This is a genomic window from Vibrio sp. MM46, assembly GCF_027587135.1.
Classification (GTDB): domain Bacteria; phylum Pseudomonadota; class Gammaproteobacteria; order Enterobacterales; family Vibrionaceae; genus Vibrio; species Vibrio harveyi.
The window spans coordinates 114836-230178 of record NZ_JAPPTO010000004.1; the positions used below are offsets into that span (position 1 = coordinate 114836).

General features: G+C 45.3%; 105 protein-coding genes (2 of these 105 running past the window's edge). 51 read left to right on the forward strand and 54 right to left on the reverse strand.

From position 1 onward, the window contains the following. Together OH459_RS06085 and OH459_RS06090 are read left to right on the forward strand one after the other, a co-directional pair. Nucleotides 1-1021: the 3' portion of a prolyl oligopeptidase family serine peptidase gene (locus OH459_RS06085; RefSeq protein WP_053053694.1), read on the forward strand. It extends 1136 nt beyond the left edge of the window; 1021 of the gene's 2157 nt are visible here — the last part of the coding sequence; its start codon lies beyond the left edge, outside the window; the stop codon is at nucleotides 1019-1021. A 326-nt stretch (nucleotides 1022-1347) separates the two neighbouring features. Continuing rightward, nucleotides 1348-2466 (forward strand): OmpP1/FadL family transporter, encoded by a 1119-nt coding sequence (locus tag OH459_RS06090; protein ID WP_269986040.1) that lies wholly within the window; start codon nucleotides 1348-1350, stop codon nucleotides 2464-2466. A gap of 50 nt (nucleotides 2467-2516) precedes the next feature. Here the strand turns inward: OH459_RS06090 and speG are convergent, their stop codons facing one another. Continuing rightward, complete coding sequence (gene speG / locus OH459_RS06095; RefSeq protein ID WP_005452602.1) at nucleotides 2517-3047, reverse strand: spermidine N1-acetyltransferase; 531 nt, start codon at nucleotides 3045-3047, stop codon at nucleotides 2517-2519. A gap of 271 nt (nucleotides 3048-3318) precedes the next feature. On the opposite strand from speG, the gene OH459_RS06100 reads away from it, so the two are divergent. The 4 genes from OH459_RS06100 (at nucleotide 3319) to OH459_RS06115 (ending at nucleotide 6619) form a co-directional block, all read left to right on the forward strand. Further along, nucleotides 3319-3471, forward strand: a complete 153-nt coding sequence (locus tag OH459_RS06100) for a hypothetical protein (RefSeq protein WP_005452601.1) — start codon at nucleotides 3319-3321, stop codon at nucleotides 3469-3471. A gap of 610 nt (nucleotides 3472-4081) precedes the next feature. Next, the gene (locus OH459_RS06105) at nucleotides 4082-5488 is read left to right on the forward strand and encodes a cytochrome-c peroxidase (RefSeq protein ID WP_050934758.1); all 1407 of its coding nucleotides are present in this window, start codon (nucleotides 4082-4084) and stop codon (nucleotides 5486-5488) included. Nucleotides 5489-5676: 188 nt separating this feature from the next. Then, a complete protein-coding gene (locus OH459_RS06110) occupies nucleotides 5677-6192 on the forward strand; it encodes a GNAT family N-acetyltransferase (RefSeq protein WP_269986041.1) in 516 nt (171 codons plus the stop codon). A 28-nt stretch (nucleotides 6193-6220) separates the two neighbouring features. Beyond that, nucleotides 6221-6619 carry an NUDIX hydrolase gene (locus OH459_RS06115; RefSeq protein WP_050922846.1) on the forward strand — a complete coding sequence of 133 codons (399 nt, stop codon included), beginning with the start codon at nucleotides 6221-6223 and terminating at the stop codon, nucleotides 6617-6619. A gap of 78 nt (nucleotides 6620-6697) precedes the next feature. Here the strand turns inward: OH459_RS06115 and OH459_RS06120 are convergent, their stop codons facing one another. From OH459_RS06120 to OH459_RS06145, 6 genes are read right to left on the reverse strand one after another with little or no spacing between them, the layout of a single operon-like run. Next, complete coding sequence (locus OH459_RS06120) at nucleotides 6698-7873, reverse strand: tetratricopeptide repeat protein (RefSeq protein WP_269986042.1); 1176 nt, start codon at nucleotides 7871-7873, stop codon at nucleotides 6698-6700. Nucleotides 7874-7876: 3 nt separating this feature from the next. Next, the gene (locus OH459_RS06125; protein WP_050934755.1) at nucleotides 7877-8536 is read right to left on the reverse strand and encodes an energy transducer TonB; all 660 of its coding nucleotides are present in this window, start codon (nucleotides 8534-8536) and stop codon (nucleotides 7877-7879) included. Then, nucleotides 8508-8915, reverse strand: coding sequence for an ExbD/TolR family protein (locus tag OH459_RS06130; RefSeq protein WP_029788407.1), 408 nt, complete (start codon nucleotides 8913-8915; stop codon nucleotides 8508-8510). Before OH459_RS06130 ends, OH459_RS06125 begins: the two co-directional genes overlap by 29 nt. Next, a complete protein-coding gene (locus OH459_RS06135) occupies nucleotides 8905-9417 on the reverse strand; it encodes a MotA/TolQ/ExbB proton channel family protein (protein ID WP_009697090.1) in 513 nt (170 codons plus the stop codon). Before OH459_RS06135 ends, OH459_RS06130 begins: the two co-directional genes overlap by 11 nt. Then, entirely contained in the window at nucleotides 9411-10754 is a 1344-nt protein-coding gene (locus OH459_RS06140) for a MotA/TolQ/ExbB proton channel family protein (protein ID WP_050934754.1), read from the reverse strand. The genes OH459_RS06135 and OH459_RS06140 overlap by 7 nt, the downstream gene beginning before the upstream one ends. 2 nt (nucleotides 10755-10756) lie before the next feature. Beyond that, nucleotides 10757-11500: a DUF3450 family protein gene (locus tag OH459_RS06145; RefSeq protein ID WP_050934759.1), complete on the reverse strand. Its 744-nt coding sequence runs from the start codon at nucleotides 11498-11500 to the stop codon at nucleotides 10757-10759. A 519-nt stretch (nucleotides 11501-12019) separates the two neighbouring features. On the opposite strand from OH459_RS06145, the gene OH459_RS06150 reads away from it, so the two are divergent. From OH459_RS06150 to OH459_RS06165, 4 genes are all read left to right on the forward strand, one after another. Then, on the forward strand, nucleotides 12020-14365 hold the full coding sequence (locus OH459_RS06150) for a TonB-dependent receptor plug domain-containing protein (RefSeq protein ID WP_050934745.1): 2346 nt from the start codon (nucleotides 12020-12022) through the stop codon (nucleotides 14363-14365). A 72-nt stretch (nucleotides 14366-14437) separates the two neighbouring features. Then, entirely contained in the window at nucleotides 14438-16141 is a 1704-nt protein-coding gene (locus OH459_RS06155) for an ABC transporter ATP-binding protein/permease (RefSeq protein ID WP_017818576.1), read from the forward strand. Beyond that, a complete protein-coding gene (locus OH459_RS06160) occupies nucleotides 16138-18954 on the forward strand; it encodes a M16 family metallopeptidase (RefSeq protein ID WP_269986043.1) in 2817 nt (938 codons plus the stop codon). Before OH459_RS06155 ends, OH459_RS06160 begins: the two co-directional genes overlap by 4 nt. A gap of 77 nt (nucleotides 18955-19031) precedes the next feature. Continuing rightward, the gene (locus OH459_RS06165; RefSeq protein WP_029788413.1) at nucleotides 19032-19508 is read left to right on the forward strand and encodes a hypothetical protein; all 477 of its coding nucleotides are present in this window, start codon (nucleotides 19032-19034) and stop codon (nucleotides 19506-19508) included. Nucleotides 19509-19564: 56 nt separating this feature from the next. Here the strand turns inward: OH459_RS06165 and OH459_RS06170 are convergent, their stop codons facing one another. Then, nucleotides 19565-20218 (reverse strand): DsbA family oxidoreductase, encoded by a 654-nt coding sequence (locus OH459_RS06170; RefSeq protein ID WP_050934743.1) that lies wholly within the window; start codon nucleotides 20216-20218, stop codon nucleotides 19565-19567. A 194-nt stretch (nucleotides 20219-20412) separates the two neighbouring features. On the opposite strand from OH459_RS06170, the gene OH459_RS06175 reads away from it, so the two are divergent. Beyond that, nucleotides 20413-21576, forward strand: coding sequence for a MerR family transcriptional regulator (locus tag OH459_RS06175; protein WP_050923136.1), 1164 nt, complete (start codon nucleotides 20413-20415; stop codon nucleotides 21574-21576). Between the two features lie 7 nt (nucleotides 21577-21583). Then, nucleotides 21584-22156, forward strand: coding sequence for a GNAT family N-acetyltransferase (locus OH459_RS06180; RefSeq protein ID WP_269986044.1), 573 nt, complete (start codon nucleotides 21584-21586; stop codon nucleotides 22154-22156). 136 nt (nucleotides 22157-22292) lie between these two features. On the opposite strand, the gene OH459_RS06185 is transcribed toward OH459_RS06180, so the two are convergent. The 5 genes from OH459_RS06185 to blaCARB all read right to left on the reverse strand — a co-directional run bounded on the left by OH459_RS06185 (nucleotide 22293) and on the right by blaCARB (nucleotide 26638). Beyond that, nucleotides 22293-22721 (reverse strand): CesT family type III secretion system chaperone, encoded by a 429-nt coding sequence (locus OH459_RS06185; RefSeq protein WP_017189509.1) that lies wholly within the window; start codon nucleotides 22719-22721, stop codon nucleotides 22293-22295. After that, complete coding sequence (locus OH459_RS06190) at nucleotides 22721-23704, reverse strand: YopT-type cysteine protease domain-containing protein (RefSeq protein WP_017189508.1); 984 nt, start codon at nucleotides 23702-23704, stop codon at nucleotides 22721-22723. Before OH459_RS06190 ends, OH459_RS06185 begins: the two co-directional genes overlap by 1 nt. Before the next feature lie 387 nt (nucleotides 23705-24091). Further along, entirely contained in the window at nucleotides 24092-25141 is a 1050-nt protein-coding gene (locus OH459_RS06195; RefSeq protein WP_017189507.1) for an alcohol dehydrogenase family protein, read from the reverse strand. Between the two features lie 2 nt (nucleotides 25142-25143). After that, complete coding sequence (locus OH459_RS06200; protein WP_009700062.1) at nucleotides 25144-25659, reverse strand: TetR/AcrR family transcriptional regulator; 516 nt, start codon at nucleotides 25657-25659, stop codon at nucleotides 25144-25146. Between the two features lie 127 nt (nucleotides 25660-25786). Continuing rightward, nucleotides 25787-26638: a CARB/PSE/RTG family carbenicillin-hydrolyzing class A beta-lactamase gene (blaCARB, locus tag OH459_RS06205; RefSeq protein ID WP_005452579.1), complete on the reverse strand. Its 852-nt coding sequence runs from the start codon at nucleotides 26636-26638 to the stop codon at nucleotides 25787-25789. 212 nt (nucleotides 26639-26850) lie between these two features. Between blaCARB and OH459_RS06210 the strand changes: the two genes are divergently transcribed. Further along, complete coding sequence (locus tag OH459_RS06210) at nucleotides 26851-28182, forward strand: ferredoxin reductase family protein (RefSeq protein WP_269986047.1); 1332 nt, start codon at nucleotides 26851-26853, stop codon at nucleotides 28180-28182. Nucleotides 28183-28244: 62 nt separating this feature from the next. Here the strand turns inward: OH459_RS06210 and copI are convergent, their stop codons facing one another. From copI to OH459_RS06235, 5 genes are all read right to left on the reverse strand, one after another. Beyond that, entirely contained in the window at nucleotides 28245-28781 is a 537-nt protein-coding gene (copI, locus tag OH459_RS06215; RefSeq protein WP_269986048.1) for a copper-resistant cuproprotein CopI, read from the reverse strand. Between the two features lie 77 nt (nucleotides 28782-28858). Next, on the reverse strand, nucleotides 28859-32068 hold the full coding sequence (locus OH459_RS06220) for an efflux RND transporter permease subunit (protein ID WP_269986049.1): 3210 nt from the start codon (nucleotides 32066-32068) through the stop codon (nucleotides 28859-28861). After that, nucleotides 32065-33789 carry an efflux RND transporter periplasmic adaptor subunit gene (locus OH459_RS06225; protein ID WP_009697104.1) on the reverse strand — a complete coding sequence of 575 codons (1725 nt, stop codon included), beginning with the start codon at nucleotides 33787-33789 and terminating at the stop codon, nucleotides 32065-32067. The genes OH459_RS06220 and OH459_RS06225 overlap by 4 nt, the downstream gene beginning before the upstream one ends. 101 nt (nucleotides 33790-33890) lie before the next feature. After that, entirely contained in the window at nucleotides 33891-35303 is a 1413-nt protein-coding gene (locus OH459_RS06230) for a TolC family protein (protein ID WP_005452568.1), read from the reverse strand. 137 nt (nucleotides 35304-35440) lie between these two features. Beyond that, complete coding sequence (locus OH459_RS06235; RefSeq protein ID WP_199479160.1) at nucleotides 35441-35854, reverse strand: hypothetical protein; 414 nt, start codon at nucleotides 35852-35854, stop codon at nucleotides 35441-35443. 314 nt (nucleotides 35855-36168) lie between these two features. Between OH459_RS06235 and fdhF the strand changes: the two genes are divergently transcribed. The 3 genes from fdhF to OH459_RS06250 all read left to right on the forward strand — a co-directional run bounded on the left by fdhF (nucleotide 36169) and on the right by OH459_RS06250 (nucleotide 42048). Continuing rightward, a complete protein-coding gene (fdhF, locus tag OH459_RS06240; protein WP_269986051.1) occupies nucleotides 36169-40407 on the forward strand; it encodes a formate dehydrogenase subunit alpha in 4239 nt (1412 codons plus the stop codon). Nucleotides 40408-40499: 92 nt separating this feature from the next. Next, nucleotides 40500-41426: an endonuclease/exonuclease/phosphatase family protein gene (locus OH459_RS06245; RefSeq protein ID WP_269986052.1), complete on the forward strand. Its 927-nt coding sequence runs from the start codon at nucleotides 40500-40502 to the stop codon at nucleotides 41424-41426. A gap of 250 nt (nucleotides 41427-41676) precedes the next feature. Beyond that, the gene (locus tag OH459_RS06250) at nucleotides 41677-42048 is read left to right on the forward strand and encodes a hypothetical protein (protein WP_005452561.1); all 372 of its coding nucleotides are present in this window, start codon (nucleotides 41677-41679) and stop codon (nucleotides 42046-42048) included. A gap of 155 nt (nucleotides 42049-42203) precedes the next feature. On the opposite strand, the gene OH459_RS06255 is transcribed toward OH459_RS06250, so the two are convergent. Then, the gene (locus OH459_RS06255) at nucleotides 42204-43067 is read right to left on the reverse strand and encodes a MurR/RpiR family transcriptional regulator (RefSeq protein WP_005425077.1); all 864 of its coding nucleotides are present in this window, start codon (nucleotides 43065-43067) and stop codon (nucleotides 42204-42206) included. An 89-nt stretch (nucleotides 43068-43156) separates the two neighbouring features. Continuing rightward, a complete protein-coding gene (locus OH459_RS06260) occupies nucleotides 43157-44428 on the reverse strand; it encodes an amino acid deaminase (RefSeq protein ID WP_269986053.1) in 1272 nt (423 codons plus the stop codon). Nucleotides 44429-44607: 179 nt separating this feature from the next. On the opposite strand from OH459_RS06260, the gene OH459_RS06265 reads away from it, so the two are divergent. The 8 genes from OH459_RS06265 (at nucleotide 44608) to OH459_RS06300 (ending at nucleotide 53997) form a co-directional block, all read left to right on the forward strand. Further along, on the forward strand, nucleotides 44608-46053 hold the full coding sequence (locus tag OH459_RS06265) for an N-acyl-D-amino-acid deacylase family protein (protein ID WP_269986054.1): 1446 nt from the start codon (nucleotides 44608-44610) through the stop codon (nucleotides 46051-46053). Between the two features lie 51 nt (nucleotides 46054-46104). Further along, on the forward strand, nucleotides 46105-46497 hold the full coding sequence (locus OH459_RS06270; protein WP_005425100.1) for a RidA family protein: 393 nt from the start codon (nucleotides 46105-46107) through the stop codon (nucleotides 46495-46497). A 234-nt stretch (nucleotides 46498-46731) separates the two neighbouring features. Next, nucleotides 46732-48255, forward strand: coding sequence for a sodium:solute symporter family protein (locus OH459_RS06275; RefSeq protein ID WP_050922899.1), 1524 nt, complete (start codon nucleotides 46732-46734; stop codon nucleotides 48253-48255). A gap of 103 nt (nucleotides 48256-48358) precedes the next feature. Further along, nucleotides 48359-49303 carry a sugar kinase gene (locus OH459_RS06280; protein WP_269986055.1) on the forward strand — a complete coding sequence of 315 codons (945 nt, stop codon included), beginning with the start codon at nucleotides 48359-48361 and terminating at the stop codon, nucleotides 49301-49303. Nucleotides 49304-49319: 16 nt separating this feature from the next. Next, on the forward strand, nucleotides 49320-49949 hold the full coding sequence (locus tag OH459_RS06285) for a bifunctional 4-hydroxy-2-oxoglutarate aldolase/2-dehydro-3-deoxy-phosphogluconate aldolase (RefSeq protein WP_269986056.1): 630 nt from the start codon (nucleotides 49320-49322) through the stop codon (nucleotides 49947-49949). Between the two features lie 90 nt (nucleotides 49950-50039). Continuing rightward, on the forward strand, nucleotides 50040-52493 hold the full coding sequence (locus tag OH459_RS06290; RefSeq protein WP_269986057.1) for a beta-N-acetylhexosaminidase: 2454 nt from the start codon (nucleotides 50040-50042) through the stop codon (nucleotides 52491-52493). Nucleotides 52494-52573: 80 nt separating this feature from the next. Continuing rightward, nucleotides 52574-53620 carry a lactonase family protein gene (locus OH459_RS06295; RefSeq protein ID WP_269986058.1) on the forward strand — a complete coding sequence of 349 codons (1047 nt, stop codon included), beginning with the start codon at nucleotides 52574-52576 and terminating at the stop codon, nucleotides 53618-53620. Between the two features lie 14 nt (nucleotides 53621-53634). After that, complete coding sequence (locus tag OH459_RS06300; RefSeq protein ID WP_005452545.1) at nucleotides 53635-53997, forward strand: RidA family protein; 363 nt, start codon at nucleotides 53635-53637, stop codon at nucleotides 53995-53997. 371 nt (nucleotides 53998-54368) lie between these two features. On the opposite strand, the gene OH459_RS06305 is transcribed toward OH459_RS06300, so the two are convergent. The 10 genes from OH459_RS06305 to OH459_RS06350 all read right to left on the reverse strand — a co-directional run bounded on the left by OH459_RS06305 (nucleotide 54369) and on the right by OH459_RS06350 (nucleotide 64605). Then, complete coding sequence (locus OH459_RS06305; RefSeq protein ID WP_269986124.1) at nucleotides 54369-55466, reverse strand: ABC transporter permease; 1098 nt, start codon at nucleotides 55464-55466, stop codon at nucleotides 54369-54371. Beyond that, entirely contained in the window at nucleotides 55466-56392 is a 927-nt protein-coding gene (locus tag OH459_RS06310; RefSeq protein WP_005452542.1) for an ABC transporter ATP-binding protein, read from the reverse strand. The genes OH459_RS06305 and OH459_RS06310 overlap by 1 nt, the downstream gene beginning before the upstream one ends. Before the next feature lie 3 nt (nucleotides 56393-56395). Beyond that, nucleotides 56396-57346, reverse strand: coding sequence for an HlyD family secretion protein (locus OH459_RS06315; RefSeq protein ID WP_009697273.1), 951 nt, complete (start codon nucleotides 57344-57346; stop codon nucleotides 56396-56398). A 635-nt stretch (nucleotides 57347-57981) separates the two neighbouring features. After that, nucleotides 57982-59613 carry a methyl-accepting chemotaxis protein gene (locus OH459_RS06320; protein WP_005452538.1) on the reverse strand — a complete coding sequence of 544 codons (1632 nt, stop codon included), beginning with the start codon at nucleotides 59611-59613 and terminating at the stop codon, nucleotides 57982-57984. A 406-nt stretch (nucleotides 59614-60019) separates the two neighbouring features. Next, complete coding sequence (locus OH459_RS06325) at nucleotides 60020-60802, reverse strand: heme ABC transporter ATP-binding protein (RefSeq protein ID WP_074051326.1); 783 nt, start codon at nucleotides 60800-60802, stop codon at nucleotides 60020-60022. Further along, nucleotides 60802-61839, reverse strand: coding sequence for a FecCD family ABC transporter permease (locus OH459_RS06330; protein ID WP_074051327.1), 1038 nt, complete (start codon nucleotides 61837-61839; stop codon nucleotides 60802-60804). The genes OH459_RS06325 and OH459_RS06330 overlap by 1 nt, the downstream gene beginning before the upstream one ends. A gap of 9 nt (nucleotides 61840-61848) precedes the next feature. After that, the gene (locus OH459_RS06335) at nucleotides 61849-62718 is read right to left on the reverse strand and encodes a heme/hemin ABC transporter substrate-binding protein (protein ID WP_005452534.1); all 870 of its coding nucleotides are present in this window, start codon (nucleotides 62716-62718) and stop codon (nucleotides 61849-61851) included. A 26-nt stretch (nucleotides 62719-62744) separates the two neighbouring features. Then, nucleotides 62745-63158: an ExbD/TolR family protein gene (locus tag OH459_RS06340; protein WP_005452533.1), complete on the reverse strand. Its 414-nt coding sequence runs from the start codon at nucleotides 63156-63158 to the stop codon at nucleotides 62745-62747. Continuing rightward, the gene (locus tag OH459_RS06345; RefSeq protein ID WP_005452532.1) at nucleotides 63155-63853 is read right to left on the reverse strand and encodes a MotA/TolQ/ExbB proton channel family protein; all 699 of its coding nucleotides are present in this window, start codon (nucleotides 63851-63853) and stop codon (nucleotides 63155-63157) included. Before OH459_RS06345 ends, OH459_RS06340 begins: the two co-directional genes overlap by 4 nt. Further along, nucleotides 63853-64605 (reverse strand): energy transducer TonB, encoded by a 753-nt coding sequence (locus OH459_RS06350; RefSeq protein WP_049537875.1) that lies wholly within the window; start codon nucleotides 64603-64605, stop codon nucleotides 63853-63855. Before OH459_RS06350 ends, OH459_RS06345 begins: the two co-directional genes overlap by 1 nt. Before the next feature lie 166 nt (nucleotides 64606-64771). Between OH459_RS06350 and hutW the strand changes: the two genes are divergently transcribed. The 4 genes from hutW to OH459_RS06370 all read left to right on the forward strand — a co-directional run bounded on the left by hutW (nucleotide 64772) and on the right by OH459_RS06370 (nucleotide 67969). After that, entirely contained in the window at nucleotides 64772-66142 is a 1371-nt protein-coding gene (gene hutW / locus OH459_RS06355; protein WP_009701463.1) for a heme anaerobic degradation radical SAM methyltransferase ChuW/HutW, read from the forward strand. Between the two features lie 17 nt (nucleotides 66143-66159). Beyond that, nucleotides 66160-66663, forward strand: a complete 504-nt coding sequence (gene hutX, locus OH459_RS06360; protein ID WP_005452528.1) for a heme utilization cystosolic carrier protein HutX — start codon at nucleotides 66160-66162, stop codon at nucleotides 66661-66663. A 134-nt stretch (nucleotides 66664-66797) separates the two neighbouring features. After that, nucleotides 66798-67328, forward strand: coding sequence for a heme utilization protein HutZ (hutZ, locus tag OH459_RS06365; RefSeq protein WP_005452526.1), 531 nt, complete (start codon nucleotides 66798-66800; stop codon nucleotides 67326-67328). A gap of 104 nt (nucleotides 67329-67432) precedes the next feature. After that, nucleotides 67433-67969: an ATP:cob(I)alamin adenosyltransferase gene (locus tag OH459_RS06370; RefSeq protein WP_269986062.1), complete on the forward strand. Its 537-nt coding sequence runs from the start codon at nucleotides 67433-67435 to the stop codon at nucleotides 67967-67969. An 18-nt stretch (nucleotides 67970-67987) separates the two neighbouring features. Here OH459_RS06370 and OH459_RS06375 read toward each other — a convergent pair whose 3' ends face one another. Beyond that, a complete protein-coding gene (locus OH459_RS06375) occupies nucleotides 67988-68902 on the reverse strand; it encodes a chemotaxis protein (protein WP_005452523.1) in 915 nt (304 codons plus the stop codon). Between the two features lie 253 nt (nucleotides 68903-69155). Between OH459_RS06375 and ppiC the strand changes: the two genes are divergently transcribed. Both ppiC and OH459_RS06385 read left to right on the forward strand, forming a co-directional pair. Then, on the forward strand, nucleotides 69156-69449 hold the full coding sequence (gene ppiC / locus OH459_RS06380; RefSeq protein WP_079722410.1) for a peptidylprolyl isomerase PpiC: 294 nt from the start codon (nucleotides 69156-69158) through the stop codon (nucleotides 69447-69449). Nucleotides 69450-69656: 207 nt separating this feature from the next. Then, nucleotides 69657-70259 carry a GNAT family N-acetyltransferase gene (locus OH459_RS06385; RefSeq protein WP_050940127.1) on the forward strand — a complete coding sequence of 201 codons (603 nt, stop codon included), beginning with the start codon at nucleotides 69657-69659 and terminating at the stop codon, nucleotides 70257-70259. Nucleotides 70260-70381: 122 nt separating this feature from the next. Here OH459_RS06385 and OH459_RS06390 read toward each other — a convergent pair whose 3' ends face one another. Continuing rightward, entirely contained in the window at nucleotides 70382-71428 is a 1047-nt protein-coding gene (locus tag OH459_RS06390) for a hypothetical protein (RefSeq protein WP_188014607.1), read from the reverse strand. A gap of 591 nt (nucleotides 71429-72019) precedes the next feature. On the opposite strand from OH459_RS06390, the gene OH459_RS06395 reads away from it, so the two are divergent. Then, complete coding sequence (locus OH459_RS06395) at nucleotides 72020-73369, forward strand: alpha-amylase family protein (protein ID WP_269986072.1); 1350 nt, start codon at nucleotides 72020-72022, stop codon at nucleotides 73367-73369. Between the two features lie 70 nt (nucleotides 73370-73439). Here OH459_RS06395 and OH459_RS06400 read toward each other — a convergent pair whose 3' ends face one another. Continuing rightward, nucleotides 73440-74429: a zinc-binding dehydrogenase gene (locus OH459_RS06400; protein WP_069687727.1), complete on the reverse strand. Its 990-nt coding sequence runs from the start codon at nucleotides 74427-74429 to the stop codon at nucleotides 73440-73442. A 326-nt stretch (nucleotides 74430-74755) separates the two neighbouring features. On the opposite strand from OH459_RS06400, the gene OH459_RS06405 reads away from it, so the two are divergent. Beyond that, nucleotides 74756-75535 carry an SDR family NAD(P)-dependent oxidoreductase gene (locus tag OH459_RS06405; protein ID WP_269986074.1) on the forward strand — a complete coding sequence of 260 codons (780 nt, stop codon included), beginning with the start codon at nucleotides 74756-74758 and terminating at the stop codon, nucleotides 75533-75535. 292 nt (nucleotides 75536-75827) lie between these two features. Here the strand turns inward: OH459_RS06405 and OH459_RS06410 are convergent, their stop codons facing one another. Continuing rightward, nucleotides 75828-76943, reverse strand: a complete 1116-nt coding sequence (locus tag OH459_RS06410) for a linear amide C-N hydrolase (protein WP_045486661.1) — start codon at nucleotides 76941-76943, stop codon at nucleotides 75828-75830. Between the two features lie 85 nt (nucleotides 76944-77028). On the opposite strand from OH459_RS06410, the gene OH459_RS06415 reads away from it, so the two are divergent. Then, nucleotides 77029-77922: a LysR family transcriptional regulator gene (locus tag OH459_RS06415; protein ID WP_005452507.1), complete on the forward strand. Its 894-nt coding sequence runs from the start codon at nucleotides 77029-77031 to the stop codon at nucleotides 77920-77922. Between the two features lie 7 nt (nucleotides 77923-77929). Here OH459_RS06415 and sigZ read toward each other — a convergent pair whose 3' ends face one another. Next, nucleotides 77930-78490 (reverse strand): RNA polymerase sigma factor SigZ, encoded by a 561-nt coding sequence (gene sigZ / locus OH459_RS06420; RefSeq protein WP_269986078.1) that lies wholly within the window; start codon nucleotides 78488-78490, stop codon nucleotides 77930-77932. Beyond that, nucleotides 78477-78770 carry an ArsR/SmtB family transcription factor gene (locus OH459_RS06425; RefSeq protein ID WP_005433559.1) on the reverse strand — a complete coding sequence of 98 codons (294 nt, stop codon included), beginning with the start codon at nucleotides 78768-78770 and terminating at the stop codon, nucleotides 78477-78479. The genes sigZ and OH459_RS06425 overlap by 14 nt, the downstream gene beginning before the upstream one ends. A 251-nt stretch (nucleotides 78771-79021) precedes the next feature. Here OH459_RS06425 and OH459_RS06430 point away from each other — a divergent pair, with 251 nt between their 5' ends. Beyond that, a complete protein-coding gene (locus tag OH459_RS06430) occupies nucleotides 79022-80116 on the forward strand; it encodes a permease (protein WP_005452504.1) in 1095 nt (364 codons plus the stop codon). 184 nt (nucleotides 80117-80300) lie between these two features. On the opposite strand, the gene OH459_RS06435 is transcribed toward OH459_RS06430, so the two are convergent. Both OH459_RS06435 and OH459_RS06440 read right to left on the reverse strand, forming a co-directional pair. Further along, nucleotides 80301-80537, reverse strand: coding sequence for a hypothetical protein (locus tag OH459_RS06435; protein ID WP_005452502.1), 237 nt, complete (start codon nucleotides 80535-80537; stop codon nucleotides 80301-80303). 149 nt (nucleotides 80538-80686) lie between these two features. Next, complete coding sequence (locus OH459_RS06440) at nucleotides 80687-81058, reverse strand: YybH family protein (RefSeq protein WP_009696409.1); 372 nt, start codon at nucleotides 81056-81058, stop codon at nucleotides 80687-80689. Between the two features lie 117 nt (nucleotides 81059-81175). Here OH459_RS06440 and OH459_RS06445 point away from each other — a divergent pair, with 117 nt between their 5' ends. Together OH459_RS06445 and OH459_RS06450 are read left to right on the forward strand one after the other, a co-directional pair. Then, nucleotides 81176-82042, forward strand: a complete 867-nt coding sequence (locus OH459_RS06445) for a LysR family transcriptional regulator (RefSeq protein WP_005452497.1) — start codon at nucleotides 81176-81178, stop codon at nucleotides 82040-82042. Nucleotides 82043-82194: 152 nt separating this feature from the next. Continuing rightward, entirely contained in the window at nucleotides 82195-82488 is a 294-nt protein-coding gene (locus OH459_RS06450; RefSeq protein WP_269986091.1) for a hypothetical protein, read from the forward strand. 51 nt (nucleotides 82489-82539) lie between these two features. On the opposite strand, the gene OH459_RS06455 is transcribed toward OH459_RS06450, so the two are convergent. From OH459_RS06455 to OH459_RS06465, 3 genes are all read right to left on the reverse strand, one after another. After that, complete coding sequence (locus OH459_RS06455; RefSeq protein ID WP_005452494.1) at nucleotides 82540-84498, reverse strand: monovalent cation:proton antiporter-2 (CPA2) family protein; 1959 nt, start codon at nucleotides 84496-84498, stop codon at nucleotides 82540-82542. After that, complete coding sequence (locus OH459_RS06460) at nucleotides 84495-85112, reverse strand: NAD(P)H-dependent oxidoreductase (protein WP_005452493.1); 618 nt, start codon at nucleotides 85110-85112, stop codon at nucleotides 84495-84497. Before OH459_RS06460 ends, OH459_RS06455 begins: the two co-directional genes overlap by 4 nt. A 197-nt stretch (nucleotides 85113-85309) precedes the next feature. Beyond that, on the reverse strand, nucleotides 85310-86101 hold the full coding sequence (locus OH459_RS06465; RefSeq protein ID WP_029788593.1) for a PhzF family phenazine biosynthesis protein: 792 nt from the start codon (nucleotides 86099-86101) through the stop codon (nucleotides 85310-85312). A 192-nt stretch (nucleotides 86102-86293) separates the two neighbouring features. On the opposite strand from OH459_RS06465, the gene OH459_RS06470 reads away from it, so the two are divergent. After that, a complete protein-coding gene (locus OH459_RS06470) occupies nucleotides 86294-86827 on the forward strand; it encodes a YbhB/YbcL family Raf kinase inhibitor-like protein (protein WP_005452491.1) in 534 nt (177 codons plus the stop codon). Nucleotides 86828-86858: 31 nt separating this feature from the next. Then, on the forward strand, nucleotides 86859-87641 hold the full coding sequence (locus OH459_RS06475) for a helix-turn-helix transcriptional regulator (protein ID WP_017190784.1): 783 nt from the start codon (nucleotides 86859-86861) through the stop codon (nucleotides 87639-87641). 20 nt (nucleotides 87642-87661) lie between these two features. Here the strand turns inward: OH459_RS06475 and OH459_RS06480 are convergent, their stop codons facing one another. From OH459_RS06480 to OH459_RS06490, 3 genes are all read right to left on the reverse strand, one after another. Next, nucleotides 87662-87874: a hypothetical protein gene (locus tag OH459_RS06480; RefSeq protein ID WP_005452486.1), complete on the reverse strand. Its 213-nt coding sequence runs from the start codon at nucleotides 87872-87874 to the stop codon at nucleotides 87662-87664. 151 nt (nucleotides 87875-88025) lie between these two features. Next, entirely contained in the window at nucleotides 88026-89081 is a 1056-nt protein-coding gene (gene arsB, locus OH459_RS06485; protein ID WP_005425129.1) for an ACR3 family arsenite efflux transporter, read from the reverse strand. A gap of 85 nt (nucleotides 89082-89166) precedes the next feature. Continuing rightward, nucleotides 89167-89508 carry an ArsR/SmtB family transcription factor gene (locus OH459_RS06490; RefSeq protein WP_005452482.1) on the reverse strand — a complete coding sequence of 114 codons (342 nt, stop codon included), beginning with the start codon at nucleotides 89506-89508 and terminating at the stop codon, nucleotides 89167-89169. Nucleotides 89509-89777: 269 nt separating this feature from the next. On the opposite strand from OH459_RS06490, the gene OH459_RS06495 reads away from it, so the two are divergent. Then, the gene (locus OH459_RS06495) at nucleotides 89778-90362 is read left to right on the forward strand and encodes an NAD(P)H-dependent oxidoreductase (protein WP_269986096.1); all 585 of its coding nucleotides are present in this window, start codon (nucleotides 89778-89780) and stop codon (nucleotides 90360-90362) included. A 154-nt stretch (nucleotides 90363-90516) separates the two neighbouring features. Further along, complete coding sequence (locus OH459_RS06500) at nucleotides 90517-90885, forward strand: winged helix-turn-helix transcriptional regulator (protein WP_017190783.1); 369 nt, start codon at nucleotides 90517-90519, stop codon at nucleotides 90883-90885. A gap of 105 nt (nucleotides 90886-90990) precedes the next feature. Here the strand turns inward: OH459_RS06500 and OH459_RS06505 are convergent, their stop codons facing one another. Both OH459_RS06505 and OH459_RS06510 read right to left on the reverse strand, forming a co-directional pair. Continuing rightward, on the reverse strand, nucleotides 90991-91530 hold the full coding sequence (locus OH459_RS06505; protein WP_009696401.1) for a redoxin domain-containing protein: 540 nt from the start codon (nucleotides 91528-91530) through the stop codon (nucleotides 90991-90993). Nucleotides 91531-91767: 237 nt separating this feature from the next. Next, on the reverse strand, nucleotides 91768-91908 hold the full coding sequence (locus tag OH459_RS06510; RefSeq protein WP_009696400.1) for a hypothetical protein: 141 nt from the start codon (nucleotides 91906-91908) through the stop codon (nucleotides 91768-91770). 227 nt (nucleotides 91909-92135) lie between these two features. Here OH459_RS06510 and OH459_RS06515 point away from each other — a divergent pair, with 227 nt between their 5' ends. Beyond that, a complete protein-coding gene (locus tag OH459_RS06515; protein ID WP_038899181.1) occupies nucleotides 92136-93908 on the forward strand; it encodes an SgrR family transcriptional regulator in 1773 nt (590 codons plus the stop codon). Nucleotides 93909-94154: 246 nt separating this feature from the next. On the opposite strand, the gene manA is transcribed toward OH459_RS06515, so the two are convergent. The 3 genes from manA to mngA all read right to left on the reverse strand — a co-directional run bounded on the left by manA (nucleotide 94155) and on the right by mngA (nucleotide 100194). Then, a complete protein-coding gene (gene manA / locus OH459_RS06520; RefSeq protein WP_269986097.1) occupies nucleotides 94155-95348 on the reverse strand; it encodes a mannose-6-phosphate isomerase, class I in 1194 nt (397 codons plus the stop codon). Nucleotides 95349-95463: 115 nt separating this feature from the next. Then, entirely contained in the window at nucleotides 95464-98103 is a 2640-nt protein-coding gene (gene mngB, locus OH459_RS06525) for a mannosylglycerate hydrolase (protein WP_269986099.1), read from the reverse strand. Nucleotides 98104-98259: 156 nt separating this feature from the next. Further along, complete coding sequence (gene mngA, locus OH459_RS06530) at nucleotides 98260-100194, reverse strand: PTS 2-O-a-mannosyl-D-glycerate transporter subunit IIABC (RefSeq protein WP_050922461.1); 1935 nt, start codon at nucleotides 100192-100194, stop codon at nucleotides 98260-98262. A 313-nt stretch (nucleotides 100195-100507) separates the two neighbouring features. On the opposite strand from mngA, the gene OH459_RS06535 reads away from it, so the two are divergent. The 7 genes from OH459_RS06535 (at nucleotide 100508) to OH459_RS06565 (ending at nucleotide 106989) form a co-directional block, all read left to right on the forward strand. After that, the gene (locus tag OH459_RS06535; protein ID WP_045486686.1) at nucleotides 100508-101227 is read left to right on the forward strand and encodes a GntR family transcriptional regulator; all 720 of its coding nucleotides are present in this window, start codon (nucleotides 100508-100510) and stop codon (nucleotides 101225-101227) included. A 478-nt stretch (nucleotides 101228-101705) separates the two neighbouring features. After that, a complete protein-coding gene (locus OH459_RS06540) occupies nucleotides 101706-102149 on the forward strand; it encodes a PTS sugar transporter subunit IIA (RefSeq protein ID WP_005425097.1) in 444 nt (147 codons plus the stop codon). Nucleotides 102150-102162: 13 nt separating this feature from the next. Further along, a complete protein-coding gene (locus tag OH459_RS06545; RefSeq protein ID WP_005452449.1) occupies nucleotides 102163-103575 on the forward strand; it encodes a PTS mannitol transporter subunit IICB in 1413 nt (470 codons plus the stop codon). 47 nt (nucleotides 103576-103622) lie between these two features. Beyond that, nucleotides 103623-104894: a zinc-binding dehydrogenase gene (locus OH459_RS06550; RefSeq protein WP_005452448.1), complete on the forward strand. Its 1272-nt coding sequence runs from the start codon at nucleotides 103623-103625 to the stop codon at nucleotides 104892-104894. A 59-nt stretch (nucleotides 104895-104953) separates the two neighbouring features. Further along, nucleotides 104954-105472, forward strand: coding sequence for an MltR family transcriptional regulator (locus tag OH459_RS06555; protein ID WP_154202815.1), 519 nt, complete (start codon nucleotides 104954-104956; stop codon nucleotides 105470-105472). Nucleotides 105473-105481: 9 nt separating this feature from the next. Then, entirely contained in the window at nucleotides 105482-106216 is a 735-nt protein-coding gene (locus tag OH459_RS06560) for a nucleoside/nucleotide kinase family protein (protein WP_005452446.1), read from the forward strand. A gap of 26 nt (nucleotides 106217-106242) precedes the next feature. Beyond that, nucleotides 106243-106989, forward strand: a complete 747-nt coding sequence (locus OH459_RS06565) for a phosphatase (protein ID WP_005452445.1) — start codon at nucleotides 106243-106245, stop codon at nucleotides 106987-106989. 86 nt (nucleotides 106990-107075) lie between these two features. Here the strand turns inward: OH459_RS06565 and OH459_RS06570 are convergent, their stop codons facing one another. Both OH459_RS06570 and OH459_RS06575 read right to left on the reverse strand, forming a co-directional pair. Beyond that, nucleotides 107076-107807: a hypothetical protein gene (locus OH459_RS06570; RefSeq protein WP_053053571.1), complete on the reverse strand. Its 732-nt coding sequence runs from the start codon at nucleotides 107805-107807 to the stop codon at nucleotides 107076-107078. An 88-nt stretch (nucleotides 107808-107895) separates the two neighbouring features. Next, nucleotides 107896-108231: a helix-turn-helix domain-containing protein gene (locus OH459_RS06575; protein ID WP_269986101.1), complete on the reverse strand. Its 336-nt coding sequence runs from the start codon at nucleotides 108229-108231 to the stop codon at nucleotides 107896-107898. 140 nt (nucleotides 108232-108371) lie between these two features. Between OH459_RS06575 and OH459_RS06580 the strand changes: the two genes are divergently transcribed. The 3 genes from OH459_RS06580 to OH459_RS06590 all read left to right on the forward strand — a co-directional run bounded on the left by OH459_RS06580 (nucleotide 108372) and on the right by OH459_RS06590 (nucleotide 111131). After that, entirely contained in the window at nucleotides 108372-108683 is a 312-nt protein-coding gene (locus OH459_RS06580; RefSeq protein ID WP_005452442.1) for a hypothetical protein, read from the forward strand. A gap of 750 nt (nucleotides 108684-109433) precedes the next feature. After that, nucleotides 109434-110591 (forward strand): amino acid permease, encoded by a 1158-nt coding sequence (locus OH459_RS06585; protein WP_005452440.1) that lies wholly within the window; start codon nucleotides 109434-109436, stop codon nucleotides 110589-110591. 243 nt (nucleotides 110592-110834) lie between these two features. Further along, the gene (locus OH459_RS06590) at nucleotides 110835-111131 is read left to right on the forward strand and encodes a hypothetical protein (protein ID WP_017818629.1); all 297 of its coding nucleotides are present in this window, start codon (nucleotides 110835-110837) and stop codon (nucleotides 111129-111131) included. 59 nt (nucleotides 111132-111190) lie between these two features. Here OH459_RS06590 and OH459_RS06595 read toward each other — a convergent pair whose 3' ends face one another. The 3 genes from OH459_RS06595 to OH459_RS06605 form a co-directional block, all read right to left on the reverse strand. Continuing rightward, nucleotides 111191-113062, reverse strand: coding sequence for a methyl-accepting chemotaxis protein (locus OH459_RS06595; protein WP_017818630.1), 1872 nt, complete (start codon nucleotides 113060-113062; stop codon nucleotides 111191-111193). Between the two features lie 468 nt (nucleotides 113063-113530). Then, nucleotides 113531-114895, reverse strand: a complete 1365-nt coding sequence (locus tag OH459_RS06600) for a YjiH family protein (RefSeq protein ID WP_005452434.1) — start codon at nucleotides 114893-114895, stop codon at nucleotides 113531-113533. 407 nt (nucleotides 114896-115302) lie between these two features. Further along, nucleotides 115303-115343 carry the end of a YoaK family protein gene (locus OH459_RS06605; RefSeq protein ID WP_026000373.1) on the reverse strand. Its footprint extends 631 nt past the window's final position, so 41 of the gene's 672 nt are visible here — the last part of the coding sequence; its start codon lies off the right edge, out of view — the gene reads right to left on this strand; its stop codon occupies nucleotides 115303-115305.

Below are 115343 nucleotides of genomic sequence, written 5' to 3' on the forward strand. Positions count from 1 at the left end.
TATGGTCAAACAATATGACATGGACGGCAAGTTCATTCGTGAAATCAAGCTACCAGACATCGGCAGTGCTTACGGCTTTTGGGGTAAGAAAGAAGACGCTGAAGTCTACTACTCTTTCACCAATTACAAGACACCAAGCACGACCTATCGCTTAGACATCAAAGACGGTGACAGCGAGGTTTACCACAAATCGAACGCGCCATTCGACTCTGCTCAATTTGAATCTCGTCAGGTGTTCTACAAATCGAAAGACGGTACTAAGATTCCAATGATCATCACTTACAAGAAAGGCACGCCGATGGACGGCAGCGCACCAACAATCTTGTATGGTTACGGTGGTTTTAACATCAGTCTAAAGCCTTACTTTAGTCCAAGCCGAGCAGCATGGTTAGAAATGGGTGGTATCTACGCTGTCGCGAACATTCGTGGCGGTGGCGAGTACGGCAAAGAGTGGCACAATGCCGGCACCAAGTTAGAGAAGCAGAACTCATTTGATGACTTTATTGCCGGAGCGGAGTTCCTTATCGATAAAGACTACACCTCGTCAGAAAAGCTCGCGATTAACGGTGGCTCGAACGGCGGCTTGCTTGTTGGTGCGGTGATGACGCAGCGCCCAGAGCTGTTCAAAGTGGCACTGCCAGCAGTGGGTGTATTGGATATGCTTCGCTACCACACCTTTACAGCAGGAGCTGGCTGGGCTTATGACTACGGTACAGCAGAACAAAGTAAAGAGATGTTCAATTACCTCAAAGGGTACTCGCCAGTACACAACGTCAAAGCCGGCGTTAAGTACCCTGCAACCATGGTAACAACGGGTGATCACGATGACCGAGTGGTGCCTGCGCACTCTTACAAATTTGCGGCTGAGCTACAGTCGAAACAAGCGGGTACAAACCCAACTTTGATTCGAATCGAAACCAATGCAGGTCACGGTGCAGGCACACCGACTAGTAAGGTTATCGAGAAAACCGCCGATGTTTACAGCTTTACGTTGTTCAATATGGGTGTTGAAAAGCTGTAAGTGAAAGGGCGAAATAAACAAAGGGCTTAAGCTCATTCACATTGGGATTAAAACGCAGTCTTCGGGCTGCGTTTTTTTGTTTCTCTCAGCCAAATAAAAATAAGGTTATAACGCATATAACCATAGGTGATAGAACTTCCTATTATGCTTCCACTTAGTTTTATACAACGTTGAATAGTCCGTCCTTACTTATCCAAAGTTTGTTTACTTACCTGTTCTTTGAAGGGGATTGGATGACGTATGTACACCCAAGTAACCTCATCCTTCGGGAGCGCACTACCTTGAAGTCACTTGGGTATCGTTAGCTTAAGTGGAATAAATATAATATGAAAAATCTTACCAAATTCGTTGTTGTGGGGTCCCTCCTTTCATGTGCAGCAGCTCAGGCTGGAGGCTTGTACTTGTACGAGACTTCTACCACAGATATTGGTTTAGCCTCTGCTGGTATGGCAGCGCGAGCGCATGATGCCTCAGTAATGGCGGCTAACCCCGCAGGTTTATCCAATGTAGCGGGTCAATCTTTCTCTGGTCATCTGATTAGCTTGTATGGTGATGCAACGCTAGATACCATCGATGGTGGAGATGCCGGTAATATCATAGGTTACGTGCCTCTTGGCTCAGCCTTCTATAGCCAACAGGTAAACGACAAGTGGACTTTAGGCATTGGTATGTATGGGAATTATGGTCTGGGATTGGAATATGACCAGCTTTTTAACCGTATCGATATTCCTAATGCCATCACTCAAGCCGTAACGGTTCAGCCTTCTTCTTCTTACCGTATCAACGAACAGTGGTCTGTGGGTGCTGCGCTTGGCATTCACTACGGGATTCTTGATATGGATGTAAAAGTGGACGGAACTTCGCTAGCCGGTGGTATTGAAGATACCGATGTCCAAGTGAATGGTCGTGTTGGCGCGCTTTATGAGCTGAACTCGGGCACACGTTTAGGTTTATCTTATTCTAGTGAAGCAGAATTCGACTTCGCAGATAAAGACCTGACAACCAGCGCAGTGTTACCTCAACAGGTAGTATTTAGTGCTTATCATGAGCTAAACGACAAACTTGCCCTTATGGGTAACTTGAATTGGCAAGATTGGAGCGCGTACGACACCTTGATGGGAGTGGAAACACAAGATACTTATCAAGTCGCGATTGGATCCCAATACAAGATCAACAGTAAGGTGACATGGAATGCGGGTTTTGCGTTTGATACGAGTATGTACGCAGATCAGTCAAACGGTGACCTTACGATTCCTGCTGGTAAATCTTATCGTTTAGGTACTGGTTTTGATTACAAGATTGATGAAGCAAGCTCGGTATCTGTAGCATTTGAAGCAATGCTAATTGATTCATCTGAAATCAAATTGGCGGGCATTCCCGTTGCGAACTTTGATGACCCAGCGTTGTATTTCCTAAGTGTCGGTTACAACTGGAAAAACCAATAAATCAGTTTAAAACAACGGTAAGCAGGTGTTCGCTTACCGTTGTTTTATTGTTATTGATTATTCTCGAGCTTTTCGCGGTATTGTTCTTGTAGAATGTACATGCGTTTTACGTCACGGTAGCTGCCGTTGATAAAGAACTCTTGCACCAAATGCCCCTCTTCAATAAAGCCGCACTTTTGATATAGGTGAACGGCTTTTTCGTTGTCTAAAGCAACCAAAAGATAGATTTTGTGCAGGTTAAGAATCGAGAACGAATAATCCAAAGCTCGATTGATTACCTCTTCCGCGTAGCCACGTCCTTGATGGTCTGGTGCGATGATGATTTGAAATTCTGCACTACGGTGAATGTAATTAATCTCTATTAACTCTACCAGACCAATTAATACACCATGTTCATCTTCTACGACAAAGCGGCGCTCAGCATCATCGTGAATGTGCTTGCGGTAAAGTTCCTCTAATTCATCATGGGATTCGTACGGCTCTTCAAACCAATACGTCATAATATTGCGGTTGTTGTTGAGGTCGTGAATAAAGCGCAGGTCTGAACGTTCTAAAGCACGAATAGTGAGACCATTTTTCATCGTTTATCTCCAGAGAGCAAAAGCATAATCAAAGGTAATTATGATTCCTCCATCTTAGCTCATTAGGGGGAAATCTCCCCTTTACTTCTCTGAGTTTAAGACGGTAAAAGCGATCTTCGTCATACCCTTACAATCCCTTTAAATATAAGGACTTTGGTAATAATAAAAGTTAATCATAACGACAAAAAACCTGATTAGTTTAAGGGTGCGATTTCAGATTAAATACCGCCAACGACTTAAGGTCATAATCTACATACACAAGGTATTAAATATGTTTTCAATCGGTGACGTAGTAGTAGCTACTAAAGGTATCGAGCTAGGCGAAATGGTTGTTACAGGTCTAAGCAGCGGCGGTTTTTATGCGCACGTTAAAGCTGGCGAAAAAACGCTAACTTACCCAGCTAAAGATCTTAAGAAAGCATAATTTAATTTGCTGACTTGCGAAAAAGGTAGCTCACGAGCTGCCTTTTTTTGTGCCTACAATTCCTTCCTAAATTCCTACTTTATTTCCCTCTGATTTATTTTTATTCAATTTTGATTCATTGTGGTTATACCCAAGTAACCTCGAGATGCTAGGTTCAGCGAGAATGACTTGGTTTGTAGACGCGGCGGCGATTTAAAGATCTAGTCATTCTAAATCAAGAATCGGCAACAAAGTATACAAGCCAAGGCAGCTCGCCCTTTGGGAGCGTGTCATTGACCCGATTGCTGCGTCAAACAACTTGGAAAGAGCTAGCTATTACACTGCGTTGTTTTCCTTACTCTCGAGTCAATGACAGCGCTCTGAATCCTGCATCTTGAAGTCACTTGGGTATATATACCATTTTTGACTCATATCAATAAAAGCTTTGGTTTTAAGTTGTTGTTTTTATGTTGTATTTTTTACTTATCTCCACAAGTGTCTGTTTTTATAAACTTTAGATGTTAAATTAGTTGCTCATCTAAATATTCGATTAATATCAATTCCTTTTTCCCATTTTTAAATATTTGGGCATTTCAATAACTTTCGCCTTAACTGATTTAGGGGAACAGTTATGAATAAAAAGAAAATAGCACTAGGGATCGTGGGAGTTGGTTTGGTGGCTTACTTCGGTACCGTTTACATGGTGAACCAAGACGATAAAAAGGTAGCTCAACAGAATCTGACGCAATTTAGCTCGTTAGATCAATCTACGTTGGATTACCAAGCAATGAAAGTACTGGCAGACAAAGGCTGCGGTTACTGCCATACACCAAATAGCGAAATGCCTTTCTACTCAGAAATACCAGTCGCGAAACAGATAATGGAAGCGGACGTCAAAGTCGCGATGCGCCACTTTGATATGACCAATTTGTTTGATGATGTGAAGCAAAGTGACCCAGTGTCTGAGGTTGCGCTTGCTCGACTTGAGAAAGTGCTTTACGACGATTCCATGCCGCCAGCCATTTACCTAACCATGCACTGGTCAGCAAGCATGTCAAAAGATGAAAAGCACACGCTGTTAAAGTGGATTCGCGAAAAACGATCAGAGCGTCATGCGCAATCGCCTGTATCTGAAGAGCGTAAAGGCAAAGTCCTACAGCCAATTTACACCACGTTTGAAACTGATGCAGATAAAGCTGAGTTGGGTAAGGTGCTTTATCATGACACGCGATTGTCAGGAGACAATAGTGTCTCATGTGCATCATGCCATAGCCTTGATACAGGCGGCGTGGACCGATTAGTAACCTCTGTTGGCATTCATGGTCAAGTCGGTGGTATTAACGCGCCAACTGTTTTCAATGCCGTGTACAACAAACTGCAATTCTGGGATGGTCGTGCTGCAGATCTGCAAGATCAGGCTGGTGGTCCTCCATTTAACCCAATTGAAATGGGCTCTGTGGATTGGGATGAAATTGTCGACAAGTTAAGCCAAGACCCAGAAATGGTCGCGATGTTCAAAAAGGTTTATTCAGGTGACATCAATGGCAACAACATTACGGACGCGATTGCCGAGTTTGAGAAAACGCTTACCACACCAAACAGCCGTTTCGACCAGTATTTGATGGGTAATACGGATGCACTGGACTCACATGAGAAATATGGTTTGATGTTGTTCAAGAAATACGACTGCCAAACCTGTCACGCAGGTGAAGCTATGGGTGGTGAAACGTTTGAAACCATGGGTATGAAAGCCGATTACTTCGCAGACCGTGGCACAGAAATGACCGATGCAGATCTTGGTCGCTACAACTTCACTGGCAATAAAGAAGATAAGCATAAGTTCAAAGTGCCAACGTTACGCAACATTGAACTGACGCCGCCATACTTCCATGATGGTCATGCGGATACGTTAAACAAAGCCATCTACGACATGGGTAAGTATCAAGTCGGTGTGGAGATGTCAGAACAAGAAGTTGATGCTATCAAAGCCTTCCTCAAAACCTTGACGGGTGACTATGAAGGCCGCCCATTGAGTTAAGCTTAAGTAATATGCCAAAGCGAATCTTTGATAAAAGATAGCTCCCACACTTAAGACCACCTTGAACTGAGGTGGTCTTTTTTATGCTCCGAACTCAACCAAATCAGCACTTTAGTGATTGGTTTGTCGACCCTTCTAGATGATAATGACGCCTTAATTTCATCCATATAAAAAGAACGAAAAATATTATGAAAGTGATAGTTAAGAACGCACAAAAACAACACGCTCAAGGCATTACCGAAGTGTTGAACCCAATTATCGAAGAGGGCTTATATACGATTCTCGATACCACCTTTACGACAGAAGAGGAAGAAAGCTTTATTGAGAGCTTTCCTGAAATGGGCGTATTTAATGTGGCATTGAACCTAATCGATGAGAGTGAAGAAGAGGGCACTGTGCTGGGTTTCCAAAACGTAGAGCCTTTCGCCGGTTATACCAAGGCGTTTGCGCACGTTGGTATTATCGGTACCTTCGTTGATGCAAAGTATCGTCGCCAAGGTGTGGCTTCGGTTCTGTTTACCGCTACCTTTGCTGATGCGAAATCGAAAGGTTATGAAAAGCTGTTTGCGTATGTGAGAGAAGACAACCCTAACGCACTTGCCACGTATCTAAAACATGGTTTTGAAGTAGTTGGTACGGCAAAGAAGCACGGCAAGATTAACGGTCAGTATATCAATGAAGTTCTGATTGAGAAGTTTCTCTAACGCTTAGAAGGAAAGCAAGATGCACAATATGCATAAGTCAGCAGGTATCATCATTAAAAACGGCGCACTTCTGGTGTTACGTTCAAAAGGCAAAGACACCTTCTACGCGCCAGGTGGCAAACTTGATAGTGGCGAAACTTCAGAGCAAGCATTATGTCGCGAGCTACATGAAGAAGTGGGGATTAAGGTAACGGAAGAGAACTTGGTATTGTTTGGGCGATTTGAAGCACCAGCGCACGATAAAGACGGCATTACTTTGGTCATGGATGTGTTCTTCGTTAGCGATTACTCGGGCGAGGTGGTTGCCAGTAACGAAATCGAAGAGTGCCAATGGGTAGATTCTTCAAACGTGGATGACATCGCGATAAGCACGATTTTTCGCAATAACGTATTCCCTCAGTTGGTGGAACAAGGACTGGTGAAATAGCGCATCCTTGAGTCACTGATAGAAAGCAACACGCCCGTAATGTGAGAGCATTACGGGCGTTGTCTTTCGAGCTTTGTTCTAATCGTTATTCAGATAATCGATTTGAATCAGCCATTGTTTGGCAGAGCTGTCAAACTTGCCTCCAAGTAAAGATTCCAATAATGATTTTGCTTGTCGATACTGATGCAATTCAAAATGAGCAATTGCTTTAAGCAGTTGCCACCTCTGGTTCTCTGGTTGCTGCTTAATTTGTTGCTTTAATAGCGGGACGGCTTGCTCCCAGCGTTGTTCTGAATAAGCCAGCTGTGCTTTGATGGCTAATGAACTTGCTTGAGATAACGAGTCTAGCAGTTTAATTGCCTGATCACGCTGACGGGATTTTAGCAGCGCGTGAAGTTTCAACTTGTTGACCTTCTCTTGGTATTCTGAAGAAGGCGTATATTCACTCAAAGTGTGATAAGCAAGAGCTGGAGTTTTAGCTTCAAGTTGCAGCTGCGCAAGAAGAATTCGTTGCGGCTCAGTGAGTTTATGTAAATCTTTAACGACGAGAAGTGAGGCAACTGCCTTCGCATTCTGCCCATAGTGAATGTGTGATTGAGCCAAACGCGACCAGAATTTATCTTGGTTTGGATAGAGCTCGGTTACTTTCAACAGCAAGGCATACTCTTTTTCAAATGCTTCTAATCGTTGATAGCTTGCTAAAAGTAATTGATACCGTTGCTGCGTAGCGTCGAGCTTTACTGCAGCTTTCATAATGGTTGCAGTTTCTTGCCACTTCTCAAGCTGATAAGCACTATGTCCTGCGATGGTGCTAACCTCAGCAATTAGTGCGTCCGTCAGTTTGACTTGTCCTTTTTCCAACTCTGATTGGTAGAGTTTTTGCCATACTGCGAATTGGTTCAATACATCGAGGTAACGTTGGTTTTGATAATTGAGCTGCACGGCGAGACGAAGGAGTTGTTCACGATTAGCGGAATTCCTTGTTAGTGTCAGCAATTCGTTTGTTCTGTCGAGGGCACACGACAACATTTCTAGCTTTAAGCAAGCTTGTAAATAAAGGCTTTTTGTCAGTTCTTGAGTTTCCGCATTACTACCTTGGTGGTTATCATGAAATCGTGCAAAGGCATTTATCTCGAAGTCGTCACGCTCCAAAAAACGGCTTAATTTCTGGTATTGCTCAAATGTCTCAATGTCCACTTGTGCATGCGTTGTAAAGCTGAGAAAGGCTAAGCAGAGCAGGGCTGTAAATCTCACTATTTAGTCCTCTAAGCTGTAGTTCAATGTAACTTGTTGCCACTGTTCTCCAGATTGTGGAGGAACAAACTTCCAGCGCATTACGGAGCGCAATGATGAGCGAAGAAAAACGCCTTTCGGAGACTCTTCAACCACTTTGTACTGTATTGCTTCACCTTGTTGGCTTATTAACAAAGAGAAAGTGATGTGCCCTTCAATACCGTTTCGTTTGGCTTTCGTCGGGTATTTTGGGGGAATCTGATAAGTGGGTTTTGCCATCACAACCTGAGATTGAAATTGACTGCCTTGATGAACACCCGCTCCCGAAAAAGAAAAATCAAAAGTTAAATGGACATCTATTTCATCACTGGGTTTAAAAGTAACCTCCGGCAACGTGACCATGCTGTCCATATCTGGGATGGTAAAGTCAACCAACGCAGGACGAGCAGGAGCTGAAGTAGGCGCGCTTGCAACCACGACAGGCTTAGTAACCTCAAGCTCCTTGGGCTTTTTGTGCGATATGATTGTTTGGACATAGATCTGGTTTGAACTACGTTCTGGTTTTGCCCTAGGCGTTGATATCAAAAGGTGCAGGAGAGCAACCAATAGCAAATTGATGAATACAGCAGCTGCCAATATACCTAGCAGTTTTGATTTACTGCTCTTTGGTAGCGATAGCAACATTGTTTAGCCCTGATAAGCGTAAAGTGTCAATGACGGAAATGAGCGTTCCCGTATCTAAGCTGCGGTCAGCATTTACGATCGCATTGGTTGGCTTCTTATCGACCAAGTAAGCTTTTACTTGGAATTGAAGCTGGCTGAGGTTGACGTTTTGTCCGTTAAACCAAATATTATGATCGCGATCGACACTCACCGAAATGGTTTCTGCTTTTGGTTTCAATGATGAGCTGGATGCACTGGGTCTATCGACTTCCATCGTCGACTCTTTTTGAAAGTTCGCCGATAAAATAAAAAAGATCAGCAGAATAAAAACCACGTCGATCAAAGGAGTAAGGTCAACTTGAGGTGACTCTTCTCTATCTGTGAAGGATTTAATTTTCATAGGATTTCCATTGATTGGCGAAGTGGACTAAAAGTTTTTCCTGCTGTCTCTTGAGGTTGTAAGCTAGGTACATACCAGACAGTGCTGCGAGCAATCCTGCTAGTGTGGTGAGCATCGCTTGGCTGATGCCTTCTGACACTGCGTTTAGAACATCATCGCTGTTCAATTGCTCAAAACAGGTCATCATGCCATCCACTGTGCCGAGTAACCCAAGCATTGGCAGAATTCGGACAAAAAGACGTATCTCATTAAGTCCAACACTGAGGTGTTGTCTAATCTCGCTTAACCATCCATTTTCAAGGTAGAGGCGCTCGTTGTCCTGAATACCGGAGTATTGCTTGATCTTTTGCGAGAACTGAGTGTTTAAGTCCGTGCTCTTTAAGGTATGAAAACGCAAGTAACAATGTAGGATGAGACCCCACATAACAAGTGAAACTAAGCCGATAGACCACATAATTGGGTGATCCATCGGTAAGCGTGCAGCGAGCACTTGCTCTAGCATGTTCCTTGGTTCCCATAACGAATATCTACAACCAAACTGGTTACTTGATGCTCTATGATTTCTGCAAGTTGCTGAGCTTGAGTTTTAACTAAGCAATGCAAGATGAGCAGAGGAACGGCAACCAGAAGTCCCAGCTTGGTCGTGAGTAGTGCCTCAGCAATACCGCCAGAAAGCAGTTCTCCATCTGTGACGCCTTGAGAGGTGATCACTGAAAAGGTCTCAATCATGCCGCCAACGGTTCCGAGCAGTCCCATTAACGGAGCAATGGCTGCTAGTACGGCTAAGGTACCTATACCTCTGTGCAGCCAAGGCATTTCTCGACTCACGTTTGCATCTACTACATCTTCCATTTGCTGATGAGCATTGCAGTTTTTCAGTTGCATGAGTACACGACCTAACATGTTGTTTTCTGAAAGTTCATCCAACTGACTCGCTTGTTTTTTTACCGCCTGCTTTTCTTTCGTCAAAGTAATCAAGCGAGCAATTCCGATAGAAAAGCCAATTACGGCTAGAACAACAATAAGCGCACCAACCATGCCTGCAGCCAAGTAGCTCTCGTACCATTTCGGTTGATTCGCTAAAACATCAAAACCAAATCCAAAGCTTGGATCGACTGCCCATTGTCCTTGTGTGATATCAAGCTGCGGTTGTGGTGAGACTTGTCGCCATTGTTGACGAGCTCCATCAAATTTCAACCAACCATAATCTTGCGAAAACTGACTAAATGCCCCCACTAGTTGAACTGGTGCTTTTTCAATGTTTCCGTTGGGAAGCAGTATCTCTCCCTTTACAACGTTTACTCGGCTGGAGGCTGAGATTTGTTGAACCATCGCAAGCCAGAGGTTATTGATAGAAGCAATGCTGAAATTATTTTTCTGAACAGGTAAGAGTGTTTGGCTATCAAACCATGTAGCGAGAGGTTTATTGTTAGAGATAAAGTTGTTTTGTTGCGCGGATGTCAGCTCTATAACCTCTTCAATATCCGCCTGTGCAAGCTGCACTTGTTTTTGTTTGTCACTCAGCTTTTCTTGAAGTGCGATAATGGCTTCTTCAAGCTTCGCATTGCTTGAATTCAACTCTTGCAGCTTGAGTTGTAGGGATTCAACCTGCCCATTAACCTCTTGAAGCTGATGACTTTTTTGTGATTTCAATTGCTTGTAACGTTGAATGTCTTCTTTGCTGCTTTGTTCTACACGCTTAAAAATTTCTTGAAGAGTGTCATTTCCGCTACGTTCTTCGATGGTATTGGCACCTACTGCTGGAGCAATATTAAAAATAACCAGTAAAGTGGCACTCAACAGGTGTGAATAGTTTGATTTCCAGAGGAAGTTTTTCATGTTTACTGCGCCTTTGGAAGGGTAAGAACAGGGTAGGTCATGCCGCTGTTGAACGCGGTAAGTGCTCGCTCAACCTGCTTGGTTTCATCCACTGATAATGTCATCCATTGTTGGCTTTCTGATTGCCATACGCCAGCAGTTGCAGCATCAAGTGATAGGTAGTAATAACCTAGACGACCAACTCTCAGGTATTGAACTTCTTGATTAGGCGTTAATCGGCCAAACCAAGCTTTTACTTGAGACCCGTATTGGAGCTCGGTTTGATAAGCGATAAGGATGCGTTCGAGTTTTTCCGCATCGGTCAATTGAGGGTTATCTAGCTCTGATGTCAGTTGCTGTACCCGTTCAAGTCTTGAATCTCTATCAAAAGGGATATCCGCTAAAACCAGTTCCTTGAGCGTCGTCGTCATTTGCTCTAATAACGGATACAAGTTCACTTTAGTTTGGCGGATGTTCTCCATCTTGCCATCTAAGTTTTGAATCGCATTTTCCAGTTGTTGAAGCTGTTTGGTGAGCTGCTGCTGGTAGCGAGACTGTAACCGGATTTCGTGGTCGAGGTTTCTTACCACTTCACGTTGCAATTGTGTTTGGTCATCAATGATCTCGACCTTTTTTTGCTCCGAAGATGATAATTCGATATTACCAACTTGCTCTTGAAGGTGCTGGATAGTGTTTGATTCTGCAAAAACTGTGTTTTGCAGACAAAGTGAGAGTATTGCTAAGGGTGTAAAACGAGGTTGAATCATCAGTTTGAGCACTGTTTTTGGTTGGTCTTATTCTAACGAATAATCTTAAAGTCTTGGGAATGATAATTGTTTTTAATTGGAAGTGAAGCGTTATTTTTTACTCTACTCTTGGTTTTTTGAGTTAAGTTGATGAATTTTAATTAATTAAAAAATAAATGAACTCAGATGGAAAATGAGTTGTCAGAAATTACCGTTATAACTACGCGTTTTTCATTTTATCGATTGCGTTAACAAAAATGATTTTTTTATAAAAAACTCATGTTAACGAAATGTTTGCGTATTCGTTTGTTTTTGACATTTTATTCCAAATGAGAGTTGGTTTCATTTGGCTCTTTTCGCATAAGGGATTTGAGAGAGTTAGACTTGTTTTTATAGGCTGAGTGAATGTTATCTATTTATTAATAGAACAAGGTATCTAACACATTATTCTGCGCTTATCACAGCTGTTAGTGGGATTTACTTGCTGAATGACTTGTTGATAGCATTAATGATAACGATTATCACTTACAAGCTTTTACAATGCACCCTTTCAACAAAACTTTGCTTGCAGCGACCATTGCGTCGCTATGTTCCGTATCTAACGTTTATGCAGAAACGGAAACGCCGTCCGAAACTCCATCTGATCTAACTGTAAATGTGACAGACACAAGAGATGATGAGCTTTCAACTAAACAAACACTTGATGCTGATGACATTAAAGACACTCCTTCATCTAACGGCAACTTAACTGACTACCTAAAAGACAACCCAAATGTTCGTTTTGCTGGGGGTGATTTAGATGGTTTACAAGGTGGTGAGATTAAGCCTACGTCAATATCGATCAATGGCGCTGAGCCTGAGCAAACGGCTTATCTGCTAGATGGTATTAATGTAAACAACGATATCGACCCTAGTCACTCATTGTTCGATGGCTCAATGGCGGTAAACCCAAGTAAAAGTTCTGAGCAAGCGTATTTCTTTGATGCAAACCTTTTGTCGGGAATTACGGCATACACTAGTGATGTTCCAGTAAGTCTAGGTGGTTTTACCGGAGGTGCTGTTGTTGCTGAAACTCGCCAATACAGCGGTGAGAATCGAGTAAAACTTCGTTATAGAGGTACACAGTCTGATTGGGCTTCTATTCATATTGATGATCATGTAAAAGCGGCTACTGAGAGTCTTGAGCCACTTGGCGCTGACGCGACATATCAGCCTAAATACAAAAAGAATTTCTTTAGCGTGATGGCTGAGCAAGCGCTAACTGATGACGTTGGTATGGTGCTTGGTTTTAGCCGCCGAGATTCTGATATCCAGCAAACAAGACTTTTGAACCCAACAGGTAAGCGTGACAAACAAGATCACACTCGTCGCTCTGATAACTTTTTGGCGAACTTCAACTGGACGCCAGATGTGGATCATAGTTTAGAGTTTGGCTTGCGTTTGTCTGACTACAGTGAAGGTAAATACTATGCTACCAACACCGAAGGGGATGTAACGGATACTCACTTAGCATACGGTTCAACGATCAAATGGACACAGAAGCTTGGTGCAGGTTCTTTCTCAGCAACTGCAGCTTACGACAAATTCAGAGACGAGAGAGATTCATCATCAAACGATGCTAACGTTTATATCGAATTTGATCCTTCGTTTGAATACTACGAAGGCGGTTACGGTGATAGTCAAATGACTCAGCAGAATATTAATCTGAAGCTTACCTATGACTTTGATTTAATTGAAACTGGTCCGCTAACACACTTAATCTCATTGGGTGCTGATTACCGTAAAACAGACTTCAAGTTTAATCGTGATCATGATGTAAACATCAACACGCTTATGACTTGGGGTGGTGTGGAGTTCAATAGATCTGCTGAAACGCTAAATGCTGGTTCGGTTGATACTGACTACCAAGATTACGCGCTGTATGTTGAGGACCAAATCCAAATTGGTAATTTGACGCTTCGCCCGGGCATCCGAGTTGATCGCGACGACTTTTTAGAGAATACCAACGTGGCACCGCGCTTTGTTTCTTCGTTGCAAGTAACGAGAGATACCAATGTTAGCTTCGGTCTAAACCGTTACTACGGTCGTTCTTTCGCTATGATGAAGCTGACTGGTGAGATTCAAGAGCTTAACAAAGATACATCACGCGATTACTCGTCTCTGAACAACCTAGAGACCCCTCATGCAGATGAAGTGACGTTTGGTGTAACTCAAAATATCGATAACTTCGTGCTCTCAGCTAACTATGTTAGCCGTAATTACAAAGATCGAATTCGAGCGAAAGAACTCGGTGGAAGCGGCTCTAAAGTTGTTTCTTACGTGAATACTGAAAGCTACAACGTAGATGTATACACGATTCAAGCAAGAAACATTAAGCCTTGGGTATTAGGTCCGACTTACTGGACAACAACCTTGGCTGCAGATTTGACTAAGACTGATGAGTCTACTCTTGGCAATGGTTACAACGATAATGACCTTATTTATCTCGACGGTAAATTGATGACTCGTAAAGAAGCGGAACGTCAAGTTAACAGCAGTGGAGAAGAGTGGATCATTCGCCTAGGTCTTGATATGGCTGTACCTGAATATGACGTTGTTTGGGCGAACAAAGTGTACATTAAAGCACCAGTTAAAGACACCGAGTACTCAACGGATTCAGCTGAAGGTATCGAGATGTACTACAGCTATGATCACGGTACTCACACTCAATGGGATACTCGCCTACGTTACCAACCAAGCTTGTACGGCACTCACTCTGGTTACATTCAAATTGATGTACTTAACGTATTAGATGATGTTCGCCAGAAGGGATTATCTTCGACGTCTAGCAACGCAACCTTCTCTCCAGGTCGTGAGTTCTGGCTAGAGCTAGGTTACGAATTCTAATCTATTTTCTTTTGTTTGATTAAGGGTAACCAGTAGTTTTGGCTGCTGGTTGCCTTGTCGTTTTGGTGCAACATGTCTAACCATTCTCCCCTGTCTTTAAAAGACAAACCTTTCCTTGCGCAAGTATGGTCACTTGCACACCCTTATTGGCGTAGTGATGAAAAGCGCATTGCTTGGCTGCTTTTGGGCTTAGTCGTCGGTTTAAATTATCTGATCGTTGAGGTAGCGGTTCTTTACAGTAACTGGAACCGTGACTTCTTCAATCTTATGCAAAACGAAGAATGGAATAACTTTTGGAATATGCTGGGGCAATTTGTGTTGATCATGGCGGTTTACACGGTTGTTGATTTGGCCGAGGAGTATTTACGCAGAACATTGCGGATCCGTTGGCGTCGGTGGTTAACCCATGCATTTTTACAAAAATGGTTGGGTGGAAAGCGTTTGTACCGACATCAACTGACCTATCCAGACAGTGATAACCCAGATCAGCGTATCTCTCAGGATGTGAAGGATTTTTGCGATAATACTTTAAAGATGGGACTTGGTTTACTTCGAACTGTGACAAGTCTGTTCTCGTTTGTGGTCATCTTGTGGAACCTGTCTGGCAGCTTTACGTTTGAGTTTGCTGGGAGCGAATGGGTGCTTCCGGGCTACATGGTTTGGGTTGCTATCATTTACTCTATCGTCGGTACTTGGTTAACACACAAGATCGCAAAACGTTTGGTGCCACTTAACTTTGAACAAGAAAAAAGTGAAGCAGACTTTCGTTTTCATTTGATGCGAGTGCGTGAACATGCTGAATCCATTGCATTACAGCGTGGTGAACTTGCTGAAAACCATCGCACACAAAATCTGTTTAGCAAGGTTTGGGACAACTGGCAGCAACTTACAGGTATGAAGCTAAAATACGGCGCGTTCACGAGTGGCTATAACGAAGTTGCGCGTATTTTTCCATATTTGGTCGCTTCGCCGCGCTTGATGAGCGGCGCACTTCAATTGGGCGATATGATGCAAACTGCGACTGGCTTCTACCGAGTACAAGAAGCCTTCAGCTGGTTTGTTGACTCTTATGAAGAGGTCGCAGATTGGCGTGCAGTCACTGATCGTCTTATTACTTTCCACACTCAGTTAGAGATGTTACCGACTACTAACGCTCTACCATTATCAAAACAACCGGAGTGGCGCGATCTCAACTTGTTCTCTCCGAACCAGCAGACTTTGTTGTCTGAACAAAGCGGATCTATTCATCAAAGCATCACTATTAAAGGTGTTTCTGGCGGTGGTAAAAGTACCTTTATTCGCTCGCTTGCGGGTTTATGGCCATATCAAAGTGGCGACATCAGCATGCCTGACGACAGCGAGTGTATGTTTATTCCTCAGAAACCGTATTTGCCGAACGCAACATTACGCGAAATCTTATTGTATCCAAGCGGCGGTTTAGTCTCTGACGATGTGCTCATCGATGCATTAAATCAAGCCGGTATTGCGAAGTTTGCTGAACAAATGGATCGGCAAAGTAACTGGCAACAAAGCGTTTCTGGCGGCGAGCTTCAGAAAATCATGTTAGCGAGAAGCCTAGTTCAAAAACCGCAGTGGTTGTTCTTAGATGAGGCAATGTCAGCACTTGATCCTGAAAGTTATCGTTCTATTCGCGCGGTTATGGCAGAGCAGTTACCAGAGACACATGTTGTAGAAGTCTCTCATCGTGAAGGTGGGGCAGAAGAACAAAATCAGATCACCTTATGTACTCAAACTCAATCGTTCAAATATTCATGAAGATTAATAAATTACTGATCCTGACAAGCGGCGTCTTTTTAAGTGCTTGTCAGGTACTTGCGCCAAATAAAACGGTGGAGTCGTCCCTCGATCTTACACAAGCACTGACTTTTGATCGTCGTGCGGACGTTGGGCAACTAGAAAATGGGCTGAGCTATTACATAGCAGAAAACACCAATCCTGAATCGCGGGTCTACGTTCGTCTGGTTGTGAATGCTGGCTCAATGAACGAGGAAGATGACCAGCGTGGTGTTGCTCATATTGTTGAACATATGGCGTTTAATGGCACCAAGCATTATCCCGAGAACGAAGTAATCAAGGTTTTGGAAGAAGCGGGCATGAAGTTTGGCGTGGACATCAACGCTTTTACGGACTTTGAGAACACCGTCTACACATTGAACCTTCCAAACAACAATCCAGAAACTCTCGAGTTGGTGATGGATGTTGTGTCAGATTGGGCAAGTAATGTCACCATGCTGAAAGGCGACTTAGACGCAGAGCGTGGCATTGTATTGGAGGAATGGCGCGCTCGATTGGGACCAATGTTACGTTTAGGGGATAAGAAGAGTGCGATTGAGATGGCCGGTTCCCGATACGTAACTCGTGACCCAATTGGTGATCCTTATACCATCCAACATGTCTCGAAATATCGTGTTGCTGATTTCTATAACAAGTGGTATCGCCCGGACAATATGTCGATTGTCATCGTGGGTGACGTCAACACTGAGCAAATGAAACAACTCATTTCGCGTAAGCTAGGTCATGACCGCACGCCAGATACGCCGCTGGAAAAAGTAGATTATAGTATTCCGCTCATCGATGGTTGGCGCAGCGACACGGTTTCTGAAGAGGGATATTCATCACCTTCCGTTGAAGTCAGTTTCTTTTCTGAGTTCAAGCCTGATCTCAGCTACGCACGCTACCAAGATGATCTTGCACATCAAATCGCGACTCGTTTGCTCAATGTACGTTTGCAACGTTGGGAACAAGATGAAGACAATGTAGTTAATGCGGCAAACTTCTATTCATCAAATGTTGGAAGAGAAACGACGCAAGCAGTGTTCTCTCTACAGTTGGTTGACGGTGATTATGAGCAAGCAACTCAGGGCTTATTTAAGTTTGTTTCTCAGCTAGCTCAACACGGCTTTTCTGAGCAAGAGATCAACGGCGAAATCAGCCGCTTGAAAGGTGTGATTGAAAGAGGGAAAGACAAAAAAGACTATAGCATCGATCTTGCTGGCGACTTAATGGTGTCAGCGGCAAGTGGACAAACCTTGATCGACAAGGAACAAGCTTATCAGCTTAACAAGTACTTCTTAGAGCGCATTACGCTGCAACAAGTGAATGATGCTTTCAAGCAGATCATCGCACCTAAGTCACGATTGATTCTGTTAACCCAACCTTCTGATAAGCGTAAGCCAAAACTAGATGAGAAATGGGTAGAAGGAGTATGGCAAACCACGATGCAAGAGCAGCAACCACCGTGGTTTATTGATGAAAGCCAAGCCGTATTGCCTGTGGTCGATCCGAAAGTGGGGAGCGTAAAGCAAGAACGAAAGTGGGCGGAGCACCGAATCACTGAGTATCGCTTAAGTAACGGGAGCAAATTGGTTTACCGTTATAGTGATAGCAATCCGGGTCAGGTGCACTTTAAAGCGCTTACTGCTGGTGGGACGCGCTCAATTCCTCAACAAGATTATCATGCGTTAAAAACGGCGGTTAGCTTAGTGGATGATACCGGAGTGGGCGTTGTACCTCAGGCGGATATTCAAACTATTTTCCGCGGCAATCCAGTGGTGATGTCTACACTCGTCGATGAGTACCAACAAGGATTCTCTGGTTGGGCGAAGACTGAGAGCTTCGAAAAAATGTTGAAGCTTTTTCATCTTAAATTAGCCGCAAGCCCTATTTCGGAGAAGTCGTTGAAAGAGTATCAAGTTGAGATGGCGCAAAAACTTAATGGTGCTCGATTTGATGGTGCAGATCGATTTGTTCGCAAAGTCTCAGAGTTACGTTTCCCTGATATTCCTACGGTTTATAGCGACAATGGGGAACGTGCTGCAAGCTATACAGTTCAAGGTCTGAGCGAGGTGTATCAGAAGTATGTTGCGGGAAAAACGGACTATACCTATTTCGTTGTGGGTGACATATCTGCGGCTCAAATTGAATCTCTGGCTGCGCGCTACCTTGCTTCAATCAAGGTAAAAGAAGTTTCTCGTGAGTACTATGAAGTGAAAGCGTCTTCACCAAAAGTACGTTACAGCACGCCAGATTCAAAAGAGCCGAGGGCAGAAGTCGAAATCTACCTAACTCAAGATTCACAGTGGCGACCTGACAATGCTTACTATTTGGAGCTCAGTGGCGAACTGGTTCAGGAGCAACTTCGCCTTAAACTTCGTGAGCAGGCCTCAGGTGTTTATGGTGTAGCGAGTTGGTTCTGGCAAGATATTCATAGCCCTCAAGCGGAAGGGCGAATCCTATTCACTTGTGCACCTGAGCGCGTGGATGAATTGATCTCTCTGACTCATTCGGTGTTGAACTCTGTGGCTGAAACAGGGGCTGATGAACAAGTATTAGAAAACAAACTGCTGCAACGCGATGATCAGATTGATCGTTATCTACGTTCTGATTTAGGGATGTTAAATGCGATGGAGCAATCGTACCTTCTTACCGATAGCCCACGATTGATTCAAGCACAACGTAGAGCAAACAGTGAAGCAAGCAAACAGAAAGTGGATGCAATTATGCGTCAGTTCTTGAATCAAGCGACACGTTTTGAAGCAGTGTTATTACCAGAAAACACAGCTAAATAATCGTGTTACCAATTAAGTAAAGGCTTCAACCACGTGATAGTAGAAGTCAGAGCGTGGTTGAGGTTTAGGTTAAAGAGATGAAAAAACAACGACTAATAGGATTATTAGCAGCGGTCGCATTTAGCGCAAATGCAGGTTTGGAACTGACTAACACCTATCAAGATTGGGAACACTACGAATCTAAGAGTTTTGATACCGGCGAAGCTGTAATCCTTGGGGTTTCAAGTGTCAGAAGTGACGCTAACGTTGATACTGTTGCATTGCGATGCACGACAGAAGGTGTGAACTTACTCTTTTTTAACGGCTTGTTACGAGAAGAGTTGGGCTACGCAGCGAAAGCATCATTAGACAATGGACAAGCGTTTACTATGGATGTTTGGATCAAAGGAAAGACACATTGGGCTACAGTGCCAGTCGAGCAACTTAATGATTTTTACCAAGCAAATTCGCTGAAGGTTGAGTTGAAAGGCGATGCACCAAAAGTTGAAAAGGTAGACGTGTCTTTGCGAGGTTTTAAAACCATGTATCAGACCTTGATACCAAGCTGTAAGTAAATACATAGATAGGCGTATCGAAGTGAACGATATGCCTATCTCGCGAGTCTTCAACCTTACTGTCCTAACTTCTCCGCATACTCTGTTAGGATTTGTTTATACACTTCCACTGGTTGTGCGCCTGTCACAGCACTTTCCATATTGAACACCACTGTTGGTACTGAGCTCACGCCAAGTTGATGCCATTGGCTTTCTTGATACTCGATAGAGTCAGCATTACTTGCATCGTCTAGGGTGGCGATGCCCATATTTGCATCTAAACCAATGTCAGTCAGAATCGCTGCCAGTGTGCTTCGGTCAGAGACATCTTTGCGTTGACCAAAGAACGCAGTAAACAGGGCTAACTTCAATTCAGTTTGCTTACCAAATTGCTCCGCCCATTGCAGCAGTACGTGCGCATCTCGCGTATTGACCATCTTCATGTCATCAAAGTAATCAAAGTCGAACCCCACTTCTTTACCTAGATTAGTCAGGTTATCACGTGCACGAACACTGTCTTCCGGTGTTGTGCCGTATTTATTCGCTAGGTGCTGGCGTAGGTTTTCTCCTTCTGCTGGCATGTTTGGGTTCAATTCGAACGGTTGCCATTCCAACTCAATTTTGTCTTCCAATCCTAGCTCTTGAATTGCTTGTTGTAAGCGTTTGTAGCCGATGATGCACCAAGGGCAAACCACATCTGAAACTACATCGATTTTGATTACTGATTCCATAAAGCAGACCTTACTTTTTCGAGTTATAAAATGGATATGGAGACCAAGAGTGTTAATTCAACCAGTTACCTTTTAGTAACCTGATGCTTTTCTCTCCGCGTTTTATCTTTGATCGTATCTTTTCCTACAATTCATGTTGACCTGTCTATAACTCTACAGTTTAAGATGCTTTCATCAGCGCTGAGGAAAATTACATGTATCGGATATCGGAACTGGCAGAGATGCTGGGTTTGTCTCGCACCACATTGCTCTATTACGAGAAGATTGAGCTCATCAAAGGGCAACGGTTAAGCAACGGCTACCGCGCTTATAGCGATGCGGATCTACAACGCTTGCGTTTGATCCAGCAATTGCAAAGCGGCGGACTGACGCTCAAGGAGTGTAAAGCCTGTCTGGAAGCTAAAGTAGATCGCCAATTGATGCTAGAAAGGCTCAGGCTCCTCGATGAAGAGATTGAGCAAAAGCAGAAATCACGTCAGCTTTTGGCGGCGCTGCTGGGCGAAACACCGTTAACCGATTGGCATGAATCGTTGGATGAAGTTGCACCGGATGCGCACTTGAAATGGCTTATGACGCAAGGTTTTAGCGAGAAAGAGGCCCTTCACTTACGTTGGTTATCAAAAGATATGAACACTCATGAAGATTACATGGCGGACTTCTTCCGCGTATATGAAGCCTTGGAATTTTGGGGGCCGGGAGCAGAGCAAGACACCTTGAAGGCATTGAGTATGCTACCTACGCAACCTGATGAAATTCTGGAAATCGGCTGTGGACAAGGTATCGCGACTCGCACGCTGGCTCAACATGCACATGTTACTGCTGTTGATAATGACGAACCATCGTTGCAGCGCCTGAAAGGCAAAGCTCAAACTCTCGGTTTAAGGGACAAGATCACAACAGTGTGTGCCAGCATGACAGAGCTCCCGTTTGCAGAAGGCTCGGCCGATGTCATTTGGGCAGAAGGCAGTGCATACATCATGGGCGTGGAGAACGCATTCAAAGCATGGCGTCCATTGCTTAAAGAAGGTGGTATTTTAGTGCTGAGCGATTTGGTTTGGAACACCGATACACCAAGTGAAGATACGGTGGCGTTCTGGAAGAAAGAGTACCCAGATGTGGGCAGTGTCGAGAAGCGAATTAAGCAAGCAAATGCAGCGGGATACCATGCGCTAGAGACGTTCCCAATTAGCCAACAGGCATGGGACAACTACTACGTTCCTTTAGATGAGCGTGTGCAAAGTTTGAAAGCCGAGATGCCGGAATCACAAGCATTAAAAGACATACAAGTTGAATTAGATATCGTTAAACGCCGTGGTAACGAAGTGGCGTATCAGATGTATATCTTACAAAAAGATTGATAGAAAAATGAACGAAACAACAAATCAAAACACACAAAGAACAAACTACACACTTTCTCCTTATGAGAGAATAATGAGCAGCGAGATGATCGCTTTATTTACTCAAACCTTTTCTGATTCTGAAGGCGAAGTAGAAGGCAAAACCATCGGCTCGCTCGTCGGTGACTTACTGAAAACAACCCCAGAACAGGAGCTAAAAGGCTTTGTGGCTAAACAAGGTGAACGCTTAATTGCAGGTGTGTTGTTTACGCCACTACGCTTTGAGAGTGGTGAAGTAGGTTATCTATTATCACCAATGGCAACTCTGACAGAATGTCAAGGAAAAGGCGTAGGACAAGCCTTGATCAACTTTGGTCTGGAACACTTAAAACAGCAAGGCATTGAGTTGGTATTTACCTACGGCGATCCTAACTTCTATTCGCGCGTTGGGTTCCAACAAGTCTCCGAGGAACAGTTCAAAGCGCCACATGCCTTGAGCTTTCCACATGGTTGGTTGGCGCAATCACTTACAGGTGAGTTGACGCCAACTCAAGGCACATCTTCTTGCGTGCAAGGTTTGGATAGTCCTGCGTATTGGTAAAAGAGATAAGGCAATCTGGTGTTGCCGCGCTCAATCCACGAATAAGTAACGCCCAATCACGCGGGCGTTACTTATGCTAAGTCTATACCCAAGTCATTCTCGCTGAAGTTAGCATCTCAAGGTTATTTGGGTGTATTTACACTGAGATCATATGCGGTCGGATATTTGTTGGCTGAGTGTTTTCTGGGGTTGGATCCACATCAGAAATCGCAGCCTGTTTTTCGATAAGGTCCTGAATAAAGCACTCTACCCATGCTTCTAATGCTGCCACATTAAGCATCGCAATAGGTTGTTGAGACCATAAAACCGCGGTGTTTTCTTGATGAGAAACAACGTGAGAAGGCCAATATTCACCAAAGATATTGCTCTTTGCCAGTTGCTCTGATATTGGGTTCATCTCACCCAGCTCTGCATATAGGACCATCCACTCTTCATTCTGATGCGTGAAGTGAAGTTGATATTTTTCGTTGATAAGCAGACTGTAAATGCCATCTTTTACGATTGGGCTCTCTAGACCATTCTTTTCAAAAAAGCTGCTAACTAGGTACTCGAATGTGGTTGTCATTAATGGTTAGCCTCCAAGTTGACGATGCTAAACTCTCCGGATAAACCAAATTTTGGTAGGTCGTAGCCTGATTTATGCCAGAAATCCTGAGTAAACCAGTTGGTGAAATCTTCTTTGCTTGAGAAAGAAAACTCGCCGAAGTTAGGGTCAAAGAACGTCACGTTATCCCCATCTACAGCCGCAGCAACGGCATGTGCATTACTTGGTCCTTCCAGACCAATCTTCTTAAATAGTGATGTTTTAGGACCATTATCAACGATCTTCGCAGCGAGTTCTGCCGCTCCATTTTTGCCACGGCTTGTTTGCCCACTCACGCGTGATAATGAACCGAGTTCTCTATAAGGCGATTCGATGTTATTGCTTCTTAACCAACCTTCTGTGATAGTTTCTTGGTGATTGCCAAGCATGCCATCGGTTTGCAGTTGCGCGACGGACTGCATTGTCTCTTTATTCAACTTGCCTTTATCGCTTGCTGTTCCTGATTGAAATAACTGCTCCCCTAAATTAGAACCTTCCGCTCTTGCCTTCATCCAATGTGCGCTGAGTGCTTCACAGCATCCGCCAGAGGTATTGGTGTCTTTCAAAATGGCGTTTTTGATGCTGCCCGTTACTTGGGAGAGCTGCATGGTTACCTCGCCGTTATGTTTTGCTACTGAATTGCGTAACGAAGCGGTTTTCGTACTGACCAGAGCATGCAAAATACGATCGCCTAGAGTTTGTACTGCTGTTTTAAAGTTTTGTAGCCTTGATCTAGGTTCTGCACTTTGTTCTGGTGTCGCGCTTTTCAGAGATAATGAACTGATCGGTGCTGGGTTGGCTGCTGCAACGTTATTAAGACGTTCTAGCATCATATTGCGGATCGCATCTGACGGTGTTTGTGTGCTCACACTCAAACCACCGAGTTGACCTTGATTTTGTGCTTGTGTAACTGGTGTAGAGATGATTGGTCGACTGATAGGAGAAACATTAGTAACACCTTGCATAACTACCTGCTTTTCGTTATTTGTTTTGTGTGTAGCAAGATTAACCAAAACCTATCAAGGTGGCCTGTTAGCCATGGTCGTTGTTTTGTTGATTTGAGCGGGGTACTGCTTTGAATTGATAAAGGGGGAGTTGACGTTAATCAGTTAATTGATTGGAGATTTCGGGGTCAATACATGCGACAATCACCTTATCAGCATTTGTTTTTGCTCTAAAAATTCATTGCAGATAAGCGGGAACTTAAAAACGGTAGTACGTGTTTGAGTTGCATCGCCAAACAAAACCTACCGTTTTCATGTTGGAGTCTACTTTCCGATCTTCATCCTGAGATAGCTTACATATATGATATCTCTTCAGGTTTCGTCATAAGTACTGCTTCATCATCAGTATTATTTCACGGTAAGGACCATCTTGCCTACGTGCCCCTTCTCTTGGAATGCCGCTTGCGCTTGGTTGATGTCTTCAAGTGGGAAAGTCTGCGCGACCAATGGTTTGATGTTGCCTTGTTCAATATGATGAACCAAGTTTCCAAACACTTCAGGCTCAAGGACGGTACAACCAAAGAAGCTGAGATCTTTGAGATACAGAGTGCGCACATCTAACTCAACCATCGCGCCGCCAATGGCACCTGAGACCGCGTAGCGACCTTTCGGGCGTAATACATCGAGAAACTGTGACCACTGGTCGCCAGCAACTAAATCAATCACCACATCGACGCTGTTGTTGCCAAGTGCTTCAACAAGATTTGCGTTGCGTGGCACGACTTCATCTGCGCCCAGTTCTAGCACTTGTTCATTTTTGCTTGGACTTGTGATGGCAATAACGATGGCACCGCGTGCTTTGGCAAGTTGAATCGCTGCAGAACCGACCCCGCCGGAAGCACCAGAAATCAAGACACGATCTCCCTTGGCAACACGAGAGCGCGTGAGCATGTTTTCTGCCGTTGAGTACGAACATGGGAAAGACGCAAGCTCTACATCGCTCAAATTCGTGTTTAGTTTGTATGCGTGCGTAGCTGAAACCACGGTGTATTCAGCAAATCCACCGTCGCATTCTGAGCCAAAGTACCAAGGTGGATTAATGGTTTCGCCATTTACATCGCTTAAGCAAGGCTCAATTAGAACGCGTTCACCTATGCGGCGTTCATCTACCATACTACCCACGGCAACAATCTCGCCACAGACGTCAGCGCCTTGAATGCGTGGAAGAACCAGTGCATTGCCGCTCCAACTTGCATCCTCGCTGTCGTTGTCGCCTTTTGAATACCAGCCAATACGCGTATTGATATCGGTATTGTTCACGCCCGCTGCGGATACACGAATCAGCACTTCGTTCTCTTTTGGCGTTGGGACAGGAATATCTTGGCGGTATTCCAACATTTCTGGTCCGCCGTGACCGGTCAATAGAACACCTTTCATTGTGGTTGGTAGTGTTGTCATGATTAATCTTCCTTTAGCAATCTTAAAACAGCTTGTTGCGCAGAGTTCAGAGCCTCGTTACCCAGTACCGGCCAAGCGCTGGATACCCCTTCGTGTAATAAGAACAGCTGTGTGGCGAGGTCTTGGCGAAGGCTCTGTTTACCCAAAAAATGTCGAACGTCTTCTTTATGTGCTTTCACGGTTTGGTTGATGATGTCGTGTTCGGGAAATGCCGCAACCGCGTTCATCGACATGCAACCATGCGGTGCGTAGTCTTCCATCCATTGTTTGAGCTTACTGAAGATATGCTGAGTCGCCTCTAACCCTGTTTGTGGAGAGTTATCCAACAGGAAATTCAGGTAGCGTTGGTGACGGTGTTCTAGTGCGGCAACGATCATTTCTTCTTTCGAAGGATAATGCTTGTACAAAGTTCGCAAGCTCACGCCACAAGCGGCTTTGAGCTGCGCGACACTCGGCTCTGCAAACCCAAGTTCGCTAAAAGCTTGTTCTAAATTGGCGGCGATCTGTTCTTTCAACATAGCGTTTTCTTAAGGTAGAATGAATGTTCTACTTTAGGGTAGAGCGATCGTTCTACCTATGTCAACTAAGATCGTAGATATAAAAAAACGGAGCCTGAGAGCTCCGTTGTTAATCATAAAGTTAGTGTTAAATATTTTTGTATTCGTCCAACACCAGTTGGCTAATCTGAGCAATCACTTGGTCACGAGCTTGCAGTGACAGATCGGTGCCGGTGATATAGATACTGATGTAAACAGGCTTGTGATTTTCTTTCCAGATCATCGCGGTGATACCACGTGAGCCAAAACCGCCTGCGCCAGAACGATCTGCAATTGACCAGCCTTTAGGCAACACAGAACGCATTAGAGAGTCAGATACCTTGTTGTCTTGCATCCAGATCTTTAATTGAATGCGAGATTCATACGATAGCGCGTCGCCTTCTAGTAGGGTGTGTAGGGTGTTTACCATGGCGTTAGGTGTTGTCGTGTCTTGCTTGTCGCCCGGTTTCGCTTCATTCAATCTCGGCTCAAAACGGTCAAGTCGGGTTGCTTTGTCTCCAATGGTACGCAAGAACATTGTCACACCACGAGGTCCACCCACACTGCGCAAAACAATGTTGGCTGCGGTGTTGTCACTCATCAGCATCGCGGCTTCACAAGCATGCTCAATGCGAGTCGTTTGACCAGCCATGCGGTCCATCACCGGAGACCACACCACCATGTTGCGTTCTTCTACTTTAGCGGTCGCGTTCTTATCGAGCTTTTCATTATCCATGTCATTTAGCATGGTCGCACATGCGAGTGTTTTGAAGGTGCTCATCATGGGAAAGCGCTCATCGCCACGATAATCCCAATGCTCATCGGTTTGTGTATCCCAAACCGAAACACCGATGCGACCTGAGATATGTTCTTCTATTGCAGCGAGGTCTTCATTGATTTTGGCGGCGTAAGTTGCACTTGAACAGGCTAACAATCCGAGCAGCAGAAATAGCTTTTTCATCGTTGATTTTCTTAGTGTTATTAATACCAGTTCTTACTCTGGTGACATTACCCGGAACTATAACGAGTGAATACTCTAATAACTGTTAGATTCATGTCTTTTTTCTGTAGGAATCTTTGCATATGCCAAGCTTTACCCGTTTTTACGCTTATTGACGTTGTTTTACATGTGAAGGACTAAAGTAAAGTTGTCGATTAACCGAGTAACCAATCATGAAAACAATCCGCAATATCATCTGGGCAATGATCGCCGTGATGTCCGTATTATGGTTTGCGATGGAGCCGCAGCTTTTCTCGTCCAGCAATGTCTTTGAATGGCGATCTGCCATGATCCAATATTCAGGCATTTTGTCTTTGATGTTGATGTCGGTCACCATGGTGTTGGCGATGCGTCTGCCCGTGGTTGAAAACTGGCTTCATGGCATGGACAAAGCGTATCGAGTGCATAAATGGTTAGGTATTAGCGGTGTTGCATTGGGTATTGTGCACTGGCTTTGGTATCAAGTGCCGAAATGGTTGGTTATGTCGGGAGTATTGGCGAGACCAGTAAAACACTCGGGAGTAGGACCTGCTGGTAATTTGTCTGGCATTGAAGCTTGGGTTAGTGGTCTACGTGAATTTGGGCAGAGCCTTGGTGAGTGGGGCTTCTACTTACTGTTGGTGTTGTTGGTGGTTTCTTTGTGGAGTGCGATAAAATACAAACCGTTCAAACTCTCTCACCGTTTGATGTCGGCTGCTTATCTATTGATTGCTATCCATTCCGTGCTGTTGTTAAAACGCGCGTACTGGGGTGAGCCTGTTTACTACGTTACGGTCGCCTTTGCAGTCGTTGGTTCGATCGCCGCACTTTACAGTTTGTTTGGCTTGGTTGGACGTCGGAATAAACACTCCGCTATGGTGACTTCTACACGTTACTTCCCACAAGCAGAGGTGATGGAGTTAGTTTTAAAATCGGACGCGTCTTGGCAAGGACATAATGTGGGGCAATTTGCCTACTTACGCTTTGGTGACGAAGATGCGCATCCATTTACCATTGTATCCGGTAGTGAAAGTAACGAACTGCGTTTCTTAATCAAGGAGCTGGGTGACTTTACCACTGGGCTTTATGAACGAGTGCGAAATGGGGACGCAGTCACGATAGAAGGTCCTTACGGTCGTTTAGCATTTGATTTAGATAAACCGCAAATTTGGGTTGCTGGTGGGGTAGGTATTGCTTCTTTCTTCGCTGCTTTGGAAGCATTAAAAACGAAAGCGAGTAACAATAACGTGCACTTGTTTTATTGTACACGTGGTGTGGATAGCCATTTAGTTGATGAGCTGTGGCACCTTGCTCACCAATCCCACGTCAACTTGCATGTGATAGACACATTGAAAGCACCACGTTTAAATGCTGAGCGTATCATCGCGCAATGTGGTCATTTAAATCAGTATGAAATGTACTTCTGTGGGCCTAAAGCGTTCTCAAAAACATTGAAAAAAGAGCTCGAGGCGTGTCAATTTAATATTGAAAGAAGCTATCACGAAGAGCTGTTTGTAATGAGATGAAAATCGTTATTGAATGAGAAAGGAGCTGAATGAACAGCTCCTTTTGTATATTTGATTTGATACTACAGCTCGATACTTTTAACCATGCCAGCTTCCGCATGCCCCGGAATGTTGCACGCGAACTCAACGTTGTTGTCACCGTGGAAATGCCACAATAACTGCTTCGCTTTGCCCGGTTCTACCGTCACAGAATTGCCTGAGTCGTGCATGTGCCCACCAGTCATTGTCTTCATCATTTCACGATGCTCTAGCTGCTCTTTGGCAGAACCGATAGTGAACTCGTGGTTGATTTTACCCGTGTTCATGACTACAAACTGCACCACATCGTTTGGCTCAATCTTAGCGTCCTTCTTGAACTTGATTGTCATGTCATCACCTAAGATAACGTGTACCACTTTGTCTGGCTTTGCCCCTTTTGCAGGCATACCAACTGCCGACATGCCCGGCATATCCATCATGTTTGAATGGTCCATTTTACTGTGGTCCATCTTCATGCTGCCGTGGTCCATATTTTCATGCTTCATATTGCCATGATCCATTTGGGCAAAGGCAGCCGTTGTAGTTAGGGCTAGAGCAAGAGTGATTAGTGTCTTTTTCATTTTTATATCCTTGTTTTAATTCATTAATAACTTGGTTACTTCCCCTCAAAACGGATTGTTTGAGGGGAAGGTAGGGATTACGCCTTGTTGCCAGTGTGAGCTTTGTTGTCGGTGTTTTCGATTTGATTACCAGCTTGCGTACTTGCTTGACTAGGAGTTGAGTTACTTGGGCGCAACTCGCGTTGTTTCCACAGCTTGAAGATGGCTGGAAGTACCAAGAGCGTCAGTAGCAGTGCCGATGCCATACCACCAATCATTGGTGCGGCGATACGTTGCATCACTTCTGACCCTGTACCTTCGCCGTACATGATCGGAATCAGACCAATAATGACCGTTAGTACCGTCATCATTACTGGGCGAACACGTAAGCCTGCACCTTCGCGAATGGCATCGGTTAGGTCTTTCGCCTCAAGCTTTTGTTGGCTCTCTTCCGCATCGAGTTTTTTGTAGTGCCACGCTTGGTTGAGGTAGACGAGCATGATGACCCCAATCTCAACTGCGACACCTGCTAGGGCAATAAAGCCGACCCCGACGGCAATCGAGAAGTTGTAGTTGAGGATATGCATGAGCCACAAACCACCGACCATAGCGAGCGGTAGGGTAAGCATGATGATCATCACTTCGCCTACACGACGGAAGCTGAAGTAAAGCAGCAGCATAATGATGGCGATGGTGATTGGTACCACGACACTCAAGCGATCTTTCGCACGCTCCATGTATTCGTATTGACCAGACCAAGCCAGCGAGTAACCTGCAGGAAGCTCCAGTTGATCTGCCACGACCTGTTGCGCTTCCACGACGTAAGAACCAAGGTCACGACCATCGATGTCGACAAACACCCAGCCGTTTGGACGTGCGTTTTCCGTCTTGATCATTGGAGGACCGTCTTCGTAACGAATGTCTGCTACGTCAGCCAGTGCAATACGAGCGCCATTTGGTGTCACTAACGGTAAGTTTTGCAGTTTTACCACTGAGTCACGGTAGTCTTGTGGGTAACGAACGTTGATTGGGTAACGCTCCAAGCCTTCGATGGTTTCACCCACATTCATGCCGCCCACCGCGGTCGAGATCACCTGCTGAACATCTTTGATGCTTAAACCGTAACGCGCTGCCGCACGACGTTTAATGTCGATCGTGACATAGCGGCCTCCTGCTACACGCTCTGCATAAACCGATGCCGTGCCTTGTACACCATTAAGAATTGGCTCCAACTGAGAACCGATTTTCTCGATCACTTTCAGATCGGGTCCGGCGATCTTAATACCGATAGGGGTTTTGATGCCCGTTGCCAGCATGTCGATACGCGTTTTGATCGGCATAACCCAAGCGTTAGTAAGACCAGGGAACTGAACCAGACTATCGAACTCTTTGCGTAGCGACTCGGTTGTTACGCCTTCACGCCATTGAGCGCGTGGCTTCAACTGAATCACGGTTTCGATCATGGTGAGTGGCGCTGGATCGGTTGCAGTCTCAGCACGACCAATCTTGCCCCATACGGTTTTCACTTCTGGAACGGTTTTGATCAGCTTGTTGGTTTGTTGTAGAAGCTCGCGCGCTTTACCAATCGAGATACCTGGGTAGGTCGTTGGCATGTACATCAAGTCGCCTTCATCCAGCGGTGGGATGAACTCGCTACCCAGTTTACTGGTTGGGTAGTAAGCCGACGCCATTAGACCTAATGCAATAACAATCATGGTCTTAGGGTATTTTAAGCTGGTGTTCAACAGCGGGCGGTACAACGCGACCAAGCTGCGGTTAACCGGGTTTTTGTGTTCCGGTAACACCTTGCCGCGAATGAAGTAGCCCATAAGAACAGGGACGAGTGTGATTGCCAAACCTGCTGCCGCTGCCATGGCGTAAGTCTTAGTGAACGCAAGCGGCGAGAACATCTTGCCTTCCTGACCTTCTAAGGCGAACACCGGTACGAAGCTAAGTGTAATGATCAGCAACGAGAAGAACAGCGGTGCGCCGACCTCCTCTGCGGCTTTGCCAATTACTTGCCAGCGGTTCTTGTCGGTCAGTGGCGTTCGTTCAATGTGCTTATGAACGTTTTCAATCATCACGATTGCGCCATCCACCATGGCACCAATGGCTATCGCAATACCACCCAAGGACATGATGTTGGCGTTGATGCCTTGCCAATGCATCACGATAAACGCACTAAGAATACCGACAGGTAGACTCAGAGCGATAACCAATGAAGAACGAATGTGGAATAGGAACAACGCACACACAATCGCAACGACGATGAACTCTTCTGCAAGCTTCTTCCATAGGTTTTCTACCGCTGAATCGATAAGGGTAGAGCGGTCGTAGGTTGCCACAATTTCTACGCCTTCTGGTAGGCTGCGTTGCAGGTCTGCAAGTTTGTCTTTGACTTTCGCAATCACTTCACTGGCGTTTTCACCAAAGCGCATCACGATAACCCCACCCACAGCTTCACCTTCGCCATTCAACTCAGAGATACCACGGCGCATTTGTGGACCAAGGTTAATGTCTGCGATGTCTCCTAATAGTAACGGAGTGCCTTTCTCGGTGACTTTTAGAGGCAGTGATTTGATGTCTTCAATGCTGGTTAAGTAACCCGTGGTACGAACCATGTGTTCGGCTTCCGCAACTTCGATAACGGACGCGCCGGTTTCTTGGTTGCCGTTTTGGATTGCCATGTTCACTTGTTGCAAAGTGAGGTTGTAAGCACGCAGCTTGGCAGGATCAATCTGTACTTGGTATTGCTTCACCATACCGCCCACGGTAGCGACTTCAGAAACGCCATCAACGGTTTGCAACTCGTACTTCAAGAACCAGTCTTGCAGGCTGCGAAGATCAGCCAAATCATGCTTGCCGGTTTTGTCTTGTAATACGTAGCTGTAAACCCAGCCTACGCCTGTCGCATCAGGACCTAAGGTTGGTTTTGCGTTCGGTGGGAGCTTTGGTGCTACTTGGCTTAAGTACTCCAACACGCGAGAACGTGCCCAGTACATGTCGGTATCATCGTTGAAAATGATATAAACGTAAGAGTCACCAAAGAAGGAGTAGCCACGAACCGTCTCAGCACCGGGCACGGCAAGCATGGCGGTTGTGAGTGGGTAAGTGACTTGATCCTCGACGACTTGAGGAGCCTGACCCGGATAGCTTGTCTTGATGATCACTTGCACATCAGAAAGATCCGGAATGGCATCAACAGGCGTATTCTTTACACTGTAAAGTCCGCCTAATACAAGAGCTAAGGTCGCGATCAACACTAAGAAACGGTTGCTCAATGACCAACGAATAATTGCACTGATCATAGTGATTCCTCAACCGCCTCTGTTGCTGGCGTTAGCTGTTTAAGAATGTAATCAGAACCTTGTTTTTCAACTAGAAACCGAACTTTTTCTCCTTCTTCAAAACCTGATAAATCCACCTCTTCACCGACAGAGAAGTTCATTTCGCCCGCATCCCAATTCCATTCTGCTACTGGTAGGTGGTTTAAGGTAATCATGCCAAAATCAGCCATCAGCATCGTGATGTCACCAGTTAGCCAAACTTCAGCTGCAATGACGCTGTTGTCTGCCTTATAGTCAACGATTTGGTACTGACCAGATTCTGTTTTCTGCATTTCAAATTCGATAGCCTGACCTTTTTTCAAGTCACCCATCTCGACGCCATCAGCAAAAGTAAAGTTCATCACCATGCCTGGCCAATCCCATTCTGGTACCGGCTGGTGGTTAATGGTCAGCATGCGGTGATCTCTCATTACATCTGTGATTTCGCCTTTTGCCCATGCCGTTTCTGCCGCTGCTTCTATGCCGTTGATGCGAGACAGATCTGCTGACTGGCTTGATTCAGAGTCAAGCATGAAGTGAGATGACGTTACGATCTTGTCGTCTTGTTTAAGTCCTTGTAATACTTCGATTTGTTCGCCAGCTTCACGACCGACTTCAATTCGAGCAGAACGGTATTTGCCATTACCTTCAGCCAGAACAACGCGAGTCATACCGCCGGAGCGAATAACGGATGACTTAGGAATGGTTAATACCGCATCGTCAGTGACAGGCTGCAACGCGATATTGGCAAACATGTTAGGCTTTAGATCGCCATTTGGGTTAAGGAACTTGAGACGTACGCGTAACGTACGTGTTTTAGGGTCGAGGATTGGGTACACGTAATCCACGACACCTTGCCATTCAGTACCCGGAATGGCGTCAAGGGTCATCGTGGCTTGAGAGCCGGCTTTCATCCAATGTGCTTGACGCTCAAAGACTTCCGCATCAACCCAAACATTGTCCAAAGGACCAGCACTGATCACCGCTTGAGCCGGAGACAAATAGCCACCTTCTCGCACGTTTAAGCTCGCGATAACGCCATCAGCAGGTGCTTTAATTTCAATGGTTTGGGATGCTTTGCCACGACGAGTAATGGATTTGATTTGGGCACGGTCAACGCCAAGCGTTACTAAGCGCTCAGTCGCCCCTTTCACTAGCCCTTTACGACCAGTACGGTAAGCATTCAGCAGTTCTTCCTGTGCCTTAACCAGTTCCGGAGAGTAGAGAGTGAAAAGCACATCGCCTTTCTTCACCTTCTCACCCACAGCATTGATGTAGAGTTTTTCTACCCAACCCGCAACACGAACGTTGGTTTGCCATAACAGACTTTCATCGAAGGCGATATAACCAACCGTTTCGATGCGTGGTGATAACTGTTGTAGTGCCACATTTGCGGTTTTGACCCCGAGGTTATTTTCTACTGAAGGATCGATAGTCACCGTACCGGGCGCCTCTTGTTCACCGGAGAGGTCTTCTGCGTAAACCGGAATCAAATCCATGCCCATTGGAGATTTACCCGGTTTATCACGTTTGTAGTTGGGATCCATTGGAGCAACCCAATAGAGTGGATCATTAGAACTTGCTGCGGAAGTTCCACCCATCGCACTCATGTCGTGAGCTGAGCCCGCAAGAAAATGATTAGCACCAAACCCTAAAGCACCACCAACAATCAGCGCGATGGTTGCAACTTGTAATGTTTTCATTCTTATACCTTATTTTCCCGTTTGCGCATGACGCTACAGCGTTGTTGACTGCTCTATATCGGTCACATACCTGTAGCCCCAACGTTTTTGGGAATCACAAATTAATATGTCGAGATAGAGCGAGCTTCTGGAGAAGCCACTTGATAATCGAAACCACCGAGTAGGGTGGCTAAATTGCTGTTTGCGATGTTGAGATCGGTTAGCAGACGTTGTTGCTCTAATTGCAGAGCCAATTCGTCTGTCGTGGCTGAAATCACATCGTTAAACTGCGCTGTGTTGTTTTGGTAGCCCCGCTCAACGGCTTGAATGCGCGCTTTCGCTTGGGGCAATAAGGTGGATTGGTAACGTTCTAAACGTTGGGTTAAGTTGCCGCGATCAACCAGCAAAGTGTTCACCTTGGCATTCATCTGCGTTAATAAGGTGTCTTTTTGTGATTGTGCTGCACCAACTTGGTATTGTGCGGCAGCGAGATTGCGATCTTGGCGATCACCCGTGAACAGTGGAATGTCCATGGTTAGATAAGCGCTGACCAAGTCTGATGCTGGCTCACCCTTCATGTTATTGGCTTGACGATAAGCGTACATAACCTCCACACCAAACTGCGGGTTATAAGCTTGTTCAGCAATCTCTACCTGAGTTTTATTGGCAGAAATACTCACATCGGCCATTTTAACCATTGGGTGCTGACTAAGTTGTTGGTAGTGCTTGGTGGAATCTTTGCTGGAAGCAAGTTTGCTATTCAGTGTATCCCAGTTGAGTTGATTGGTAGCGTATAGAGCCTGTTCCGTCGCTAACCAGTCCGAGCCTAGCCATTCCGAAAGCTGAGAAACAAGACGTCGCTGCATTTGCGCATTGGCTTGCAGTTTTTCATCTAGCTTGCTCACTTGTAATTGAGCGTTGAGTAGGTCTTGCGCTTCACTCTTACCAATCGAATAGTTGGTTTGAATAAAGCTTTCCATCTCCTTCATCAACTTGCGGTTCTCAAGCAAGATTTGCTCAGCTTTTTGCTGATATCCAAGCTCTAACCATAGTTGAGTCATGCTGTTGGCAACCTCAAGTTCGCGAGCATGAACTTGAAGCCCAAGCCCATCGGCTTGTTGATTGGCTTTCTTCTGTTGCAGATCGAGCGTGGAGCCACGTTCGAATTGCTGCATTAAACCAACAGAGATGTTGGTCATTGGGTCGTCATCGAACTTAAAGCTGTCGACAGGTAAACCACCAAAACCCACTTTGAGTTTTGGATCCATCAAGGTAGAACTTGCAACACCCGTTTCACGCATCGCAGCGGATTGCGCTGAATATTGTTGGCGGTTGCCATCATTGCTCAGGGCAACATTGATCAGTTGCGCGAGTTTTTTTGATGATGTGCGCATCTCTGGCGCAGTAAGGTTTGCTGCTTTGGTTTCTTTGCTCGGCACTTTTGTATTTGGCATCGCCGCATTCACCAAAGTTGGAGCAGAAACCAAAGCCAAGGCACACATAGGTGCAGCAAGGCGGTATGGTCTAAAATCCATAATCTAAATCCAGTGTTTGCCGAAACGACGAAGAAGGGTTTGGCTTAAAGCAGAAACAGTAATCCAGATTTATCTGCGTCGTATTGGCACATTAAAACCACCTGCGATAGCTACGCAGGGTCGAATGCAATACAGATTTAAATTATTGGAGGTCGGTACAGGTCACGGCTGACGTGTACAACAGTGGAGGTGACTTCAGGAGTAATTGCCGCACGATAAACGATCGGCAATGCGCGATTGACAGGGACAGGTAGGGGGAGGAAAACCAGAGAACAAGCCGCCGTGCAGCAGGTGTGAACCATGCCGGAGCCTCCACCGCAGTTCATTCGGCTTTCTCTCACTTCACCGTCTTCGGTGATGGATACGTCCATCATTCCGGGCATGCCACAATGTTCACTGTCGTCCATCATCATAGATTGTCCATGATTCATCACGCCATTTGACATCATTTGGATGTTCATCAAAGGGGCACTATTCGCCACGCTTGATACTAATAGCATCAGCGTTGTGAAGAGAGTTAACCAAGTTGTATGCAGCGATTTTAGGCGCATACCTTTTCCCGTGTATTTGATGAAATGATGAAAACCACTCGATTCTAAAGGTTAACCTTAGGGTAAGGTCAATGTTTTATTACTCTTCTTATCAAAATAGTTCAGCCAACCATTTTTCGCATTATCTGACGAGTAAAACGTTTGTTGGACACTGATTCTTAGGACTTCGCGCAAGAAGCTCATTCTTTTTATGACACGTAAAAAATGTGGTTTATAAGTTTTACATCACACTAACTTGTCTTACAAATGATTATCCTTATAGAATGCATGGTTTTACTTGTGCAGATTTGGATTTGCTTTGCTGCGGGGGTTGCATGATAGAAATTGTCATCGATGGAAAATATAGAATTGTAGAAGAGGGTTTAACCCTTTTAGAAGCAGCAAAAGTGTGTGGGGTCGAGATCCCATCACTGTGCGGAATGAACAAAAGTAATGAAAAAGTGCCGTGCGACTTGTGTGTGGTTGAAGTCGAAAGTGGCGGCACTAAACGCGCGTGTGAACTCGAAGTTTACCGTGGTCTCAATGTGGTTACGCAATCAGAGCAGTTAAGCGAGCACCGCAGAAAAGCACTTAACCGCATCATGACGGACCATTACGCCGATTGTGAAGCGCCATGTAAAACCGCGTGTCCAGCGGGTGTAGACATCCAATCCTACCTTTATCACATCGCACAGAACGATCATCAAAAAGCGATTGAAGTGATTAAGCGTACGCTTCCTATGCCGTTATCGATTGGTCGTGTGTGTCCGGCATTCTGTGAGAACGAATGTCGCCGCTCGTTAGTCGATGAGCCTATTGCAATTCGTCAGCTTAAACGTCATGCCGCGGATGCGGATTTGTCTGCGCATGAAGCCTATGTACCAGAAAAGAAATCAAGCAAAGGTTTGAACATTGCCGTCGTCGGCAGTGGTCCTGGTGGTCTAACGGCTGGCTACTACTTATCGAATGAAGGCTACGACGTCACTGTCTTTGAATCCATGCCAAAAGCGGGCGGTTGGTTGCGTTATGGTATTCCTGAATATCGCCTACCAAAAGACATTCTCGATAAAGAAATCGAACTGATGTGCCGCAATGGCATGCAGGTTCGCACCAACCAAAAACTGGGTGTGGATTTCACGCTTTCTCAATTGAGCGAAGAATACGATGCAGTGTGTTTGGCTGTCGGTGCGTCTCAAGCGGTTGAAATGCATTACACAGGCAGCGACCTTGAAGGTTGTTACCTGGGCGTTGATTACCTGAAAGATTACGTTACTGAGCAAAACTACGTTACGGGTCAGAAAGTCGCGGTGATTGGTGGTGGTAATACGGCAATTGACTGTGCTCGTACTGCGCGTCGTGCTGGTGCAGACACCACATTGATTTATCGTCGTACACGTGACGAAATGCCGGCAGAAGACTACGAGATTGTTGAAGCGGAACACGAAGGGGTGAAATTCCACTTCTTGACCAACCCTGCAGAAAACCTTGCCGATGAAACCGGACGCGTGAGTGCGATTCGTCTAGAGCGCATGGCGTTGGGTGATCCGGATGCGTCTGGTCGTCGAAGCCCTAAACCAACCGGCGAGTTCTTTACCGAAGAGTTCGACACCGTGATTGCGGCAGTATCGCAAAAGCCAGATCTGAGCTTCCTCGAAGGCGAAGATTTGTCGATTCCACTTACGCGTTGGAACACCTCCGATGCAGATGAAAAGACCATGCACACAGGCACGGGTAACATCTTCAGTATTGGTGATTTCCGCCGTGGTCCAGCAACGGCAGTTGAAGCCGTGGGTGATGGTCGCGTTGCGGCAAAAGCCATTGATCTGTTTTTGAATGGCGATATGGCAGACATGCCAAAGGCGGCGTTCAACTCACGAAAAGAGAAGAAACTTTCTCAAGTCGATCCGCTTCACTTCGAGAACATCCAAAAAGTCGCTCGTTCTATCATGCCTGAACTGACTCCAGCACAACGCGAGCAAAGCTTCGCTGAAGTGGAGTTGGGCTTTGATAACGAAGAAGCGATGAAGGAAGCTGCGCGCTGTCTAGAATGTGGTTGTCAGGCAAATACCGATTGTGCGCTGCGTGATTACTCCACCGAATATGAAGCTGAGCAAAGCTTTGACTTCTCCTTGCAGATTAAATCACATCAAGATTGGTTAGATCTTCGTGCGAAAGACTTGCGTCATAAGTACGAAGTTGACCGCAGTTCTGAGTTTATTGAGTTTGATGCTAACCGCTGTATTAGCTGCGGTCAGTGCATCCAAGCGTGTCGCGACAAAGCCGTGCACGGTGTACTGAACTTTGTGTGCGACAAACAAGGTCGCCCCGCGTTACGTCCAGACGATCGTCCACACTTTGGAAGTAACAAGAATGGTTTAACTCTGATGGGCGATTCGAACTGCGTGCAATGTGGCGCGTGTGTTCAAGTGTGTCCAACGGGGGCGATGGTCGATAGTCGCGACCGTTCGCAAGGTCGTACTGAAGATCTGAAAGCGGTCGACACCATTTGTACATACTGTGGTGTGGGTTGTAAGTTGACTATGTTCGTGGACGAAGCAACCAATACGATTCGTTACGTGAAAGGCGGTGACTCGCCGGTGAACCAAGGCATGCTGTGTGTGAAAGGGCGCTTTGGTTTTGACTTCATTGGCAGTGAAGAGCGTCTTACCACGCCATTGATTCGTAAAGACGGTTGGTTGCAGCCTGCAAGTTGGGAAGAGGCGATTCAGCTGGTTGCGAGCAAGTTCTCTGGCATCAAGCAAGATTTTGGCAGCAACGCATTGGCGGGTTTCTCTTCAGCGAAAACCACCAACGAAGACAACTACGCGTTCCAAAAATTTGTCCGCCGTGAATTGGGCACCAATAACGTCGACCACTGTGCGCGTTTGTGTCACGCATCGAGTGTAACCGGTCTTGAGGCATCACTCGGTAGTGGTGCAATGACCAACGACATTCCGAGCATTAAGCACTCTGATGTGATCTTTATTATTGGTTCGGATACCACATCGGCGCACCCGATTATCGCTTCACATATCAAACAAGCAATTCGTCATCACGGCGCTCGTTTGATTGTAGCTGACCCGAAACGTGTCGATATGGCAGAGCATGCTGAGTTGTACATGGCGCACCGTCCGGGTACTGATGTGATGCTCCTGAACGGCGTCATGCAACAGATCATCAAGAACGGTTGGTACGATCAAGAGTACATCGAAGAACGTGTCGACGGCTTTGATACCTTACTGCAAGAGGTGATGTCGCCAGCTTACAACCTCGATAAAGTGGAGTTGGTTACAGGTGTTAAAGCCGAAGACATTCAAGCAATGGCGCGTATGATTGGCACGGCAGATCGTACCGCTGTGTACTACTCGATGGGTATTACTCAGCACACGACAGGTCATGACAACGTGCGTTCTATCGCTAACCTGCAATTACTGTGTGGCAACATCGGTATTGAAGGTGGTGGCATCAACCCGCTACGTGGTCAATCAAACGTGCAAGGCGCGTGTGATATGGGTGCTTTGCCAAACAGTTTCCCGGGTTACCAAAAGGTATACAACCCAATTGTGCGTCAGAAGTTTGCGATTGAATGGAACGCGCCAAATCTGCCTTCTGAGCAAGGTCTAACCCTGACAGAAATCATTGATGCGGCTTGCCATCGTAACGTTCGTGGTATGTACATCATGGGTGAGAACCCTGTATTGAGTGACCCGAACCAAGCGCATGTGATTGAAGGCTTAGAAGCGCTCGATTTCTTGGTGGTTCAAGACATCTTCCTAACGGAAACCGCTCAATACGCGGATGTGGTTCTGCCTTCTTGCTCGTTTGCAGAGAAAGCGGGGCACTTCACCAATACGGAACGTCGTGTTCAGCGTGTGAATCCGGTTGTAACGGCACCGGGTGAAGCGAAAGAAGATTGGTGGATTATTCAAGAAATCGCCAATGCAATGGGCAGTGATTGGGACTACCACTGCGTGTCTGATATCACTAACGAGATTGCACGAGTGACGCCTCAATACGCAGGTCTTCGTTGGGAGGCGATAACGCCAAACGGAGTGCAGTGGCCGAGCAACAAGAACAACCCAGCAGGTACTCGCATCATGCACCAAACCCAGTTTACTCGTGGTAAAGGTCAAATGGTGGGCGTACCGTTCCGTTATGCGGCTGAGCTGCCAGATGAGGAGTATCCGCTTGTGTTAACGACTGGTCGTGTGCTTGAGCAGTTCCACACCGGCACTATGACGCGCAAAACCAAAGGGTTGGATAATCTTGCTGGTCCACGTGCGATGGTGAGCGTGGAAGACGCAGAAGCGCTAGGCATCAGTAATGGTCAGCGTTTGAAGGTGTCTACACGTCGCGGCAGCATTGAGATTGATGCCTTTGTGACTAAGCGCATTCAAAAAGGTGTGGTGTTCATTCCATTCCACTTTGTTGAATCCCCGGTGAACCGCCTAACGACAACAGCGACTGATCCGCATGCGAAGATCCCTGAATTCAAGGTTGCCGCGGTTAAGGTGGAAGCAAGCGAAAAGGTTCTACATACAGAGCCTGCAACGGAAGCGGTTCATACTATTTAAGCTGATACGCTACGTATTGGTCAGCGACGTACTGGCGAGTTAGCAAACTACATATAAGCTTATGATATGTAATCGCTAAACGAGCAGTGCGTGTGCTGAGAGCCATTAAATGGATCATGTTGTTTCTACCTGCATCAATTTGGCTGGTGGCAAGGCAATATCATGATATCTGGTGGGCGGAGAATCTGACCTCGATTCCCGCCCTCATTTTATTCGTCTATTTCAGTCTCGCTCTCGCGCTTTTAGTCTTTCGTCGCTGGGCGAAGGCGCTCACCTCAATCGTGATCAGCGGTGCTTTTGTTCCATTTCTCTTACCTGCACACATCAACCGCAGCGAAGCCTGTGAGCACCCACTGACAATCATCCAGTTCAATCTGTTCTACGAAAACCCAGACATCAATCAGTTTATTAACTACTTGCTAAAACATCCCGTGGATTTGGTGGTGATGCAAGAGCTCTCGCCACAAGTAGGGAATAAGTTGCACCTTCTCGATGATATTTATCCTTTTTATTACGGAGGGCAGCGTGGCGTTGGTTACCCTTCTAACCAGATGATTCTAAGTCGTTATCCTTTGGAGTCAGTCTCGATTTATCACACCCCTGATGGGCAAGAAGTCATTCGCGCTGTATGGCAAGTAGATGAGCCTATTACCTTGATGACAGCACATCCTCCTTCGCCAAGAACTGAGCTGTTGTGGCAACGCAGAAATGCACTGATTCGAACCATAGAAACTCTTACTGATTTGTACCCAACACCGGAAATGATTGTGATTGGGGACTTTAACCTATCTGCAGTAAGTCCTAGGTTTAATGAGTTGTTTTCACGTTTTCATTCCCAACCTGTCGCCAGTTGGCCTGCGTCACTCAAAGGCATATCTGTCCCCTCGATGGCGATGATAGGCATCGATCACCTTTGGCTTAAATCAGAAAAGGCTGACAGAAAAATTTGCTCACGTTTATCGTCGAGCCAGCCAAAGGGGTCAGATCATAGGTTAGTTACGACTCTGATAGGACAATGAACTGGTACTTTTTAATGGCAAGATTATCAAAGAACCAAAGTTTCTAATTATTTAGAATGAGGTCAGATTGTGCTACGGCTTGTCATGGAATTGACGGATTCTGGCCGTCGCTTGTTATTTGTGTGAATTCTTTAACCTAAACTTCATCCGCTTTCTATACTGAAAGTATACCCAAGCCGTTCTTATGCAATCAGTACGCAAAAGTGGATCGGGTATAACAAGAAATTCATAACGATAAGAGGCAACTTGCATGACAAGAACTACCTCAGCAGTGTTAATACTTATTTTAATGAGCGCTTACTTTGCCTATAACCGCTTTTACGTTTATCCGCAAAAGTTAGAAACGCAGGCGGAATCGATGCTGATCCAAATGGCGAACCGAGAAGAGTGGCTGGATGTACATGAGATGATGGCGCGTGTAGAAGAGCACAAAGCTCATCTAGAACTCAATGCCGACATTACCTCGACCAACGGTAAGCGGGCTTACAGTGAAGGTTATATCACTTACAGCGACCGCAGCCGAAATGTCTGCAAGCAAGTAGTCTTCAATTTTAAAATCAACTCACTAAGAAGCTACATAATCTCTGATTTGCATGATTGCTCTTGGGGCGAATACTACTGAATGCTGCATCTTGAAGTCACTTGTATATAGCATGGTGAGTAGCTGATATCTTTCAATCGTCCCTTTACCAAGTAGCGAATAAACAAAAGCCCGATGTTGAATATCGGGCTTTGTCGTTTCCGGATTCGACTGTCATCGATATGAGTTACCTCGGTTTAATCACCAAGAGGCTGTCTTTCCAAACCGCCGCGATAAGAGTCGAGGGCAACTTTTAGTCGGCGAAGTTTATCGCGCGAGCGTCGCTTATGATTAACGGCTAACGCCATCGAAAGCACATCAACCAAAGCCAACATCGCGTAACGAGAAGCGGATGGCTTGTAGATGAAGTCCGTCTCTTGGTGCTCAATTGGCAGAACCAAATCGGCTTGCTCAGTCAAAGGTGTGTCTTTCGGAGTAATCACAATGACTTTCACGCCGTACTGCTTGGCTAATTGCGCGGTTTCTATGATGGCAGGGGTATAGCCAGTGGCTGAGATCATCACCAACACATCGTTCGCGTCTGCAGTTGCCGCAATCATGCGGGATAACAAGCCATCGTTGTACGCCACAACAGGGTAGCCCAGACGGAATAAACGATGCTGCATCTCCTGTGCTGCAATGGTTGAGCCACCACCCATACCAATACAGATCACTTGTCTTGCGTTGTGCAGCCAGTTCACAGCAGTGTCGATATCTTCTTCAACAATCAAACTGCGGTTTACATCAAGGGATTGCTTGATCGACTCATAAATGCCTTGGTAGCCACTTTGATCAGGCGGTTCAAGGATGAATCGTTGTCCAACCGTTAAGGTTTGTGCCAGTTTGATCTTCATATCACGCACGTTTTTGCAGCCAACAGCTTTGGCAAAACGGGTAATGGTGGCTTCACTCACTTCTGCACTTTCTGCCAGTTCAGTAATGCTGGCATTGGCGGCAGTTTGAATGTCGTCCATGATCAACTTCGCGACCTTCTTTTCGGCATCGCGCAGCGCACTGAAACGTTCAGTGATTTGAGAGATAATATCGACTTCTAAACTCAAGCTGTGTTCCTATCTTTTACATGGAGACGATTGTGCCGCCTCCACTGGTTTGGCATGAAGTATAACGAAAAGCCTCACTAAGCTCATCATCAGAAACGGGTTTTCACCCAATGAGTGACTTGATACTCATCATCACAAATCGCCACGGCACGCCACTTATCAAACGTTAGACATGGATGAGAGGTTGAGAAGGCAATAATATCACCCACTTGCAGGTCGCTGTTTGCGTCTACTTCGATGAACGCATGCTGATCCATCACTGCGGTCGTTACCGCACTTTCAATAGAGATTGACTCACCTTCGCGGTATGCGCGCTCGGGGATTGGTAGCCCGGCATCAAACGCCACGTCACGTTTGCCAAAGCCGGCAACTAGCTTGGTTGGCTCGGGGCGAGAAATGACATAAGCCCAAAGCTCTAGTGCCGATTCCAAGTCACCACCTAAATCACACGCTGCACCTTGGTTATTTTCAGCGCGCTGCATGACTTTGTTTTGTGCGTCTAGGTAAATGCCTGTGTCATGAATTGCGTAGCAACCTGGGCGAATGATGGCGTCAAAATCTTCTAGGTTGGCGAAGCATTCAGAAACTACGTCATACCAAGCAGAGCCTGCGCCAGTAACAAGAGGTTTAGACTCAATCAACTTGTCGTTTTGTAGTTGAGTTGCGATTTCTAATGTGGTGTTGAGGAAGTCACGGATGTCCTGCTCAGCATTGTCACCATGAATGACACCTTCGTAAACCTCGATACCTTTGAGCGTAAGGTGAGGTTGCTGGTGGATGAGTGTTGCGAGGTCAACCACATCTTGTTGATTTCGGCATCCACAGCGACCGCCTTCGACTCCAAACTCAATCAGTACATTAAGCGGCAATTGATGCTCAGCGAAGGCACGCTCTAGCGCTTTGACGTTTCGGCTTGAATCCACACAGCAATAGAAGTTGATTCCATGGGTTTCAATCAAGTTGGCGATGATGGTCATGTTAGCGCGCCCGACTAGTTGGTTCGCCATGATGATGTTTTTCGCTCCGCCTAGCGCCGCAATCTCTGCCTGAGCCGGCGTTGCAACGGTAATGCCCCAAGCGCCGTTTTCTAATTGCTGCTGAAAGAAAGCGGGAGTCATGGTGGTTTTACCGTGCGGTGACAACTTCACTTTGTGCTGATTGGCAAAACGCTGCATCCAATCGAGGTTGTTCTTCAATGAAGAAGATTTGATCACCGCAGCGGGCAAGGTGATCTCTTCATGGATCAAACTGTGTAACCCATCGGAATTGCACGCAACAGGTTGAGCTTTTTCTCCGTAACCTGGCGTGGTAACACACTCATTATGATAGTTTTTATCACACTTTTGGCGATTGTCTTTCATGGCGTACCTACTTCTAACATGGTCTAAGTGATTGATATTAAGTGTTTGTTGCTAACCACCATAAATAATATGTTAGAAAGTATCAAACAAATCTGAGTTTTTTGTGTGTTTCTTCACTGTTTAAATTTCAAGAATTATTAAGATGGAATCATGTTAACGACGGACGAAGAGAGTGAAGTATGTTGTTCGATACCATTATCAAAAGCGTAGAGGTATTTGACGGTACGGGTGCAGCACCATTCATTGCTGATGTTGCGATTCGTCAAGATCGTATTGAGCAAGTAGGGCAGCTAGACGAGCTTTCTGCAAAGAAGGTTATCAACGGTCAGGGTCTTGCGTTGGCTCCGGGATTTATTGATGTGCATACGCACGATGACACCAATGTGATTTGTTACCCTGACTGCTTGCCAAAGATCAGCCAAGGCGTGACGACGGTAATCGTAGGCAATTGCGGAATTAGCGCGAGCCCTGCGGTACTCAGTGATACTCCGCCAGATCCAATGAACCTATTGGGCAAGCAGGAAGATTTCAAATACCCAACCTTTGCGGAGTATGCGAAGGCGGTGCAAGCAGCGAACCCTGCGGTCAACGTTGCAGCGTTAGTCGGTCACACAACTTTACGTAACAACGTGATGGACGACTTACTGCGCACGGCAACCGATGAAGAAATCGAGCAAATGCGCCAAACACTGGCACAAGCGATGGAAGAGGGCGCATTGGGTTTGAGCTCGGGTCTTGCTTATGCGAGTGCCAAGCAAGCCAACGCGGATGAAGTGATGCGCTTAGCGGAAATTCTCGGTCATCACGGTGGTATATACACCACACACATGCGCACCGAGTTTGAAGAAATCATCAGCGCAATGGAAGAAGCCTTTGAAACTGGACAGTACGCCAAAGTGCCAGTGGTGATTTCTCACCTTAAATGCGCTGGCGCAGGCAACTGGGGACGCACGGTAGAAGTGCTGGATTTGATGGATAAGGTTTCTGAGCATCAAGACGTGTCTTGCGATTGCTACCCATATTCGGCGAGTTCTTCAACACTGGATTTAAAACAGGTGACTGATGAAATCGACATCTTCATTACCTGGTCAGAAAGCAAGCCAGAACACGCTGGCAAGATGCTAAAAGACATTGCTGACGAGATGCAACTGCCTCTTATGGAAGCAGCAAAAGCGTTGCAACCTGCGGGCGCGGTTTATCACTGCATGGATGAAAACGACGTCAAACGTGTCCTCAAATATAAGTTGACCATGGTGGGCTCGGATGGATTACCAAACGACCCGCACCCACATCCACGTTTGTGGGGAACATTCCCGAAAGTCTTGGGGCATTACTGTCGTGAAGAGCAGCTTTTCCCATTGGCAGAAGCGATTCACAAGATGACGGGGATGTCGGCAACACGCTACCAATTGAAAGATCGTGGGGAAATAAAAACAGGCGCTTACGCAGACTTGGTTTTATTTAACCCAAATACAATTAAAGATACTGCAACGTTCGAAAATCCAATTTCCGTCGCGCAAGGTATTGAATCTGTATTTGTAAATGGCGAGTTATCTTATTTAAAAGATAAAGTCACCGAAAATAGAAATGGCGTATTTATTTATCGAAATAATACCCATCAATAACTTATTAAATTAATTAATTTTATAGATTAAGCATTATCACTGGAGAATATTATGTCAATTAAACGTTATGGTGTAGAAGGCGGCGTAGGTACTGGCGGTCAACATTTACCATTTGCACGTGCAACAGAAGCGGGTGGCTTCTTATACGTATCGGGTCAAACACCAATGACTGACGGCGAAGTGGTAGAAGGTGGTATCGTTGACCAGTCTCGCTTAGCGATTCAAAACTGTGTCGATATTATGGAAGAAGCAGGTTACACGTTAGCTGACGTGGTACACGTAAAAGTGGTACTAACGGATTCGCGTTACTTCCAATCGTTCAATAAAGTGTTCAGAGAATTCTTTGGTGATCACCCACCTGCACGTATTTGCATGGTGTGTGACCTCGTGGTGGACGTGAAAGTCGAAGTCGATGTGACTTGCTACCGCGAAGATCGCCGATAGAAATCACACTTTACCTAATTAAATAAAATAGAGTGCCGGAAATAATTACTTTCCTGTTATTATCTTTTTGGCACTCTCACTCCCTACATAAATATAATTTCATAAAGCAGTAGTGCCTAATATATTTAGCAAAAGCTATAAAAATAAAATTAGATAATTTCTGGAATAAAATCTAATACTTGCTGCTGGAATTATATCAATCTGAAAGATGGATTTTGATATGAGAGGTGTTCAATGAACAGTACACTTTTTCTTACCGGCTTCGGTGCGTATGTCTTATTTTTAATTTGGTTGGGATGGTTTGTCTCTCGCAATCAAAAATCAGGTGAAGACTTTCTACTCGGTGGTCGAGGCTTACCTCTGTTCCTCGTATTAGGTACCACGGTAGCAACTATGGTTGGCACGGGCTCTAGTATGGGCGCGGTTGGCTTTGGTTACTCGAACGGTTGGGCTGGTGCGCTTTACGGCATTGGCGGCGCAATTGGTATCTTGTTATTGGCACTGTGGTTTGCGCCAGTTCGTAAACTCAACTTTATGACCATGAGTGAAGAGCTCGCATACTACGTAGGTGCAAACCGCATCGTGAAGAACGTGGTTGGTCTGCTTATCTTTATCGCTTCTATCGGCTGGTTGGGCGCACACATCCTTGGTGGTGGTATGTACCTAGCGTGGATTGCCGATATTGAGCTGAGCACTGCGAAGATGATCATCGCAGCAGCGTTTACCATTTACGTCGTTATTGGCGGCTACACTGCAGTGGTTTGGACAGACACCATTCAAGCTATCATCTTGTTTGTTGGCTTCATCCTAATGGCGGTACTGTCTGTGCAACACATTGGCGGCTTGGATAACCTGTACTCAGCCATGGACCCAGAAGCGGTTAGCTTCCTTGCGATTGATAAGCTTGGTTTAATCCCAGCGGTTTCTCTTGCTGTTGTGATTGGTGTGGGTGTACTTGCAACGCCTTCATTCCGCCAACGCATCTACTCAGGCAAAGATGTATCAACCATCCGCCGTTCGTTCGTGGCTTCTGGTGTGCTGTACTTGTTCTTCTCCATCATCCCAGCAGTCATCGGTATGGCGGCGCATGCGATTGACCCTGAACTAAACAACGCGAACTTTGCTTTCCCATACATCGCGGCAACGGTATTGCCAGTAGGTGTTGGTCTTATCGTTCTGATTGCTGGTCTATCAGCAACCATGTCGAGTGCGAGTTCCGATGCGATTGCGGGCGTTTCTATCCTACTGCGTGATGTTTACGTCATGTTCACCGGTCGCGTGCCAAACAAAGAATCTATGTTGAATTACTCTCGCTTGGCTTTGGTTGTAGTGATCGGTTGTGCATTGCTGTTCGCGCTAACGTCTAACGACATCATTAGCTACATCACTAAGATGATCTCGACAGTTATGTCTGGCATGTTCGTGTGCGGTATGTTGGGTCGCTTCTGGAAGCGTTACAACTGGCAAGGTGCATTGGCAACATTGGCAGGTGCGTCTATCGCTTCATTTGCTGTCATGATGAGCCCTGACCTGACCGCTTTCTGGGGTAACCCAGTGATTCCATCTTGCTTATTTGCCCTAACCGCAGGTGTGGTAGTAAGCCTAGTGACTCCTGCGAACCAAGTTTCACCAGAAATGGCACGAGCAATCCTCGATGATGAGCGTGCTCTGATGGAAATGGAACTGTCTGACAAAGGTGTTCTGGAAGAAGACGCTTCTCTACAAAATCGCGCAACGGCGGCAAATCAAAACGCTTAACAGCAGAGAGTTTCCGGCTCGACCAGAAACTCGCTCATAAGCTCCTGACAAACTGGTGGCTCCCCCGAGCCACCATTCTAAATCTATCCAAAGTAGGTGAACGATGACCGATTCATCCCAGACTAAAATTGCTTTCTTTGGCGAATGCATGATTGAACTGAGCGGCGACCCAATTCGCAAAGGCTTTGGTGGCGACACGCTCAATACCGCACTTTACCTCTCTCGACTAACGGCTCAACAACCTGTCCAAGTGTCTTACGCAACCGGTCTTGGGGATGATGTTCTTTCTCAAGAGCTTCTGAAAAACTGGCAACAAGAGGGCATTGGGACTGACCTTGTCGAAATATTCCCTGCTCAACTGCCGGGGTTATACATGGTGCAGACCGACCAAGAAGGCGAACGCAGCTTTCTATACTGGCGTGACAGCGCAGCCGTTAAAAATTACTTCTCTACCTCTTCTCTCAACAAATTAGAAGCCGCGATTGCGAACCGAAAGCTGGATTATCTCTACCTAAGTGGCATCAGCATTGCGATTCTCAATGACGATAACAAAGTAAGGCTTAAAAAGGCGTTAAGTCAGTTCTCACAAGGTGGAGGCAAGGTTATCTTTGATAACAACTTCCGTCCTCAACTTTGGTCTGCACAAGAGGCGAAACATTGGTACAGCCAAATTCTGCCATTGGTCGACATTGCGCTTATCACGGAAGACGATGATGTCTTGGTATGGGGTGAAGAGGAAAGTGCCGAGCAGCGCTGCCTTCGCTTTGGTTGCCAAGAAATTGTGATTAAACGTGGCTGTGAGCCTTGCAAATTGGTTTGGTCGCATGGTGATGACAAGCAAACCGCTTACGTAGCTGCAGAAAAGGTTGTCAAAGTAATCGACACCTGTGCCGCTGGCGACTCTTTTGCTGCTGGTTACCTTGCAGGTCGATTGACCGGGCAAAGCTGTGAGCAGTCTGCCCAACTCGGTCACGCACTAGCAGCAACCGTTATTCAATATCCTGGCGCAATCATTCCAAATGACGCCATGACTCATCTAATTCGATAATTTCCGAGAACGTATTATGTCCCAAGAAATGATTAAGCAACTTCAGCAATTTAAAGTTATTCCTGTTATCCAAATCAATAAGGTTGAGCACGCGATTCCATTGGCGAAAGTGTTAGTAGAAAACGGTCTGCCAGTCGCGGAAGTGACGTTTCGAACAGAAGCCGCTGCCGATGCGATTAAAGCCATGCGTGATGCTTATCCGCAAATGTGCATCGGTGCTGGCACGGTACTGACGCCAGAGCAGATTACCCAAGCAAAAGACGCGGGTGCAGAGTTTATTGTTGCGCCGGGGTTGAACCCCAATACCGTGCGTCGCTGCCAAGAAATCAATATGCCAATCGTACCGGGCGTCAATAACCCAAGTCAGGTTGAACAAGCACTCGAGCTGGGTTTGAACTTCCTCAAATTCTTCCCGGCGGAAGCGAGCGGCGGTATCGCGATGGTGAAGTCACTACTCGCACCTTATGTTGATGTGAATCTGATGCCGACAGGCGGTATCGGTAAAAGCAACGTCAATGATTACCTAGCCATCGACCGTGTGGTTTGTTGCGGTGGTACTTGGATGGTGGCACCGAGCTTAATTGAAAACGAACAATGGGACGAAATTGGCAAGCTGGTTCGTGAAGCAGTAGAGCTGGTTGCGTAACTCAAACAGAGCTCTTTTACCCAAGTCGCGAGACCCCATTAAATAGCGTGACTTGGGTTGAACAATAATAACGACGACAGGATGGCGCGGATGAACAAAGGTACATTAGCACTACTCATTTCAGGCTTAATTTCAATTCCAACGACAGCGATGGCGATGACTCCCAATACCGATCTTAACCTTATGCCTTACCCACAAAATGTAGAGTTGGGGCAGGGTAAAATCACACTGGATAAATCCTTCAGTATTTACATCAAAGGCTATGATTCACCGCGCGTGCAGTTCAACGCAAAGCGCACCATGGACCGTCTATATCGCCAAACCGGCTTACCAATGTTGAACTGGCATGCTGAGTCGGAAAAAGACGCGACCTTGGTGATTGATATTCGTAATGCGCCTAAGTCCGAGGTGCAAGACATTAACAGTGATGAATCGTATCAGCTTGAATCGCGTAACGGTCAGATCATCATTCGCTCCGAACGCCCTTACGGTGCTTTCCATGGTTTAGAAACCTTCTTGCAGTTGGTGACTACGGACGCGACTGGCTACTTTGTGCCAGCTGTGTCGATTCAAGATGAGCCGCGCTTTCCTTGGCGTGGTGTTTCTTATGATACTTCTCGTCATTTCATTGAACTCGACGTGATTCTTCGTCAACTCGATGCAATGGCATCAGCAAAAATGAACGTCTTCCATTGGCATATTTGGGATGACCAAGCGATTCGTATCCAGCTCGATAATTACCAAAAACTGTGGCAAGACACCGCAGATGGTGATTACTACACCAAAGATGAAATCCGCTATGTAGTGAATTACGCGCGCAACCTTGGTATTCGAGTTATCCCTGAAATTTCTTTGCCGGGACATGCTTCGGCAGTGGCGCACGCTTACCCTAAATTGATGTCTGGTATGGGTGAGCAATCTTATCCGCATCAACGTGGCTGGGGTGTGTTTGAGCCGTTAATGGACCCGACCAACCCTGAACTCTACAAGATGCTGGCGAGCGTGTTTGACGAAGTGGTTGAGCTCTTCCCTGATGAGTACTTCCATATCGGCGGTGATGAACCAAATTACCAACAGTGGAAAGACAACCCGAAGATTCAGCAATTCATCAAAGACAACAATCTGGATGGTGAGCGTGGTCTGCAATCGTATCTGAACACCAAGGTTGAACAGATGCTGGAACAGCGCGGTAAGAAGATGACTGGCTGGGATGAAATCTGGCACAAAGACCTTCCAACCTCGATTGTGATTCAAAGCTGGCAAGGGCATGACAGTATCGGTCGAGCAGCAAAAGAGGGCTACCAAGGTATTCTCTCAACAGGCTATTACCTAGACCAACCACAACCAACCAGTTACCACTACCGCAATGATCCAATGCCGAAAGGAATCACGGTTGATGATCAACTTCATCAAGGTGAGAAATTCGCGACTTATGACTGGGTGAAACCACGCAACAAAGGTGGTCCACGTACAGGTAATCTGACCATTATTGAAGCGACAGACGGCAGCTACCGTGCGTTTACCGATTACAACGGTAAGTCGCGCGAAGAGGTGTTCATCATCGAGTATGTGCCGGGTGTGAAGTTTAAAGGGCACTTCGATAACTTTATGTCTTACACCGAATTCAACTATGACTTTGCGGATGGCAAGTTGAAAGACACCAGTTACCAATTGATTGGCAATGTTCGTTGGCCTGCGACTGGAGAATTGGTCGCGAGCAGTGACATGGCAGGGAGTGTCATTCCTGAGCCGAATGGCGGCTATCCGGCTGAGCTGACCGAGAAAGAACAGCAGCTAATCTTAGGCGGAGAAATCACCATTTGGGGTGAGAACCTCGATTCAATGACCATCGAGCAACGTTTATGGCCCAGAAGCTACGCGATTGCTGAGCGCCTATGGTCGAGCCAAGACCTGACCGATGAGCGCAGCATGTACAAGCGCATGAAGGTGATGGATACATGGTCTGAGATTTCGCTTGGTCTGCGCCATCATGCCGATGCCAATATGATGTTGAAACGTCTTGCTAATGGTGCGGACGAAGCACCGCTACAAACGTTAGCGAAGTACATCGAGCCGGCTCAATACTACGCTCGTCATTGGGAGAAGTGGATCTCTACGCCAAACGAGGGTGATTTGTACAACCAGTATGAGCGACTAAACCGCTTTGCGGATGCATTGCCAGTAGAAAGCCTAGCAGTGTACGAGATGAAAGATTTGGTCGCAGTTTATGCTCAAGGTGATAAAACCGCGTTGGATGCGTTAGCGATGCATTATCAAAGCGTTAAGTTAGCGGCGCAGCAAGCCAAACCTATTTTCGCGGCCAACGTGGCGTCAGTAGAAACGGTGCCAGTTGCAGAGTCTGCCATCAAAGTTGCCGACTTAAGTTTAACCTTGATTGAGCTCGCCAAGCAGGGCCGTGGTATTAGTCAATCTGACGCTAAAGCGTATCAACAAATCATCAATGAAAATGCGATTATCTTTGATGAAACCATTGTCGCTATTGTCGTACCAACTGAGCGGTTGCTTCACACTTTAACCGATTGATAACTAAAAGGGATTGCCGTCTGGTAACGCAGGCGGCATCTTATCGTTTAAGCACTCTTATATCTCCCAAAGGTTTTCTCATGACAGTAAATGGTCACTTACATTTTTATGTAGGCACCTATACCGATTCACCAAGCCAAAGTCAGGGCATCGCGTGTGTTTCTCTCGATATTGCTACTGGCGCATTAACGCTCACCAATGAACTTGTTCCTGAAGCGGTGAAAACGGTTCGTAACCCTTCTTACCTTGCGCTCAAAGGAGAGGGGTTATATACCTTTAATGAAGTAGAACGCTTGGAAGGTGCAGAACTGATTTTTGCTGAAAAAACAGACAGCTATGCATTACCAATTGAAGGCGACTATCCTTGCCATATTGATATCAAAGCCTCGCTGCTTGCTGTGGCAAACTACGGTTCCGGTAATGTAAGTGTTTACCAACTTTATGAGCAAGGTAAGCCCCTGAAATCCATCGCAGAATTATATGTGGAAGGCAGTGGTCCCAATGCTGATCGTCAAGCCTCGCCTCATGCGCATCAAGCAACGTTTCTCAACCACTCCGAGCAACTTGCTGTGGTCGATTTAGGCACAGACAGTGTTCATTTCTATGACTATAAAAAAGATGGTGAGACAGTTAAGTTTTCACTTTCTCAAAGCATCGCGATGCCTCCTGGTTCTGGTCCTCGTCATTTGGTCTTCGATAGTGATGAGTCTGTCTCGTACGTTGTTTGCGAACTGTCCGAAACGCTAGCGGTACTTCACAAGCAAAGGGGGCAATGGAATCTGGCTCAGCAAGTTAAGTTGCTAACCGACGAGGAGAACAAAGAAGCGGCGTCTGCTATTCGTCTCTCTGCGGATGAGCGCTTTGTCTATGCCTCATGCCGTGCGCAAAATCTGATCAGTACATTTGATGTAACGAGTGATATTCCGGTTCAAATTGCCGCGTCCGATTGTGGTGGCGCGTTCCCAAGAGATTTTGTTTTATCCCGTGACGGGCAGTGGATGCTCGTTGCCAATCAACATTCACATAATGTCGCTAGCTTCCATAGGAATCCGGAAACTGGCGTTATCACTCCAACCGGATACTCATGCGACATCGGTGCGCCTGTGTGTTTGGTTGAGAAGCCGTAATTAAGAGAAATAACATGACAATTCATCGTATTAATCCATGCAAACGTTGGTCTGATGTAACGGTATTCAACGGTATTGCCAACTTTGTTGAGGTGGCAGAAGCAGATACAACTGCGGATATGAAAGGACAAGTACAACAGATTTTCGACCAAGCTGAGCAAATGCTAGCAAGTGTTGACAGCGATAAGTCGCGCATTCTATCTGTGACGATTTACGTGACAGATTTTGCTAACTTCGATGCCCTTAACGAAGTGTGGGATGCGTGGTTCCCTGAGGGCTGCGCACCGAGCCGTGCTTGCGTCAAAGTTGAATTGGCGAATCCTGAACTCTTAGTAGAAATGGCGTTCGTTGCAGCTGCGGGTGAAAAGTACCAGTAACGGCTCATCGTTAGGTTTTATCGAGATAATATACCCAAGTGACTTCAAGATGCAGGATTCAGAGCGTTGTCATTGATTCGAGAGTAAGGAAAACAACGCAGTGTAATAGCGAGCTCTTTCCAAGTTGTTTGACGCAGCCATTTGTTTGACTAAAAAAGCGAGTCAATGACACGCTCCCAAAGGGCACTCTTTGCAAATAGTAAGGGCCTTGGCTTGTATACTTTGTTGCCGATTGTTGATTTAGAATGACTAGATCTTTAAGTCGCCGCCGCGTCTACAAACCAAGTCATTCTCGCTGAACCCAGCATCTCGAGGTTATTTGGGGATAAAGTGCCACTCGTATTGAACGGAGTGGCATTTTTGTTTCTGCTCTAATCGAGTGATTTCTTAAAGCGCAAAGAAGCGACGACTAAGCCCACCACGGTAAAACCAAGCAACCATATTGTGTCTCGCCATAACTCCATTAAATCGGCACCACGAAGCACCACACCACGAATGATGCGCATAAAGTGGGTCGCGGGCAGAGCCTCTGATATCCATTGAGCTGCGACTGGCATCCCTTCATAAGGGAACATAAAACCAGACAGAAGTATAGACGGGAGGAGAATAAATACCGTCATCTGCATGGCTTGAAGCTGTGTTGTGGCGATGGTGGATATCACCAAACCGAGCGTTAAACTGGCGGCTATAAACAACAAGGTGCCAAATAATATCTGGCTAATGGCTCCATTTATCGGCACGCCAAAGATCCAATGCCCCAAGCCAAGAATAATAAATACCTGAATTAAACCGACAAAGATGTACGGAATAATTTTCGCAACCATGAGCTCAATAGAGTGAATTGGCGTGGTGATGAGTAATTCCAAGTTGCCTCGTTCTCTTTCTCTCACAATGGCAGCACTGGTAAACAAGATCATCGTCATTGTAAGTATGACCCCAAGTAAACCGGGTACGATGTTCACTGCCGAGCGCCGACTCGGGTTGTAATACAACGCGACTTCAAAAGTTTTGGTGGGAGCAGGGCGGATCTCAAAGTCGAAATCAGTCAATGGCATGGTCTGCAGCGAGAGAATGGCTGAACTGATCATGGTATCAGAGCCGTCTACAATCCACTGTCCCAGCTCTCGACCTTGCACCATACGCTGAGTTAAATCGCTTGGCAGAATGAGTGCCGCGCGCACGAGACCGTCTTGTATCGCTTGTTCCGCCTCTGAAGCGGTGGCAAAGGTTTTGACCACATCGACAACTTGAGTCACTTTTACCGATTCAGTAATAACGCGACCTGCGGTGCTACCGCTTTGGTCAACAACGCCGACGGGAATATTGCGAATATCGGTATTGATGGCGAATCCAAATAACAATAATTGGATCAGAGGAATCATGATCACCATGCCAAAGGTGATTCGGTCACGGGAAAGCTGTCGAATCTCTTTGATCATCACCGCCTTCATTCGAGCAATGGACTTCATCATTGGCGACCTTCCCCCGTTACACTAACGAATACATCTTCTAAGCTAGGACGCGCGATGTTCATCTCGCAGCCTTCAAGCTCTGGGAAGGTTTGTATTAACCAATTAATCGGTTGTTCGATATGTTGATGAATTAGGATGCGTAAGCGGATACCTAACTGGGCAGCAGAACGGACTTCTTCACGTTTTATGACTTTCTCTTTCAGTTCACGCAAGTTATCCGCTTTGACCTCGACAATATTCACACCCATTTGCGCCATGAGTTGCTCCGGCTCACCATCAGCACGGATTTCTCCAGCCTCCATAATAGCAAGTCGATGGCAGCGTTCTGCCTCGTCCATATAGTGAGTGGTGACCAAAATTGTGGTGCCTTGATCGGAGAGATCAAATAATTGTTCCCAGAAGTCACGACGGTTCTCCGGGTCTACGGCGGAGGTTGGCTCATCGAGAAACAACAATTCAGGTTTGTGCATGGTTGCTGCCGCAAGAGAAAGTCGCTGCTTTTGTCCGCCACTCATGCCACCAACGCGTTGCTTACGTAATTGATCAAGTCCATATGTCGCTAATTGTTCTTCGATGCGAGCTTTAAGCGCTTTAGTATCCATGCCAAAGATCTGCCCAATAAACTCGAGGTTTTCTTGAACGGAAAGATCATCGTAGAGGGAGAATTTTTGCGTCATGTAACCAATTTTGAGTCGCAATAGCTCAGATTGTCTTGGGATCTCTAACCCTAAAACATCAACATTGCCTTCACTTGGGCTGAGTAGACCCGTTAACACACGAATGGTGGTCGATTTACCGCAACCATTTGGACCCAGAAAGCCATAAATACTGCCTTTGGGCACATTGAGCGTGATGTTATTGATGGCAGTGAAGTCACCGAACTTCTTTACCACATTCTCTGCTTGAATTGCGTATTCAGTCATCGTTTACTCCACTAAATCCACTTGTGCAGGAATGCCTGAAGGTAGAGATTCAGCAGAGTCTTGTAAATCGACTTCTGCAAGGTACATCAAGCGCGAACGCTCTTCCTCTGTTAGGGCGAAGTAGGGGGTAAATGATGGCTCAGTAGCAACCCAGCGCACGGTTCCTTCTAAAGGTTTTTCGACGCCATCCACATGGACTTGTACGGCTTTACCGGGAATAAAGTTAACTCGATAAGTCGCAGGGACATAAACACGTGCATAAGGGACACGGCTTGCTTGAATCACGGCAACGATGCCATTGACTGGAACGCGCTCGCCTAAGTTAAAAGGTAGATTGTCGAGCAAACCATCACGGGTAGCGGTAATGGTTAGCTCTGCTAGTTTTTGCTGCTGAAGAGCCACATCTGCTTTTGCTGCCATCAGTTCGGCTTTGGCTTGTTCAATGTCTTCTGGACGTGAGCCTGCGGTAAGTTTGCTGAACTCTTCTTGTGACGAGTCTAACTCGGCACGCGCAGAATCTCTTGCTGCCAATGCGGTGTCTTTTTCCGATTGGCTGATGAGTTTCTTACGTACCAATTCTGCTTTACGTTGGTAGTTCTTTTGAGCTTCGGTTAATTGCGCTTCTGCTCTTGCAACTCTTGCTTGGGCTGCAGCAATATCTTCAGGACGTTCGCCATTGGTCAGCTTTAATAGGTAAGCATCTGCTTTAGCTTGCTCAGCTACGGCGCGGGCTAATATCGCTTCTTGGTTCTTAGTATCGAGTTGAACTAGCACCTCACCTTCAGTTACTTGGCTGCCTTCTTTAATGGGTAGAGCACGAATGATTTCGCTTGAGGTGGCTGTAAAGGTGACGCGGTCACGCTCTAGTGTGCCAAGAGCTTGCTGACCATCGTCTTTTGAGCAAGCGGTCAAAAGGGTAATAACAAAGGTGCCAAGAATGATTCGCTTCATCATGCGATGCTTCCTCAAGAAGTTGAGCCTGATCGTAGGTCAGGTTGCAGAAGAATGTGGGACTGTATTCAGTGTAACGTGGACAAGTTTTAGTCGGCTAGGGCGATAATTCCCTCAATATTCATCAATTGATTAATTATTATACCCGAGTGACTTCAAGATGCAGGATTCAGAGCGTTGTCATTGATTCGAGAGTAAGGAAAACAATGCAGTGTAATAGCTAGCTCTTTCCAAGTCGTTTGACGCAGCCATTTGTTTGACTAAAAAGCGAGTCAAAGACACGCTTCCAAAGGGCACTCTTTGCAAATATAAGGACCTTGGCTTGTATACTTTGTTGCCGATTCTTGATTTAGAATGACTAGATCTTTAAATCGCCTCCGCGTCAACAAACCAAGTCATTCTCGCTGAACCTAGCATCTTGAGGTTACTTGGGTATAGAAATAGTTTTTACACTTTATACGCCACAAAGAATAATCATAGTGGGTTACCCTGATGCTAGTGGGTTTCGGTGGGATAAATTGGAGAATCGAGACGGCGATCGGGTTTTCTCTGAAGCGATAAAAGAAACAGAACCCAATGAATGAACATTGGGCTTTGGATATGCGAGTAAAGGTAGGCTAGAAGCCTTTAATGATTGGTTAAGCCGTTTTAAATTGACTTACAATTTCTTGTAGACCAACAGCCAGCTCACTTAAGTCACGACAAGCAACTGCGGTTTGGCGAGAGCCCGTTGCCACTTCACTAGAGAACTGATTGATGTGTTCTACGTTACGATGCAATTCTTCAGTGACTGAGCTCTGCTCGCTACATGCGCTTGCAATTTGAATGCTTTTCTCTGCAATGTTGTCCACGCTTTGCTCGATTTGACCAATGGTTGCACCTGCGTTTTGTGCTTGTTCAACACACACTTGAATCAAATCATTGCTGTTGTTTGTCGCAGACACTGCGGTTTTAGAGCAGTTTTGTAGCTTGCTAATGATGGAGACGATCTCTTCTGTGGATGATTGCGTGCGACTTGCTAGTGTACGTACCTCGTCTGCAACAACCGCGAAGCCTCGACCTTGTTCGCCAGCGCGTGCTGCCTCGATCGCTGCATTGAGAGCCAGAAGGTTGGTCTGCTCAGCAATATCTTGAATCACGTCGACGACAACGCTGATGTTTGATGCGTCTTGCTCAAGCTCGCTGACCATGGTGCCAACAGATTGGATCGCAACAGATGCTTCATTGATTTGCGAGATACACTCTTGAACGACTTCTAAACCTTGTTTCGCATCGTTCGACGCACCATTCGCGGTTTCAGATGCGGCTTCGGTGTTGTTGGCGACATCGTTAACTGTTGCTTGCATCTCGTTCATTGCGGTTGCAATCAGATTAAGCTGTTGTTGCTGCTCGTCCATACCAGATGAAGTTTGTTCCGAAATCGCGCTCACTTCTTCTGTTGCTGTACTTACTTGTGCGGTAGTTGAAGAAATGCTGTCAACCAGACTTAAAAGCTTCGCCTGCATATCGATACATGCATCGGCAAGGATACCAAGTTCATCATTACCAATCTTATTGCGTGGCAGTTGGTAAGTAAGATCACCAGAGGCAATTTTAGATGCCATTTCAACAACATAGTTAAGTGGCGAGCAAATTTGCTTGGTAAGGAATAGCCCTAGAGAAAAACCCAAAGCTAACAAGGCTACAATAGCAATGATGCCATAAGTAATCGCATCGGTTACCACGATATGCGTGCTGTCGATGTCTTCTTTAATGAAGGTTTGGTTTAGCTCAACAAGAGCGATGATAGCGTTTTGTAGCTCTTGGAAAGCAGGGAAGCCATCAAGCAGCATTGCGTTGGCTTCATCAACTTGCTTGGTTAGAAGCAGTGCGGAGTATTTTTCATTGAAGCTACGGTATTTTTCCCATGCATCGTTGACACGGTTGAAGGCATCACGGTCACGTTGATCCCATAACGACTGACCATACTTTTTAATATAGTTGTCAACTTTACTTTCTGATTCATCTAGACCTTTCAACCATGTTTTAAACTCAGCATGGTTTACATTCGTCAATAAAGAAAATTCATCTTTTCTTAAAATGCCGACTTCGATTTCAATGTTTTTAACTAACAAAATACTCGGAACTGTGGTGTCAGAAAATTCCGACATCTTTCCATCGATTAATTTAATTTGAGAGTTAAAGAAGAAAGAGAGTGCAATTACGGCGGCGGAGATAATTAATATCAACGCACTAATTTTACTTTTAATACTTAAGTTAGAAAGCTTCATAGACTCACTGCAAATTTGGGGGGCTTGAAAAGTCCGGAGTCTAAGGGGGAGAATAGATATATTGTGTGATGAATGTCGCAAAAAATTTTATCGCAACCTGAATTAAGTTGGAAACTTAATGTTCATCTTTCGTTTGAAAATAAGTTAATAATTAATCGATATTGATGAGGGTGATTATTAATTAAATGATAAATTATTCTAATTCCCAATATGTATTATTGTTGATAACTAAATGGCAATTCAGAATTTACCTATTGTTCAATTTGGTTATTTGTGTATCCAAAACATTATTGAATGATTAAAACAGATTAGACTCGGAAATTTGAGTGTTATTTAGGCAAAATAAAAGCCCAATATTGAACATTGGGCTTTGTTAGGCATAAATCGTTTGGTTAATCGATAGAGGTTATGCCGCAGCGTGAACTTGTGGGAAATCCAACGTAGGGTGTTTGGTCACAATGGAGTGATAGCCGTAAACCTGTTCTATGCGTTCCGGTGTTAATGCGTTCCATGGCGTATCGTCACAGACAAGTTTACCGTCGTGCAGTAGTACAAGGCGATCTGCATACTGGGATGCCAAATTAAGATCGTGTAATACGACTACGACCGCTGCGTTGTGCTCTTTTGCCGCTTGACGAGCGATTTTTAATGTATTGTGTTGATGAGCTAAATCCAATGCAGAGGTAGGTTCGTCCAGCATTAAGATCTTCTTATCACCGGATAGATGAAGTTGTGTTAATACGCGAGCCAAATGCAAACGTTGTTTCTCACCACCAGAGAGAGCAGGGTAGAGGTTATCAGCCAAATGCAAAACATCGGTTTGCTTCATGTATTGCAGAGCAAGCTCTGTGGTCTCTTTATTAGAAATGGACAGAGGAATCGCACCTAGTTCGACTACTTCTCTCGCTAAGAACGGGAAGGTCAGCGTGCTGTGCTGCGGCAACATCGCCACGTGTTTGGCGCTCTCCGAAGGCTCCCAGTCGTTTTTTTGTTTACCAAAGAACTGGATATCATTCTGAGACGGAATCTCGCCACACAATAACTTCAGCAGTGTACTCTTACCCGCGCCATTAGGACCTAATAATGCGGTGACCTCGCCTGCACGAATATCAATACTGATGTCGTCTAGTACCACTCGGCTCCCATATCTCATGGAGATGTTTCTGCCAGACAGAACGATGTCACTCATTACAGAATCCTCCCTTTTTGTTGGAACAGTAAGTAGATAAAGAATGGCGCACCAATCAATGCGGTTACAATGCCTACAGGCAACTCTGCGGGTGCAACAACAACTCGTGCAAACATATCAGCAGCGGTAAGAAGTAGTGCGCCCATAAGCGCTGAAATAGGCAGCAGCGTGCGATGGTCTGGACCGGCAAGCATACGACCTAAATGCGGAATCACCAGACCGATAAATCCAATTGCACCACAGATACTCACCGTAATACCCACACCAACTGCAGACAACAGGATAAGTTGGCGTTTGAGCTTCTGTACTGGCACACCTAGGTGTTTGGCTTCTGATTCTCCCAAAAGCAACGCATTTAATGACATGGCTTTTCTCTGGAACCAGAACATCAAGATGATGAGAGTCACAGCAGCTAAACCAATCCCTGACCAGTTTGCCCCAGCCAGCGATCCCATCGACCAAAGAGTTAAGTCTCGCAGCATTTGATCATCGGCGATGAAGTTCATAAAACCAATCGCAGCGCCCGAGAGTGCGCTGATTGCAACCCCCGCAAGCAACATGATGGTGACTGACGTACCAAACTTATTCGTACCTAACCAGTAAACTAATACCGTGGTAATTGCACCGCCGAGGAAGGCGAAAAATGGCAAGGCAGCTAAGTTCATTAGTGTCGGGTAGTTTTGACTGAAATCGGCAAATACGACGATTGCAAATGCGCCGCCAAGCGCCGCGCCAGCGGAAACACCGATGATGCCTGGCTCAGCTAGAGGGTTTCGGAATAACCCCTGCATCACAACACCACAGATAGCGAGGATCGCACCAATAAACATACAAAGAATGGTGCGTGGAAGGCGGATTTCGTTGATGACTAACTGAATATGAGGAGCAAGGTCTGAACCTGCTCCTGTTAAGCTTCTCAGACTGTCTGAGAAGCTAATATTCATTGGACCTACTGTAATGGACGCTACTGCGATAAAAGCTAAAATGCCAGATAACGCGAGTAGGGTAGTAGATAAAGGAATTCGTCTTAACAGCATTGAATCTCTCTACGGGTAAAGCAGCTCGTTTAGGCGCTTCGCCTCTGAAAGGCTCTTAAGTCCTAAACCACCAACAAGCGCATGACCGTCAATTGTCACGATGTTTTTGTTCATACCTGCTGGAGTCGCGGCAAGGAGAGGCATTGCTTTCAGAATGGCATCTGCACCGCCCATTGTTTGATAGCTACGCCCACTCACAAGAATCACGTCTGGTTGCATCTCGACCATAGCTTCTGTTGACAGTGGCTTGTATGAAGAGAGTTTGCTTGCTGCTGGGTTTTCTCCACCTGCAAGTTGAATGATTGCGTCTGGTGTTGTTTCTGACCCCGCTACGTTTGCTGGGCGACCTTCGTGAATCAGTAGGAAAAGTACTTTCTTTTTGTCAGCTTTTGCTGGTTGGTTGCCTTCCAGTGCTTTCACTTGTGCTTCAACTTCAGTTTTTAGCGCTGTCGCTTGAGCTTCGCGATGCATGATAGTCGCAATTTGGTCGATACGATCAACCAAACCTTCCACGTTTGCTTCTGTATTGACGACTTCAACATCAACACCTGCTGATTTCAATTGGTCTAGCGTGGTGTTTGGTCCCATTTCATCTGATCCAATCAATTTAGTCGGGCTTAATCCCAGTAGACCTTCAGCAGAAAGACGACGGTGGTAACCAACTTTTGGCAACTCCATACCTTCCGGTAGTTGGCTTGTTACGTCGACAGCAACAAGGCTATCTTTTGCATCAAGAGCAAGTAACAGTTCAGTGACAGCGCTGCCGGCACTGACCACGCGTTCATTTGATGGAGCTTCGTTGGCAAATAGGCTCGCACTAGCAAGCATAGTAATGGCTGCAGTCAATGCGGTACGAACGGGCGAAAGTGTTTTATTCATTAGTGTGTTCTCAATCTTGTGTTCTTCTATTGCGACTCTTCAGTGAGCAGTTGAGTCGCTTGAATTCCGTTTTCTTGTAAAAAGCCAAGAAGCTTAACCAGTGACTGAATGTCTGCGGTTTTTTCCGCACCAATCACAATAGGTTTGTCGGTTGATTTGCTCTCTTCTAACAGAGCCATCGTAAAGTTTTCCCAATCGATGTACGCCTTACCGTTGATCGCCCAGTGTGGCTCTTCTTTAAGGATGTTCACCGTGATTGATTGTTTGTCCACCTCAGCCACAGCTTGGGAATCGGTGCTTGGTAGGTTCACATCTAGGGAATCTAACTTCACTGCTGCAGTGAGCATCAAAAACACCATTACGATGAAAATGATGTCGAGCAGTGGCGTTAAGTCTGGTGTTAAGCCATGACTGTTGTTGTCTTGTGGTGCCTTAATCATGAACTTCTCGCTTCAACATGATTTGCAACAGTCGCGACTTCTTTGCTGTTTTCCGGAGATACATGCTGTAGAGAAATGCCTTCGAGCCACAGATTTACATAGTTCAGAGTGTGTTCAAGCTTAGCGATAACACGATCTGCCCAAAGACCAATCAGTTGCGCGCCAGAAATAGCAGGTAACGCAATGATCAAACCAGCTGCAGTCGTACGCATCGCAAGACCCAAGCCATCTGCCAAGTCGTTTGGCGTAATGTTACCGGTAGAAGAAGCAATACCTTTAAACATGTCGATAAGACCAAGAACGGTACCTAATAGACCAATCAGGGGGCTGATCACGCCAATCAAGGTCAACAGACGCAGACCTGAGTGCAACTGATGACGTTTTTCTTGAAGCCAAATACCAGCCGCATCTTCACGCAGTGATTTAGAAAAAGAGTGATGCGCAAGCAGCATTGCAACACCACGATATAAAAGAGGTCGTTTACCCGAAAACTCATCCGCTAGTGCTTCGATGTCTTTGTTGTTGGTTGGGTCAAGCTTGGTCAGCTTTTGGCGAATCGCGCGTTTACCAACTCCTAGGCTAATGAATACTTGAAAGAGTCTTTCCGCAATGATCATGACTGTAAGTGCAGAGCAAATAACTAAAGGCCAAGTCATAAGACCAAATTGGGTTTGTAAATGTTGTAGCTGTTCCATTATCCATCCAACTTAAAACGAACTGGGATTTGAACTCGGTGAGCGACTTTGTGCCCGCCAGAAATATGAGGTGAAAACTGCCATTGTTTAATGGCACGTAGAGCAGAAAGATCCAGCATTTCTGCACCAGATGATTCGATAAGTACTTGTTTAATTTGGTTACCGTTTTCGTCAAGCCAAATTTCATACAGCGCAACCCCTTCAATACCACGCTTTTGCGCTGAACGTGGGTAACGAGGTTGTACTGGTTGAGAAACAAACGTTGGTTGGTCAATCATTACAGGCTGTGATGTCGCCCCTTTCGATTGATCTGTAGGAGCCGCTTGTTGTGGTTGAGGTTCTTTTGCGATTTTCTCTTCCACTTTTTCTTTTGGTTGCGGATCTTTCTTTGCAACGGGTTTTGGTGGTTGAGGTTTTTTAACCGGTTCAGGTTTCTTTTGGACTGGTTTTTTCTTCACCGCTTCTTTTTTTACGATCGGCTTTTCTACCGTCTTTTTAATCGGCTCAGGCTTTGGTTTTGGCTTCGGAGGCTCAGGTTGTTTCTTTGGCTCCGGGTGCTTCTCTTCCACCACTTCTTGTGGCGTAGGAGCCGCTTGTACCGGTTTTGGCGCTGAGACTAAATTCAAGCTTACCGAGCTGGTGGGATTGCCTGCTGGCATTGCAAACACTTTTGTCTCTTGGGAGACAAAAAGAAGCGCTGCGTGCACCACTAAAGAGGCGCCACCGGCAATGGCATATCTTTTTACGTTCACGGGTAAATCTCGGTAGTAGGAATCATTATCAAGTGGGAAGATTATTGCTCGAAAAGGAAATAAGATCAATTATCAATTGCATTATCATTACGTGCAAATTATGATCTTTACAGTTTTTTTGAAATGAGCCTCAATCCTTTGTGTGGTGGGCTTTAAGTGAGTAAATATGAGCGTCGACATTTATAAATTTGACGAATCAATTCTCGGGAGTGACAGCCCCGATCCGCTGCGTTTTGCGTTTGTGAAAAAACACTCTGCGCACGCGGGTGGTAGCAGTATGCCTGTGCCACCGCCACAACAAGGTGAAATCCTGTCACGGATCACTTCTGAAACAACGCAAAAGAACAATAAGCGTTGCTTGTACATTCATGTGCCATTTTGTCGTGTGCGCTGCACTTTTTGTAACTTCTTCCAAAATGCTGCGAGCCGTAAGCTTGTTGATGAGTACTTTGAAGCGCTGATGAAAGAGCTGAAAGAAAAAGCAGCACTGCCATGGACACAAAGTGGCATTTTTCATGCGGTTTATATCGGTGGGGGCACGCCTACAGATTTATCTGCAGATCAGGTTCGTATTCTTGGTCAGGCAATTCATGACTATTTCCCTTTAGCCGCCGATTGTGAAATTACCCTAGAAGGACGTATTAACCGATTCTCGGACGAGCTGTATCAGGGAGCGCTAGACGGAGGTTTCAACCGTTTTTCATTTGGTGTGCAAAGCTTCAATACCAAAGTACGTCGTAGCGCTAAGCGTTTAGATGATCGTGAAGATGTCTTGAACCGCGTTGCTGAGCTCGCTAAAGAAGACAAAATTCCCGTCATTATAGATCTGCTATATGGCTTGCCTTATCAGACAAAGGAAGTGCTCGAACAAGATTTGCACGACTTTATGTCTACTGGTGCGCACGGTTTGGACCTATATCAACTGGTTGTTGGTGGGACAGCCCCAATGTTGAACCTAGTTGAGAAGGGTAAGATGCCGCCACCGGCAACCACGCCTGAAAAAGCTGGTATGTACGAGCTCGGTGCGAAATTCATGTCGAAACACCATATGAAGCAGCTCAGTGTAAACCATTGGGCGATCGATAACCGTGAACGCAGCTTATACAACAGCTTAGCGAAGACGTATGCAGAAGTGCTTCCGGTTGGTTGTGGTGCCGGCGGTAACATCGGTGGTTACGGCATGATGCAACATCGCACGCTAGACACTTATGTCAAAGCCGTCAATGAAGGGCAAAGCACCATCGCGATGATGATGAAACAAAGCCCGCTAGAGCCACTCTTTGCTGCGCTAAAGTCAGGTTTCGACCGTGGCATTGTTCAAGGGAACAAACTGCCAAACTTCATGGGTGAAGACACCTTTAACTTCCTAATGCCGTTGTTCAAAGTATGGCACGACAAGGGCTTGGTCGAGCTTCAAGAGCGTAGCTTAGTGCTAACCCTTGCAGGGAGCTTCTGGGCTGTTTCTCTCGCACAGGCATGTATTCAGGTACTAACGTCGGAAATGAACGAAAACGTACCAAAAGTATCTAACATCTAAAAGAAATGGAAAAACCAATGGAATCAATTAAGCAACAGGTTGAAAGCCTACTAGAACAAGAACCGCAACTGTTACCTGCGGCGATGGCAGAGCGCCTTGGCGTATCGGAATTTGATGTGGTTGCAGCACTACCTCAAGAAATGGTAGCGGTGGCTCCGGGTGAGCAAGCTCAAAGCATTTTAGAAGGTCTTGTAGGCTTTGGTCCTGTAACGACGATTGTTCATTCTTTCGGCTCAATCTTTGAAGTGAAAGCACCGTTCCCGAAAGGCAAAGTGGCACGTGGTTACTACAACTTAATGGGCAAAGAAGGGGAGCTTCACGGTCACCTTAAACTGGATAACGTGAAAAACATCGCGCTAGTAAGTAAGCCGTTTATGGGGCGTGAAAGCCACTACTTTGGTTTCTTCTCTGAGTGCGGTAGCAACATCTTTAAGATCTACCTCGGTCGTAATGAAAAGCGCGAACTGATTGAAGAGCAAGTAACGGCATTCCGTGCAATGCAAGCTGAGTTCAATCAGTAGTTCCAACATAGAATTAACAATGTTAAATGCATACGACGCTTGCTCCATCCGCCAACAGGTGGGGTGGCGTCGTTTATCAAAGAATAACCGAGTTTAAATTCGGAAACACAAAACAAGTAAAGTTAGGTATCAAAATGGATCAGCAAGTTAAACAAGAGCGTTTACAAGGTCGTCTAGGACCAGAAATTAAGGAATTTCGTCAGGAGCGCCGTACGATTCAACTAGCAACAGTTGATGCGGAAGGTCGTCCAAACGTAAGTTACGCCCCATACGTACAAAACCAGGAAGGTTACTTCGTTCTTATTTCTCAGATTGCTCGTCACGCGCGCAATCTGCTTGAGAATCCAAACGTATCTTTGATGATGATTGAAGATGAGGATTCATCTAAGCAGTTGTTTGCTCGCAAGCGTCTAACGTTTGATGCGGTTGCGACAGTTGTAGAACGTGACTCTGAAATGTGGCAGCAAGTTGTTGGTCAAATGAAAGATCGTTTTGGTGAAATCATCGACGGTCTAAGCCAACTAGAAGACTTTGTTCTATTTAACCTAAAAGCAGAGCAAGGTCTATTCGTAAAAGGTTTTGGTCAGGCTTACCAAGTGTCTGGTGATGATTTGGTTGATTTTGTTCACCTTCAAGAAGGTCACAAGAGAGTCGAAAAAGCGTAAGCTGGCTTTCTAACTTAATGATCGTCTAAACGGGTGTGAATGCCCAAAGGGAGTTAGATTATAATAACTCCCTTTTTATTAGACCAAAAGTACAGAGAAAGAGCATGAGACCAGTAAGTAAGGAACTTGGCGAGATTTGTTACCCATTCATTTATGAAGACAGTCCGGTCTGCGATTTTGAAATTACGGCAGACGAGTTGTGCAGTCGAATTGGGCTTGTGCTATCGATGGAGTTAGATGATTTTAGTCGCGACGTCCTAACTCGCATGCAGCCAAACGTGTACCATTTGAACGGCTCTATCCGCGGCAAGCTCGCAATCACAGAAGCGGAAGTTGATGAGTTAAAAGCTGACTACGACGCAATCAAAGCGCGCATTGACGGTGGTTTTAAGGGGTTTGTACTTCCCGGTGGTCACCCAACTTCCAGCCAATTACATTTGTGTCGCTGCCAAGCCAAGAAGGTCGTTCGCGCATTGGTTGCGGTAGAGCATTCAGGTAAGAAGCAACCCGCCCCAATTTTGTTCCGCTATTCAAACCTGCTAGCTAACGTGCTTTATAGCTTGGCTTCCTATATCAATCACATTTATCAAGTGGAAGAAACGGAGTTTGTGTCTCGCAGCTACACGATGCCAAGTAAATAACGAGACAAACTAAAGTCGTTATGATGCCATCGCTTTTGCTTCTAGCTCTTTTGCGCCGCGCAGCATAGCTTCAATCAATTCTCCTGCATTGAACTTCTCTAGTGCTTCATGAGCGCCAACTTGGTGAGCTCGGTCAACACAAATCTCGCTAGAGAGAGAGGTGTGAAGAATACGGTAAGAGTTGTTCAGTGCGGAATCGTTTTGAACTTCAAACGCAAGTTCATAACCGTCCAATCCTGGCATTTCGATATCACTTACTAGAAGATCAATAGGGCGGTTTTCTTCTGCTTCTCGCTTCATTAAATCGAGTGCATCAGAGCCATTTTTGCAAATTTGATAAGGGATATTGATGCGATCCAACGCGTCACTTAACTGTTTGCGTGCAATTGAAGAGTCGTCAACTAAAAGGATACTCAAGGCTTTCAGGCGTTCACGCTCAATGTCTGTCAGCATAGGAATCTTAGTGTTTTCATATTGAGGGTAGATCTTCGAAAGCAGAAGCTCGACATCTAACATTTGGACGATTTTCTCTTCATAGCGAGTAATGCCAGTAACAAAGATGTTGTGACCTGCACTTTCTGGTGGCGTTTCAATTGCTTTCCAGTCACATTCGATGATTTTCTCGATACTTCGTACCATGAACGCAACCACCGTGCGCAAGCAATCTGTCACGATCAGATAGCAGTTTTTGTATTCCTCTTCTTGAATCGGACGGAATCCAATCGCTGCTGCCATATCAATCACTGGTACCGTTAAGTCACGAATCGTGACGGTCCCAATCACGTGGTGATGAGAATATGGAATCTTGGTCGTTGGCATGTAAGGAACAATTTCACGGACTTTAAGTGTGCCAATTGCGAAGTTCTGTTGCAGGGTGAGTTTAAACACCAACATGCCTTGAGATTGGTTCGCTTTACTTGCGACTTTTGCCATGAAAATAACCTTATCAATATCACTGATTTATGTAACTAATCTAATCTTATAAGGCGACAGCTTCAACCGTAGAGCGTGGAAAAATGAGCTTTTTAGGAAATAGAACAAATAAAGAGAGAAATAACGTTCAATAATGGGTAACTTTTCATCAACTTGTCCGCGAGTTCCGATCATTAATGGATGAAGATAGAGCCTGAATTTGAGAAATCATTGCGATATTGAAGCGTTTCGGTAAACTTGCGCCACCCGAACAGTGAGAGACAAACACATGGCAAATACAGCAGCCGCTTTACACATTCTGGTAAAGCACAAAGAACAAGCTGAAGACATCATTAAGCAACTTAAGAAAGGTGCTAAATTCCAGACGTTGGCAAAGAAATACTCAACTTGTCCATCTGGTAAACGTGGTGGCGACCTAGGTGAGTTTCGCCGTGGTCAAATGGTGCCACAGTTCGACAAAGTTTGCTTTTCAGGTGAGGTTCTAACTCCGCACCTAGTAAAAACTAAATTCGGCTGGCACGTTGTGAAGGTTCTTTACCGTACTTAGTTAATAGTTTCTGCCTAGAGATGCTTGGTCGTAGGCAAAAATTATTCCCTTCTGCGAACTATTAATCTACAATTCCTTCGCCTAAAACGATAAAGAGCGGTTGGTTATTCCGCTCCTTGCCCCGCAAGAATTCACCTTTAGATTCCTTGGCACTACTTTTAATCATGGAGTAGTGCATCTGTTGTGCTACTCCCAATGGAGTGCATTATGCCATTTACAATCGAACCAATTACACACAAACACATCGACTCTGTAGCTAAAGTTATTTTCGACTCGTTTGCTAGCAATCAAGTTGACAGCGAACATGTCAACGAAGAGTTTCTAGATTACTTGACATATATGAGTGTGACCAACGTGGAAAGCAAACTAGGTTATGTCGCAGTTGATAGCAACAATGAAATTATTGCTGGCGTATTGTGTTGTGACCTCAAAGAAGCATTATCTTTTGACAATGCTGATGATGATTCAATGATGGCTATTCTCAAAGAGCTCAATTCAAAATACTTTGAGACGCTTACTGTTCCTGAGCGTTCTTATTTACAAGTTAAGTTTATCGGTGTTCGCAATGATCACAGTGGTCAAGGTATTGCCTCTGCGTTGATTAACGCAGCGCTTAATAATGGTCGGGCACTTGGTTTCCGTTTTGTGCAAGCTGAATCTGCGGGTTCTCGTTCACAATATGTGTTTGAAAGAATGGGGTTCAGTGCAAAAGCAAGTGTGAAATATGACGAATTTCTTTTTAATGGTACGAAGCCGTTTCATGCTACAGAAGAACACCAATCAATAAAACTTATGATCAAAAAGTTGTAAGAACAACATCGGAGCAAATAACAGACTTTGAGCGCTTTAAAAAGTACAGCGTAATGAGCATGCTGTTTAGATGTGGTACCGTACTTAAAATTAAAAAAGCCAAGCATCACTTGGCTTTTTCTTTAGCTAGTACTCATTGCATACTGAGTTCCTGAATTGAAGTCCTCTAACCGTAGCGATGATTGTTCTGGCTCTTCGACAAAGACAAAGATTTCACCGTCTTTTTTGAGGACCTTCACGCCCATTTGCGATAACTCTAGTGCTAATTGGAATGGGTTGACGTGATAAAAGTGTTCTACATAAGTCCATAGTACATAGTTCGTCAGTATTTCCTGCTCACCAAATAACCCTTCTAATGCATATTGCAAAAAGATGTGCGCATCGATCATTGTCTCGCCCGAGTTGTTGGATATCGTGACGATGGCAATTTCATTTAGAGCATCCAGTACTTTCGAAACTTCGTCTTCAAGGTCTGGGTAGGTATCTTTGTTCCCTCTACGGACATTACGTTGAAATGAGTGAGATTCGTCATTCTTGAACCCAAACGCATGACTTGCTTTGTATGAGAGGCGATACACTGTTGAAACAGAGGCTTCAAACTCTTTTAGCTTATTGAGCACCATCTGGTCGTCTGCTGGTACTTTGGTTGCCGCCAGTGCTTTTGCTTGTTGAACCCGCTGATAGACCTCTTCTCCTGCAGGTAAAATATCGAGACAAGAGGCTTGCTTTTCTGAGCTTGCTTTCCAAGCGCCAAATCGAATGACATCGTCAAGTTTAAACTTAGATAAATCCTCATCGGTCTCTATTTCTAACGTTTCATACCAGTGTTCACGCCACATTTGCATTTCCTTCATGCGGTATGCTTTGCTGTACCTTAAATGGCAGTATATGTGGTACGAAAAACCAGTCAGAGCAAAAAACCAAGGTAGCCCTAGATATTGATAGTAATGAGATGAGTCACTAAAAATAAGACCGTAGATTAGTAACCCGACAGAGGCAAATAGCGCTAGGATAAAGCAGATAAAATTAACGAGGAAAAACATATGTTGGTAATCGTTTTTATCATAAGTTTCTGCTTTAAAAGCAATCCAAGCCGTTACGACCATTCCAAAAATGCCTGCAGTAACCAGCTGAATGCAGATCGCGAATGTAACTCCCCAAAAAGACATGTTTTTCCTCATGCACTCAAAAATAAGTACAAATTGTTGCATATGTAATTTTAAAAGGTGACCACCCTATAGCTAGGTGACGACGCGCTTCATAGTTTCATTGCTCTATGTATTGCTGTGTAGTTCTAAAGTGTTGAACTTGATGGATTCTTTATCCATCTAAAGGGTGATTAAAGGGATAGGTTTCACTTTGAACGTTTTATTATTCGCACCAACTGTGACGTAAGCAGCAGTTTCACTTTCTTAAATATTTGTTACATATGGTCTTGTTGCGCTCTTTTCTCTCATTCTTATTGAGAAAAGGCGTATTAGCTCGATTAAGCATGGGTTATGATGAGTTTAATAAAGTATTTATAAAACAGATGCTTAGTGGTTCATGTTTTCATGTCTAGTTATCTCCATGGTGTTAAAGTGCTTTTAAACACACGTTTAACCCTTAACAAGGGATGAGCTACGCCTTGTTTTTCCCCCTAGCAGAAACACAAAAGGGGTGAGGGCGACGCGTCAATAGTTCTTATAATTTCGGCTATTGGATTCGCTCACGACGAATTTGAGTAACAATGGGTGAGCGAACGCGACGAGGAGAGAAACATGAGTGGCTTACAGGAAACACTATCAACAGGTGCAAATGTTATCTTGCACGCTTTTGATTGGAAGTATGCTGACATTGCCCAACGCGCATCGGAAATCAGCGAGCTAGGTTATGGCTCGGTGTTGGTTTCTCCACCGATGAAAAGCGCACAAGACGAACGCTGGTGGCAGCGTTACCAACCTCAAGATTATCGGATTATCGACAATGCACTCGGTAACACAGTAGATTTCAAAAACATGATTGAAGCACTCAATCATGTAGGCGTACTGGTTTATGCCGATGTCGTTTTTAATCATATGGCGAACGAAGCGCACCTTCGTCCGGATCTACAGTATCCACGTCAAGGCGTGATGGACGACTACCAACAAAATGCGAGCAAGTATCAAGACCTGATTCTATTTGGCGATTTATCTGAGCCGCTATTTGACGAAAATGACTTTGTTGAAGCCTTTGGGATCAAAGATTGGAAAGACAAATGGCAAGTGCAGAACGGTCGAATCACTGGTGGTCCTACCGATCCTGGCTTACCAACTTTGCGTGTATGCAAGCACGTTGTTGAGCAGCAAAAAGCGTATTTAAAGGCGCTTAAGTCAATGGGTGTGAAAGGTTTCCGTATCGATGCTGCGAAGCATATGACCCTAGAGCACCTAAAGCTGGTTTGGACAGAAGAGATCACGCGAGATGTGCATATCTTTGGTGAGATCATCACCGATGGTGGCGCAACAGAAGAAGAGTATGAGCTGTTCTTGGAACCGTATTTGAAAGAGACACGATTGGGTGCATATGACTTTCCGTTGTTCTCAACCATCTTTAAGGCGTTCTCAAAGAAAGGCAGCTTTAAGTCTTTGATCGACCCATACTGTTTTGGTCAAGCGTTGTCGAACCGTCGAGCCATTACTTTTGCCATCACTCACGATATTCCAAATAACGATGTGTTCTTGGATTTAGTCATGGATGAAGAGAATGAGTGGCTAGCGTATGCCTATATCCTAGGCCGCGATGGAGGTGTACCACTTGTTTACACGGATTTGGATACCAGTGGCATAAAGGGCGCAGATGGTCGACCAAGATGGCGAAATGCGTGGCAAGATACGCGTATGGCGAAGATGGTAGCGTTCCATAACCTAGTGCATGGTGAACCGATGACGGTGCTTGAAGGTAACGACGATATGTTGGTGTTGCAACGTGGTGAAAAGGGCATCTTAGTGCTGAATAAATCTTCACGAGCACAATCACTACAACTTACCTTGAATAAAGCCTTGGTAGACATGATGACAGGCGAAGAGATGCCTTGTACTGAAGAGATTAAAGTGGCAGCAAAATCGGCGATGCTGCTTGTAGAGAAATAATACCCCTTGAAGCGCAAACTGCTTTGGAGTTTGCGCTTCCTTTTCCTTTTTGTCGCTTGGGATTGAGTGCTTAGTCGATGAGCTTCGCGACGATTTTTCCGACCGTTCGTTGCTGACGAATAAAGACTAGAGCTTGAGCGACGTCTTTTAGTTCTACCACTTCCAATTTTGGCACCATAACCTCACCGCGTTCTAACATATGCGAGAATTCCACCCCAGCGTTAACCATAGAAGCAAAGCCTTGTTCACCATGAACATGCCCTGAGCCTAGACTCAACTGATGAAAAGTAAGTCCTTGCAGGAAAGCGCCTGGGTATTCTGTTGCGCGAGTTGTTCTTACTAGTTCAACCATTTCACCTTCAAAGCCAAGCACAGAGGCGCATAAGATGTCGTTGTCGCCACCAACGCAATCCAAAGAAACTTCCACTCCTAAGTCTTCAGTAATTGACATAACTTGCTCACGTACATTCTCTTGTTTGTAGTCAATTACATGTGTTGCACCCAACGAACGTACGAACTCATGGTTTGCAGCAGAGCTTGTGGTTATGATGGTTTCTACGCCGAAGAAGCGAGCTAACTGAATAGCAAAACTACCAACACCACCAGAGCCGCCCGCAATAAAGATACTCTTACGGGTAGAAATGTTCAGCTTGTCGACAAGGGCTCGATAAGCCGTCCAACCTGCACATGGAGAAGCGGCTGCGATTTCTGGATCAACATCAGGATGCGTAACCAGCGTGCGCGAGTCCTGAATTGCGTATTCGGCAAAGCCACCGCTCATTCGACGCATGTTGCCATGGTAGAGTACGCGATCGCCCACCTGCCAACCTGATACCTTGTCGCCAATGGCAACGATTTCCCCCGAAACATCGAGACCACCAACGAATGTATCATCTATCCCGTCGACCATCTCGTGCCAAAGGTTTACTTTTGCATCGACAGGATTGAGCCCAACGGCATGAACTTTCACTAGTACATCGAAGCTGCTGTTTATCTCTGGCGTATCGATGTCAGTATAAGTAAAGGTATCTTGATCTTTTTGATAGGTGATTGCTTTCATTCATTTCCCCAGAGGGTTTGGAACCCAGATTTATGCAGCCCAACAAAGTTAGAATAGTTGGAAATTTCCATGTTGTTCGATGCGTATTCCCACGCACCTTGAAGTCATTTCGATATGTTAGCCATCACATAAGTGAGCTAAAAATTATCATTTGTTTTGAATGTAATAAATTTCTGTAATCAGAGGTCTCTTAATGAGTGGCACGATTGGCGAGCAAGATGGCATCTTTTGCCAATGTGTGGCGTGATTGGATTGCATAAACTGTGTCCATACCAACTACGCTGTGACCAACAGCGAATCAGTCAGAGCATTAAGAGGACAGGCACATGGCAAATACAGCATTAATTACAGGCGCATCAGGTGGTATCGGTGAAGAATTAGCGCGTATACACGCCGAAAAGGGTGGAGACTTAGTGCTTGTAGCCCGCTCTAAAGACAAGCTAGAGGCACTGGCATCAGAGCTTCGCGATAAACACAAGGTTCAGGTTGCTGTGATTGCAGAGGATTTGACTCAGGCTGATTCTGCTACACGTGTGTTTGAGCAAACCGAAGCGCAAAGGTTGCAAATTGATATGCTCATTAACAACGCTGGCTTTGGTGGTCACGGAAAATTCCATGAACGTGATCTCGTGGCGGACCAAGCCATGATGCAACTTAATATGGTGACGTTAACCAATCTGACTCACTTGTATCTGCAAGGTATGGTGGCACGCAATCATGGTAAGATCTTAAATGTGTCATCAACGGCGTCGTTTATGCCAGGTCCATTGCAAGCGGTGTACTACGCAACTAAGGCTTATGTTACTTCGTTTACCCAAGCGATAGCAGAAGAGCTTAGAGACACCAACGTAACTGCCACAGCTTTGTGTCCGGGAGCGGTAGCGACGGGTTTTGTTGTCGCAGGGGATTTACAAGGAGTGGAAGTCTTCAAAAATGCTAAGTCTCCTCGTTCTGTTGCTGAGTGTGGCTATAGCGCTATGGAACAAGGCAAGTTGGTGGCGTTCAACGAAGGCGGTTTGAAGTTCATCCTTGAGTGGATCGTCCCTTTTCTACCAAGAAAATTGGTGCTAAAAATATCGCGTCAAACTATGGAAAAAAGTGCTTAGGAATCAGATATGATCAAGCGAGCGAGTCAGTTCAGCGTACCTCAGAGTTGGAAAGTGCTGCTTAACGATATGGATATCGACCGCAATTGGTGCTGGCATACGCCAAGTTACCTGCCGACTCATTCATTCGAGCGCATAGCACTTGGAGGGGAGTCTCCCCTGGGCATTATCGAGAGCAGCGTCATTGAGTACAAAACGAATAGAAAGGAAAAGCGCCGAGCATGTCGGCGCTTTTTTGAATGGTGCTTTTGTCCACACACCTTTCAAGTTCTGTTTTTTTACATAATCAGAGCTATTTCACTAAGTGCTGACCCATTACACCGTCGCCTTTTTCTAAGCGAGATGAAATGTCACCAAACAGATCCGGTAAGTCGGCTTTGATCGTGTAGTTATGACCGTCATTCAACTTGTTAAAGTCCACTGAGTACTGTGTGTAGCTGTCATCATACTGATAGCGTACGTTCATCACTTTTTGGTCTAAGTTGTACACCAAACCATAGATGGTCGCGTAGCCGCGCATTTCACCATTCACAGGGCGGTTTGCTGCATCCAATGGGATTTTGTAGGTCACACTGTCGAGTTTCGCAATGCCATTGGTGTAGCTACTTGGCTCTTTAAGCTGATCCTTCATATAGCTGTTCCAGATAAAGCGCTGAGCAGAGTTGATGTTACCCGGAATTGGGAACTCACCATTCACATCACTCTTCGCTTTTGGTTGCGCTTCTTGCCAGTTTTTCAAGTGTTGCGCGTACTCTGGGCTGTTAGTCATCACGTCATATTGTTTGCCATGATGCACTTGCCAAGCACCATCAATGTATTCCAATACGGCAGAATCGCCACTTGCATCTTCTAGTGAGTAATGTCCCTTCATTTCAATGCCATTGTGACTGAACTGTTGTATTTGGATTGAATCTAGGTGCTTCAATGCTTCATCAACGGATGCAAAACTATCGATCAGGTAAGCGACAAAGCGCGAGTTTTCAACTTGTTGTTTTCCCGCTTGTGGCGCGCCAGGGTTCTCTTCATCCAAGAACAATGCATTAGCCGCAAAGCCTTTCTCGTTAAAGCCATCAATAATACCCACGCCGTAGATACTCACACCGATAGAAGCGTATTTCGATGTCCACGTCAGCGCATCGCCTTTATCGTATCCACGGTAGGTTTGACCTGCGTGGCGAACATCAATAGTTGGCTGATTGGCTTCCATCCAATCCATGGTACGAGAGACAAATACACCGTGGTCTTGAGTCTCCCAAACCAAACGTGAACACGCATTTGCTGCGGTAGAGATGCTGCCGACTGCCATTGCGACTGATGCTGCTAGAAGTACTTTTTTGCTAAAACCTTTCATTGAATTGCCCTCGTAACGTTTCAATACGAGGTCATTATTACGTGGAATATTCACCATGTAATCTCAGTTATGTTGCAAACTTTGCAACAAAAGAATGTCGGTTGAGCTAAGATAAACGGGTTTATTGTTTGAGGATATTCTAATGCCCAGAGCCAGTTTTGACCAACTTACTGCATTTGTTGCTGTCGCGGAGCATGGATCGTTTAGCCAAGCCGCAAGGGTAATCGGGAAAGACAGGGCGACGCTGCATCACCAAGTCAGCGATCTCGAAATTGATTGGGATGTGATCTTGTTTGAACGCAAAGGAAGAACACCAGTCTTGACGGAAGTAGGGGCGACGTTAGTTACTCAAGCCAAGCACATCCTTTACCAAATGCAGTCTTTAGAACTTTCTTGTGATAGCTACTCTCAAGGGGATGTTCCGGAAATAACGATTTGTCACGACATGTCGGTGCCGTGTGATGCCATCGCAGACATCGACCTGTCTCTGCGCAAGCAATACAAAAATACGGCGATTCATTGGTTACATCGCAGCCGAGATGAAGCGCTAGACATGCTTATGGCGAAACACGCGGATTTTGCGGTGGTACTTAACAGTGGTAAAGCGTTCCCAACTGAAGGGATGTCTTTTATAAACTTGGGCTATCCGAGGTTTACCTTCTATGCGCATCGGAAAAGCTCGATAGCGCAGAACCCCGTTGTGACTCTGCAGGACCTCGCATCACATCACCAATACATTGCAGAGAATTTCAGTACCAGTGCACTTGGCAATCAACAGGTGATGTCACCAAATATCTCCCGAATCAGCAACATTGATGTGTTGATGCGACTATTGAAAAATGATGGCTTTGCCTTGCTTCCTCATCATTTAGTGCAAGCTCATGATGAAAAGAGCGAATTTGTCCCTTTAAACATAGACTTTATGGCGAACGAAGGTCGTGCAGGTTATGTATTATTAAAGCGAGGCAATACGTTAAGCCCTGTGCATCAAAAGCTGGTGGCGTTGGTGACCGAATGGTTTGATAAGCAGGTTTAAAAACTGCTTAGCATTTATCGCAAGAAGAACCGTTTTGGTTGCAACCTGTCATGCGACCTTGTTTATCGAATGAGAAGCTACAACATTCCTCAAACAGCTTTTTCAATTCTACCCGTCCTTTTTGAACACGTGATTTGAGAGTCGAGTAGCTGATGCCTTGCTGTTCTGCGAGCTTCTTTTGGCTCATACCTTCAAGCTCAATAGAAGAGAGCAGTTGCGATTGCTCTTCTGGTAGCGCCTGCACAAACGGTGCAATGCACTTTGACAACTCTTGTTTAAGACTCGCTGCTTGTTCTTCAAACCACAGATCTTCAGCGATGAGGTCATTATCACGCTGGTTTCGTGCACGTTTGCGGTAGAAATCGATGATGGCGTTATTAGCGATTTGGAATAGCCATGACTTGATGCTCGATACATCACGAATATCCCCAAGATTCTGATAAGTCTTAAGCAAGATCTCTTGTTTGAGGTCGTCTACATCATCTTCATTACTGACTTTAGAGCGCAAGAAGGCGTGAATAGCGTGTTCGTATTCGCTCCAAATCGATTCAAGGTTAGCAGTTTTCATTGATACAACACTCGTCACGCAGGAAGCCAATAACCGTATCTAAACATTCATACTCAGCAACACAATACAAAGTACGACCTTCACGACGCTGACTGATTAAGCCAGCTGAGGCAAGGCTCGAGATGTGATGAGAAAGAGTAGAAGCTGGAATGCCAAGTTTATCTTGTACGCCACCAACTGCGATACCTTCATAGCCCGCTTTAACCACCTCTTTATAGATACATAGACGGGTAGGGTGTCCTAGCTCTTTGAGCGCTTTTGCTACAGCTTCGAGTTCCATACTGACCTCTTGGAATGACTGACGATAAATACATTTCGATGATAGTGAAAGTGTAGATGAATAGCAAACAAGAAAATTTCAATATCTAATTTATTGATTAGTAAGGGTTAAATTTATATTTCGATATTTATCGAAATATAATGGTTGACGCATCGATTTTTAATTCTATAATTCGAGAAAAATAGAAATGAAGAATTCAGCTTCATTAGGAAATTTACAGTTACTGATATGACATCAGTAGGAGATAAAATATGAATCCAGAAATCATGACAATGGCCAAAGAAGCGCTTGATATGTTTGCGTTTCTTGCAACCGAACTAATCATTCTATTCCTAGCAATTAGCTATATCGTGGGTGTGTTGCAAGACTTTCTAACACCAGAAAAAATTCAGTCTATCCTGAGCTCTAAAAAGGGTAAGGGCTACTTTATTGCAGCGTTGCTAGGCTCGATTACGCCTTTCTGTTCATGTTCAACGATTCCTTTCTTAAAAGGATTGTTGCGTGCAAGGGCGGGTTTTGGACCAATGATGGTGTTCCTATTTGCAAGTCCACTGCTTAACCCAGTGATCATTGGCTTGTTTGTGGTGACCTTTGGTTGGAAAGTGGCAGTATTCTACTTTGCTATTGCGATGACAGTATCAGTAGTAGCAGGTTATGTACTTGAAAAACTTGGGTTTGAGCGCTACGTAAAACCAGAAGCATACGAAGCAGTAGGTTCTTCTTCATGCGGTACTTCTTGCGGTGACTCAAGCAAGAAAAAAGAAGAAGCGAAACCAGCATCTAGCTGTGGTACCAGCGCTTGTGGTGAACCAGCTCCAGTTGTGGCGAAAACATCTTGTTGTGGTGATGCGCCAAAAGCTGAACCTAAAGTGGAAGTATCTTGCTGTTCATCAGACGGTACTGCAACAGCGACGATTGTCGAAGAGAAGCAACCAAGCCGTTGGGTTCGTATTTGGCACTCAACTTGGAAAGACTTTAAACAAGTGTTCCCTTACCTAATGATGGGGATTGCGATTGGTTCATTCATCTATGGTTTCATCCCAACGGATCTGATTGCAGAATACGCAGGTGAAGCGAAGTGGTACGCGATTCCGGTAGCAGCAATCATTGGTATTCCATTGTACATCCGTGCAGAGGCAGTGATTCCACTAAGTGCGGCGTTAGTACAAAAAGGTATGGCATTGGGCTCAGTTATGGCATTGATCATTGGTAGCGCTGGCGCAAGTCTTACAGAAGTGATTTTGTTGAAATCTATCTTTAAGAACCAAATGATTGCAGCTTTCCTATTTGTCATCCTAAGTATGGCAATGGGCGCGGGTTACTTATACAGCTTTATCTTTGCTTAATAAAAGTTAGACGGGATAAGCACGATTACTTAAAAACAAAAATCCCCAAGTCGTTCCAGACTTGGGGATTTTTTATGTTTGTCGGATGCCCCTGTCAGGGATAAGGAAACAAAAAGAGCCCATTTAAATACAGCGAAATGGGCTCTTTGTTTTCGGAAGAATGTTCATAGTCGAGGTTTAATTACTATAAGACAATGACTACGGGTTCTTCTGATTCTGCGATTGGCTCTCGCGTAGGATGTGAATATTCCGAGTTTTGAGTAAAGTCATCAGGACTGTTGCCATTTAAAGCGGCACACTCTTCGTCGGTAAGCCATCCAATAAACTCCGAATCTTGATCGAAGCACACTTCTTTGGGCGTAAACGCCGCAGACTGAAATGATAAAAGCATCAAAAGTGAAGCAAAAAAGAGTTTTGACATGATTAAATATTCAACCAATTGTTTATTAATAGACGGATAATTATAATTATTGTGATGTTCGTTCACATTTTTCCGGCTGAAATGATATTGATTGGTTATTTTATTGTCAATGTAACTGAATAAATATTTGCGATAACTATCAATAACTTTTATCGTTCGCCAAGTACTTCGAACTCGTCATAGGTCAGACGAGAAAGACCGTCAGCTTGGATCTCCCATAGTTCTTTATGCACCACACCAAACGCTTTGTTCATCGTCCAATCGGACGTCAGAATGTAACCTTGTTCGCTATCTTGTTCCCATTTCGTGTTGGTGTAGTCCACGCTGTTAAAACCTTGGTCCATGATGTTTTGCCAGAATGCTTGAATTGCTTCACGACCTTCAAATGTACCAAAAGGTTTGGCAACCATGATTGCATCTTCGGCGTATTGTGCTGCGCATCCTGCAGCGTCCTGATTATTAAAAGCGATTTGCCATGCTGAAATGCCTGCTTGAGCGCGTTCTAAAACTGATTGAGTCATCCTGAAATTCCTGTGTTTGGTGTTTGTTTATGTGGCAATCATAGAGGTAGAATTGAATCAGAAAAACAAACGAATAAGAACAGAATGTTCTGCTAAATAGAACAATGAGGAAAAGTGATGAATAAGCTGCGTTTGATGTCTCTATTCGTTCACATTGTAGAGTGTGGCTCGATCTCCAAAGCCGCAGAGAAGTTAGAACTTTCTAAATCTGTACTGAGCTCTGCACTTAAACAACTTGAGGGGGAGTTGGATACGTGTTTACTTAAACGCACGACCAGAAAGCAAACGTTGACACCCTCTGGTGAGCGCTTTTATCAGCAGTGCGCGCAAATGACGAAGCAAGCTGAAGAGGCATGGCTAGAAGCAGCAGAGTTGAAGCAAACCCCAGTGGGAGTGATCACCGTGACGGCTCCCAACGCATTAATGCGCTCGATCGTATTACCTGCCTTAACGGCTGCTTTTGCCGATTACCCCGATGTGCATTTAAATTTGATCAGTGATGATAAACATGTCGATATCATTCAGCAGAATATTGACCTTGCAATCCGAGTTGGAGCGTCTGGTGATTCAAACATTAAACAGCGGAAAGTTGGGCAGTTTTGTGACGTATTGTGCCGCGCGAGAGGGGAGCAATCTGACATTGAAGATGCTTCTTATATCGCTCAACATTGGCAGGTCGAACCCATTGTTCATACGTTCTTTTTGGAGAAACAAGACCACCAAGTTCAATACCCAGTGAAGCATCGAGCGAACAGCGTGTTTGATGTGGTGAGTCTTTTAGAGATGGGATTGGGCTTTGGGGTTGTTCCTGATTTTATTCTGGACTCGAATCCACTCCTTGAACCAGTACCTAATGCACAAGCCTCAAAAGTGAATCCAATTTACGTATTACATCCTTATCATGCTCATGTGCCGATGTCTGTGACATTAGCGATTCAAGCAATTGAAGAACGTATTGAGCAAGTGATTACATGCAGAAGCTAAGAGTTTGACTCCATCAAAATTGAGAATGTAACGAGCATTAATCCGCTGCATTTTTATTCGGGATCAATCTTCATCATTATTTCACCCCACGTTCAAAATCCCTCGTCTACACTGTTTGATGAGTTGTCAGTTGGCAGACCAAGGAGGCAGCCATGATTGCAGTTCATCGAGAGTATTGTTTATCGAATAGCCCAGATTTACACGCCCATGTTGAAGTCAATCCCGTCGGCAAATTGGAAGTCGAAATTGTCGAACTTCAAGAGCACCATACCACCGAGTTTGATGATCTTTCTTTTGAAAGCAGCGGTGCTCAAACTCGTATTTGTGGTAAAGAAGATACGGTCCCATGGCAGTTTAATCTTGCTAAGACCGATGCGTTAGAGCTTTCCCATTTAGTGGATGAAGCGCATGAAGAGTACGAGATCTTAATGAGTGATCTTATGTAACGCGGTTGTTTTTGGGGCAATAAAAAACCTCCCAGTGGGAGGTTTTCGCGTTTATTGAGCGTCTTCTTTCGGAAGGTGAAGTTCTTGAACATTTTCTTCGTTGAAGTCGTCCGCGTACCCTTTTGGTGGTGGAGTCCAACCACGTTCGGAACGCGAAAGCTTATCGTGACGATCCTTCTGCATTTCCTCTGCCATTTTTTCTTCTAGATGAATAAATAGCTGACGGAAGTTATTGTCGTAACGTTCGCCTTCCGAATCATCTGCCCACGCTTCATAAAGCATGTCGGACTTACGATCTTCTACTCGTTTGTAAGTCGCTTTTTGTTGCTCAACGAAGAACGGATGAATCCCTAAAGACTTCATCACATGACCGCCCATTTCTAAAGCGGAGTGGTATGTTTCGGATTCAATGATGTCAGCACCCGCCTGTCGAAGCAGATAACCGTGACCACGGTCGAAAGCGCGCGCGATCACTTTCACTTTCGGATAGGTGTGCTTAACGTATTTGACCAATTCAACACTCGCTTCTTGGTTATCTATGGCAACCACAAGTGCTGCTGCGTGCTCAATGCCTGCTGTGTGCAACATATCTGGGCGCATAGCATCACCAAAGTAAGCGCGTGTGCCGATTTGGCGCATGTTATCTACTTGGCTTGCTTGGTGGTCTAATACGACCGTTTGAACGCCGTTAGAAACCAACAAGCGATTGATGATCTGACCAAAACGACCGATGCCCGCAATGATGACTGTGCCTTGTTCTTCAATGGTGTCACTTTCACGCTCATTCGATTCACTCTCGAAGCGAGGAAGGATAACCTTGTCGAATAAGATAAATAAGCCGGGCGTTAGGAACATAGAGATCGCAACGACTAACGCCAGTGTTTGCGAAAGTTCGAACGGAATGACGTGGTTTTGAACTGAGAAGCTCAGCAATACGAAGCCAAATTCACCCGCTTGCGCCAAGCTCAAGGTAAACAACCAACGGTTGCTGCCTTTGATACGGAAGATAAAAGCAAGGATAAAGAGAATCGCCGCTTTCAGGACCATTACGCCAAGCGTTAAGCCGATGATCAAACCAAAGTCGCTGAACAGCACAGAGAAGTCGATGCCAGCACCGACGGTAATGAAAAACAGACCAAGCAAGAGTCCTTTGAATGGCTCAATGTTTGATTCTAACTCGTGGCGGAATTCACTGTTCGCTAATACTACGCCTGCTAGGAAAGTACCTAGAGCAGGGGAGAGACCGACTAAGCTCATTAACGCAGCGATACCGATCACTAGCATCAATGCTGTAGCAGTAAAGATTTCACGTAATCCCGAGCTTGCTACGTAGCGGAATAGTGGACGACTTAAGAAATGCCCACCAACGACTACGATAGCGATGGAAGCCGTAATGACCATGCCGTACGCCCAGCCAGGAAGTCCAGCAACTAAGCTGAGCTCTTCGTGATGCTCCGCCGCAGATTGCGCTGCAGACTGTGCCTGCTCCACAAGTTCAGGGAGTGCCAATAGTGGAATGAACGCCAACATTGGAATAACGGCAATATCTTGGAAAAGCAGTACCGAGAATGCGTTTTGACCCCCTTCGGTTTTAGTTAACCCTTTTTCGCTAAAGGTTTGCAAAACAATCGCCGTGGATGAAAGCGCAAAAATCAGACCGATCGCTAATGCAATCGTCCATGGCTGACCAAAGTAAAGCGCAATCGCCATGATCAGTGCTGCTGTACCACCAACTTGGAGTCCACCTAAGCCCATTAAGCGATTACGCATCGCCCAGAGCATTTTGGGTTCAAGCTCCAAACCAACGAGGAACAGCATCATCACTACGCCAAATTCAGCAAAGTGTTGAATTGTCGTTGTTTCTTCACCAACTAAACCAATGATTGGACCAATAACCACACCGGCGATGAGATACCCAAGCACCGAGCCTAAGCCTAAACGTTTTGCTAAAGGAACGGCTATGACGGCGGCAATAAGGTAAACAAAGGCTTGTAAGAATATCCCTGTCATGACGCTTCCTTAATTAGTTGTGGTAGTGCGCTGTTAAGCTTGATAAGCGAAGCGGCGGCTTCAATGTCTAGCGTGTCGCTAACTAACGCATTGAGCAGTGTTTTGTAGCGTTCAACATGCTGATCGATTCGGTTTTCTTCTTGTGCAGTACGAGAACCAAATAGCGCGAGTGGTGCGATGTAATTCATCCCCGTGAGTGCTGACATTTGCTCGATTGGAGCAAGCAGCTCTCGAATGGTGAAATGGTTATAACCTTCAGCTTTGTACGCTTCCTCTTTACCGCCAGCAGATAACACGCAAAGTAGGGTTTTGCCATGAAGCTCTGTGCCTTCAGAGCCATAAGCAAAGCCATATTCCAACACGAGATCTTGCCACTCTTTTAAAATGGCTGGTGTGGAGTACCAGTACAATGGGAATTGAAAGATCACCACATCGTGGTCACGCAATCGCTGCTGTTCGCGGTCAATGTTGATATTGAAGTGCGGGTATTCTGCGTAGAGATCGACACAGGTCACGCCTTCAACGGTATTAGCTGCTTTAAAAAGAGGAGCATTCACTTCAGAGCGATGCTGGGAAGGATGCGCAAAGAGAATGAGGACTTTTTTATTTATCATGAGGATCCTTGCTAAGCGTCTAAACTATTTTTGCTATAAGAATGAAAGACTTTTAATTGCTGTAACAAACTGTAACTCATAAACCTTATCCTATCTACTTTAGGGATAGAACATCGAAAAGTTTAAAATCACTTTCAACGAAATGAAGATAATCTTAATTCGCGAAAGTGATACTTTTTCTATATGCAGTAGCGCGATTACACGAAGATTTTTCCCTGCATGTAAAGCACACCATCGCCCGAGACTTTTACCTGCTCTGCTTTAACCTCACAATGAAGAATGCCTCCGCGTGTAGACGCTTGATACGCCACGAGAGAGGTTTTTCCTAGTTCTTCTGCCCACAAAGGTGCCAAGCCGGCATGAATTGATCCAGTTACTGGATCTTCATCACCGCCGTTAGCTGGCCAAAAGTAACGTGAAACGAAATCATGCTCTTCTCCTTTTGCTGTGACGACAACATCATAAGGAGCAAGTGTTTTAAGCTGTTCGGATTGATATTGAACCTCGAGTATTTCGTCTTGGTTTTCGAGCACTACAAAGTACGCTTGTGGGCTCAATAACACGCGCTCTACTTTGCAGCTTAAGCCTTCAATCAGTGCTTGTGGAATATCGGAAATAGGTTGAGGGATTCGTAAAGGGAAGGTCATTTCGATCTTACCCAATGCGTTTTTTTCTACGCTGAGTGTTCCCACTTCTAACGTATGAAACTCGATTTTTTCCTGTACGCCTAATTTCTCAAACAACACCAGTGAAGCGGCGAGAGTGGCGTGACCGCAGAAATCGATTTCTGTCATTGGCGAGAACCAGCGAATCTCATATTGGTTTTCACCGACAGATTTGAGAAAAGCAGTTTCAGAAAGGTTATTTTCAGTAGCAATGCTCTGCATGAGGTCTGGGGTTAACCATTCTTTTAATGGGACGACTGCAGCAGAGTTACCTTTAAACTGAGTGTCAGTAAATGCGTCGACGATATAAATATCTAATTCCATCTGTTCTTCCTTGTTCATTGGCAATGAGCTAACCAGATCAGTCTGTCCTCGGTGTCGAGAAGCATTTAAGTGATGATTTAACTTAAAGTGTCAAAAAATAGCTTAAACTGATTTAGTGTGATACTTATTGAAAGGTTGCTATCTCTATTCGGGAATACACTAATTCCGAACTTAAGAAATAGGAACATTATCATGAAAGCAATGACTAAATCTGTATTGGCACTCAGTTTACTTACCATTGGTTCGGCTCAAGCGTTTGAGCTGTCGAGTAAAGATATTCAAGAAGGTCACCCAATGGCGAAGACTTTTGAATACAACAGTTGGGGATGTGATGGTGGAAACCATTCACCACAATTGATGTGGAAAGATGCACCGGCTGGTACAAAGAGCTTTGCTATCACGGCGTACGACCCAGATGCGCCAACAGGTAGTGGCTTTTGGCATTGGATTGCATTCAATATCCCGGCGTCGGTCAGTGAGTTACCTCGTGATGTTAATATTGCTAAATTGGGTGGTAAAGAATCTCGCATCGATTATGGAACGGTTGGTTTCGGTGGCGCATGTCCTCCAGAAGCTGACGGCATGCACCGCTACCAATTTACGGTTTGGGCACTGCCAACAGATAAACTGAATTTAGATGAAAATACACCAGCAGCTGTGGTTGGTTTCACACTGAATAGCATGGCGTTAGACAAAGCTAAGCTGACGGCGACTTACACCCGCTAAAGTGCTGCAGAAATTAGGGCGAGGGGAATCGATGAGCCACCAATATCAAGTCACGTTGTTTCGTGCAGAGCAGTTACAAAAACTGCGTAATGTGAGGATTCATTCCCCAAGTATTGTGCAGATCATCACGGGCAGTAAGCGTTTATTTTGGAAAGAGTCGGCACTGGATCTCTCTCATTCTGAATTACTGTTGTGTGAAGCCTCTGCATCGCTGAGCTTTGAGAACTTGCCACAGAAAGGAAAGTTCCTTTCGCGAATGTTCAGTTTCCACTGTTTGCCAACAGAGACCATGCTTGAACTTAGTATGAGCATTGGTGGAGAAGGCGAACAACCGACACTGTTGGCGGATAAAGCATTGGAAGATACGTTAAACGCCCTGTTTTCATTTGACCAGCAGTCGATGAGTCAAGAAACCCAGACCTTCTGGGTGATGGGGTTGTATCAACAACTAGCGGAACGAGGTGTTTTGCACCACTTGTTTGCCAGCGCCAATACCACGTTCAGTCAAAAATTAAGCCGTTACTTATCACATTCACCTGGTGAAGAGCACTCACTAGAAGGGGTCGCTGAGCGCTTTGCAATGAGCCGAGCAACCATGATCAGAAAGCTCAAGCAAGAGGGAACGCAATACCGAGAAGTTCTCGCGGAAGTACGCTTAAATCATGCTCTGTATTTAATGCAAAACGGTCACTACAACGTTGCCATGTTGGCACAATTGTGTGGTTACCAATCCGAAGGACGCTTTAGCCAACGCTTCAAAGGGAAGTTTGGACTTACTCCAAGCGATTACATCAAAACGGTTGTTGTGAACTAAATCCGACGACAACATTCAGGTCACTTGAACCCTTGTTGCGGTGGGAGCGGGGTTAAATCGGTTGTAGCGAGTTCTGTTAAGAGTTGCTGAAGTAACTGTGCTGCGTGAACGTTCGCCCTGACTTTATCGGTGTCATTCAGCTTGCTGCTGTTTTCTTCATTCAAGTATTTAATCGTTTCTTGGGAAAGCTTGAGAACAGCATGCCACTTCAGTTTTTTATATTCTAAATTCATACCCAAACTCCTTTTGAATCTTCAATTTAGAACATTGTTTAACCCTCAAGTTAGCATATTAGAATTTGTTGAGCGCGTTATGCCTATTAACACAAACAAAAAACGCCTTTCACATTTATGAAAGGCGTTTTTGAGCGATGATTACGAGTTGTTATTTATAGTATTTCTGCTTCATTTTAAGCGCAACGTTCACCAGAGCAATCAATACGGGTACCTCGATAAGCGGACCAATTACACCTGCAAACGCTTGATCTGAGTTCAGACCGAATACTGCAATGGAAACTGCAATAGCAAGTTCGAAGTTGTTACCCGTTGCGGTGAAGGCAATTGATGCGTTCTTGTCGTAATCGATACCCATTTTCTTACCAACGAAGAAACTCACGAAGAACATCAATACGAAGTAGATTGCGAGCGGAATGGCCACTCGGAATACGTCCATTGGCAGTTCTAGAATCATTTCGCCTTTCAAGCTGAACATCAGCACGATCGTCGCCAGAAGGGCAATCAAAGTAATTGGTGAAATGCGCGGAATAAATACCTCGTTGTACCATTGTTCACCTTTTGCTGCGACCAGCCATTTACGGCTTAGGAAGCCTGCTAAAAATGGAATACCAAGGTAAATTAGCACGCTTTCAGCGATGTCCATCATTGAGATATCAACCACGAAACCTTCGTAACCAAAGACAGGTGGCAAGACAGTAATGAATAGCCATGCCATCACACTGTAAGTCACGATTTGGAATGCACTGTTCAACGCAACCAACGCTGCACCGTATTCTTTGTTACCGCCGCCAATGTCGTTCCACACCAATACCATCGCGATACAGCGAGCAAGACCGATAAGAATAATGCCGACCATGTACCCCGGATGATCACCTAGGAAAGTCAATGCAAGGATGAACATCAAAATAGGGCCGACAATCCAGTTCATGACCAAGGACAGCGTTATGGCTTTTTTGTCTTTAGTCACCGTGCCTAGTAGGTTGTAGTTCACTTTTGCGAGTGGTGGGTACATCATCAAAATCAAACCAATCGCTAACGGTACGTTTGTACTGCCAACAGACATTGACTCGTTCCATTCTGCAACTTGAGGGAATGCAGCGCCAATACCTACACCGATTGCCATTGCCACAAAAATCCAAACCGTTAGATAACGGTCCAAGAAGCTCATTTTGTCGCTGGCACTATTTAAAACTTGAGTAGTCATAGTGTTCTCTTATTCGTTCATCGTCGAAAGGCGATAGTTAAAGGTATAGTTTATCTTTGTGCGCCGTACCAGCACACAAAGACAATTAGTTAAATAGTTTGGAAAAATCTAGATTGAATTGATCAAACGCGTCGCGCTGAATGCGGTAGCAAACCTTAGGAGGGTTTGGCTCTGCACTGATAAAGCCAGCCTGCTTAAGAATGCGTAAATGCTCTGAAACGGTAGATTGTGCAAGACCAAGCTCAGAGACCAAATCACTGTTTAGGCAACCGCCCATGGTATCAAGCGTATGCAGAATATGAAGGATGCGCAAACGAGCGGGATGTGACAGCGCCTTAGCTTGAGCCGCTAACGCTTGTTCCTTCTCAAGTTGCTGCTGTGTGGTCTCAAAAGCTACGCCGCAAGTTGTGTTGCATTTATCACTCATTGACAAGCCTTAATAGTTAATCGTCGAATTACGATAAAGTGTACGCCTGCTCTATGTAAGATGCAACAATTCAATGGAAATTTAATCGGGAAATCACGATAAAGAAAAAGTTTAAGAAATATTTCCTTCAAAAACAGAGTTATATGAAAAATCTTAGTAGGTTACTAAAAGTTAACTAATTGCATTGTGGCTCTAGGTTACCATAATAAACCACATGAGGCGCACCACGGTTATCGCGTCATCTTGTGAACTTATTTAAAGGTAATCCCATGAGCAATGTACTGATCATCAATGCACACGAGCCATCTCCATACTCTGAAGGTCGTCTAAACGCTTCTCTTGTCGACAAAGCACAGACGCTTCTACAAGCAAAAGACCATGAGGTTCGCGTTGTGACAATGCAAGATGAAATCAACGTAGAGGAGCAACTCGCGCACTTTGAATGGGCTGATCGAGTGATCATCCAAAGCCCAATAAACTGGATGTCTGTGCCTTGGTCATTCAAAAAATACATGGATGACGTGTTTACTGCTGGCATGGGGGGCGCGCTATGTGCTTTCGATGGACGCAGTGCAGAGGACCCAAAGAAAAACTACGGTACGGGTGGTACTCAAACAAACAGCAAATACATGCTGTCACTGACATTCAATGCACCAAAAGAATCGTTTGATGATGAGAACGAATACTTATTCCAAGGTAAAAGTGTGGACGATTTAATGCTTCATATGCACGCTAACTTCCGCTTCTTTGATATGGGTGCACTACCGACTTTTGCTTGCTATGACGTAATGAAGAATGGCGACATTGAAAATGATTTTGCTCGTTTCGAAGCGCATATAAACGAAAACTTCTAATTATCCTAGAGTAATCGATGAATTAAGGTGGACTGCTGTATGCGGTCCATTTTTATTTGTTTGCGGCGAGGGAATGTTTTTATTACTCTAAAGCACGAAATGTAACTAACGTACTTTTCGTTACCTAGATTAGGTGCGTATCTTGAGGTGAATCGTGGAAAGTAGAATCAGTGTGGATAACAAAGGTCGCAAGTCTGTGGCGAATGTGTGCTCAGAGCCGTGTGCTATTGAAAAAGGGATGCGCTTAATTGGTGGCAAATGGAAAGGTTCTCTGATTTATCACTTGAAAGATGGTCCAGTTCGTTTCAATGATTTAGCACGAATGCTTGGCGGCGCCAGTAAGAAGATGATTGACCAACGTTTAAAAGAGTTGGAAGCCGAAGGCATGGTAGTACGCCAAGTTATCAGTGACCGCCCAATAGCAGTCAGTTACGAGCTGACCGAATTTGGGCGTACGGCACTTAAGATCCTTGATGATTTGCGAATTTGGTCTGAAACACACCAAATTGAGTTACGAAAGTAATAGCCGAATAGTGGTTTAGCACTACGAATTCACCGTTTAAGCCAATAAAAATACCAGCGTATTGCTGGCATTTTTTATGTCTGATTGTTGTCTAGCGAGAGGTGTTTAGTAATCTAACGTACCTCGGATAGGGTAGTTATTATCTGGATTACGGATCCAAGCTAAACCACGTGATAACGCCCCAAGTTCTGGTCGAACAAACGGGTTGTTTGAGATATCGACGACATGCAAGTTGCCATGTTCATTCACCACAAACAAACCGGGTTCTGCGAAATTGTGGTCGGTCTCTTGTTCTGAACGCGGTATGGAAATGTACAGACCCAACGTTTTCATTTGCTCTTCGGTGAGTCCGTAAGCAATAGGGAAGCTGATTTCGAGTTTCTCTAGGTGTCCTTCTAGCTGCTCTTTTGAATCGCCTGAAACTGCAAGAATATCAACACCCGCTTCCGAGAAAGCTTGTTTGTATCCCTCTAACTCGTTGAGGTATTTGGTACACAGAGGACAGTGCTTACCACGATAAACGAATACAGCTTGCCAAGTCGCATCACCTTGCGGCTGACCTAATGTCACGCTTGAACCATCTAGCAAAGTTGCTTGAAGAGAAGGGAAATTGTCGCCCGCTTTAAGTTTTACTGAAGTTGCCATATTGACTCCTGAATCGGTCATTATCCATGAACCTCCTTTCTCAATAGCAGCTATTGGGTTGGAGATTTAAGCTTCAATGTAGACCCTGTTTCGAAGCATTTCAACTAGTTAACTTTTAGTAACCTAGTCGGAAATGGCAAGAATAAAAGATGGGAAAAGAAAAAGCAGAACTTAAAGATACAACGAAGTGGGGGTGTGGTATCAGGAGCTAAGTTCTGCTTGGTGTTGTTCTTTCCGTTATGACCAATTAAACAATTCGATCATGTAAGTCAGAGCTAAAACTTCAAGTTTGTTTTCTGATTGCGCTACGCGCTTTTGGAAATAAGCTGCCATGGTAGGCAACGTTTCAGTCGATTGAGTTGTGCTTCTACATCGCATGACATTTCCTCCTTGTTGCTGATGGATTCAGTATGCAAAGAAAAGAGGAGCTGAAAAAGAGAGTAGATTTCTGGTGTTTATTCCTAATTAGGTGCGGGAAGTGCGCTAAATCACCAATTTTTATTATCAGGGGAGCAAAAAGAGGAACAAAGTGATGGGAAGTTTTCTTATTTTCTACGGATGAAGTTGAGTAAAATAAACTTATACCCACTTATTGAGGGCGCTCGGTGTCTGATCTCAACTTGTTTCGTTATTACCAACGGCTTACTCCACTTGGCATTGGTGGTGAAGTCAAAACCACATTGCAGGAAGTTGCTGACTTGCTGTTTACTTCTCCTCGCCATGCACGCAGCTTGCTGTCTCAAATGCAGGAGCAAGAATGGTTGAGTTGGCAACCAAAAGCAGGGCGAAATCAACGTTCGACGCTTCTGTTAAATATTGAGCTGAGCGCACTAAAGGAAGGTCTCGCACTGGAGCGGATCAAACGAGGGAAATATGAAAAAGCGCTAGCGATCCTTGATGAAGACGAGGCGGCATTTGGTCGACTACTCAAGACCACATCAGGTGCATCCGTTCAAGAAGGTCGACTCAATATTCAGCTCACTTATAAACGCATGTTTGAACGTATTGTCCCGCACCAATTGCACCGCAGCAGTGAACGCTTTTTCTTGCGCCAAATTTATTGCTGCTTGGTATCGAGTGACTACTACGGTGTGGTGAAGCCAGAGCTGGCACACCATTGGCGATATGATGAGAAAAGCTATGAGTGGACGTTTTATCTTCGTCCGGGGCTAACATTCCACAATGGCACACCGATAAATGCCGATACAGTCGTTAGTCTTTTTGCCAAACTCAGTTCACTCGAACTGTATGAAAAAGAACTTGCCCATGTGGCAAACATTACTGCGCCAAATCCTCTAAAAGTGGTCTTTACCCTTAGTAAGCCAGACTTGGGGTTTGCAGGGCTAATCTCTGGTGTGAAATATGGCATTCAACCAGTTAGCCAAGTCAACGTTGCCAACAACAACTTGGTCGTTGGTAGTGGTCCGTTCTCTGTGATTGAGCACAGTGCTCATCGGTTAAAGCTGCAGGCGTTCGATGGTTATTACGCATGTCGAGTACTGACCGACATGGTGACGATCTGGATCGTCAATGACGAGAAGATGGAAAACCCATCCTTAGCCGCAAATCCCCCTCAAAAGCAGGTGGAAAAAGTCAGAGATGAGCTTTCTGAGAGCATGTGTGGGCATTATATGTCGACCCAAGATGCAGAGTCTGCACCTGCAAGCCAACATAGTCGCACAGAGGATGGATGTTTGTTCGCTCTGTTTAATCAGCATGCTAGGCATCCGCTTTCTCAGAGTCAACGTCGCTATATTGCCGAGTTAATCCAACCGGAGCGACTTACGGAGGTCATGCGCAAAGAAAATATTGTGTTTGGAAGCGTGCCTGCTTACAACTTGCTACCGAACTGGAAGCCTGTATTACGTCCGTTTGGTGAAGAGAGCAAACTACCAAAAAACATCACCATTGCCGGCTATAACTATACGGCATTGCGTCGATGCGCGCGTGCAATCGCGAGTCGTTTAGAGGGAACGGGAAGTAAGGTTGATATCGTCATGTACACCTACCGAGAGTTAAGTGAAAAAGCTCGAAATGGTACCCTTGATGAGACGTTAGTGATCACCAATATCAACTTGGATGACAATCGCCACGCTTCGGCGTTTACTAACTTTTTCAGCAACGTCGTATTACATCACACCTTGGGAGAAGAGAATGCCGAATGGTTGAATGAGCAACTAGAGAATGTACGTGGCTATACGGCGTTAGAAGATTATCTCAAAGCGTTAGAGCCGATCGCCTCAACACTGGTCAGTGAGTATTGGATAGCGCCTATGTTCCATCATACGCAAACTTTACGCTTTCAAGGTGTTCTAGAAGACGTTGCCCTAACCAACTGGGGCTGGCCGGATATTCGCTCGGTGTGGTCGGCAGATTAAAGTAAAAAAATCCCACCAATGTGCTTCGCTCGACACTGGTGGGTATGGTCAAAAGTCTTGGTGATGGAGTGGACCATGAATATTAACGGTAACGGTCTGCTCGTCTTCGAAAAGCGTCATCGAAGTGGAGCGTGACAAGGTGGTTATTGCTGACCACTGACAAAATCAGCGCAAACCTAGGTTAGGAGCGTGCTTACTGGATAACAGAAAGCTGCTATCCAATAAGCTGTCAGTTCATTTCGCCAATCAGTTAAAGGCGCGAGCTAAGGTGCCCTGACCTTGGCAAACGTATTTCACTGAGTTGCTGCAGACGAATACCGATTCACCCGCTTTCAAAGTGATGTGATCGTCTTGGCTAGAAACCGAGATTTCCCCTTCAATACAAAATAAAATCTCTGCGCTACGCACGAATTGAGTCGTTGCAGTGTCTTCAACTGCCATCACTTCAAAACCGAAATCATCCACCGGAATTGGGTAACTAAGCTTGCCTTGTTTATGTACGGGCGCGAGCTTGATTTGTTCTGGGTCAATCGCGTTGAAGATGGTGTTGTCGATAAGCTCAGGAACGTCGATGTACTTCGGTGTTAAGCCAGCGCGCAGCACGTTGTCTGAGTTCGCCATGATCTCCAAACCTGTCCCTTGAACGTAGGCGTGTGGTGTTTCTGCATGGAGGAACATCGCTTCGCCCGGAGCCAGTTCAATCGTGTTCAACATCAATGGCGAAAACAGACCAATATCGTCCGCGTAATGCTGACGGAAGTCTTGAATATAGCCATAGGCTTCTCGTGCCATGGCGGTTTTCGCAGGGCGCTCTAGGCTCGCGTAAAGCTCATTCAAAGCCTGTTGTTTGCGCTCGCTCTCTAACGACATAATTGCTGAGAAGAACACTTTAAGGCCTTCACTGTTTGGTGTGGCTTTCAGTGCGTTGATTTCAGTCTCTAGAGCAGTGATGTTCGCTTGTTCAAACAGAGATAAGATCTGCTCAATTGGGCGGAAGCCGTTCATCGCTTTGTAAAATGTCAGCGCATAAACCAACTCCGGTTTATGGTTTGGATCTTTGTAGTTACGGTTTGCAGCATTAAGTGGAATGCCTTGTTCGTTTTCACGAGCAAAGCCCATTTCTGCTTTGTGCTTACTAGGGTGTACTTGAATAGACAGCGGTGTTTCAGCTGCCAGTACTTTGAATAGGAACGGCAGTTCACCAAAACGTGCTGCGGTGTAATCACCCAGCGATTGCGTTTTGTTTTGGTTGATGACTTCTGACAGCAGTTGTTTGGTGTCAGCAAGCTTTGAACAGCCGTTTGGATGAGCTCCCATCCAGATTTCTGCTTGTGGCTCGTTCGCTGGATTGTCGATGCCGAATAAATCATGAATCGAGGTGTGGCTGCCCCAAGCGTAGTTTTGAATCACATTGTCCAGTTTGAATAGAGCGTGTTGCATGGCGATATTCTCTTGATTGGAACGAAAGAAGAGGAGAGGCTTGCCCCACGATGAGAGCAAGCCTGAACTGCGTTGGACGGGTTATCTAGTTGATGACCTTATCCTGATAACCGGATTAGAACTTCACTTGGAAAGACTTAACCTGACACGGTTTCAGCGTGCCGAACGATGCTGCGTCTACCTCATTTGGTAGCACTTTCTCGTCTAGCTGTGTTTCTTTCCATGACGTTACTTCTGAAGCAAACGTCACTGTGTCCTTAATCACTTCGCTCTCTGATGGGTTGTAGACGCGCAGGATGAGTGCATCCTCGTCTTCCGCCTTCTTCAGTACGCTCAGTACCGCGCCTTCAAGCGATTTGTTTAGCAAGCTGTGCGTTAGCGGTAGGTTTTGCTCGCCTACGTTCAGCTTCATCGCGTTGTAAGGAATCTTGTTGTAGCACTGGATTGGAGTCACGTTGTCACGCGCCGCCGCCATTACGTTTGCTTCGATGTGGTTGCCCGCGAAACCAAACAGTGCGAACTCACAAACGATCTTGCCGCGTACTTGTGAATCTGGCGTCGGGATCTTGATACCAGATGGACGACCCGGACGAAGCAACAACTCTTCTTTACCCAATACGCCGATACCACGCAGAAGGGTTAGGGCGAATGTGTCACGCGCTTCATTGCCTTGGCTTGAAATTACTTCAAACTCACGCAGACCGTTGCTCATCAGCGCCATACCACCTTGTGCGTTCTCAACCGCGGCAAAGTTCATTAGCTGGTAAACCGGCACTGGTGCTTCTTTCCAGCCGTCTGCTTCCCAGTTCGCCATTTCTGGATCGTTCGTTGGACGAGTGATCAAACCGAACTGGTTGTCCGCTACCACGGTTTCAGACACAAACGGTGTTGGTACTAATACGCGAACTCGGTGGTCGTCAGCTTGGTTGTCCAGCTCCATGCGAACTTCAATACGGCGTGTACCTTGTTTTAGAACCACTTGGCAGTTCACGTTTAGGTAACCGTTTTGACCTGTGCGCTCTTCACGTTGTTGTAGGTTCTCAGGCAAGTTCATGCGCAGCTTGATGGTTGCCACAGATTGGAAGCCTTCGTGCTTCACATTCACTTCTGCATCGAATTCGTCAGAGTACAGTAGCCACTCTTTACGAGAAGGTGAGTAGTCGTATTCATCACCATCGTCAGAGCCGTCTTCAATGCGCAGCGCTTGTTCGTAAAGGTGCTCTGTCTCTTTGTCGAAGATGTTCAGAGTGCCGTTTGCGTTTACGTTGATGCGGTAGAATTCGTTCTCAAGAAGGAACTCTTTCTGCTCAGCCACTTTTTGCGTGCCTTTCTCATTCGCTTGAATGTGTAGGGTAGTGAAGCCCATCGCTGGCACAGTGTGCTTGATTTGAATGTCGTATTCGATGAACGGGTCGTAGTTACCGTAGTGAACGATTTGACGGTCAATCTTACCTGGGTCGATTACGCGTTGATCTTGGATGAAGTATTCAACTGGCGTGCCGTTTTCATCAAACAGGTTGAACTGTTCTGCACGGATAGTGATGGTGGTGTTTACCACTTCTTCACGAGCGTATGGCGATAGGTTGAATAGTGCTAGCTTGTCGCAACCTTCGCGTGCAGGCATGTGGTCAACAATCTTACGTTTGTAGAAGTTGATCAGGTTGGTCGCCATGTCGTCAGCAAGGATGTAACGGTTCAAGATCTCTGCGTGTACTTTGTCTGAACAGCAGCAGCCAATCGAGTCGTGAGCGTGGTTCTTCATGCTCTCTTTCCACATCTTCTCGATTAGACCGTGGTGGTATTCGAAACCTAGTGTCCATGCGATAGACGCTAGTGGCTCAAGAATGTTTACGATCTTGTTTTCTACTTCTGCGTGGATCAGTTTGATGTCCATACGCGTTGAAGAAATAGTACGGTGAACACGCATGTATTTACCGTCGTTGAACTCGCCTTTGATGGTATCAAGCTGATCGCGCTCGGCCTCAATACGCTCGAACACTTCTTCAAAGCGGCTCATTTTGAATTCTTTGTCTGGGTAGATTTCACGTAGCTTATCCATCACCTCGAAGATGTCTTTTTGGATAGGCATTTGGTCATGACCGTTTGGTAGCAGGATGTCTTTGGTTACCGACGGCTTTTCTAGCACTGGGAAGTATTTATCTAGACGTGCGCGCAGACCTTCTTCGTCTTGCGGTAGGTATTTACCAATCGCGTAGCCCAGTGGCAGTACTTGCGCAGAGACTTCGCTGCCATCGTTTGATTGCCACAAGAATTCGGTTTTATCTGTGCCGTGACGCTCTGAACAACCACGCCAGAACATCGCGCGATTGATGCCAAAACCGTTGTAGATAGCTGGCAGCTGAGCGCTCATAGAGAATGAATCTGGTAGGTAACCAATCTTCATTGGCTCGCCTAGCGCTAGACAGTCGCGCAATCCGTAAAGCATGTTACGTACGATAGATTCGCCAGATACTTGCATCGTATCTGTTTGAGAGTACCAAGGACCAACAATCAGCTTGCCTGCTTGTACTAGCTCACGTACGCGCTCTTTATTTTCTGGCTTGATTGCGAAGTAATCTTCCAGAACTGCGGTTTGACCGTCTAGAACGTAGTATTTGTAGTCTGGATCGTTTTCCAGACGAGTCATGATTTCTTCCATGTTGTTCACTAGCAGAATGCGAGACTCTTCTGTAGTGAAGTACCATTCACGATCCCAGTGCATGTGAGGAGTAATATGAACGCGAGATGTAGTCATAACTTTTACCGTCTTAGGCAATAATTGCCGTTAATTTGTTTTAAATTTGATTGTTTTCTATTCGTTTTTGCGGCGTTTATGTTTGCCGACGAATATTTAGGGCGCAGAAATCCCACGCCCAAAGTTTGTGTTGAGCGAATCTATGAGTGATTCGAATTAATGTTGAGCAGCAGCCTCAGTGACAAATTTGCCCTTTTTTACTGCGTGTGCTCGCCACATGATGAGAGTGATGGTCGAGATAGTTGCACCAATCAGCGCAGCGCCAAACCAGATTGCCGCAGCAGTGAATGCGCCCAGACCTGCATCGTGTAGTAGGAAGATTGAGAAGATACCAGCCCCCGGAGTCGATAGACCTACGCCAGCAGCACCCACCATTGCGCCTGTTACGACAGAGCCAAGTAGGAATGAGCCAATAACGCGGATTGGGTCTTCGATAGCCATCGGAATCGCACCTTCAGTGATGCCCGCTAGACCAAGCAACCACGTTGATTTACCTGTCTCGATTTCGAAATCTTTGAACAGGCGAGGTGCAAGCATGGTTGAAGCCGTTACCGTGAACGCAGAGACCATTTTCACCGAACCGAAGATAGCGTATGGGCCGTAAACGCCGTTCGCCATTGCACCCAGACAGAATGCGTAAGCGGCTTTGTTTACTGGACCACCAAGATCGAACGATACGAATAAACCAATTACTGCGCCTAGAAGTAGGGCGTTGGTGCCAGACATGCCGTTTAGCCAGTCCGTCAAACCTTGGTTTAGCCAAGCAACAGGTTTACCGATAACGAACAGCATCAATGAACCAGCAACCAAAGTACCGATAACCGGGTATAGGTAGAAGGTTAGGAAGCCGTTGAACGCAGGGTTTAGACGTACGTTTTCTTTTACCCAACGCATGACGTAACCAGCAATCAAACCGCCGACAACACCACCAAGGAAGCCAGAGCCGATAAGGTTCGCGGCGATACCTGCGGCAAAGCCTGGACCAAGCGCTGGTTTATCTGCCAATGAGTAAGCGGTGTATGCCGCCAGTACAGGAACCATCAATGTACCCAGTAGACCACCACCTAGCTTGCGGTACATCCACAGCCAAGAGCCTTCTTCTGCATACAAATCTTGTAGGTTGAACATTTGTGCCAATAGCACGGCAACAGCAAGTACGGTACCGCCAGCGACGATAAGAGGAACGGCGTAAGAGATACCTGATAGCAGTGCTTGTTTCAGTTCAGTCTTAAGCGGTAGCTTCTTCGGTTTGTCATTGGTTGCAACCGCAGCGCCTGCGCTTCGACCTGCTTTACCTGCTTCAATCGCTTCGTTAAGAATGCGCTCAGAGTGTTTGATTGGCTCAGCAACTGGCACTTCTACACGAGGAATGCCTTCAAAACGTTCAAGTTCTTTGATCGCCACTTCTGCCGCAAAAACGACCGCTGTTGCACTATTTAGCTGTTCGGCAGTCAGACGATCTTCAATACCGTTCGCACCTTGCTTTTCAACATGTACGTTGTAACCCAGCTTCTTACCTGTCTTCTCTAGGTATTCTGCTGCCATGTAGGTGTGGGCAATACCCGCAGGGCAAGCCGTCACACAAACGATGGTTGGTGCATTTGTATCTAATTGGTCTTGTTTTTCTTCTTGCTCTGTTTGACCATCAAGCAAAGCGAAAATTTGTTCTACATTTGTAGCATTTAGCACTGCCTCACGAACATCGTCATCCACTAGGGTTGTGGTCAGTTCGGTCAACAGGTGCATGTGTGTTGAACCTGCTTCCGCATTTGGAATTGCGATTAAGAAGATCAGGTTTACGTCTTCGTCTTCATCCAGACCTTGCCACTTTAAGTCTTGCTTTAGTGTGGCTACGGCAAATGCCGCCTCTTTTACTGCATCTGTCTTACCGTGCGGTACTGCTAAGCCTTCGCCTAGCGCCGTCGGACCTTGCTCTTCGCGAGCAAACACTGCTTGTAGGTATTCTTCCTTGTTATGCAGTTTGCCTTCCTGGTTTAGCTGGTCGGCAAGTGCACGAATCGCTGCGTCACGACTTTCAAACGTCGTTTGTAGGTTTATCAGCGATGGGTTTGTAAGAGAGGTTAATTTCATAACTTTTGTCCCATTGTCACATTCGACATTGTTGTGCATTCAACAATGATGTGAATAATACCTTTTAAATACAAATGATCCGTGATCAGGATCGCAGTTGAATTAAAATATGTATCATTATTGTATTGTTTTGGCTTGTTTTTGTATGCCGATATGCGAACAAGTGCTTGTCATGTTGACCTGAATTCGTATTATAGAGTCTATAAACCAAGTCTTTCTTGCAATGATAGTTCACTCTGGTGTGTTCGGTTCTTGAGTTGTCTCAAACAAGCTCACTTGAACGATCATTTGTATTGTTTTTATAGAGGTAAACATGGCAAGACTGCCAATGTATCGCCAGATTGCGGATGCAATTCGTGAAAAGATCAGCGATGGCGAATACGAAGTAGGAACCGCTCTTCCTACCGAAGCCCAGTTACGCGAGGAATTCTCTTGTAGCCGAGTCACGGTTCGCCAAGCGTTAAAATTGCTGATTGAAAATGGTGAACTGGAAAGCGTGCAGGGTAGCGGTACCTATGTGAAAGAGAACAAGGTTAACTACGATATTTACCAGCAGACCAGCTTTGCAGAGAAGTGGGCGCATTTAAATGCGGTGACGCACAGTGACGTGGTTGCGTTCGAGATCACCAAAGCATCGTTAACTATGGCTGAAGCTCTGAACATTAATGAGAATGACAAAATCTTTTACGTGAAGCGTGTTCGTTATCTTGATGACAACCCAATTACAGTAGAAGAAACCTGGCTACCAACAGAGATGTTCCCTGATCTCACCTACCAAGTGATGCAAGGCTCTAAGTATCACTTTATCGAGAAAGAGAAGGGCATGGTGATTGATCGCAGCGAACAAGAAATCATCCCGGTATTGCCGCCGCAAGACATTGCAGACTTGTTAGACATCGACCCAGCACAACCGATCATTGAGAAGCGCACACGTGGTTTCTTACAAGGTGATGTGGTGTTTGAATACAGCCGCAACTATTTTAAATCGACCGACTATAAGTTTACGCTGGTGGCGAAACGTCATAAGTCGTAAGTGCGATACAACTCACTTCTTCTCAAACCCGCCACTCGGCGGGTTTTCGGTATCTGCTATTCACTATCTACTTGCTATTCATTATTTGCTGAAACTAAGCAACGTTTCGATTTCTTTTCGCAAACAAGTGTGATGATTGTCCCTGTTCGAAACGTGTTGGCACCGAATCAGTGGAAAATGAAGTTTGAATTTAATCACGATAAATAGTGAGTCAAGACTCGTAATGTGATCAAGGTATGTTATTGGTAAATTTTAGAAATGTTTGGATTAGTGCGTGGGTTCAAACTATGCCTATTGACATGTTGCTTAAAGAAAATTTGTTGCTAATTTTCTTTGTCTATTTTTGAACTACGTTGATTAAAACAAATTGACAGCTATTTAATTGTGATTTGTTGCACAAAAGGAGCGTGGTTGCGTGGTTTAGCTACTCTTATTGATAATTAACCCATCGAAACCGAACTGTTGATAGGGTTTAAAAATGCTGTATGAATTAATCGACCACGAACTAGTAGATGTTATTAATGACCGCGCTTACCAATGGCAAGACGCAGTTAAAAAGACAACGCAATACCTAGAAGACAAAGGTTACGTTTCTCAGCAATACGCGGATGCCATCATCCAATCGACCGAAGAAAATGGTCCTTACTATGTGTTGTGCCCAGGACTGGCAATGCCACATGCTCGTCCAGAAACCGGTGTGCTAAAAACGGGCTTGGGCATTCATATCTTCCCTTCACCAGTTGATTTTGGTTCGGACCTTGGTCCTGCCAATATTCTTATTACCCTAGCTGCAAAAGACTCTGATACCCACATTGAGGTGATTCAAGCGTTAAGCGAGATGTTTGTGGACGAAGAGAACATTGCAAAGCTGGCACAAGCCTCATCTAAGGAGCAAGTGCTAGACATAATAAAAGCATACTAAAAAGGAATATAACGTGAAACCAAACATGCGAGCCAATGTGCAAGCCTTCGGGGGTCATTTGACCGCCATGGTGCTGCCAAATATCGGAGCCTTTATCGCTTGGGGCTTTATTACTGCACTCTTTATTCCAACGGGTTGGATGCCAAACGAAGCATTTGGTGAACTTGTTGGTCCAATGATCACTTACTTATTGCCGCTGTTAATTGGATATACGGGCGGTCAGATTGTTGGTGACAAACGCGGAGCGGTTGCTGGTGCCATCGGTACCATGGGCGTTATTGTTGGTGCTGACATTCCAATGTTTGTCGGCGCAATGATTATGGGTCCGCTCAGTGCTTGGGTTGTGGTGCAAATGGATAAACGAATCCAACATCGCATCCCTTCGGGCTTTGAGATGGTGGTGAACAACTTCTCATTGGGTATTGTGGGCATGATTTTATGTCTATTCGCCTATGAGATTGTTGGTCCTGCAGTAACGGCGGCTAACTTATTCGTTAAATCGGGCATTGAAGCTTTGGTTGCAACGGGATTCCTTCCTTTGCTTGCGATCATCAATGAACCAGCGAAAGTGCTGTTCCTTAACAATGCCATCGACCAAGGGATTTACTACCCGTTAGGTCTGCAGGCAGCAGCTGAAACAGGCAAATCTATCTTCTTTATGGTGGCATCTAACCCAGGTCCGGGTCTTGGTATGCTGTTGGCTTACGCGAAGTTTGGTCAAGGTCTGTCTAAACGTTCTGCGCCAAGTGCCATCATCATTCACTTCTTTGGTGGTATTCACGAGCTGTACTTCCCGTACGTGCTAATGAAGCCAATTATGATTGTGGCAATGATTGCAGGTGCGGCGACTGGTATCGCAACCTTCAACCTACTGGATGCAGGTTTGGTAGCAGGTCCAAGTCCAGGCTCAATTTTCTCTTACCTAGCTCTTACTCCAAAAGGCAGTTTCCTAGCGACCATCGCAGGTGTCACAACAGCAACAATAGTTTCCTTCCTTGTCGCAAGTGCGATTCTGAAGATGAGCAAAGCAGAAAACAAAGAAGACGAGTTTGAACAGTCTGTCTCTGAGATGAAAGACATGAAAGCGGAAGGTGCAATTAAACCTGCAACACAACAAGTAAACAAACCAATTTCATTTGTCGCATTTGCTTGTGACGCTGGTATGGGCTCAAGCGCGATGGGGGCTTCAACCTTCAAGCGCAAGTTAGTACAAGCCGGGATTGATATTGAAGTGAAGAACTTTGCCATCGAAAAAGTGCCAAGTGAGGCCGACATTGTCGTGACACACGAAAGTTTAGAAAGCCGCGCAGTAAACGCAACAGGCTTGCCTGTCGTGACAATTAAGAACTTCCTTAATGACCCAGCGCTTGACGAGCTGATGGATAAGATTAAGCAACAAACGGTCGCGACTGAGCAACCAGCCTAACAATGCAGTATGGGGTGGAACATTCCGCCCCATGTAGGAGAGAAATCATGGTACAAACAACGGCAGCAGTTATCTGTGGCGAGAAAGACGTTCAACTAAGAACTTTTGATTTGCCAAACATTTCAGCCGATGAACTTCTGGTTAAAAACATTTCAAACAGCATCTGCCTTTCCACTTACAAAGCGGCATTGCTAGGCAGCAAACACAAACGCGTACCTGAGAACATTGATGAAGTACCGGTGATGACGGGCCATGAGTACGCCGGTGTGATTGTTGAAGTCGGTGAGAACCTAAAAGACCAATACAGAGCAGGCGACTACTTTGTTCTGCAACCTGCAATGGGTTTGCCTACTGGTTACTCGGCAGGCTACAGCTATGAGACTTTTGGCGGCAACGCAACGTATTCTATCATTCCTAAAATCGCTATCGACTTAGGTTGCGTTTTGCCTTACCACGGTGACTACTTTGCAGATGCGTCTTTGGCTGAGCCAATGTCATGCATCATCGGTGCTTACCATGCTAGTTACCACACTAAACAATACGTGTACGAGCACGATATGGGCATCAAAGAGGGTGGTGCGTTAGCGCTGTTAGCTTGTGCTGGTCCAATGGGCATTGGCGCGATTGATTACGCGATTAACGGACCAGTGAAGCCAAAATTGATCGTGGTGACGGACATCGACGCCGCACGTTTAGACCGAGCAGAGTGCTTAATTCCGGTTGAGAAAGCAAAAGAGCAAGGCGTTGAGCTGCATTACGTGAATACAGCCCAAGTTGATGATCCTGTCACTTATTTGAAAGCGCTTAACGACGGCAAAGGCTACGATGACGTGATGGTATACGCAGCAGTATCGCAAGTATTAGAGCAAGCCGACGAGCTGTTGGGTAACGACGGCTGCTTGAACTTCTTCGCAGGACCTACCGATAAGAAATTTAAAGTACCGTTTAACTTCTACAATGTGCATTACGAGTCAACGCATATTGTGGGCACGTCTGGTGGCTCAACTGGCGACATGGTGGAGTCTATCGACTTGTCTTCACAAGGTAAGATCAATCCATCGTTCATGATCACACACGTTGGTGGTCTGCAAGCTGCGCCACATACGATTTTGAATCAGTTGGATATTCCGGGTGGTAAGAAGTTGATTTACCCGCATATTGACCTGCCGTTGACCGCGATTGATGACTTTTTATCGTTGGCAGACCAAGACCCGTTCTTCGTCGAATTAGACGCAATTTTGAACGCAAACAACTATGTGTGGAATGCTCATGCAGAAAAAGCGTTACTTGAGTTTTATGACGTGAGCTTAACGGTTTAGTTGCAACGAATTTGTGTGGTAGCCTCTGTGCTGCCACATAATGGAGAGGTCATAAGACGTTGTCACGTGAAGATGAATTACTGGAGAAGCTGGACGAGTGCGAAAATGCCACTGCGTTTCTTCAGGTTTCTAACAAAATAATTAACCTCAAGTTAAAAGCACTGCTTCCGAAAGTGTTCGTTCAAGACGACCTCGTGAAGGAGTATGCTGTGGATCCTTTATTGAAAGAAGATGGTCCGTTAGCAACAACCGATGTGGTGTCTAAGTTGATGTTTGCAATGGGCAAGATCTCACTGGAAACTTACGCTGACATTGGGTTGTACGATCAGGTGTTGGAGTTCGTGGTCACTCAGCCGGAAAAGGTAGAGTTTGCCGATGACGTGATTTACGACTTCATCAAAAACCAATCAGTACTCTCTTCCCAGCAAGACAGCTTTTATCTTGAGTCGATCAATCAGCTTAAGTTCTCTTCGTTTGAGTCCTTTTCGCAAATGAGATACGAAGCGCTCATCAAAACAGTATTAAAGCTGTCGTGCGAAATGTTGATAGAAAGAATCGAAGGGGAGATAAATCAATAAGGGTTCACCATGAAAGTGAATTTAAACGTCAGTGGTTTTGAGACCGAAGCTACCTTTCCTGAAGCCGACGTAAAGCGAATCCATCAACCTCTTATCGAAAAGTTTACCCGCCTTTATCACGAGAAGCAGGAGCGTATTGTTGTGTTCTTGTGCGCCCCTCCGGGTAGTGGAAAGTCTACGCTAGCAGCCTTTTGGGAATATTTATCAGAACAAGATGAAAACCAAGAGCCACTTCAGGTTCTGCCTTTTGATGGTTTTCACTACCCGAATGAAATCCTCGACAGCAACACCATTGAGCGTAATGGTGAACGTGTTCCACTGCGCAGCATTAAAGGCTCTTACGAGACGTTCAATCTCACGGAGCTTATCGACAAGCTGAAACAACTGAAAGTGAAAGACAGTAAGTGGCCTTACTACGACCGCAACTTACATGACCCAGTTGATGATGCCATTCAAGTTAATCGCAACATTGTCGTTGTTGAAGGTAACTGGCTGCTGCTTGATGAACCAGTATGGAAAGAACTGCATCGTTTGGCAGATTTTACGGTGTTTATTGATACCCAAGCGGAGTTTCTACAAGATCGTTTGGTCAATCGTAAAATCCGCGGCGGTACAGACCCAGAAGCGGCATTGGAGTTCTATTTACGTTCTGATGCGGTCAACGTTGATAAAGTTCTGAATCATTCGGTTCCTGCTGACTTATCTTTGTTCCTTAATCAAAACGGCTCGTTCGAAATTCGATAGTTCGTCCACAATCTCAGGAGGTTGCCATGGATATTGTGATTGATAGCCACACCCATACTATTGCCAGTGGACACGCTTATAGCACAATTTTAGAGAATGCGTTGGCTGCCAAGAATAAGGGGCTAAAACTTCTTTGTACCACCGATCATGCTCCTGAGATGCCAGGCGCCCCTCACTACTGGCATTTCAATAATCAAAGAATTTTGCCCCGCTTTTTACATGAGGTTGGTATTCTTCGTGGCGTCGAAGCCAACACGCTGAATGTGAAGGGGGAGATCGATTTACCGCCTTCTTCTGATCAACATCTTGATTGGGTGATAGCGAGCTTTCATGAACCCGTGTTTAAGCCTGCATCGGAAGTTGAGCATACCGCCGCTCTGATTAATGCAATCAAAAGTGGCAGAGTGGATGTTCTCGGTCACTTAGGTAACCCGAATTACCCATTCGATATGGAGCAGGTTCTGCGTTGTGCAAAAGAGCACAATGTCGCGGTAGAAGTAAACAATACGTCTTTGACAGGTAAAAGCCGTAAGGGCAGTGATAGTCGCTGTGACCGTATTGTGGAGCTAGGTAAAGAAATTGGCGTTTACTTCACCACAGGATCGGATGCTCACTTCAGTGAAGAGATTTCCAAGTTAGAGTTGGCCATTGCTTTGCTGGAAAAACATGGTGTTGAAGAAGAGAAAATACTCACTACATCAACGAGCCGGTTCTTGAACTTCTTACTGCTGAGGGGCAAGGCGAAAATTCCAGAGTTCGAAGCGCTGTATTGAGAAGCGATTGATCCAAATGGTTATCGGCTAAGAGACATAAACCCGCAGCGTGCGGGTTTTGTTTGTTTAGGATGAAACAAAAAGCACTACAACGGAGGCTCTACCACAACAAATTTGCGCTCGGCTCTGAGTGGTGCAAACCAAGTATTTTTATATTTGAAATAACTTTGCCCGTTAACGACGACAGTTTCTTTAGTGTGAGGCAGCGAGTCTACGATTTCACCAAGTTTATAGGGGCTTGGCTCAGGCTTTGGCGCTGGTGGTATTGGACTCACTCTTGCTGTGTTTGAGCTTAATGATGGCGAAACGATCTGCCTTGAAGGCGGAGTATCATTGGTCGTCGATGATGTTATCACACGGTCATCGCGCAATATGGTGTAGTTACCACTTGGTGGATAACGAACGTACACATAGCGGACACCATCACGACGGTAATAGGAATCCTGAACAATGGCATAAGTAATACCAGCGAAGACAGCAAAGGTCGCAATGTCTACTAAATCACTATGATAATAATAGTAACGTCCACGATAAGGTGGATACCAATACCCCGGTCTTACATAGATAAACGACGAATGATAACGGGGTGGTCTCACGACATAATGAGGTCGATGATAGTAGGGTGGTCGGTAGTAAGGCGGACGGTAATGGTGCGGTGGCTTAATGGGACGGTAAGGGCGGTTTACTGGGCGTAAATCGTGTTTGTTACCCGGTTGAGTTATCGGTTTTACTGCTGGTTTCACCTGTGACTGTGCAGAAAGGTTTGTTGACCCAACCAAGCAGAGAATGGTGGTGGCGATTACCCAGATGCTTCTCATAGTACATTCCCCCATAATTTGGAGTATCGAAGCGCTAGTCTTTAAGTTTAGCTCACCATAACTGTGTTTGATTCATGCGTCTAGAGCACTACTTTTGGGATGTCTTAGTTTTTTGCTCTAGCACTAAGAAGATAAGCTTGGTCAGCATAGATTGTGCTTCCGGGGGAAGTAATCTTGCCGCAGACGCAACGTCTTCTGCAGAAATGTTATCAACACCTCTTGCATCCAATGCGATGTCTAAATCGGCCAGGTTTAATGCACGCAAAATTGAACGGTATTGTGAGAGTTTTAAATCAGATTCGCCTCGCTCTATTCGCTGATACGTCTTTTCACTCATTCCGGCAATTTTTGCCATTTGTTCGCGTGACACGCCTTTCATTTTGCGTCGCCTAATCAGAACTTCAATCAACGGGTCTACTTGCATCGCTCCTCCTTAGTGGACAGTTTTGTCCTGAAGCACGCAATAACCGGACCAGTTTAACCACCCCATATTTACCCGAATGGATATAGTGATAAGAATGACGTTCCACAAAAAAATAACGTGAATTCAGTCAGTTTCAGAAAATGGAAAAATATCAGTTTTATAAATCAATTTCTGGCGAAGTTAATATTCGCAAAATGCAACGCATTTTAGATCAACTTCTTGATGAAATTCGCAATCGTAGCCGGGATACAAGATTAGATGTTACTTGGCTAACGCGAGAATCCCAAAAGCGATTGATGAACTATAAAGAGCTGTTTTTACATCGCAGTGATATTGAACAACAGGAGTTGGTTCAATCATATGAACACTTGAGTTTGATGGAACGTTCGGTTGCTGATTTGGGGATTGCTGTGCTGACATACATTATTGATGCGCTAGACAAGGAGATGTAATGCGTTGAAGGTTTGGTTCGTTTAACAAAATACGGACGAGCGAAATCCCACAAAGGCGTTTGTGTGAAATAAAAGCACTTGGAATAATTAACGAAAGGATACAAATGCTGGGGAACCAAACCCAGCATTCGGAACACTCATTTACCTATATTTTCGAACCGTAAATCAGTGTTTAGAGGTATGTGAACCGAAACATGTCGGTACGGAGCGAATAATAACGATATTGCTGAATCTAGGCTATGTTCCGGGTTTCTAACACCTTCCAACAAAGTGTACATTTTCATGTACACCTCAAAAATTGAGTGCCATCGCTCACTTTCTATTCTTTATAACGACAAAAGGCTAAATAAACGGCGGTTTTACAACATATCTGTTGCATCAACTGATAGTTGTTAAAATATATGGCTATAAGATGGAGCTTTTGCTTTTCAATCGTCCTATTTATGCCTTACAATCCTTTCGAACCAAATCCATTCAGCAGAGAATGGGATTGACGAAAAAGGATGCGCTGATTTTGCTTCGAACCCAAAGTGAGACGTTCCGTTAATCGAACTCTGCCCGGAAATGATTCCCTACACCCTTTATATGCTCAGACAGGATAGATCCGTCTTGAGTCTAAGCTTTTTGCATCCTGAATTCCGGCTTCGCGCTGAGTTCTGGGGCTGTAAGGTAGGGCGTTTCCGTAGATCGTACTTCGAACCAAAGTACGATAACTCACAATAAAACGGATTAAATTTAGAGGTATTAACCGTGAACCTAAAACTTGTCGGCAGCTCCCTGATCGTAGCAGGTACTGCTCTTGGCGCTGGTATGCTTGCCATACCAATGGTGCTTGCTCAATTTGGCCTTCTTTGGGGCACTCTCCTTATGCTGTTCATTTGGGCAGGTACAACTTACGCTGCACTTCTTCTATTAGAAGCAAGCTGCAAAGTAGGTGGTGGTGTCAGCATGAATGCAATCGCTCGCGAAACCCTTGGTAAAGGTGGTCAGCTTGTTACTAATGGTCTTTTGTATGCACTACTTGTTTGTCTGCTAATGGCTTACATTATTGGTGCGGGTGACTTGGTACAAAAAGTCACCACGTCAATGGGACTACCACTTTCTACGATTTCTAGCCAAGTTGGCTTTACTGTGCTGGTTGGTCTTATCGTATCAGCGGGTACTGGTGTGGTGGATAAGCTAAACCGTGGCTTGTTCATCGGTATGATTGTCGCGCTCATTCTAACGCTATTCTCTCTTGCGCCAAATGTGTCGTTTGAAGGTCTAAGTGAAGTGGTAAATGCAGACAAAATGGCATTGATCAAACAGAGCTCAGTTCTATTCACCAGCTTCGGCTTTATGGTGGTGATTCCTTCTTTAGTGACCTACAACAAAGAAGCAAGTAAGAATCAACTGCGCAACATGATCATTGTTGGCTCTACGATTCCTCTTGTGTGCTACCTACTTTGGTTGTTTGCAGTCGTGGGTAACCTACCTCCACACGAGCTTATTCAATTCTCTAACGTATCTGAGTTGATCTCTGTGCTTGGTCAACAATACTCGGGTCTAGAATTCATTCTATCGATGTTCACTGGTCTGGCGCTTCTAACGTCTTTCTTGGGTGTAGCAATGGCGTTGTATGACCAAAATGCGGACCTTCTTAAAGCTAGCAAGCCTGTGGTATTTGTGACAACGTTCATCCTACCGTTGCTTGGTGCCGTGTTTGCTCCAGAACACTTTCTCGCAATCCTAAGCTACGCAGGTATTATCCTCGTGTTCTTAGCAGTTTTTGTCCCACTATCAATGACGATGAAAGTACGTCGTGTGCCTGTGGATGATGACAATGTGTACGAAGCGGGTGGCGGTGCGATGGGCATGAGCGTGATCTTCCTATTTGGTTGTTTCCTGTTGTTTGCACAAGCGGTGTAGTATCCACTGATTGATTGACGCTTAAGCGACTCAAATTTTAAAAAGCCGTTTGCCTCGTGGGGTAAACGGCTTTTTTATACCTTTTGGCGAGTGATACATCTGTAACTCTTATCGGATTGGCCTTGGCTTGATAAATCGTGATGATATTTGACCATGGGATGAAATTGTCTCGCTAGCGGCTGACAAGAGCGATTGCCTCTCTTTTTATCATAACGCCCAAGTTATTAAGAAAAGGGGAATTGAGTGTCGAAGCGACTTTCTCTTACCATGATTGGAATGATGCTTTCGTTAGGAGTGTTCAGCGCTGATGTTTCCGCGCATCCAAAGCATCATCATAATAAACACGGTCATCATCACCATAAACACAAGCATAAAAAGGTCGTCGTGGTGAAGCACAAACGACCAAAACATTATTATTATCACTACAAGCGTATTCCACCGCGCAGTACGTATATCCAGATTGGGAACTTTACCTACCTGAAGGTGGATGAGCACTATTACAAGCGTTCAAAAGATCGTTATGTTCATGTGGTGTTGTAATCGATAAAAAAACAGCGAGCACTGTGCTCGCTGTTTTGCATTTGTAAGTAAGAGAAGTGTTACACCGTAAAGCGGTTAAGGATTTCGTCTTGTTTACGAACGTCTTCATTCTGCGCTTGCATTGCATCGTTGGTGCGGTTTGCAGAGTCAGCAACTTGAGTCGATAGATCTTTGATGTTGACCGTGTTGTTGTTGATCTCTTCTGCTACCAAGCTTTGCTCTTCAGCTGCCGAAGCAATCTGCAAGTTCATGTCCGAGATACGTTGAATTGCATCGCGGATGCGTTGTAGAGCGTCATTTGCGTGTCCTGCTTTTTCTACCGCTTCTACTGCGCTGCCTTTGCTTTGGTGCATTGCGCTAGCAACAGAAGATGCGCCTGATTGCAATTGCTCAATCATGCTGCGAATTTCGGTCGTAGACTCTTGAGTACGTTGTGCAAGAGTACGTACTTCATCGGCTACCACTGCGAAGCCACGACCAGATTCACCTGCACGCGCCGCTTCGATTGCCGCATTCAGTGCAAGTAGGTTCGTTTGGTCTGCAATGTCGTTGATAACTTTAAGAATAGTCTCAATGTTAGCTGTCGCAGACTCTAAACCTTGAACTTCTTCAACCGCTTGATCGATGCTGTCAGAAAGTAGGTTAATCGTTTCTGTCGACTCATTTACAATAGAAGAGCCTTGCATGGTCGCTTCATCCGCTTCTTTCGCTGCACTTGCTGCGCCTTGTGCGTTGTTAGCTACTTCGGTTGCCGTTACTGACATTTCGTGCATAGCTGTTGCAAGTTGTTCTAGCTCTTGAAGTTGAGTCTGAATCGCAGACGCAGAGTCACGTGCACCTTCAGCAGTAATTTGCGTTCCGCTGAGGATCTGATCAGAGATACTCTTCGATTCGATGATCTGGTGCTGCAAGTTCTCCATAAAGGTATTGAAACCTTTTGCTAGTTCAGAGAATTCTTGATCGGTATTGGTGTCCAAACGCTGCGTTAAATCGCCTTTGCCTGATGCGACGGCTTGGATTGCTGTGTTTAGCTCATCAAGAGGGCGCATCAAGGTACGGATAAGGATAGTCAGTGCGATGATAGAGGCAATCACGGCAATCAATGAGTAGATGATTGCACTATTACGCAGCTTACCTACTGCAGAATACGCAATGCTTTCGTCGACAAGCGCGCCTACATACCAATTTTCACCCGCAATGTGCGACAGGCTCGCCATGTATTTGTTGCCGTTAATCTCAATGTGTTGAGCGCCAGGTTTGATCTCGACTTGTGGCAAGTAGCTCGATAGCTTCTCACCATTGTATTTCGCTTCTGGGTGAGCAATCGTCGTGCCGTCTGCAGTAACGAGGAAGAGGTAGCCGGCATCAAATAGATTGACTTGGTTTACCAAGTCAGAAAGGGTGGTCAGCTCCATATCGTAGAACATCGCTGCTAGGAATCGACCGGCTTCGCGAACTGGCGTACCGATAGAAATAATGACCTTCTTAGAAGAGACATCAACATAAGGGTCAGTGACGATAAGTTTGCCCTGTGCTTTTGCAGAGACAAACCAAGGGCGAACACGAGGATCATAGTCGGCACTAGCTTCCCAGCCGTCATCGTTTTCGATTAAGGAACCATCGTGGTCGTATGCGTACCCGATTGCCAAGAAGCTTGATTTTGGCATTGGCTTTTCTAGTACATCTTTTACGTAATCGTGATCGCTTGGATTAATTTCCAAGATCTCGGTCATCGATTGAGCAAGATCTTTCTTCGCGTTCATTTCGGACTCTACAGTGTTCCCCACACTGGAGAGAATTTCGTTCACACTCGTATCAATGTTTTCTTCGATCTGCGAACGGATAGTCATAACCTGTTGTGTCGACAGCAATGCCACAGTAACAAGCAGTAAAATAGAAGAGGCAGTTACAACCTTATGTCTGAATTTCATACTTTTCCCTCTCGAGTCTCCCGGCTGGTTTACTCTGCTTTCACCTCTTCTTCCCTGGGTGATTTCGGCAGATGTGAACACAGAATTGTGTTTGTTATTTTGTTTATCGACAGATTTATCAGAAACCTGAAGGCTATTTACGGCTTTTATTGTCGAAACGGGATAAAAAGCCTAGATGAATTTAAAAGTTGTGACTTTGATCTGAATTGTTGGACTTCGTCATTAAACTGTTAAAAACATAAGAATGGTATCACTGAGCCTTATAGAAACAAGTCTTATCTTGGGTGTCTAACTAATTTAAATAGATGAATTTGAAATGATATTTATAAGTTATGTATCAAAAATGAGACGTAAAGAAAGCGAGGGTAGAACCAAAGAATATGGTAAATATGAGCTAAGAAAACAAACTGATGTTACAAATACAAAAAAGGCCCCGACAGAGCGGAGCCTTTATTAATTGCATCAAATTTAGAAAATAAGATGAGCTACACCTGCAATGACTGGTAGCGTAATCAGCGTGCGTAGAATGAAGATTACGAACAGTTCTACGATGTTCACTGGAATCTTACTACCTAGAAGCAGAGCGCCCACTTCTGACATGTAGATAAGCTGAGTTACTGACATTGCTGCAATTACAAAGCGAGTCATTTCGTTATCGATAGATGCCGCTAGGATTGCTGGGATAAACATATCTGCAAAACCAACAACGATAGTTTGAGACGCTGCTGCTGCCTCAGGGATCTGTAGCAACTCTAGGTAAGGGATAAATGGTTGACCTAGGATCTCAAATACAGACGTGTATTCTGCAATGATTAATGCCACGGTACCAAGGCCCATAACCACAGGAAGTACGCCAAACACCATGTCGATTGCGTTATGTACGCCTTCTTTAAATACCGACTGTACAGAAGTCACTTGACCAGCGCGTTTTAGCGCAAGATCCATACCCCAAGAAAAAGTCGTGTGACCAGCAGGTACTGCGTCCGCATCTTTTTTCGGTTCGCTGCCATCCATGTAACGGTCTTTCTTTAGGCTCAATGGTGGTAGGCGAGGGATGATAATTGCTGCAATAACGCCAGCTAGACAGATTGCGCCGTAGAAAGGCAGGAATAGGTGCTCTAGTTGAACCTGAGCAAGGACAACCAAACTAAAGGTAATCGATACTGCTGAGAAAGTTGTACCTACAACCGCAGCTTCACGTTGAGTGTAGAAGTTGTTTTCGTATTGTTTACTGGTTAGTAGGATACCCACACTACCATCACCCAACCAAGAAGCCATACAGTCGATCGCGCTACGACCTGGCAAGTTGAAGACTGGGCGCATTACTTTACTTAGTAGGGCACCGAACAGTTCTAATAGACCAAAGTTAAGTAATAAAGGTAGCAATAGACCTGCAAAAATAAATACCGCGAATAGCGTTGGCAGCAGACCAGTAAGAACAAGACCGCCTGTGTTTTCTTCCCAAATTGCTTTTGGACCCACTTGGAAGAACGTCATCAGCACCGCTGCACCGCCAATTAGGCGAACCAACAACCAAAGTGGAGACGGATTAAATAGACCGTTCAAGAAACCGTTACGTAGGATTGCTGCTGGCTTGAAAATTTTGCAAAGAACAGAAGCTAGCGCCATGAAAGCAACAATAGCGGTTACGATAGCAATTAAAGTATCGCCAAGAACTGCAGGAATGACTTTTGCCATTACCGCGACAGGGATTGTCAGACCACCATCGTAAGAGATTGGTGCCATGAAAAGTAGAAGACCGATTAGGGATGGGATGAAGAACATCCAAAAGTTGCCCTTAGGCGCTTCAGCAGCATTAGTGTTGTTATGCATTGTTTGTCTCGTGTTACTACTAGTCAATACTCGCCATATTCCATGACATAAATATTCACTAAACATCCGTATTTAATCACAGTGTGCGGAGATTACCCGCAAACTGCATCCATTGCAATACTATTCATTAAATACATCTAGTTATTCAGCCGTTTTTTCGGCTAAAAGTACTAAACCTAGAATCTTGTATATGAATTTGTTGCTCGTGTTAGAAAATTGTAGCACGTAAGCTGCTCAGTGCAGAGTGTTAAGGGGTACAGTGTGACTAGAGCAATAAAAAGCCTAGCAAATGTGATTGGGATCTCAAGCCAATGACAGCGTTTTCTGTCAGTAGATAGGGTTTATAGGCTAACCGAGTGACAAGAGAGATAAGACGGTTTAAGTCGAATGCTTAAACCGCCCTTAAACTAGGCGGTTTGGTTGCGGCTCTGCAAGTAGAGGTAACTCC

Excerpts from the sequence above, each read along its gene's own strand:
- OH459_RS06330 (WP_074051327.1), bottom strand. The coding sequence starts at position 61,839 with ATGCTGTTAAGACGAATTCCTTTATCTACTACCCTACTCGCGTTATCT.
- OH459_RS06465 (WP_029788593.1), bottom strand. The coding sequence starts at position 86,101 with ATGGAATTAGATATTTATATCGTCGACGCATTTACTGACACTCAGTTT.
- OH459_RS06560 (WP_005452446.1), top strand. The coding sequence starts at position 105,482 with ATGAAAGTGAATTTAAACGTCAGTGGTTTTGAGACCGAAGCTACCTTT.
- OH459_RS06265 (WP_269986054.1), top strand. The coding sequence starts at position 44,608 with ATGTTGTTCGATACCATTATCAAAAGCGTAGAGGTATTTGACGGTACG.
- OH459_RS06435 (WP_005452502.1), bottom strand. The coding sequence starts at position 80,537 with ATGTCAAAACTCTTTTTTGCTTCACTTTTGATGCTTTTATCATTTCAG.
- sigZ (WP_269986078.1), bottom strand. The coding sequence starts at position 78,490 with ATGAAAACTGCTAACCTTGAATCGATTTGGAGCGAATACGAACACGCT.
- OH459_RS06445 (WP_005452497.1), top strand. The coding sequence starts at position 81,176 with ATGAATAAGCTGCGTTTGATGTCTCTATTCGTTCACATTGTAGAGTGT.
- manA (WP_269986097.1), bottom strand. The coding sequence starts at position 95,348 with ATGCAACACGCTCTATTCAAACTGGACAATGTGATTCAAAACTACGCT.
- hutZ (WP_005452526.1), top strand. The coding sequence starts at position 66,798 with ATGGATCAGCAAGTTAAACAAGAGCGTTTACAAGGTCGTCTAGGACCA.
- OH459_RS06575 (WP_269986101.1), bottom strand. The coding sequence starts at position 108,231 with ATGCAAGTAGACCCGTTGATTGAAGTTCTGATTAGGCGACGCAAAATG.
- OH459_RS06535 (WP_045486686.1), top strand. The coding sequence starts at position 100,508 with ATGGCAAGACTGCCAATGTATCGCCAGATTGCGGATGCAATTCGTGAA.
- OH459_RS06595 (WP_017818630.1), bottom strand. The coding sequence starts at position 113,062 with ATGAAATTCAGACATAAGGTTGTAACTGCCTCTTCTATTTTACTGCTT.
- OH459_RS06305 (WP_269986124.1), bottom strand. The coding sequence starts at position 55,466 with ATGAAGTCCATTGCTCGAATGAAGGCGGTGATGATCAAAGAGATTCGA.
- OH459_RS06200 (WP_009700062.1), bottom strand. The coding sequence starts at position 25,659 with ATGTTGAAAGAACAGATCGCCGCCAATTTAGAACAAGCTTTTAGCGAA.
- OH459_RS06475 (WP_017190784.1), top strand. The coding sequence starts at position 86,859 with ATGAGCCACCAATATCAAGTCACGTTGTTTCGTGCAGAGCAGTTACAA.
- OH459_RS06400 (WP_069687727.1), bottom strand. The coding sequence starts at position 74,429 with ATGAAAGCAATCACCTATCAAAAAGATCAAGATACCTTTACTTATACT.
- copI (WP_269986048.1), bottom strand. The coding sequence starts at position 28,781 with ATGAAAAAGACACTAATCACTCTTGCTCTAGCCCTAACTACAACGGCT.
- OH459_RS06225 (WP_009697104.1), bottom strand. The coding sequence starts at position 33,789 with ATGAAAACATTACAAGTTGCAACCATCGCGCTGATTGTTGGTGGTGCT.
- OH459_RS06550 (WP_005452448.1), top strand. The coding sequence starts at position 103,623 with ATGGTACAAACAACGGCAGCAGTTATCTGTGGCGAGAAAGACGTTCAA.
- hutX (WP_005452528.1), top strand. The coding sequence starts at position 66,160 with ATGGAATCAATTAAGCAACAGGTTGAAAGCCTACTAGAACAAGAACCG.
- OH459_RS06320 (WP_005452538.1), bottom strand. The coding sequence starts at position 59,613 with ATGAAGCTTTCTAACTTAAGTATTAAAAGTAAAATTAGTGCGTTGATA.
- OH459_RS06170 (WP_050934743.1), bottom strand. The coding sequence starts at position 20,218 with ATGGAATCAGTAATCAAAATCGATGTAGTTTCAGATGTGGTTTGCCCT.
- OH459_RS06235 (WP_199479160.1), bottom strand. The coding sequence starts at position 35,854 with ATGCGCCTAAAATCGCTGCATACAACTTGGTTAACTCTCTTCACAACG.
- OH459_RS06260 (WP_269986053.1), bottom strand. The coding sequence starts at position 44,428 with ATGAAAGACAATCGCCAAAAGTGTGATAAAAACTATCATAATGAGTGT.
- OH459_RS06280 (WP_269986055.1), top strand. The coding sequence starts at position 48,359 with ATGACCGATTCATCCCAGACTAAAATTGCTTTCTTTGGCGAATGCATG.
- OH459_RS06395 (WP_269986072.1), top strand. The coding sequence starts at position 72,020 with ATGAGTGGCTTACAGGAAACACTATCAACAGGTGCAAATGTTATCTTG.
- OH459_RS06540 (WP_005425097.1), top strand. The coding sequence starts at position 101,706 with ATGCTGTATGAATTAATCGACCACGAACTAGTAGATGTTATTAATGAC.
- OH459_RS06315 (WP_009697273.1), bottom strand. The coding sequence starts at position 57,346 with ATGATGAAGCGAATCATTCTTGGCACCTTTGTTATTACCCTTTTGACC.
- OH459_RS06150 (WP_050934745.1), top strand. The coding sequence starts at position 12,020 with ATGCACCCTTTCAACAAAACTTTGCTTGCAGCGACCATTGCGTCGCTA.
- arsB (WP_005425129.1), bottom strand. The coding sequence starts at position 89,081 with ATGACTACTCAAGTTTTAAATAGTGCCAGCGACAAAATGAGCTTCTTG.
- OH459_RS06480 (WP_005452486.1), bottom strand. The coding sequence starts at position 87,874 with ATGAATTTAGAATATAAAAAACTGAAGTGGCATGCTGTTCTCAAGCTT.
- OH459_RS06455 (WP_005452494.1), bottom strand. The coding sequence starts at position 84,498 with ATGACAGGGATATTCTTACAAGCCTTTGTTTACCTTATTGCCGCCGTC.
- OH459_RS06425 (WP_005433559.1), bottom strand. The coding sequence starts at position 78,770 with ATGGAACTCGAAGCTGTAGCAAAAGCGCTCAAAGAGCTAGGACACCCT.
- OH459_RS06295 (WP_269986058.1), top strand. The coding sequence starts at position 52,574 with ATGACAGTAAATGGTCACTTACATTTTTATGTAGGCACCTATACCGAT.
- OH459_RS06390 (WP_188014607.1), bottom strand. The coding sequence starts at position 71,428 with ATGTCTTTTTGGGGAGTTACATTCGCGATCTGCATTCAGCTGGTTACT.
- OH459_RS06310 (WP_005452542.1), bottom strand. The coding sequence starts at position 56,392 with ATGACTGAATACGCAATTCAAGCAGAGAATGTGGTAAAGAAGTTCGGT.
- OH459_RS06300 (WP_005452545.1), top strand. The coding sequence starts at position 53,635 with ATGACAATTCATCGTATTAATCCATGCAAACGTTGGTCTGATGTAACG.
- blaCARB (WP_005452579.1), bottom strand. The coding sequence starts at position 26,638 with ATGAAAAAGCTATTTCTGCTGCTCGGATTGTTAGCCTGTTCAAGTGCA.
- OH459_RS06190 (WP_017189508.1), bottom strand. The coding sequence starts at position 23,704 with ATGCAAGGTGTTACTAATGTTTCTCCTATCAGTCGACCAATCATCTCT.
- OH459_RS06375 (WP_005452523.1), bottom strand. The coding sequence starts at position 68,902 with ATGGCAAAAGTCGCAAGTAAAGCGAACCAATCTCAAGGCATGTTGGTG.
- OH459_RS06405 (WP_269986074.1), top strand. The coding sequence starts at position 74,756 with ATGGCAAATACAGCATTAATTACAGGCGCATCAGGTGGTATCGGTGAA.
- hutW (WP_009701463.1), top strand. The coding sequence starts at position 64,772 with ATGAGCGTCGACATTTATAAATTTGACGAATCAATTCTCGGGAGTGAC.
- OH459_RS06115 (WP_050922846.1), top strand. The coding sequence starts at position 6,221 with ATGCATAAGTCAGCAGGTATCATCATTAAAAACGGCGCACTTCTGGTG.
- OH459_RS06325 (WP_074051326.1), bottom strand. The coding sequence starts at position 60,802 with ATGAGTGACATCGTTCTGTCTGGCAGAAACATCTCCATGAGATATGGG.
- OH459_RS06335 (WP_005452534.1), bottom strand. The coding sequence starts at position 62,718 with ATGAATAAAACACTTTCGCCCGTTCGTACCGCATTGACTGCAGCCATT.
- speG (WP_005452602.1), bottom strand. The coding sequence starts at position 3,047 with ATGAAAAATGGTCTCACTATTCGTGCTTTAGAACGTTCAGACCTGCGC.
- OH459_RS06135 (WP_009697090.1), bottom strand. The coding sequence starts at position 9,417 with ATGCTAGAGCAAGTGCTCGCTGCACGCTTACCGATGGATCACCCAATT.
- OH459_RS06505 (WP_009696401.1), bottom strand. The coding sequence starts at position 91,530 with ATGGCAACTTCAGTAAAACTTAAAGCGGGCGACAATTTCCCTTCTCTT.
- OH459_RS06220 (WP_269986049.1), bottom strand. The coding sequence starts at position 32,068 with ATGATCAGTGCAATTATTCGTTGGTCATTGAGCAACCGTTTCTTAGTG.
- OH459_RS06195 (WP_017189507.1), bottom strand. The coding sequence starts at position 25,141 with ATGACAACACTACCAACCACAATGAAAGGTGTTCTATTGACCGGTCAC.
- OH459_RS06285 (WP_269986056.1), top strand. The coding sequence starts at position 49,320 with ATGTCCCAAGAAATGATTAAGCAACTTCAGCAATTTAAAGTTATTCCT.
- OH459_RS06140 (WP_050934754.1), bottom strand. The coding sequence starts at position 10,754 with ATGAAAAACTTCCTCTGGAAATCAAACTATTCACACCTGTTGAGTGCC.
- OH459_RS06460 (WP_005452493.1), bottom strand. The coding sequence starts at position 85,112 with ATGATAAATAAAAAAGTCCTCATTCTCTTTGCGCATCCTTCCCAGCAT.
- OH459_RS06100 (WP_005452601.1), top strand. The coding sequence starts at position 3,319 with ATGTTTTCAATCGGTGACGTAGTAGTAGCTACTAAAGGTATCGAGCTA.
- OH459_RS06165 (WP_029788413.1), top strand. The coding sequence starts at position 19,032 with ATGAAAAAACAACGACTAATAGGATTATTAGCAGCGGTCGCATTTAGC.
- OH459_RS06210 (WP_269986047.1), top strand. The coding sequence starts at position 26,851 with ATGAAAACAATCCGCAATATCATCTGGGCAATGATCGCCGTGATGTCC.
- OH459_RS06345 (WP_005452532.1), bottom strand. The coding sequence starts at position 63,853 with ATGGAACAGCTACAACATTTACAAACCCAATTTGGTCTTATGACTTGG.
- OH459_RS06410 (WP_045486661.1), bottom strand. The coding sequence starts at position 76,943 with ATGGTGAATATTCCACGTAATAATGACCTCGTATTGAAACGTTACGAG.
- OH459_RS06090 (WP_269986040.1), top strand. The coding sequence starts at position 1,348 with ATGAAAAATCTTACCAAATTCGTTGTTGTGGGGTCCCTCCTTTCATGT.
- OH459_RS06185 (WP_017189509.1), bottom strand. The coding sequence starts at position 22,721 with ATGACAACCACATTCGAGTACCTAGTTAGCAGCTTTTTTGAAAAGAAT.
- OH459_RS06370 (WP_269986062.1), top strand. The coding sequence starts at position 67,433 with ATGAGACCAGTAAGTAAGGAACTTGGCGAGATTTGTTACCCATTCATT.
- OH459_RS06160 (WP_269986043.1), top strand. The coding sequence starts at position 16,138 with ATGAAGATTAATAAATTACTGATCCTGACAAGCGGCGTCTTTTTAAGT.
- OH459_RS06275 (WP_050922899.1), top strand. The coding sequence starts at position 46,732 with ATGAACAGTACACTTTTTCTTACCGGCTTCGGTGCGTATGTCTTATTT.
- OH459_RS06180 (WP_269986044.1), top strand. The coding sequence starts at position 21,584 with ATGAACGAAACAACAAATCAAAACACACAAAGAACAAACTACACACTT.
- OH459_RS06250 (WP_005452561.1), top strand. The coding sequence starts at position 41,677 with ATGACAAGAACTACCTCAGCAGTGTTAATACTTATTTTAATGAGCGCT.
- OH459_RS06510 (WP_009696400.1), bottom strand. The coding sequence starts at position 91,908 with ATGCGATGTAGAAGCACAACTCAATCGACTGAAACGTTGCCTACCATG.
- OH459_RS06130 (WP_029788407.1), bottom strand. The coding sequence starts at position 8,915 with ATGAAAATTAAATCCTTCACAGATAGAGAAGAGTCACCTCAAGTTGAC.
- OH459_RS06290 (WP_269986057.1), top strand. The coding sequence starts at position 50,040 with ATGAACAAAGGTACATTAGCACTACTCATTTCAGGCTTAATTTCAATT.
- OH459_RS06125 (WP_050934755.1), bottom strand. The coding sequence starts at position 8,536 with ATGTTGCTATCGCTACCAAAGAGCAGTAAATCAAAACTGCTAGGTATA.
- OH459_RS06155 (WP_017818576.1), top strand. The coding sequence starts at position 14,438 with ATGTCTAACCATTCTCCCCTGTCTTTAAAAGACAAACCTTTCCTTGCG.
- OH459_RS06175 (WP_050923136.1), top strand. The coding sequence starts at position 20,413 with ATGTATCGGATATCGGAACTGGCAGAGATGCTGGGTTTGTCTCGCACC.
- OH459_RS06570 (WP_053053571.1), bottom strand. The coding sequence starts at position 107,807 with ATGAGAAGCATCTGGGTAATCGCCACCACCATTCTCTGCTTGGTTGGG.
- OH459_RS06450 (WP_269986091.1), top strand. The coding sequence starts at position 82,195 with ATGATTGCAGTTCATCGAGAGTATTGTTTATCGAATAGCCCAGATTTA.
- OH459_RS06495 (WP_269986096.1), top strand. The coding sequence starts at position 89,778 with ATGAGCAATGTACTGATCATCAATGCACACGAGCCATCTCCATACTCT.
- mngA (WP_050922461.1), bottom strand. The coding sequence starts at position 100,194 with ATGAAATTAACCTCTCTTACAAACCCATCGCTGATAAACCTACAAACG.
- OH459_RS06145 (WP_050934759.1), bottom strand. The coding sequence starts at position 11,500 with ATGATTCAACCTCGTTTTACACCCTTAGCAATACTCTCACTTTGTCTG.
- fdhF (WP_269986051.1), top strand. The coding sequence starts at position 36,169 with ATGATAGAAATTGTCATCGATGGAAAATATAGAATTGTAGAAGAGGGT.
- mngB (WP_269986099.1), bottom strand. The coding sequence starts at position 98,103 with ATGACTACATCTCGCGTTCATATTACTCCTCACATGCACTGGGATCGT.
- OH459_RS06440 (WP_009696409.1), bottom strand. The coding sequence starts at position 81,058 with ATGACTCAATCAGTTTTAGAACGCGCTCAAGCAGGCATTTCAGCATGG.
- OH459_RS06385 (WP_050940127.1), top strand. The coding sequence starts at position 69,657 with ATGCCATTTACAATCGAACCAATTACACACAAACACATCGACTCTGTA.
- OH459_RS06565 (WP_005452445.1), top strand. The coding sequence starts at position 106,243 with ATGGATATTGTGATTGATAGCCACACCCATACTATTGCCAGTGGACAC.
- OH459_RS06490 (WP_005452482.1), bottom strand. The coding sequence starts at position 89,508 with ATGAGTGATAAATGCAACACAACTTGCGGCGTAGCTTTTGAGACCACA.
- OH459_RS06430 (WP_005452504.1), top strand. The coding sequence starts at position 79,022 with ATGAATCCAGAAATCATGACAATGGCCAAAGAAGCGCTTGATATGTTT.
- OH459_RS06105 (WP_050934758.1), top strand. The coding sequence starts at position 4,082 with ATGAATAAAAAGAAAATAGCACTAGGGATCGTGGGAGTTGGTTTGGTG.
- OH459_RS06270 (WP_005425100.1), top strand. The coding sequence starts at position 46,105 with ATGTCAATTAAACGTTATGGTGTAGAAGGCGGCGTAGGTACTGGCGGT.
- OH459_RS06600 (WP_005452434.1), bottom strand. The coding sequence starts at position 114,895 with ATGCATAACAACACTAATGCTGCTGAAGCGCCTAAGGGCAACTTTTGG.
- OH459_RS06340 (WP_005452533.1), bottom strand. The coding sequence starts at position 63,158 with ATGATTAAGGCACCACAAGACAACAACAGTCATGGCTTAACACCAGAC.
- OH459_RS06110 (WP_269986041.1), top strand. The coding sequence starts at position 5,677 with ATGAAAGTGATAGTTAAGAACGCACAAAAACAACACGCTCAAGGCATT.
- OH459_RS06470 (WP_005452491.1), top strand. The coding sequence starts at position 86,294 with ATGAAAGCAATGACTAAATCTGTATTGGCACTCAGTTTACTTACCATT.
- OH459_RS06415 (WP_005452507.1), top strand. The coding sequence starts at position 77,029 with ATGCCCAGAGCCAGTTTTGACCAACTTACTGCATTTGTTGCTGTCGCG.
- OH459_RS06580 (WP_005452442.1), top strand. The coding sequence starts at position 108,372 with ATGGAAAAATATCAGTTTTATAAATCAATTTCTGGCGAAGTTAATATT.
- OH459_RS06230 (WP_005452568.1), bottom strand. The coding sequence starts at position 35,303 with ATGGATTTTAGACCATACCGCCTTGCTGCACCTATGTGTGCCTTGGCT.